This window comes from Saccharothrix sp. NBAS 001, assembly GCF_056640475.1.
In genome coordinates this window covers 8,215,664-8,327,110 of the sequence record NZ_CM153251.1, presented here as the reverse complement: position 1 = coordinate 8,327,110, position 111,447 = coordinate 8,215,664, and the positions used below count along the sequence as shown (strand labels likewise).

Here is a 111,447-nt window from a genome sequence, read left to right as displayed (position 1 = left end):
CAGCGCACGTGATCGGCGTGGCCTCCGGCCCCCGACACCATTATCCCAACCACCACCGACAATCCAACGCACGAACGCTGAGAACCGACGTACGAACGCGGAGAACCAACGCACCCACGACGCCCGAACGACGTCTGAACGCCAAGACCCGACACGAACGGCGCGCGAACGCCACGACCCGACACACGAGCGGCGCACGAACGCCAAGACTCGACACCAAGCGACGCACGAACGCCAGGACCCGACGCGCGAACGCCAACACCCCCACCAGCAAGGGTTCCGCTAACACGCCTCGCACACACAAGCCCCTGCGTCCAGAACCCCAGCGTCCGAACCAAGCGTCCAGAACCCCAAGCGTCCACAGCCCCAGCAGACCCGCCACAACCCGCCGCACACGCAGCCACACAAACCGCCACCCACACGACACCACCAAAGCCCACGCGCCACGCCCCCACACGCGCCACACCCCGCGCGCCACGCCGCGCCCCCACACGCGCCACGCCACGCCCCCACGCGCCACGCCACGCGCCCCACGCGTTCCACCAAACAACAGCCGACGACCAAGCCGACGACCACCACGAGCGGCCCGCTCCAACCCACATCCGGCCGCTCGCCCCACCGCAGCCTCACCTCATGTTGCGCTCGAACACCAACCTCAACCCCAGCAACGTCAAATCCGGCACGTGGGCCTGGATCGTCGCCGACTCCGTGACCACCAACGGCGCCAGACCTCCGGTGGCGATCACCGTCACCGGCCCCGGCTCGCTGACCTGGAGTTCGTCCACGATCCGACGCACCAACCCGTCCACCTGCCCGACGAACCCGTACACGATCCCGGACTGGAGGCACTCCACCGTGTTCTTCCCGATCACCGACCGGGGACGCACGAGTTCGACCTTGCGCAGCTGCGCCGCCCGCGCGGCCAACGCGTCCACCGAGATCTCGATCCCCGGCGCGAGCGCCCCACCCAGGAACTCGCCCTTGGCCGAGATGACGTCCAGGTTCGTAGACGTGCCGAAGTCGACCACCACGCACGCCGTGCTGTGCAGGTGGTGCGCGGCCAACGTGTTGATCACCCGGTCCGACCCGACCTCTTTCGGGTTGTCCACCAGCAACGGCACCCCGGTCCGGACTCCGGGCTCCACCAGCACCTTCGGCACCGCCGAGTAGTACCTGCCGAGCATCACCCGCAGCTCGCGCAACACCGCGGGCACCGTCGACAGCGCCGAGATCCCGGTGATCTTGTCCGCGTACTCCCCCAACAACCCGCGCATGGTCAGCGCGAGTTCGTCGGCGGTCATCCGCGCGTCGGTGCGCATCCGCCAGTCCCGCACCAGGGCGGCTTTGTCCCCCGTCCCGTCGTACAACCCCAGGACGATGTTGGTGTTGCCGACGTCGATGGCGAGCAGCACAGAAACTTCCCTCCGAAACCCGGGATACCCGGTCAGTTCTCGGCCTGGATCAACGCGTCCAACGCCGTGGCGTCCTCAGTCTCCGACGGCACCCCGTCGGAGACCCCACCCCCGCCGGCACCACCGAGACCACCACCACCAGCCACACCACCACCGACACCCGCGACACCACCGACACCACCACCACCGACACCCGCGACACCACCGACACCGCCGCCGACACCCGCGACACCACCAGCGGCGCCGCCGCTCACCCCACTCACGCCGCTCACCCCACCAACCCCGGCCACCGCACCGCTGACCAACCCCGACCCCTCGGGCGCGTGGGCCGCGTCCACACCGAGGTCCACCACCCGGTTGTCCGCGTCCACGAACACCACCCGAGGCCGGTACGCCCGCGCCTCGGCGTCGTCCATCTGCCCGTACGCGATGAGGATGACCAGGTCACCGGGCTTGACCAGGTGCGCCGCCGCCCCGTTGATGCCGATCACGCCGGACCCGCGCCCGCCGGGGATGACGTAGGTCTCCAACCGCGCCCCGTTGGTCACGTCCACGATGGCGACCTGCTCGCCGGCCAGCAGGTCGGCGGCCTCCATCAGGTCCTCGTCCACCGTCACCGACCCGACGTAGTGCAGATCGGCCTGGGTCACCGTGGCCCGGTGGATCTTCGACTTGAGCATGGTGCGGAACATCGCGGTTCCCCTCACTCGTCGCCGGTGCCGAGCAGCACGGCGATGTTGTCGATCAGTCGGGTGGAGCCCACTCGCGCGGCGACCAGCAGCCGCGCGTCCCCGTTCTCCGGCGCGGGCCCCAGGTCCGGTGCCCGCAGTTCCAGGTAGTCCACGTCCACCGACGGCACGGCGGCGAGCACCGCGGACGCCGCTTCGACCACGGCCGCCGCCCCGCCGCCGCTCACGTGCGCGCCCGCCACCAGCGCCGCCGACAGCACGGTGGCCGCGTCCCGCTCCTCCTCCGACAGGTACCGGTTGCGCGAGGACAGGGCCAGGCCGTCCGGTTCGCGCACGGTCGGCACGCCGACCACGGCGACCGGGAAGTCCAGGTCACGCGCCATCCGGTGGATCAGGGTCAGCTGCTGGTAGTCCTTCTCGCCGAACACCGCGTACGTCGGCTGCACGATGTTGAACAGCTTGGACACCACGGTCAGCACCCCGGCGAAGTGCCCCGGCCGGGACGCGCCCTCCAACTCGTCGCCGAGCGGTCCGGGCGACACCGTCACCGACGCGCCGGGCAGGTACATGTCCTCCGCCGCCGGCGCGAACACCAGGCCCGCCCGCTCCTGCCGGCAGACGTCCACATCGGACTCGAACGTCCGGGGGTAGGTCGAGAAGTCCTCGGACGGCCCGAACTGCGCCGGGTTCACGAAGATCGACACCACGACCACGGTGTTCTGCATGACGTGCGCTTCCCGGATCAGCTTCCGGTGGCCCTCGTGCAGCGCGCCCATGGTCGGCACGAGCGCGATGTTGCGCCCGGCGGCCCGCAGCGCGCGCACCACCCGCCGCAACCGCTCCGGGTCACGGTGCACCGTGACGTCGTTGGGCACGTAGTCGTCTTTGGTGAGCGGCTTGGTCATCGGTCCTCAAGAGTGGTGCGGACGTCGGCGGCCGGTTCGGGCTTGAGCAGCCCGGCGGCCTGCGCGCGGTCGACGGTGCGGCGCGCGAGAACTCGGTACGGGGCAAGGGTGTCAGGCGCCTGCGCGGCCAGCACGCCCAGGTGCTTGGCGACGGTCCCGGCGTCGCCGCGCGCGACCGGCCCGGTCAGCGCGCGGTCACCGTGCCGCAGCACGTTGTCCAGCGCGGCCGACAGGAGCGGCCCGAGCATCCGCTCGGCGTCCGCGATGCCCGCCGAGCGCAGCAGGTCCGCGCAGTCCGCGACCAGCGTGATCAGGTGGTTCGCGCCGTGCGCGAGGGCCGCGTGGTAGAGCGGGCGGGCGGCCTCGGGGATGCGCACGGGCTCCGCGGCCATCTCCACGACCAGCGCCTCGCCGACGTTCCACGCCGCTTCGTCGCCGTCGGCGGCGGTCACGCCGACCGAGCAGGCGGTCATCCGCTCGACGTCCTCGGGCCGCCCGGTGAACGTCATCACCGGGTGCAGGGCGACGCACAGCGCGCCCACGGCGCGCGCCGGTTCCAGCACGCCGATCCCCTGCGCGCCACTGGTGTGCACCACGATCTGCCCGGCGCGCAGCGAACCGGTGGCGACCAGTCCGCGCACCAAGCCGGCCAGTTCGTCGTCGGGCACGGCCAGCAGCACCAGGTCGGCCGACGCGGCGACCTCGGGCGGCGAGGCGACCGGCACGTCCGGCAGCAGCTCCTCGGCCCGGCGCAGCGACTCGCGCGACACCGCGGACACCGATCCGACCACGTGGCCCGCCCTGGTCAGGGCGGCGCCCAGCACCGAGCCCACCCGGCCCGCCGAGATCACTCCGACGGCCAGCCGCGCGGGGCGTGGGGTCGCGTCCATGCGACTTACTCCTTCAATGGCGTTCCAGGCCCTAGGCGGGTACCGGACGACGGCCGCGAGCGTAATCCCGCGTCCGCCGGGCAGAACTCAACTGCGACGAACACCACCTGCTCAACCGCGTGACGAGCCACCCGCGGCCCTGAGCGCGCCCGGTGCGTCGACGGCCGCCTGACGTGCGGCGACCAACGCGTCGAGCAGCACGGCGTGCCGTTCCTCGGCACCCGCGCCGGCGGTTCCGAGCTGCATCCGGTGGCGCAGGAACGCGAGTTCAGTGGCCGCCACCTGGTACCCGGCGACGGCCCGCGCGGCCTGCTCGCCGACCTTGCGCCGGACCGTGCGCCGCCACCGCCGGCGGCCCTGCAACGACGCCAGCAGGGTGACCTCGCTGGACGCGACCCACCGCTGCGCGGCCATCTCCGGCAGCTGACCGGCCACGATCCGCTGCTCCCGGCGGCGCTGCCAGATGACCAGCCACACCATGCCCGCGAAGATCGGCACCATGATCAGGAAGTACAGGTTGATGAACGTCGACCCGTCGCCCACCGTCGTGGAGAAGTTCCACAGCGAGTGCAGGCCGACCGCGCCGAGGTAGCCCGCGATCGGCGCGACCCAGCGCAGCGTCCGGTTGCCGGTCAGCGCCGCGACACCGATCCCGATGCCGGTCATCGCGGTGAACAGCGGGTGCGCGAACGGCGAGAGCACGCCGCGCAGCACGAACAGCGCCACCACCCCGCTGGACATGTCGCCGAAGCCGCTGTCTACGAACACCCGTGCGAAGTAGTAGATGTTCTCCGTGTACGCGAAGCCGGCGGCGGTGATGCCCGCGTAGACGATGCCGTCCACCACGCCGTCGAACTCCTCGCGCCGGCGCAGGAACAGCACGACCACGAACGCCGCCTTGGTCGCCTCCTCCACGATCGGCGCGCCCACGACGGCCGCGAACGTCGTCCCGTCGCCGTTGTTGATCAGCTCGCCCAGGACGTGCGCGGTCTGGTTGAACACCAGCGACGTGATGGTCGCGCCGCACGCGCCCCAGGCGAAGGCCAGCAGCAGGATCTTCGCGGGCTCCGGTTCCCACCGGTCCACCCAGAGGAACGCGCCGAGCACCGCGGCCACGGGCACCAGGGCGGCGATCGCGCCGACCAGGATCGGACCGACGCCGATCTTGCTGGTGCCCAGGCCGAGCAGGATCAGGCCGGACGCGCCCAACGCGATCAGGCCGACCACCGGCAGGAGGACGGTCCAACGGCGCTGGTCCACGCGCTTGCGGGCAGGGGAGGCGGTCACAGTGAGCAACCTTAAAGGGACACTTGACGCATGAGGGACTCGGAATGGGCGTGGCGCACCGCGCTGTACGGTCCGGACGGGTTCTTCAGCCGGGGCGCGATCCCGGCCGACCACTTCCGCACCGCTCCGCTGATCGGCCCTGAGCTGGCCGAAGCGCTCCTGGTGCTGCTCGATCGAGTGGATTTCGCGCTGGGCCAGCCGGCCCGGTTGGACTTCGTCGACGTGGGCGCGGGCGGCGGCGAACTCGCCGCCGCGATCCGCGCGCTGGCCCCCGCGCACCTCGCCGCACGGCTGCACGTGACGGCGGTCGACCTCGGCCCGCCGCGCGCGCTGCCCGGTGTCGAGTGGACGCGCGAGCCGCCCGCCGCCGTGCGGGGGCTGCTGGTCGGCCACGAGTGGCTGGACGCGATCCCGTGCCCGCTGGTGGTGGGCCCGCACGACGACCCGTGGCTGGACCGCTGGTGGCCGCTGGAACCCGGCCGGCGGGCCGAGGTCGGCGCACCGAGGGACCGGGCGTGGGCGGACGCCGTGGGCCGGGTGCGCGGCGCGGCGCTGGCCGTCGACTACGGGCACCTGCGGGCGGACCGGGCCGCGGGGCGGTACCCGGAGGGCACGTTCGCCGCGTACCGCGCGGGCCGCCGCGTGCCGCCGGTGTTCGACGGGACGTGCGACCTGACCGCGCACGTGGCGTTGGACGCGTGCGCCGAGGCCGCCGGCGGCGAGTGGGTCCTGGTGTCCCAACGCGACGCCCTCGCCGCGCTGCTCCCGACCTCGCCCGACCACCCCACGCCTGCGCCGGCACCCCGGGGCGGCGGGATGGCGTGGCTGGAGTCGGCGGCACGGGCGTCCCGGATCGCCGAGCTGCGGGCCGTCGGCGGGCTCGGCTCGTTCGGCTGGCTGCTGCACGGCGTCGGCGTCCCGGTGGCCGACCTGCTCCCGCCACTGCCGCCGTGGCAGCCCTGACCCATCCGCACCAGCACCTACCCACACCGCACCCACCCGCACCCACCCGCGCCCACCCGCACCCGCGCCCACCCGGTTGGCCAACCAGGTTGTCCACCTGCACACTGGGCCACTGTGGAACCCGTGTCGATGCTGCTGGCCAGGACGTTCCGGGCGATGACCGACCGCTTCCACGAACGCCTGGCCGAGCACCAGTCGGACCCGCTGCGCCCCGCGCACGGCTACGTCTTCCGCTACCTGGCCGCGAACGCGCACCCGACGACCGTCGACCTCGCGGCGCACCTGGGCGTGTCGAAGCAGGCGGCCGGCAAGACCGTCGCCGAGCTGGTCGACTGGGCCTACGTCCGGCGCGGACCGCACCCCGCCGACCGCCGGGCGCAGGCGCTCGCGCTGACCGACAAGGGCCAGGACTACCTGCGGCTGGCCGACCGCCTGTGGGCCGAGCTGGACGCCGAGTTCGCGGGCCTCGTCGGCACGGCCGAGTTCACCACCGTCCGCGACAGCCTCGCCACCTACCTGGAGCACACCTCGTCGGCCGGCATCCGCCCGGTCTGGTGACCGCCGGCCGCCACGTCCGAAGACCGCCGGCCGACCGGCGCGCGGCCGACCAGGCTCGGCCGCATGAGGATTCACGCGCTGCCCACCGACGTGCTGGACCGGGCCCGGAAGCTGGCCGGCACGGACGAGTTCCACGAGTTGCGGGGCGAGTCGCCGGGCGCACCGCTGCGGTGCTGCCTGCGCAAGGCCGGGGTCGGCGAGCCGCTGGTGCTGTTCCGCTACACGCCCACCGCCGGGCGCGGCCCGTACGAGGAGTTCGGTCCGGTGTTCGCGCACATGCTCCCGTGCGCCGGCCCGGACGTCGTGCACGAGGTGCCCGAGGCGTTCCGGCACAACCAGCGGACCCTGCGCGCCTACGACGCCGACGGCCGGATCCACGGCGGCGAGATCGCGCAGCCGCAGGAGCTGACCGAGAAGATCGACAGGCTGCTGGCCGACCCGGACGTGGTGGAGATCCAGGTGCGCAGCGTGTCGCACGGGTGCTACCTGTTCGCCATCACCGCCGACTGACCCCGCACCGCCCGCCACCCGACGAGTCTGCGCGCGCGGACGTGCGAGCATGACGCGGTGGAGATCACCGTTGGCGTCGGTGCCGGGGCACGTCACCTGGGCGTGGACCGGGTGGTCGACCTCGGCCCGCTGCACCCGTCCGCGCACGGCGCGTACCGGCTCCGGCTGACCGTCCGCGACGACGAGGTCATCACCGCCGCCGAACCCCTGGTCGGCCACCTGCACCGGGGCGCGGAGAAGCTGTTCGAGGTGCGCGACTACCGCCAGGTGCTGACGCTGGCCAACCGGCACGACTGGCTGGCCGCGTTCTGCAACGAACTCGCCGTCGCGCTCGCCGTCGAGCGGATGACCGGCATGGACGTCCCCGCCCGCGCGCAGGCCCTGCGGGCCGTGCTGTGCGAGCTGAACCGGGTCATGGCGCACCTGGTGTTCCTCGCGCCGCTGACCGGCCCGGCCGCCGCGCGCGGGCGGGAGGCCGTGCAGGCGGTGCTGGAGGAGGCGTCCGGCGGCCGGATCCACTTCATGTTCAACCGGATCGGCGGGCTGCGCGAGGACGTGCCGGCCGGCTGGACCGACCGGGTGCGCGCCGCGCTGTCCACCGTGGAGGTCGGCGAGATCCCCGACGGGCTGGCCGGGATCGGCGTGCTGAGCAGGGACGCCGCGCTCGCCTACGGCGTGACCGGCCCGATCGGACGGGCGTCCGGGGTGGACCTCGACCTGCGCCGCGACGACCCGCTGCCCGGCTACCGGGGGCTCGGCGTGACCCCGGTCGTCCGGGCGGAGGGCGACGCGCTGGCGCGGGTGCGGTGCCTGGTGGACGAGGTGCGGCAGTCCGTGCGGCTGGTCGGGCGATGCCTGGACGCGCTGCCGGCCGGGCCGGTGAACGTGCGGCTGCCCAAGGCGATCAAGGCCCCGGAGGGCTCGGTGTACACCCGGGTCGAGGCCCCGCTCGGGACCTCCGGGGTGCACCTGGCCTCACGCGGCGAGAAGACGCCGTGGCGGCTCAAGCTGCGCACGCCGTCGTTCAACAACGTGCAGGCGCTGTCCGCGTTGCTGCCGGGCACGGCGGTGGACGACCTGCCGGCCGTGCTGGGGTCGTTCGCCGTGGTGGTCGGCGACATCGACAAGTAGGTCAGTCCTCGCCCCGCCGCCGACGCCGGCGCGGCGACTCGCCGCCGCCGAACGCGGCCAGCAGTTCGCTCACCGACTTGCCGTCCGCGTGCGCGCCGGCGGGTTCGGGCTCGGGCGCGCCGCCCCGCCCCGCAGGCCGGTCCTCGGCCCGCCGCCGACCGCCGCCGCTCTCCTCGGGAGCCCGCCGCCCGGTCGACAACTCGGCCGACGACCGCCCGGCCGGCTCCGCCGACACCGGCAGGTAGCCGCTCTCCTCTGCGGCCCGCTTCCCGGTCGTGGGCACGGCGTGGTGACCGCTCTGCTCGGCGGCACGCCCGCCGGCCGCCGGCACCGGGTGGTACCCGCTCTGCTCAGCCGCGCGCCGGCCCGACGCGGGTGCCGGGTGGTACCCGCTCTGCTCGGCGGCACGCCCGCCGGCCGCCGGCACCGGGTGGTACCCGCTCTGCTCAGCCGCGCGCCGGCCCGACGCGGGTGCCGGGTGGTACCCGCTCTGCTCGGCGGCACGCCCGCCGGCCGCCGGCACCGGGTGGAACCCGCTCTGCTCCGCCGCGCGCTTGCCGGCCGCCGGTACGGGGTGGTACCCGCTCTGCTCGGCGCGCTTGCCGGCCGCCGGCAACGCGTTGTACCCGCTCTGCTCCGCCGCGCGGCGGCCGGACTGCTCGGCCGTCACCGGCCGGAACCCGCCGGTCTGGTCGGCGGCCGGCGTGGCGGGCCGCGCGGACGCGGGCGGCTGCTCGGCGGCGGGCGGCCGGACCGACTGGTCGGCCAGCGCGTCGCGGCTGATCATCTCGGTCCGCTCGGCGACCCGGCTGCGCCGCTGGATCGTGTGCTCGGTGCGGGACGGCTCGGGCTTGCGCACCACGGGCTCGGCCGGCTCCGACCGCGCGGGCTCGGCCCGACCGGCCGCCCGAGCCGCGTCACCACCGGACCCCCCGAACCGCCGGCCGCACCGGAACCACCGGCAGGACCACCGGGGCGTCCGCCGCCCAGCACCGCACCGCTGCCCACCACCCCGGGCGCGGAGGACCGGGCCGGTGCCTTCGCGTCGGAGAAGAAGTCGGCGGGCTCGGCCGCCGGACGGGCCGGTTCCACGCGCCGGGTCGACTCCGCCGGCCTGCTCGCCGGGGTCAGCCGCCCGGCCGGTTCGGACCGGCTGACGCGCTCGGTCGGCTCCGGGGCGCGCACCGCCGCGGCCGGCCGCTGCTGCGCCGCCCGCACCGGTTCCCGGCGCGCCGGCTGGGCCGGCTCGCGCCGGGTCGGCTCGGGCCGGACGGGTTCGGGACGCCGAACCGGCTCCTTGCGGGCGGTCTCGTGCGGGACCCGCTCGATCAGCTCGGTGCGGTCCGGTGCGGGCTTGTCCACGGTCTTCTTCACGGTCGTCTTCGCGGGCCCGGCGGTGATGATCCGCTGATCGCTCATCGCCATCACCCGGGACTGGTCGGACAGGGCGCGCATCCGGGTCGACTCGGCGCGCAGCGCCACGCGTTCCACCAGGACCTCGCCGCCGAGCAGGGCCTCCAGGTTCTCCCGCAGGGCGCGCAGCTCGCCGCGCAGCGCCTCCAGGTCGTCCTTGGCCTCCTCCTGCACCCGCTTGCGGGTCTCCGCCTCGATCTCCAGCTCGTACTCGCGGCGGGCGGCGACCTCGCGCTCCAGCTCCAGCTCGTACACCGACTGGAGGTCGGCCACCTCGTCCGCGCCGTCGGCGACCTGGCGGCGGTAGCGGGCGGCCAGGAACGCGCCGACCAGGGCGGCCCACAGCGCCGCGACCACGGCCAGTCTCAGCCACCGGGCGTTGTCGCTCAGCACCAGCACCGCCGCGGCACCCAGTGCGAGCGCCAATGCTGCTACCAGCAGTAGTCGCCCGGAGCCACGACCGTGATCTTGCTGCTCGTCGTCCTGCGACGTGCCTCGCCCGGTCATGGCGTCTACCGTACCGGTCAGTTACCCGATTGAGACCTCCGCACCGGTATTCACCCGTCCCGGTGGGAATCTTTGGGCGTCCTACAGCAGTGCTCCAGCCACAGCGCAGCGCCGATCAAAGCCGCCGCGGAGACGAATCCGACGATCCCGCTCACCAGATCGTGATCGGCGGCCTCGAACTCGCCGCGCACCGGCAGCACGTAGATCAGCAGACCCGCCCAGGCGCCCGCCATGATCGCGCCGAGCAACGACGACGCCTTGGCCAGCGCCACCGCCCGCGCCGCGGTCAGCGGCTCGACCGGCGCGGTGCCGGGCTTGCGCGCGATGCGGGCGCGCAGCGAGAAGCCCAGCACCAGGTCGACCACGGCGATGACCAGCAGGGTGAACCCGGCGAACGTGGGCAGCGGCGGCAGCGTGCCGTAGGCCAGCCGGAGCAGCAGGTGCGCGAGCAGGCCCGCGATGATTCCGGCGGCGAGCAGGTCACGGGGTTTGGTGAACCTCACACGCCCCATGGTGTCATTCGACCAGCGCGGTCTCCCGCGTGCCGAACAGCTGGATCGCCCCCAGCCACCGGGTCGGGTCGGCGTCCCAGTCCAGCGAGCGGATCTGGCCCTCGCTGCGCCGGCCGCCGACGACCCGCAGCAGCTCGAACGACGACGTGCGCAGCGTGGCCGACGGGTCGCCCTCGCCGACGATCCGGTCGCCGTGCTCCAGGGTGATCCGCAGCGCGGGCAGGTTCCGGGTCCGCAACCGCTGGTCCACCTCCTGCAACGGCCTGGTCAGCGCCGCCCGCACGGCCACGTTGTCGCGCTCGCCGGGCCGGTCCAGCGCGGTCCGGATGTCGTGCTCGTGCTCGACCACCTCGGCGATCAGCACCGCGCCGGCGGGCGAGTCGAACAGGCCCTCGGCGACCTGGAAGTTGCGCTCCCACTCCGCGAGCAGGTCGCCCAGCGCCCGCTCCCGGCGCCCGCGCACCTGCCGCTCGCCCCACTCGCCGGTCTCGACCCCGTCGAAGTTCCCGCTCGCGAAATCGCCGAGCCCGGCCGCGAGGTGCGCCACCACGTCCTTGACCGTCCACCCAGGGCACGCCTCGACCTCGGCCGCCACGTCGCCCGTGGTGACCAGGCTGATGATCCGCCGCCGCGCGGCGTCGTACGTGACCGCGTTGCTCATCGCCGACCTCCCGCGCCGACGCTAACCCCGCGTGCGCGCCCGTGCAGCGCCAAAACCCCGAGCCCGGACACCCGGCCCGGACACCCGGCCCGGACACCCGGCCCGGACACTCGCCGGCCGAGCGCCAAGGGCTCAGACCAGGCGGAGGTCGTCGCGGCGGGTCACGCCGCCCAGGTCGAGCCCGGCGACCAGGTCGGCCACCCGGCCGTGGCCGGGCAGCACCGCGTCCGGCTCGACGTCCAGCCACGGGACCAGCACGGTGGCCCGCTCGTGCGCGCCGGGGTGCGGCAGCAGCAGCGACGGGTCGTCGGAGACGACCCCGTCCACGGTCACCACGTCCACGTCCAGCGTGCGCGGACCCCACCGCAGCGTCCGCACCCGGCCCGAGGCGTCCTCCAGCTCCTGCCCGCGCCGCAGCCACTCCCACGGCCCGCGCCCGCCGGACACCACCAGCACGGCGTTGAGGAAGTCGTCCTGGTCGGTCACGCCCCACGGCGCGGTCTCGTACACCGGGGACACCGCGACCAGCTCCGCCGCGAACCCCTCGACGGCCGCCTTCAGGAACCCGAGCCGGTCGCCCAGGTTCGAGCCGATCGACAGGACCGCGCGGCTCACCCGCGTTCCCGCCGCACGGTCACCGACACGTCCTCGAAGGTCAGCGGGATCGGCGCGGACGGCTTGTGGATCGTCACCTCGGTGGCCCGGACCCGCAGGTCGGTCATCACCTCGTCGGCGACCTTGCCCGCGACCGTCTCGATCAGGTCGTACGGCCCGCCGGCCACGATCGCCGCCGCCCGCTCGGCCAGCTCGCCGTAGTGCAGCGTCTCGCGCAGGTCGTCGGTGGCCGCCGCGCGGGACAGGTCCAGCCACGCGGTCACGTCGACCAGGAAGTCCTGCCCGTCGCGCTTCTCGTGCTCGAACACCCCGTGGAAGCCGCGCACCCGCAGGCCGCGCAACGAGATCCGATCAGCCACCTCAGCCACCTCCGCCGGAGAACCCGCCACGACCGGCCCGCCACGCGCGCGCGACCGCGACGGCGTCCAACGACTTGTCCACGTCGTGCACCCGCACGCCCCACGCGCCGGCGAACGCGGCCAGCGCCGACACGGCGGCCGTCGCGTCCTCGCGACCGCCCGGCGCGCGGTCGCCCAGCAGCGCCCCGAGGAAGCGTTTGCGGGACGCCCCGACCAGCACCGGGAACCCGAGCGCCAGCAGCTCGTCCAGGCGCTGGAGCAGCTGCCAGTTGTGGTCGGCGTCCTTGGCGAACCCGAGGCCGGGGTCCAGCACGATCCGGTCCGCCGCCACGCCCGCCGCCAGCGCCACGTCGACCCGGGCGCACAGCTCGTCCCGGACGTCGCGGACCACGTCGTCGTACACCGCGAGGCGGTCCATCTCCCGGCTGTGCCCGCGCCAGTGCATCAGCACGTAAGGCACCCCGGCGGACGCCACGACGGCCGCCATCTCCGGGTCGGCCAGGCCGCCGGACACGTCGTTCACGATCGACGCGCCGGCTTCCAGCGCCGCCGCGGCCACCTCGGCGCGCATGGTGTCGACCGACACCGGCACGCCCTCGGCGACCAGCTCGCGGATCACCGGGGCGATCCGCGCGGCCTCGACGGTCGGGTCGACCCGGGACGCGCCCGGCCGGGTGGACTCGCCGCCGACGTCGATCACGTCCGCGCCGCGCCGGAACATCGCGACGCCGTGCGCGACGGCGTCCGGGCGGCCCAGGTACCGGCCGCCGTCGCTGAACGAGTCCGGGGTGACGTTCAGGACGCCCATCACCACGCAGTGCCCCGGCCGAGGCAGGCTCACCTGGTGCGTCCTCGGATCAGCTCGATGGCCTCCGCCCGGGACGAGGCGGAGGACCGCAGGATGCCGCGCACGGCGGACGTGGTGGTCCGCGAGCCGGGCTTGCGGACACCCCGCATCCCCATGCACAGGTGCTCGGCCTCGACCACGACGATCACGCCGCGCGGTTCGAGCCGGCGCACCAGGGCGTCCGCGACCTGCGACGTCAGCCGCTCCTGCACCTGGGGCCGCTTCGCGTAGAGGTCGACCAGCCGGGCCAGCTTGGACAGCCCGGTCACCCGGCCCTGCTCGTTGGGGATGTACCCGACGTGCGCCACCCCGTGGAAGGGCAGCAGGTGGTGCTCGCAGAACGAGAACATCGGGATGTCGGTGACCAGGACGAGTTCCTCGTGGCTCTCGTCGAAGGTCTTGGCCAGCACCGAGTCCGGGTCGGTGTACAGGCCCGCGAACAGCTCCCGGTACGCCCGCGCGACCCGCGCCGGCGTGTCCTGGAGCCCTTCCCGGTCCGGGTCCTCGCCGCACGCGAGCAGCAGCTCGCGCACGGCCGCCTCGGCCCGCTTCTGGTCGAAGGTCCGCCGCGTGGAGCCGGCCTCCCCGTTGGCGGAGAGGCCGGCCTGGTCGATCTCGGTCACGTGCGGTTGTCCGGATCCGTGGTGTCGAAGGACCGCTTGCCCGCGTCCGCGTCGGTGTGCTCCGGCTGCCACGGGGCGGGCTGGCCGCCGCCGGGGACGGTGGCCGGGGTCCAGCCGGGGGGCGCGCCGTAGTTCGGCGGCCCGGACGTCGGGTGCTGGGGCTGCTGCGGCTGGTAGGGCGTGCCGTTGCCGTTGGGCACCGCCGGCGGCGGCGCGGGCACCGGGTCCTGGGCCGGGGGCAGCTCCTGCTGGAGGGTGTCCTCGATGGCGGGGGGCCACGGCTCGCCGCGCTCCTTCGCCAGCTCCGCCGGGGTCTTGACCGGCGGCTTGTCCGAGGGCGTGCGGTTGCCGAAGTCGTTGAACTTCGTGATCCGCGGGCGCTTCTCCACGGCGGCGAAGATCCGCTCCAGGTCCTTCTGGTGCAGGGTCTCCTTCTCGATCAGCTCCAAGGTGAGCGCGTCGAGCACGTCGCGGTAGGTGTTGAGCACCTCGTACGCCTCGGTGTGCGCGGCCTCGATGAGTTCGCGCACCTCCTCGTCGATCTCGTGCGCGACCTCCAGCGAGTAGTCCGCCTGCCGGCCCGCGGTGCGCCCGAGGAACGGCTCGCCCTGCTCCTGGCCGTACTTGACGGCCCCGAGGCGGGCGGACATGCCGTACTCGGTGACCATCGCGCGGGCGATCTTGGTCGCCTGCTCGATGTCGTTGGACGCGCCCGTGGTCGGCTCGTGGAAGACCAGCTCCTCGGCGGAGCGGCCGCCGAGCGCGAACACCAGCCGGGCGATCATCTCGGACCTGGTCATCAGGTCCTTGTCCTCCTCCGGCACGGACAGCGTGTGACCGCCGGTCCGCCCCCGGGCGAGGATGGTGACCTTGTAGACCGGGTCGATGTCCGGCATCGCCCACGCGGCCAGGGCGTGCCCGGCCTCGTGGTAGGCGGTGATCTTCTTCTCCTTCTCGGAGATGATCCGGCTCTTGCGGGCCGGACCGCCGATCACCCGGTCGACCGACTCCTCCAGCGCGGCGCTGTCGATCACGGTGCCGTTCTGGCGGGCGGTGAGCAGGGCGGCCTCGTTGATCACGTTCGCGAGGTCCGCGCCGGAGAAGCCCACGGTGCGCTTGGCCAGGCCGTCCAGGTCCGCTTCCGCGGCCAACGGCTTGCCCTTGGCGTGCACGCGCAGGATCTGCTTGCGGCCCTTGAGGTCGGGCGCGGACACCGGGATCTGCCGGTCGAACCGGCCGGGGCGCAGCAGCGCCGGGTCCAGGATGTCGGGCCGGTTGGTCGCCGCGATCAGGATGATCCCGCCGCGCGAGTCGAAGCCGTCCATCTCCACGAGCAGCTGGTTGAGGGTCTGCTCGCGCTCGTCGTGACCGCCGCCGAGGCCCGCGCCGCGATGGCGGCCGACCGCGTCGATCTCGTCCACGAAGATGATGCACGGCGCGTTCTGCTTGGCCTGTTCGAACAGGTCGCGAACGCGGGACGCGCCGACACCGACGAACATCTCGACGAAGTCCGAGCCGGAGATCGAGTAGAACGGCACCCCGGCCTCGCCGGCGACGGCCCTGGCCAGCAGGGTCTTGCCGGTGCCGGGCGGGCCGTAGAGCAGCACGCCCTTCGGGATCTTCGCGCCCAGCGCCTGGTAGCGGCCGGGGTTCTGGAGGAAGTCCTTGATCTCGTAGAGCTCCTCCACCGCCTCCTCGGCGCCCGCGACGTCCGCGAAGGTCGTCTTGGGCATGTCCTTGGACAACTGCTTGGCCTTGGACTTGCCGAAGTTCAGGACGCGGTTGCCGCCGCCCTGGGCGTTGTTCATCATCCACATCAGGAGCAGCAGCAGCAGGCCGAGCGGGACCAGGTACAGCAGCATCTGCATCAGGAACGAGTCCTGGCTGACCTTGGTCTCGACGGTCGGCTTGGCCCCGGAGCCCGACTGGTCGCCGGTCCCGGTGAGGATGTTGAAGATCTCGTCGGTGGAGCTCGCCGGGAACTGCGTGATCAACCGGTTGTGACCTTCGAAGGTCACCCCGTCGTTGAGGGTCAGTTTGAGGCGCTGCTCTTTGTCCTCAATCGTGGCTTCTTTGACTTTGCCGTCCCGCACTTGCTGGAGTGCCTGGGACGTTTTGACCGGGGTGTAACCCCGCGCGTCGTCGAAGAGCACGGTGAAGGCGTAGTACAGCAACAACACCGCCACGATCCACAGCAGCGGGTTGCGAAGCAGGCGCTTGCGGTCCATTCACTTACGGCCGGCGGGCGGCCTCGACCCTCCCTGACTTGGTGACGGGCGCGGACGGGCACGACCCGTCCGACCAGCCTACCGCCCGAGGCGCGGGCGGAGTGCTCCGCGTTGGGGGCTGTCACGTCTCGTCGAACCAACGGACGAGAGGCGTCAAGTGTTCCCCGCGGTGACCGCGAACACGGTTCGCAGGTCAGAAGGGTTCACCCGACGCCCGAAAGATCATGAACCGGGCACCGGAACCCGCCGTAACACTTACGTGGGGTAGGACGTTACTAGCAGGTAGCCACGAAGTGAGGTTCGTTCGGGTGACGTGCGCCACGACGTCTTGCCACCCGACCAGCCCCTGTCACCCTGGGCAGCTACGGAGAGTTCAACGCCCACTCGAAAAGGTGAACACCGACCCGAAGGTACTCACGGTATGTCAGCTCGGACCGAGCGTCCCCCCGGCCGCGCGCGCCGGACCGCACTCCCGATCGGGGCACTGATCGGGGTCGTCGCGGCGGCGGCGGCGACCGTCGTCGCGATCCGGGCCACCGGCGACCCGGACTGCAAGGGCACCCTGCCGCTCAAGGTCGCGGTCGCCCCAGCCGTCGAGCAGGTGGTCCGCGACGCGGCCGCCGACTACCAGGCCGAACAGCCGGTCGCGGCGGGCAAGTGCGTCCAGGTGCAGGTCGAGGCGCGCGGCGCGGCCGACGTGTCGTACGAACTGCCCACCGCGCAGATCAACCCGCCCGCGCTGTGGATCCCGGACTCCTCGATGTGGGCGGCCGAGAGCCGACGCCGGGCCGGTGACCGCGGCGCGGACGCGCCCCGGCTGGAGATCAGGGGTTCGCTGGCCTCGTCACCGCTGGTCATCACCGGCTCCGAGGGTGCGATGAGCGCGCTGGGCTGGCCCATCACGCCGGTCGGCTGGGCCCGCGTGGTCGACCCCGGGGTGCCGGTCGCGCTCACCGACCCGACGACCTCGACCGAGGGCCTGGCCACGCTCGCGGTGCTCCGCGACCGGCTGGGCAACCCGGGCGGCACGCCCGAGCCGGAGCTGGTCGCCGCGCTGCTGCGGATCGGCCGGGAGGCGCCGCCGTCCGTGCGGGACGCGTTCGGCAAGGTCGTGCAGGGTGCCGGGAACGCCCCGGTGTTCACCGCCTCCGAGCAGGCCGTGCTGGCCGCCAACCGGGCCGCCGGGTCGCGCCGGGTGGTCGGGTCCTACCCCGCGGAGGGCACGATCGGCTTCGACTTCCCGGTGGTCCGGGTGAGCCGGACCGGGGAGGTGGCGGGCACCGCGGCCGCCGCGGCGGGCTTCGAGCAGGCCCTGCGCGGCGAGCGCAGCGCCCGGCGGTTCGCCGAGGCGGGGTTCCGCACCGTCGACGGCAAGGCCCCGGGCGGCTGGACCACCGAGAAGGACGGCGTGCGCGGCGACGACGTGACCCTGCTGCCCACGCCGCCCCCGGAGCAGGTGGCGGAGCTGCTGGGCACGTGGGGCGCGGTACGCCTGGACACCCGGATCCTGGCCGTGCTGGACGTGTCCGGCTCGATGGCCGAGAAGATGCAGGGCAGCGCGATGACCAGGGTGGAGGCGGCCAAGGAGGCGGCGCTGACCGCGCTGTCGATGCTGCCGGACACCTCGGAGATCGGGCTGTGGGCGTTCTCCACGAACAAGAAGCCCAAGGGGTACGTCGAGCTGGTGCCGACCGGCCCCCTCGGCGAGCCCATCGGCGGCGCGCCGCGCCGGGACCAGTTGCAGAAGGGCGCGGGCGCGATCCCGGCCATGGTGGGCGGCGGCACGTCGCTGAACGACACCGTGCTGGCCGCCTTCCGCGACGCGCAGCGGGCCTTCGACCAGACCAAGATCAACTCGGTGACCCTGCTGACCGACGGCAGCAACGACGACATCTCCACCATCGAGCTGCCCGAACTGCTCGACACGCTGCGCCGCGAAGTCGACCCGGCCCGCCCGGTCCCGATGTTCCTGGTCGGCCTGGGCCCCGACGCCGACCTGAACGCCCTCACCCAGATCGCGACCGCGACCGGCGGCAAGTCCTACCACGCCATGAAGCCCGAGGACATCAAGACAGTCCTCTTGGACGCCATCTCCCAACGCAGGTGCCGCCCGAACTGCTAGCCCCCACCCCACCCCGCCACGCGAGGCCGCGTCGGCCTGTCGAGCCGTCTTCCACCCCGATCACGCCCTTCGATCGGGGTGGAAGACGGCTCGACAGGCCGACTTCCAGGCGGCCGAGCCGCCGCGACGAAGTCGCGGCAGTCCTACACCGAGTAGACCTTGGGGTCCAACGTCCCGATGTAGGGCAGGTCGCGGTAGCGCTCGGAGTAGTCCAGGCCGTAGCCCACGACGAACTCGTTGGGGATCTCGAAGCCGACGTACTTGACCGGGACGTCGACCTTGACCGCGTCCGGCTTGCGCAGCAGCGAGCAGACCTCCAGCGAGCGCGGCTTGCGCGACGCCAGGTTCTTGAGCAGCCAGGACAGCGTCAGACCGGAGTCGATGATGTCCTCGACGATGATCACGTCCCGGTCCACGATGTCGCGGTCCAGGTCCTTGAGGATGCGCACCACGCCGGACGACGAGGTGGAGGAGCCGTAAGAGCTGACCGCCATGAACTCCAGCTGCACGGGCACCGGGAGCGCCCTCGCCAGGTCGGTCATGAACATCACGGCGCCCTTGAGCACGGTGATCAAGACGAGGTCCGACCCGCCGTCGGCCGGGTAGTCGGCCCCGACCTTGTTGGCCAGCTCGGTGACCTTGTCGCTGATTTCCTGCTCGGTGATGAGCACGGAGGCGATGTCGCCGTCGTACACGGACGATCCCCTTTTTGTCATGACTGAACTGGTTTTACCGGTGGTGCGTCAGGCCGTTCGACAGCCAGCCTGCCATGCGCCCGGCGTGCCACAAAGCCGCCGGGCAGCCAGACGCCGCCCTGCCCGCGCCACTCGCCCACCAGCGCGTCCACCCGCCGCAGGTGCGAGTCGGACAACTCGGGCACGCCCGCGTCGAGCAGCCACCGCCGCAGCACCCGCCTGCGGAGGGCCGGCGGGAGGTCGTGGAGGTCGTCGGCCGCGCCCGGGTCGCCGGAGAAGCGCCGGGCGATTTCGTCTAATGCGTCACAGTCTTCGCGCAACTGGGCGGCGGTGCGCGCCAAGGCGTCCGCGACGCCGTGTTGGAGCACGTCTTCGAGCAGCGGCAGCACCTCGTGGCGCAACCGGACGCGGGTGAACGCCGGATCGGCGTTGTGCGGGTCGACCCACGGCGTAAGGCCCAGTTCGGCGCACGCGGCGTTCGTCGTGTCGCGTGCGACGGCCAACAGCGGACGGCCCCACGGCGGGTCGTAAGGCCGCATCCCGGCGATGCTGCGCGCCCCGGACCCCCGTCCCAACCCCAGCAGCACCGTCTCGGCCTGGTCGTCCAGGGTGTGGCCGAGCAGCACGGTCCCGCGTTCCGGGCGCAGCGCGGCGTACCTGGCCCGCCGGGCGGCGGCTTCCGGGCCACCCGGACCGGACACGACGACCCTTCGGACCTCCGCCGCCAGACCGAGCCCCGCGCACGTGGCGGCGGCCCGCGCGGCGACCTCGGCGGACCCGTCCTGGAGGTCGTGGTCGACCACGACGGCCCACGCGTCGGGCACCAGCCGCGCGGTCACGGCGGCCAGCGCGAGCGAGTCCGCGCCGCCGGACACGGCGACGGTCACCTGGTCGGGTCGGTGCTCGGCGAGGAACCGCTTGACGGCCGTGCGGACCTCGGCCAGCGGCCCGTTCACGGCGAGACGCGGCGCAGCCAGGCGGCGGGGTCGGCGATCTCGGCCCGGGTGGGCAACGTCTCGGGGCTGGTCCACACCGCGTTGAAGCCGGGCATGCCCACGCGGTCCACCACGTGCCGGGTGAACGCCGCGCCTTCCGCGTACTGGCGGACCTTCGCCTCGACGCCGAGCAGCGTGCGCAGGATCCGGTCCAGCACCCCGCCGCCCTTGCGCCGGGCGGTGAACCGCTCGCGGATGACCGAGACGGTCGGCACGACCTCCGGGCCCACCGCGTCCATCACGTGGTCGGCGTGGCCTTCGAGCAGCGTGGACAGCGCGATCAGCCGGTCCAGCGGCTCGCGCTGCGCCGGGTTCTGCAACAGGTCGACGAAACCGCCCGCCTCGCGCAGCCGCCGGGGCAGGTCGCGCAGCCGGGGCGCGATGCCCTCGTCCATCGAGCCGAGCAGGGTGGCGACCAGGCCGGAGAAGTGCTCGGCCAGCCACGGGACGGCGGTGAACTGGAGCCGGTGCGTGCCCTCGTGCAGGCAGACCCACATGCCGAAGTCCGCGCCGGGGACGTCCAGGGCGCGCTGCGCGCCGACGATGTTCGGCGCGACCAGCAGCAGCCGGCCGCCGTCGGAGAACGGGTCGTACTGGCCGAGCACCCGGCCGCTGAGGAACGCGATGACCACACCCGCCTGCACGCCCGCGGTGCCCGCGAGGACCCCGCTGAACGCGCCGGACTGGCGCGGGAGGGCGCCGTCGGTCAGCGCCGCCAGGCCCTGCACGGCCGCGCGCACCCAGCCGGGCCGGTCCACGACCTCGCCCGCCTGGAGCGGCAGCCCGTGGCCGAGCCCGGTCAGCTCCCGGACGTGCACCTCGGCGTCGATCGCCTGCTCGCGCAGCCGGCCGACGGCGACGTCCGCCTCCGCGCGGGGCACCACCGGCCCGGGCCGCACCAACCGGTCGGCGGTCGCGACGGCCAACTCCCAGTCGACGGGTTCGCTCCCCGCCCGGTGATCCTGCGTAGAGGCGCTCACCCCGCTGACGCTACCTGCGCCTCGGGGGCCGGCGACACTCCGCGTTCCCGGACACACCGGTCAACCGCAGCCGCAGCCCCGCAACGCGGCGGCCAGTTCGTCCAGCCCGCCGCGCACGGTCTTGGCGTCGGTCGGGCTCAGCGACATGAACGCGAACACCAGCAGCCGCCCGTCCTGGTCCACCACGACGCCGGCCAGCGAGTTCACCCCGGTCAACGTGCCGGTCTTGGCCCGCACCCAGCCCTTGCCCGCCGCGCCCGCCGTCGCGTAGCGGCCGGCCAGCGTGCCGCTGCCGCCGGCGACCGGCAGCGCGGTCAGCAGCGGTCGCAGCTTGGCCGTGCGGGCGTCGGCGGCGTCCGGCTTGGCGGCGGCCACCAGCAGGTCGCCGAGCAGCCGCGCGGGCACCTTGTCGGTGGGCGAGAGGCCGGAGGCGTCGACCACCTCCGCGCCGGTCAGGTCGAACCCGTTCTCGGTGAGCACCGCGCGCACCGCCTGCACCGCGCCCGCGAACGTCGGCTCCAGGCCCTTGGCCAGCGCCACCTCGCGGGCCAGCGTCTCGGCGAGCACGTTGTCCGAGATCTGCATCATGTTCTCGACCAGCCGGTCGACCGGGGCGGACTTGACCTCGCCGAGCACCTTGGCGCCGGCGGTCGCGGTGCCCGCGCCGACCGCCGAGACGCCCAGCCGGCCCGCCAGCGCGGACGCCGCCGCCGCACCGGGCGTGGAGGTGCGGGGCGTGTCCGGCAGGGTCGGGTCCTGCCGGCCGCCGTCGGCCATCAGCGGCCCGATCGGGGACACGTAGCCGTTGGGCACGTCGGTGGGGTCCCAGCCGGGTGCCATGCCCTCGCCCTTGTACCGGCCGACGTCGAACAGCACCTGGGTGACCGGGCCGTTCTTGGCCACCTGGGAGGCGAGTTCGTCCAGCGTCGCCGCGCCGGGGTAGACCGTGTCGCGGTCGGCCGGGAACGTCGAGAGCGTCGGGTCGCCGCCGCCGACCAGCACGACCGTGCCGGGCTGGTCGCCCTGCACGACCTTGGTGGACAGCTGGGCGGTGTGGTCGAGGGTGAGCAGCGTGGCGGTGGCGACCAGCACCTTCACCGTCGAGGCGGGGGTCAGCGGGGTGGTCTCGCCCTGCTTCCACAGCGCGGTGCCGGTGGCCGGGTCGACCACGGTCCCGGTGAGCGTGCCCAGCGCGCCGTTGCCGGCCGGTCCGCGCAGCGCCGCCGCGACGCCGGACGCGGACGGGGCGGGCGCGGTCGCGCCGACGCCCTTCACCGCGAGCGAGACCGGCGCGGGCGGCAGCGGCGCGGCGGTGGTCGGGGTGGGCGCGGTCTCCAGCCAGCCGAGCTGCCAGCCGGCCACCGCGCCGCCCGCGAGCACCACGACCAGCGCCAGCGCGCCGACCAGCAGCCACGGGCGCTTGCGCGGTGCGTCCTCGGCCACGTCGTCGGCCGGCGGCGTGGCCGGTGCGACCCGCTTCGGCTCGCTGCGCGGCTCGGGCTCGGCCGGCCGCCCGGCGGGCGGGGCGGCGGGGCGGGCGGGCGACGCGCCGGAGGACTGCGGGACGGTGGGCTGCGAGCCGGTCTCGGGTTGGCCACCACGCGGCGCGGAACCACCCGATGCGGTGGCGGCGGACGTGCCCCGAACGGTGGGGGCGGGCCGCGTTTCGGTGGGTGTCGAAGACCTTTCACGTTCCGTGATCGGTTCAGCGGACGGCGGCGGAGTCGGCCGGCCGGCCGCCGGCGGACCACCCGGACGGGGCTTCGCGGGCAGCGGGACGGGCAGCCTCATGGTGGGCGGATCGGCCGGCCTCGGCCTCCTGACCTGCACGGTCGGCGGCTCTCCGGCACTGTCGTCACCGTCGACGGTCGGCCAGGACGGCTCGTCGGCCACACAGTCCTCCGGGGTTGATTACGGGCAATGTCACACCCGCGACCTGCACGTGGGTGAGGGTTGACGACACCTCGTGGTCCACACTAGTGGCGTAACGAACGTCAAAGACGAGCGAGGACCGCGCAGTGGAGTTCGACGTCACCATCGAGATCCCCAAGGGGGTCCGCAACAAGTACGAGATGGACCACAAGACGGGGCGCATCCGCCTGGACCGCACCCTGTTCACGGCCACTCAGTACCCGGCGGACTACGGCTTCGTCGACAACACGCTGGGTGAGGACGGCGACCCGCTCGACGCGCTGGTCCTGGTCCAGGAACCCACGTTCCCCGGCTGCCTCATCCGCTCCCGCGCGATCGGCATGTTCCGCATGACCGACGAGAAGGGCGGCGACGACAAGCTGCTCTGCGTGCCGGCCGAGGACCCCCGCAGCGAGCACCTGCGCGACATCCACCACCTCAGCGAGTTCTACCGGCTGGAGATCCAGCACTTCTTCGAGGTCTACAAGGACCTGGAGCCGGGCAAGAGCGTCGAGGGCGCGACCTGGGTGGGCCGGGCGGACGCCGAGGCCGAGATCGTGAAGTCCTACCAGCGCCTCAAGGACGCGATCGCGAACGGCGAGGACCACTGACCGGAGCACGCGAGCCGGAGCACGCGAGAAGCGGGCCACCCCCGACGGGTGGCCCGCTTCTTCATTCGACGTGGTGGATCAGTGGATGGCGATCGGGGCCTGCGCGGCGGCCTCGTTCTCGTCGTTCACCCGCTCCAGACCGGACCGGTTGGACAGCGGCACCTCGCGCAGGAACCACACCGCCGCGAAACCGATCAGCGTCACCAGGCCGCCGACCAGGAACACCAGGTCGATCGAGCTGGAGAAGCCGTCCAGGAACGGCCGGGCCAGCACCGGGTCGAGCTTGTTGAGGAACTCGGTGTTGTCCAGGCTCAGCCCGGACCCGCCGTTCTTCAGCGACGCGGCGAACTGCTGGTTCTCCGGGCGGGCCAGCGCGGCCATGAACTCCGGGTTGCCGAACGCCGTGCTCAGCGCGTTGCCGATCTTGTCGCCCACGGTGCTGAACAGGATGGACAGGAACACCGCGGTGCCGACCGTGCCGCCGATCTGCCGGAAGAACGTGGCCGAGGCGGTGGCGACGCCCATGTCGCGGGGTTCCGCGTCGTTCTGGATGGCCACCAGCAGGGTCTGCATGCACAGGCCCAGCCCGGCGCCCATGAAGAACATCAGCGTCAGCGGCTGCCAGAACGCGGTGTCCGTGCCGACCGTGCTGAACGCGAACAGCACCACCGACATCAGACCCAGGCCGACGATCGGGAACACCCGGTACCGGCCGGTCTTGGCGGTGTACTGGCCGCTGGTGCCGGCCGCGGTCATGATGCCGAGCGTGAGCGGCAGCATCATCAGGCCCGCCTCGGTGGCGGTGAAGCCCTTCACGATCTGGAGGTAGAGCGGCAGCGAGACCATCCCGCCGAACATCCCGATGCCCATCAGGAAGTTGAGCGTGTTGCCCAGCGAGAACGTCTGCCGGCGGAACAGCCGCAGCGGCAGCAGCGCCTCGTCGCCCATCCTCTTCTGCACGAACACGAACGCGACCAGGCCGAGCACGCCGATGACGTACATCGCGATCGAGGTGCCCGACGCCCAACCCCACTCACGGCCCTGTTCGGCCACGATGAGCAGCGGCACCAGGCCGATGGTGATGGTCGCCGCGCCCAGGAAGTCGATCCGGTGGTTCACCCGCTTGTGCGGGATGTTGAGCACCTTCGCCACGACGACCAGCGCGACCAGCGCGACCGGCACGTTGATCAGGAACACCCAGCGCCAGCCGGCCGTGCCCAGGAAGGTCTCCAGGCCCGCGAACAGGCCGCCGACCACCGGGCCCGCGACGCTCGCGATGCCGAACACGGCCATGAAGTAGCCGGTGTACTTGCTGCGCTCACGCGGCGAGGTGATGTCCGCCAGGATCGCCATGGCCAGCGACATCAGACCACCCGCGCCGAGGCCCTGCACCGCGCGGAACGCGGCCAGCTCGTACATCGAGTTCGCGATGCCGGACAGCAGCGAGCCCGCGAGGAACAGCGAGATCGCGGTGAGGTACATCGGCTTGCGGCCGTAGATGTCCGACAGCTTGCCGTACAGCGGTGTCGAGATGGTGGCCGTGATCAGGTACGCCGTGGTCGCCCACGCCTGAAGCGTCTGGCCGTTGAGTTGGTCCGCGATGGTCTTCATGGCCGTGGCCACGATCATCTGGTCCAGCGCGGCCAGGAACAGCCCCAGCAGCAGCCCCGACAGGATCGTCAGGATCTGCCGGTGGGTGAGCAGCGCGGCACCGGGTGGTGTCGCCTCCGCTCGGGTTGTCGTCTCCGACATCACTTCTCCCCTTCTGAGCGCGGCCCCAGTCCGCTCTCAGCGATGAAATTCGGTAGCGCCCGCTCGTAGTCGCCGACGAAGCGCTCGAAGTACTCGATGAACGCCCCGAGATCCCCCTCGGACCACTCTGCGAACATCCGGGCGATGGACTTGTTCCGCATCAGCCGCCGCTCTTCCAGCAGGCGTTTCCCCGCGTCCGTCACGGCCAGCACGCTGGCCCGGCCGTCGTCGGGATCCGCCCGGCGCTCGACCCACCCCTCCTTGACGAGCGTCGCGACCTGACGGCTGACCGTCGAGGGGTCCGAGAAGACCGCCTCGGCCAGGGCGCTCGACCGCGATGGCCCCAGGTGCATCAGGTTCGCGAGCAGGACGAACGAGGCTTTGTCCATCCCCGCCTTGCTCATCTGCGCGGCGACGCAGGCGTGCATCTTGTTGAGGCGTACCAGCGCCATGCCGATGCGTTCGGCCTGGGCGAGCTGCGCTTCCCGCACGTCGTCACTCACCGGGGTCACCATGGGACACTCCGTTTGCTTGCATCATCCAACTAGTTGCTGGATACAAGCTTGACCCTCGCGGAGAGTCTTGGCAAATGAAATACCCGGTGACTCGCGTCTCATGACTACCGGTCGGTAACATCTGCGCCATGAGCGCTGACTACTCGTTCGTCGCCGACGCGATGAAGCAGGCCGTGCCGTGGGTCAAGGCCAGCGGGGTGGAGTTTCTCCAGGTCACGGGCGATCGGGTGGTCGCCGGGCTGCCGGACGACCCGGCCACCCACAACCACGTCGCGGGCCCCCACGCGGCGATGATCTTCGGCCTCGGCGAGACCGCGTCGGGCGCGGTGACCATGGCCGCGTTCGCCCCGCACATGGCCAAGGCCACACCCCTGGTGGCCCGGTCGGAGATCTCCTACCGGAAGCTGGCCCTCGGCGCGCTGCGCGCGGAGGCCGTGCTGGGCCGCCCGACGGACGAGGTCGTGGCGGAACTCGACGCGGGCACCCGCCCCGAGTTCCCGGTCGACGTCACGATCACCAACGCCGACGGCGTGACCACCGCCGAGATGGTCGTCGTCTGGACGCTGCGCCCGAACCGGGCCTAGACGAGTAATGCGTAACTTGATCAGTGGTCGTAGGCGGTCAGGGATCGGGTGACGGGTTGGCCGGTGGCACGGTTGTGCCAGATGGCGGCGGTGAGGGCGAGGAGTCGTTGCGCGATCCGGACTCCGACGCCGTCGATGGTGCGTCCACCATGCTGTTCCAGGTTCAACTGTCCTTTGAGGGTGTCGTTGACCGACTCGATCAACTGGCGGACGGACTTGAGCAGGGGTTCGCCGGGGTGCGGGGTCCGGTTGCGGTAGGACGGCCGGATCAGCCGGACCCCGCGCTCGGAGAGGAACCGGTCGAGTTCGGCCGAGACGTAGCCCTTGTCCGCGACGATCAGCAGTCCCGGCCGGTCGGCGAGCAGTCGGGGTTCGTGGTCGCAGATCGCCATGAGCACCTGCCGCTCGTCGACCTTCGGGTCGGCCAACGCCCAGGCGACGGGCAGCCCCGCCGGGGTGCAGACCAGGTGCAGGCGCAGCCCCCAGAACCAGCGGGAGTGCGATCGGCAGTAGCCGTATTTCGCCCAGCCTGCCAGCTCCGAGCGTTTCACCGTGGGCCGGGACCGGCCGCATTCGACCGGGGTGGAGTCCACGATCCAGACCGGGTCGGTCCACAGGTCGGTGTCGGCGGCCAACCAGCGCGTCACCTGTTTGACCAGTGGTAACGCGGCGCGGAGGCGGCGGTTGTAGCCGGACTGGCCGGGCAGGTACCGGAACGCGCCGGGCATCCGGACGGGCAGGAACCGCAGCCAGCGGGCCTCGGAGGTGAACCCCAGGAGTGCCTGGGCCACCGCGAGGGTGACCAGCTCGGCATCGGTGAGCCGGGGTGGCCGTCCCCGGCGGGGCCTGCCGGCGAGGCGGTCGTCGATCTTGACGTAGAGTGCGGTCAGAAGGGTGTTCAGGTCTGTCGTCACAAACGGATCTTGAACACCCTTCGTCCGTCTCCGGACACCACCCCGGACTTACGCATTACTCGTCTAGTCCTCGACCTCGATCCCCATCGACCGCGCGGTGCCCGCGACGATCCGCTCCGCCGCGTCCAGGCTCGTCGTGTTCAGGTCGGGCAGCTTGCGCTCGGCGATGGCGCGCAGCCGGTCGCGGCGCAACGTGCCCGCGCTGCGGTGACCGGGCTGCCCGGATCCCTTGACGCCCATCGCCTTGCGGATGAGGAACGCGGTCGGCGGCGTTTTCAGCCGCAGGTCGAACGACTTGTCCTCGCGCACCGTGACGACCACGGGCACGACGTCGCCGCGCTGCCCGGCCGTGCCCTCGTCGTAAGCGCGCTTGATCGCGACGAGGTTCACGCCGGTCTGCCCGAGCATCTTGCCGAGGTCCATCATCGAGGCGTTGCCGGCCTCCAGGTTCAAGGTGATTTCGTGGGTCTTCTTCGCTGCCATGGCCGGGACGCTAGGAATTGACGTAACGGCAGACTCAACCCGTTTTGCGGGCGAACGCGCGTAACGGCCGGCCGGGCACCCGGCGATGACGTCGGCATGACCGCCGATTTAGCACGAAGATCGTCGTCCCTGCTGCTCCTGGCCGTTTTCGCGGTGAGCGCGTGCGGCTCCTCTCCGTCGGCGGGCGGTTCGCCCCCGAGTTCTTCGGGCACGACGACGTCCACCACTGCCCCGACCACCACGACCACCGCGCCGCCTCCCGTGGGCGTCACCGGAATCGTCGACGGCCGCACGATCACCGTCGCCGGCGGCCGTCAGGTGGTGTTGAGCGCGCTCGCCGAACCGGGGGCGTGCTGGTCCCGGAGCGCCGTGGACTTCCTGACCGCGGCGGTGAGCGGCAAGCAGGTCCGGCTCGTCGGCGACGCGGTCCTGCTGCCCGACGGCACGGACCTGGTCGTGCGCGCGGTCGAGCAGGGCGTGGCACGGGCCGGGCAGACCGCGTCCGCCGCGCTCACCGCCGCCCAGACCGCCGCGCGGACCGCCGGCCGGGGCCTGTGGGGCGCGCCGTGCTCGGGCGCGGACACCGTCGCGCCGCCCGCGCCCACCGAGCAGGAGACCGCGGCACCGCCGCCCCCGCGGACCGAGGCGCCGCAGCCCCCGCCCCGACCCGCGCCGCAGCCCGTCGCGCCCGAGCCGCCGCCGAGCGCGTACTACGCGAACTGCGCCGCCGCGAAGGCCGCCGGAGCCGCGCCGCTGTACCGGGGGCAGCCCGGCTACCGCGCCGCGCTCGACCGCGACAACGACGGCGTGGCCTGCGAGACGTAAGTTCAGCGGTGTGAAGGTGGAACGCCTGGAGATCGAGTACGACCCGCGCACCGTCGTGGACGCCGCACGCCGCGCGGAAGCCGCCGGCCACACGGGCTTCTGGCTCGCCGAGACCAAGCACGACCCGTTCCTTGGCCTGTCCCGGGTGGCCGGCGGCGACCTCGACCTGGGCACCGCGATCGCGGTCGCCTTCGCCCGCAACCCGATGAGCACCGCCGTGCAGGCCAACGACCTGCACCTGGCCACCGGGGGCCGGTTCCACCTCGGCCTGGGCTCGCAGGTCGAGCCGCACATCACCAAGCGGTTCGGGATGCCGTGGTCGCGGCCGGCCGCGCGGATGCGCGAGTTCGTGCTGGCCCTGCACGCGATCTGGGACGCGTGGGCGACCGGCGAGCGGCTCCGCTTCCGCGGCGAGTTCTACACGCACACCCTGATGACCCCGTTCTTCGACCCCGGCCCCAACCCGCACGGCCGGCCGAAGGTGTGGCTGGCGGGCGTGGGCGGGCTGATGACCGAGGTCGCGGGCGAGGTGGCGGACGGGTTCCTGTGCCACACCTTCACCACCGAGCGGTACCTGCGGGAGGTGACGCTGCCCGCGTTGGCCAAGGGCCGGGAGTCCGCCGGGAAACCGTTGGCGGGCCTGGAGATCAGCGCGCCGTCACTGGTGGCCACCGACGACCGCGAGGTCGCGGCGGCACGTCGGCAGATCGCGTTCTACGGCTCCACCCCGGCCTACCGCAAGGTGCTGGACCTGCACGGCTGGGGCGCGCTGCACGACGAACTGCACCGGATGTCCCGCCGGCAGCTGTGGGACGAGATGTCCGCCGCGGTCGACGACGAGGTGCTGCACGCGTTCGCGGTGGTGGGCACCCCGTCCGAGGTGACCGGGGAACTGGAGCGCCGCTACGGCGACATCGCCACCCGGGTCTTCAAGACCGGGTGAGCCGGTGGTGGAACACCGCCAGTTCCGCCCGCACCCGGGCCACCCCGCGCCGGCGGATCCACCGCCGTCGACCGACCCGGGCGGCGAGCAGGGCCAACGGCAACGCCAGGACCGTCAGCACGATCATCGCGACCATCGCCATCACCTCCACGGTGGCAACGACAGGGTGAACGAAGCCTGACGCGAACGGGCGGAAGGCCACCCTGATGGAGCAGCCGATCAGGACGAACCCGACCTACGGCTTCACCTTGTCGCGCGCGGCGAGCGCGGCGGTCAACACCGTCGGGTACTCCTCGGCACCGGCGAACGCCGCCGACAGCGGCGTGCCGTCGACGTGCCAGCGGACGGTGTAGGTGCTGCCGACCCGGCCACACCCGAGCTGCCCGGTCCGACCGTCGACCAGGCGCACCCTGGCGACCGAGTAGGTGTCGAGCCGGGGCGCTTGCAGGCAGTCGTCCGACACGCTCAGCCGGGTCACGTCCTGCTCGGCGCGGGTGGAGTCGGGCCACCACCGGTAGGTCGCCATGCCGCAGCGCAGTGCCGCGACCTCGTCGCCGGTCCGCGCGTCGACGCAGTCGTCCCCCAGCCCGTCCCCCAGGGCGTTGCGCAACGCGGCCTGCCCGGGAGTGTCACGCGTGCCGAACAGCCCGCTGGACAGGGCCGGCAGCGACGCCGCGAGGAACAGGATGACCACCGCCAGCACGAACAGCTTCCTCGCCGGCCGCCGGCGGATCGACCACGCCCGCAGCTCGTAGGCGTCGTCGACGACTTCGGCTTCGTCGGGCTCATCGGACTCGTCGACCTCTTGGGGTTCCTCGGGTTCGTCCGACCCGGCCGAGACGACGACGTCCGGGACGAGCGGCTCCACGCGGACGGGAGGCTCGGCGACCGGGACCGGCGCGACGACCGCGACCGGCACCGCCTCGGCCCGCCCGCGCACCCGCAACTCCGCCTGCCCGGCCGGGCCGTTGAGGATCACCACGGCGTCCAGCGCGCCTGGTCCGCCCGGCGACCAGGTGAGCAGCAGGGCGTCGCCGTCCAGCTTGGCGCGCAGCGCCGGGTCGTCGGACACCGCCGCCGACGCCAGCGCGAGCCGTCCGCCGCCGACCGGCACCCGGCCGTCCACCGAGTCCCCGATTCGCACGTCCCCCAGGTCGACGGAGGTCTCCGCGAGCCGCACCTGCGTGCGTTCCAGCGCCTCGGCCGCCGCCGCCGACACCGACCGGCTGTCGTCCTCCAGCAGGTCCGCCAACGCCTGCCGCGCCGTCGCGCCCACCTCGACCTCGCCGTGCTCCACGAGTTCCAGCAGGTCCGCCACGGCGATCGACCGGACCCGCGCCAGCGGGTGCCGCATCAGTTCGGTCAGCTCGGCGGCGAGCGGTTTCGGGACCACCCGGCGATTCGGGTTGCGGGCGATCGCCACCGAACCCTGGACGTTGAACTCCCACTTCGACGGGGTCTGCGCGGGAGCGATCTCCCGGACCCGGTCGAACACGTACTCGTAGAGTTCGTTCAGGTCCACGAACCCGTCCTGGTCGAGGTCCGCCCCGCCGGTCCGCAGCCCTTCCACGAGCGCCCCGGTGAACACCGAGGGCCGGATGGCGTTGTCCTCTGCGAGCTGCGCGCCCTCGAACGCGTACTCGGTGGAACTCGACGCGGTGATCACCACCCGCCCGGTGCCGGGCGCGCCGTCCTCGAACCGGCTGCCGACGTCGAGCGGGTGCCGTCCGCGCGGCACCAGGCCGCGCTCGAACGCGCCGCCGAAGCAGCAGTCCAGGAACAACACCACCCGACCGGCCCGGCTGCGCCGCATGAGCCTGCTGACCAGAGCCGCGTCCACCGCCGTGGAGACCAGCCGGCGCGGGTCGGTGTTGGTGGCGGCCAGGTACAGCTCGCCGGAGGCGTCGGTCAGGCCGTGCCCGGAGAAGTAGAGCAGCACCAAGTCGTCCCGGCCGCTCTCGGACAGGACGTCCTCCACCCGTTCGCCGATCTCGGCGGAGGTGGGATTCGCGAGCACCTCGACGTCGTAACCGCCGACGTCCTGGTCGCCGAGCACCTCGGCCAACGCCCGGCGGTCGGCGGCCGGTGCGACCAATCGGCCCAATCCCGCATTGCGGTAAACGTCCACCGCCACGACCAAGGCTTTTCGCTCACCACTCATCGCACCGGACAGTGAACCCCGCCACCGGAAAACCGCGTCCGCAAAAATAGGCCCGACCCCGACGACGGTCCGGGATGGCGAACTGCGGCGCGACCAGCCCGGTCCTCATCGCCGGTCGCCCACTCGCCGGCCACGCGTCCGGGCACGCCGGGCACCCGTCGAGGAGGAGGCTCGTGCGCCTGCTCGGCATCCTCTGCGACCACGTGCGCCAACGAGCGGAAGACGCCGAGCGCCGGTCTGGCTACGGCGTCCACGGCGCAGGAGCGGACGCGACCACCAGGCGGGGCGCGAGCCGCTGGGTCGGCACGGGAAGGCTCAGCAAGCCCTCGACCACGTCGGACAGCGAACCGGTGCGTTCCCACACGATGCCGGGCGGCTCGTCGCCGTCCGCGCGCAGCGCCATCGCTTCGGAGTCGCAGTGCACGCGGAGTACCTCATGCCGGCCATCCGACCAGAGCCGATAGCCGTCAACCCTGGCGGGGACGCCGTCAACGACGTCATGGTGCATGAACCGCCATCCCTCGTCCCGGATGGCAACCAGCCCCGCCAACGCAGGGAACGCACTCACGGCCGCCTCGTCGCTCGTACCGCTCCGCTCCGCACACGGGTCGGGATGCGGGTCCGGATGCCGAGGTGCGGCAGCGGGTTGCCGTTGATCCGGTGCACCACCCGGTGCCCGGTGAACGCTCGTCGGCCGTGCAACCACCGGTGGTTGTCGAGGATGTAGCCCTGCCCAGCGCTCAGGTCCAGCTCGCGCACGTGCTGCTCAATCGCCGCACGCAGCGTCGGCAACCACCGGTCCACGCCCGGCGAGAACTGCACGAGATCGTCTGGCCTCGACCTGACGGTGACCCGACTGTCGTCGTACTCGGTGAAGATCGCCCCGAGGTGCCCGGACACGCCGCCGAACAGCACGGACCTCGGCGCACACAGCGCCGCGAGCACGTCGGGTTCGGTCTCGGCAAGCGTTTCGTGGACCGCGAGTCCGTCGATCAGCACGCACTGACCGCCGCTCGTCGCACGCCGCGAACAGCCCAACATCAGCAACGCGGGCGGGTTGGCGACACCAGAGCGATCCGTGTGCGGCGCGAGCGCGCACGAGCTGAACCCCGCGAACCCGCTCGCGTCCGAACCGAGGTCCACCAGGGTGGTCACGCCATCCGACGCGCTGTCCCGGTGCGGCACCACCGTGGCGACGGACTGAGCAAGTCGCAGCAGGTCCGCCGAGTCCGACAGCCCTTCCACGAGCACCAGGCCGTGACGAGTCACCGCGTCCGCCACCGCCGACTCGTCATCGGCCGCGACCGAACCCCCGCCCAACGGGTCGTTCATCGTCCCTACCTCCCGAAACACCGGCTTCGTGGAGGCCATGGGAACGCGCTCGACTCGCAAGCGTCCAGTGACAACCTGTCAACCCAGCGTCGCATGTCATCACATGACGTAGTGCTAGCTTGCCGACGAGCGGTTCGCGCGCGCCTTGTGGAGGTCAGCACCGATGAGCCAGTTCAGCTACCCCGTCTCGATCAAGGGCGTGGTGGTGCGCGACAACCGGGTGTTGCTGCTGAAGAACGAGCGCGACGAGTGGGAACTACCCGGCGGCCGGATCGAGCCGGGCGAGACTCCCGAGGAGTGCGTGGCACGCGAGATCACCGAGGAAACGCGGTGGAAGGTCACCACCGGGCCGATCCTCGACACGTGGATGTACTACATCAACGTGGCCGAGAAGAACGTGTTCATCGTGACCTACGGCTGCCACCCCGAGGACGACGCCGAACCCGTGCTTTCCCATGAACACAAGGAAGTCGGCTTGTTCACCGAGTCCGAGGTGCACGGCCTGAACATGCCGGACGGCTACAAGCGCTCGATCGCGACTTGGTTCGCGCGTCTGCGCGAGACCGATCGGGAACTGACCCGGTAGGCGGTCATGACGGACGGACGATGCGAAGCGTGCGGGGCCAAGCTGAGCAGGCTCGCCGTCGCGCCCATCTGCCCGACGTGCCACGCGAGCACCCGCCACGCGCCGCCGATCATGCCCGTTCGCCCGCTGACACCAGGCGTCTGGTTGTGGTCGGCACCAGAGGCAGCAGCGGCGCTGAGAACCCGCGATCTGGCGGTGATCCTGCGGCTCTACCGCCGCGTGAACAGCCTCAATCAGGAACGGCTCGCCGCGCTGCTCGGCTATGACAAGACCTACGTGTCCATGATCGAGACCGGTCGGCGCACGATCAGCGACGTCACTACCCGACGCCACATCGCCCGCGTACTCGGCCTGCCGATGCATGTGCTTGGCGTGACTGACAACGACGACGCAGATTTCGCCGCGATGATCCAGTTCGGCGACTCGACTATTCGGCTCGCCGAGATCGCCCGTCAGTCCGGCCGTGCCGTGGATGCGGTCAACGAGCTGTGGCCGCTTGTCGCCAGGTTGGAGGCACGCGCCGCTGAGGGCCGCGCCGAACGCGACACGATGATCCTGCTCGGGCAGGGCCGCGCAGCACTCGGTGTCTCCTTGGGCACCGTTCTGCCCGAGGAGCGCTTGGCCGCTGCGGCGCGCTGAAATGGTAAGGCCCTCGTCATCGCCGAGCGACTGGGTGACCCCGCGTTCCTCGCGCACGCGCTCCGGATGCACGGCAACGAGCTGCGCAAGGCCGACCACGTCGGCGCGGCGATCGCGCGACTGAGTCGAGCTGTGGCCGTGTCCGGCGATCGGGAAGGCCAGGGCTCGGCGTTCGCCCTGCTCGCGCGTGCTGCGGGGGAACAGGGCAACGCAGACCTCTTCGACCAGGCAATCACCGGTTACCGCGACCTGCTCGACGCGGAAGCAGAGCGGGGGATGCTGTTCAACCGGTTCACGTTCCGGGAGATCGCACTACGCGGCCTGATCTCGACCGGCCGCGCCGCCGAGGCCGTGCGCGCGTTGCAGACCGACGTCAGCGGTCCACCTGTCGCGCCGCAGTGGCACATCATCGAGCGGGTGACCGCCGGGCAAGTGCTGCTCGCAGCCCAGCACCAGGACGGCGCGGCAGAGGCATTCCGAGCAGCGCTGACCGCTGCCGAAGTCCACCGGTTGCCGCACCAGGTGCAACGCACGATCCGGGCAGCCGACGACGCGGGTCTTTCCGAGATCAGAACGGACGGTCGCGCAGCTCTCCAACGATTGACCGATCAGCTCGCGCCGTCGTCAGCGCGGCGGTAGCCCGAGATCAGCCGAGTTCTGCGCATAGCAAAGTCGCATCGACGCGCCGCCTGCATGGTGTCGACTGCGCCGACCGGAGGAGCCACCGGTGAACTCACACCGCACAAGCGGTTCGAGGGCCTGCCGCAGCTCCCGGTCCCGGTGCGTGTCGGTCCCGCACCGATCACCGACAACGGCGGGTCAAGGAACAGAGGCTGCGGCCCAACTCGCCCCGCGCAGGTACACCGGCACCGACGGGGACACTTCGGGCACACGGCGCCCGACACGGTTCAGCCCTACTGCTCGTCACCGATCCGGGGAATGAAAAGGACCAGGTCAGATGTGCTGACCTGGTCCTTGTATCCCGCGAGCCGCCTATCGGAATCGAACCGATGACCTGCTCATTACGAGTGAGCTGCTCTGGCCGACTGAGCTAAGGCGGCGAGACGCGACAACTATAGCCCAAGCGTCGCGCGTCACCCAGCAGGGGGTGCCGTCGTTAGGTTGTTCGTGACGCCGCTCACGCGCGCGCCGCACCGGACGCCGCCATTCGTGGGAGGTAGCACCACATGCGCCTGATGGCTCTGCCTGTCGCCGCCGTGCTGGTCGCGCTGTGTGCCGCTCCCGCGTTGGCCCAGCCCACGACGACGCCCGTGCCCGGCCCCCGGGACCCGAACCAGCCGCCCGTCTCCGCCGGGCCCGAGCCGACCACGCACGTGATCGGCGACGCGGGCACCGGGCTGGCCGTGGTGCGGCTCGCGCCGGATTCGACGCCCACCAGCACGATCCTGCCGGGCTTCGGCGAAGCGCTGCCCAAGCAGTCGGCGGCCGAGATCGGGGTGGGGCTGGCCAGCGCGCAGGCGAACACCGAGGCGTTCCTGTCCTACGAACGCGCGGTCGCGCAGGCGTCGCCGCTCGGCTTCGCGGTCCAGGGCCGCGCGCCGCAGACGCCCGGCACGATCGTGCAGACCGCGTCACCGGACAACGCCGACCCCGTCACCGGCGGCCTCAACCCGCCGCCGACCCCGCTGGACTCGCTGCTCAAGGTCGGTCTGCTCAACGGCAGCGTGCACGCCCGCTGGGACGAGAAGCTCGGCCCGTGCGTGCAGCCCATCGCGGACGCCAAGACGTCCGTGGCGAGCCTGTCGGTGCTCAACGCCATCCCGACCCTGCCGAGTTCCAGCGACCTCACCGGGATGCTCACCCAGGACACGCCCAAGCTCGACGCGAACGCCAAGCAGTCGCTGATCGACGGCCTCAAGGGGCTGGCCGGCCCGCTGAGCCAGTTGGGCGGCCTGCTCTCCGGCACGCCGGAGTCCGGCGCGCAGGGCTCGCTGCTCAGCCTGCCGGAGGCGCTCAGCGCCCGCTCCACGGTCGAGCTGGTCGACCTGCCCGGCAGCGCGAACAAGGCGGTCAGGTCGACCTCGACGCTCCAGGCGGCGAGCGTCCGGCTGCTCTCCGGCACGCCGATGGAGATCCGCATCGACGTGGTGAGCCAGCCGACGCTGACCGCGCTGTCCACCGGCGACGCCGCCACCTCGACGATCTCCTACACCGCCCCGGTGCTGAAGGTCTCGCAGGGCGGCCGGGAACTCGGCGCGCTCGACGCCGCCAGCCCGAAGCTCGACGTGCCGATCGGCATCCCGGTGCTCGGCGACCTCACACTCCCCGTGGTGGGGGCGCTCGGCGAGCGCAAGCTGGACATCGGCGTGCTGCGCCTGCAGATCGCCCAGCTCACCGAGAAGTCCACGCCCCTGGACGGCCCGCTCCAGCAGGGCGGCGCCACCATCAAGGGGTTCATGCTCGGGGCAACCGCGCGGCTGCTCGACCTCCAGTTGTTGCCGACCGACGCGCTCGGTCTGCCGAACCTGCCTTCGGCGCTGGCACAAGTGTCCCTGGGTGAGCAGATCGTCCGCGCGGCTGCCCCGAACGGCGGGGTGGTGTGCGCACCGACACCGGCGCCTCCCGGTGGCGGTGGGCAAGCCGCCCCGCCCAAGAACGTCCCGCAGCTGGCGTACACCAACGCCGCCTACCAGACCGTGCCGATCTTCTGGACCGGCACCGCGCTCCTGCTCGTCGGCGTGGTCGTGGTGGCGGCGATCCCGGTCCGCCGCCGGCCGCTCCCGGGCGAACCGCCGACGCCGCGGGACTGACCGCGCCGGCCCCGGAGGTCCCGGCCGGTCAGCCCCGGTGCAGCGTGGTCAGCATCGCCTCGACGGCGATCCGGGGCTTCACGTTGAGTTCCAGCGCGTCCCGGCACGCGAGCACGGCCTCCAGCCGGCGCAGGGTGGACGCCGGGGTCCACTCCCGGGCCGCCGTGCGCGCGTCCGCCGCGCGGTCGGGGTGGTTCAGCACGGCCCGCGCGCCCGACGCGGTGACCAGCACGTCCCGGTAGAACGCCGCCAGGTCGACCAGCGCCTGGTCCAGCGAGTCGCGCTGGGTCCGGGTGGCCCGTGACTTCTGCCGCTTCTCCAGGTCCTTCAACGCGCCCTTGGCACCGCGCGTCGCCGCCGCCGTGCCCTTGCCGGTGCCGCCCGCGCCCATCGCGGTCTCCAGCGCGTGCCGCTCGGACTCGTCGCGCGCCTCGTTCGCGGTCAGCGCGTCCGCCTCGGCGGCCTGCACCAGGTGGTCCGCGCAGGTGAAGATGTCCGCCGGGCGGCGCAGCCCCAACGGGATGCGCAGCACCGACTCGCGCCGCGCCCGCACCGACTCCTCGGTGGCCAGCCGGCGGGCGCGGGCCACGTTGCCGCCGCACACCGACGCCGCCCAGGACGCCTCGTCGGCCGGGACGCCGTCCTCGGCCAGCGCGGTCGCGATCGCGTCGAGCCGGGGCGTGCCCAGCGACACGATCCGGCACCGCGAGCGGATCGTCACCGACACGTCGTCGGGGTGGTCCGACGGCGCGCACAGCAGGAACACGGTCCGGTCCGGCGGTTCCTCGACGGCCTTGAGAAGCGCGTTCGACGCGCCCTCGGTGAGCCGGTCGGCGTCGGCGATGATCACCACCTGCCACCGCCCGGACGTCGGCCGGCGGGCCGAGACCTGCACCAGCGTCCGCATCTCGGCCACCGCGATCGACAGCCCCTCGGGCGCGACCACCCGCACGTCGGCGTGCGTGCCGGCCAGCGTGGTGTGGCACCCGGCGCACGAGCCGCAGCCCGGCCGGTCGTCGGCGGCCGTGCACTGCAACGCCGCCGCGAACGCCCGCGCCGTGCTGGACCGGCCCGAGCCGGGCGGTCCGGTGAACAGCCAGGCGTGCGTCATGGCACCGGGCGGCGGTGTCCCGCCGGCCACGATCGACGCCGCGGCCTCCGCCGCCGCGCCCAGCACGGCGACCGCGTCGGGCTGCCCGACGACTTCGCTCCACACCCCTTTGCCGGCCACGGTCGTCAAACCTACCGAGCTGTCAGGAGTTCTCCGCCACCGGCTGCGCGGTGACGCCGGACAGCAGCGGCACGACGGCGGCGCGCACCCGCCCGGCCACCTCGTCCACGGTCCCGTCGCCGTCCACGACCAGGTAGCGCCCGGGGTCGGCGGCGGCCATCTCGGTCAGCAGCCGCTGCACCCGCCAGTGGTGCTCCACGGCGTCCACGGACGCGCTGCCCTCGGTCGGCGTCCGGTCCAGCAGCACGGTCACGTCCGGCCGCAGCCGCCCGGTGGCCCAGTCGACCAGGCCCTCCATCTCCCGGGGCGCGACGCTGCCGGCCGCGCTGAAGTGCGCCAGCGGGCTGTCCACGTACCGCTCCATCACCACCAGCGAGCCGCCGGCCAGCGCGGGCCGCACCTCGCGCTCCACCACGTCCGCGCGGACCGCCGCGGCGACCAGGGCGTGCGCCCGCACCCCGGCGAGGTCGGCGGTGGACAGCAGGTTGCGCAGCCGCTGCTCGTCCAGGTCCGGGTCGGAGGCGAGCAGCACCCGGTGCCCGGCGGCGCGCAGCGCGTCGGCCAGCAGCCGGGCCTGCGCGGAGGTGTCGGCGCGGCTCTCGCCCTCGACCGCGATCAGCACGCCCGCGCCCTGCCGGGACCGCCCGCGCAGCGCGGCCAGCAGGTCGGACAGGATCGGCTCGGCGCGCCGGTCGTCCATCTGCCGGTAGGCGATCAGGCCGAGCACCACCGCGATCACCGCCGCGCCGAACAGCACCGGACGGGTGCCGTCGACCTGCATCTCGTGGCCGAAGACCGTGAAGTTCTGCTGCTGGATCACGCTGACCAGCAGCGGGGCCGTGGCGGAGGCGGCGAACAGGACCACCTTGAGCAGCGACTGGAGCAGCGCCACGGTCCGGCCGCGCATGGCGTCCTCGACCTCGGACCCGACGATGGTCAGGCCGGTCAGGAACGCCATCCCGGCGCAGCCGCCGACCAGCGCCACCGCGACCAGCGCGATCCACAGGTGCGGGGCGAGCGCGACCAGCACCAGGCTGGTGCCCGCGAGCACGATGGTCACGCCGAACAGCCGGTCGTAGGGCAGCCGGCGGGCCATCCGGGGCGCGATCGCCATGCCGATCGCCAGGCCCGCGAACACCGCCACGAACAGCAGGCCGAACGTCGAGTCGCCGCCGAGCAGGGACAGCGCGTAGAGCTTGGCCGTGCCGATCACCGCGCCGGCCGCCGCGAACGCGCCGATCATGCCGATCACCAGGCCGCGCACCAGCGGCGTGCGGCCGGCGAACCGCAGGCCGTCGCGCAGCATCGCGAAGAAGCCCTCGCGCGCGCCCTGGTCCCGCTTGACCGCGTTCACCCGGCCGGACAGCTCCGGGATGCGCACCGCGACCAGGACCGCCGACGTCACGTACAGCGCGCCGTTGACCATCACCGCGATGGTGGCGATCCGGAACTCGATGTCGGTGCTCTGCAGGTGCAGGTAGCCGGGGATGCCGGAGATCAGCGAGTACAGGCCGGCACCGCTGATCACCGCGATGCCGTAGGTCATCACCAGGCCGAGCTGGTTGGCCGTCTCCACCTGGTCCGGGCGGCGCAGCAGGTTCGGCACCGCCGAGTCCTTGGCCGGGATCCACAGCATCGCGCAGCAGCCGACCAGGAAGTTCGCGATGAACAGCCACCAGGCCGTGCCCACCAGGGCGATCGAGATGAACAGGCCGCCGCGCAGCAGGTCGCAGACGACCATGATCTTGCGCCGGTCGAACCGGTCCGCGAGCACGCCGCCCAGCGGGGCGAACAGGATGCCCGGCAGCAGCTGGGTGAGCACGACGAGGCTGAGCGCGAAGCTCTCCCACTGGTAGCTCTGGGTGAGCTTGGAGACGAGGCCGGTCAGCGCGAGCAGCGACAGCCAGTCACCGACGCTGCACAGGTAGGTGACACCCCAGAGCCTGCGGAACGGCCGGATCGCCAACACGCTGCGAATCCGGTGGCTGGTCGAGGCCGCTGTGCCGCCGCCGTCCTGGATGCTGCTCACCCCCGCCCGCCGAAGCAGATGCGCCCCTGCCGGGGGACCAGGGTAGCCGGGAGCCGCGCACCGCCCGGACCACATCCGCCGTTCGGGTGGTTCCAGGCGGTCAGGTGAACAGCTTGACGACCGCCTCGACGATCTCCCGCACCACGTTGAACATCAGCCCACTCAGCGCGGCGAGCACCACCAGGCACCCGACCAGGCCGCCTTTGACGCTCTTCTTGGCGGGCAGTTGCAGCTGCTGGACCTGGTTCATGGCGGGCCGCTGCGCGTAGGGCACCGACCGCTGCCGGTACGCCTGCGGCGGCGAGTACGACCGCGGCGCGTTCACCCACGCGGGCGCGGCCTGCGGCGGCGGGCCCGGCGCGCGCCGGGTCTGCTTGTGGTGCGCAGGCCGGCGCGGCGGCTCCGGGTAGACCGGCTGCGCCACGACCTGCGGGATCACCGGCGGGCCGGGTGCCGCCGGACCGCTCAGCGCGTCCGGGAACGGCCGGGGCGGGTCGGCGTCACCGGTCACCAGACCCGCGAGCGAGTCCGGGAACAGGCGAGGTGGCGGTGGTTCCTGCGTGCCGTCCGGGCCGAAGTCGTCCACCGCCACATCATCCCGCTAGCTCTTCGCCTTGGCCGGGGCCTTCTTGCGGGCCGGGGCCTTCTTCTTGGGCGCCGGGCCCTTGGCGCGCTTCTCCGCGAGCAGCTCGGCCCCGCGCTCGTCGCTGAGCCCCTCGACGCTGTCCGACTTGCGCAGCGACGCGTTGGTCTCACCGTCGGTGACGTAGGGCCCGAACCGGCCTTCCTTGACCACCATCGGCTTGCCGGACACCGGGTCGTTGCCCAGCTCCTTCAACGGCGGCGCGGCGGCGGCCCGGCCCCGCTTCTTGGGCTCGGCGTAGATCTTGAGCGCCTCGTCCAGGGTCACCGTGAACAGCTGGTCCTCGTCGGTCAGCGACCGCGAGTCGGTGCCCTTCTTGAGGTAGGGCCCGTAGCGGCCGTTCTGCGCGGTGATCTCCGCGCCGGTCTCCGGGTCCTTGCCGACCACGCGCGGCAGCGAGAGCAGCTTGAGCGCGTCGTCGAGCGTGACCGCGTCCAGCGACATGGTCTTGAACAGCGACCCGGTGCGCGGCTTGGGCGCCTTCTTGGTGCCCTCGGGCGCCTCCGGCAGGACCTCGGTGACGTACGGGCCGAACCGGCCCTCCTTGGCCACGATCTCGTGCCCGGTGACCGGGTCGGTGCCCAGCGAGCGGCCCTCCTGCGGGGTCGCGAACAGCTTCTCCGCGACGCCCCGGTTCAGCTCGTCCGGCGGCAGGTCGTCGGGCAGGTTCGCGCGCTGCGACGTGAGCGCGCCGTCCTCGCCCTCGACCTCGCGCTCCAGGTACGGCCCGTAGCGGCCGACCCGGACCACGACCGTGCGGCCCTCCACGTCCACGAACAGCGGGATCGAGTTCACCTCGCGGGCGTCGATCTGCTCGACGCTCGACCCGACCAGCTTCTTCAGGCCGCCCGAACGGCCCACCGACGACTCGGGGCCGACGTTGCCGCCGAAGTAGAACCCGGACAGCCACGTGGTGCGCTCCTGGCGGCCGGCGGCGATGCCGTCCAGCTCGTCCTCCAGCGCGGCGGTGAAGTCGTAGTCCACCAGCCGGCCGAAGTGCCGTTCCAGCAGCCCCACCACGGCGAACGCCACCCAGGACGGGACCAGCGCGGAACCCTTCTTCCACACGTAGCCGCGGTCCTGGACGGTGCTGATGATCGAGGCGTAGGTGGACGGGCGGCCGATGCCCAGCTCCTCCATCGTCTTGATCAGGCTGGCTTCGGTGAACCGGGGCGGCGGGGAGGTCGAGTGGCCGTCGGCGGACAGCTCGGCCGCGACCAGCGCCTGGTCCTTGACCAGCTCCGGCAGCCGCGACTCGGCGTCGTCGGACTCGCCGCCCGCCTCCGAGTCGACCGTCTCCACGTACGCCTTCAGGAAGCCCGCGAAGGTGATCGTGCGGCCGGACGCGGCGAAGGTGACGGCCTCGTTGCCCGCCGTGGTGCCCGAGATCCGGACGCTGGTCGTGTTGCCGCGCGCGTCGGACATCTGGCAGGCGATCGTGCGCTGCCAGATCAGCTCGTAGAGCTTGAACTCGTCGGACTCCAGCTCCCGCGCCACCTGGCCGGGGGTGCGGAACACCTCGCCGGCCGGGCGGATGGCCTCGTGCGCCTCCTGGGCGTTCTTGACCTTCCGGGTGTACTGGCGGGGCGTCTTGGAGACGTACTGCGCGCCGTACAGCTCCGTGGCCTGCGCACGGGCCGCGGTGATCGCGGTCTCGGACAGCGTGGTGCTGTCGGTGCGCATGTAGGTGATGTAGCCGTTCTCGTACAGCTTCTGCGCGGTGCGCATGGTCCGGTCGGCCGAGAACCGCAGCTTGCGACCCGCCTCCTGCTGGAGGGTCGAGGTCATGAACGGCGGGTACGGCTTGCGCGTGTAGGGCTTCTCCTCCACCGAGGAGACCGTCATGGCGGCGTTGACCAGGCCGTCCGCGATCGCGCGGGCCTGCGCCTCGTCCAGGACCCGGACCTCGGAGCCCTCCTTGAGCCGGCCCGTCGACTCGAAGTCGCGGCCGGTCGCCAGGCGTCGGCCGTCGACGGCCACCAGCCGTGCGCCGAACTGCCGGGGGGACGCCTGCTCGCCCGCGTCCATGGTCGCCGAGACGTCCCAGTACGACGCGGTCACGAACTTCATCCGCTCGCGTTCGCGCTCGACCACGATCCGGGTCGCCACGGACTGCACCCGGCCCGCCGAGAGCTTCGGCATGACCTTCTTCCACAGCACGGGGCTGACCTCGTAGCCGTAGAGGCGGTCCAGGATGCGCCGGGTCTCCTGCGCGTCGACCAGGTCCTGGTCGAGGTCGCGCGGGTTCGCGGCGGCGGCCAGGATCGCGGGCTCGGTGATCTCGTGGAACACCATCCGGCGGACCGGCACCTTGGGCTTGAGGGTGTCCAGGAGGTGCCAGGCGATGGCCTCGCCCTCCCGGTCGCCGTCTGTCGCCAGGTACAGCTCGTCGACGTCCTTGAGCAGCTCTTTCAGCTCCGCGACGGTCGCCTTCTTGTCCGGCGTGACCACGTAGAGGGGCTCGAAGTCGTGGTCGACGTCCACGCCGAGCCGCGCCCACGGCTGGCCCTTGTACTTGGCGGGCACGTCCGCCGCGCCCCGGGGCAGGTCGCGGATGTGTCCCTTGGACGACTCCACGACGAAGTCGGTGCCGAGGTAGGACGCGATCTTCCGCGCCTTCGCGGGCGACTCGACGATCACCAACCGCCGGTTGCCGCTCGCGGATCCCCCGCTGCTCTTCTTCGCCCGTGTCGATCCAGCCACGCCGTCCCGCTCTCTCCGAACACTGTGTCCCGACCCGCCAGTGTGCACTGTCCTTTGTCGCCGCATGGGCAGCCCTGGTCGGGACAGGGTGACACAACTGTGCCCGATCGCCCGCCAGGAGGACCGCTAGGCGGCCGGCCAGGTCCGCTCGCCGACCCCTCGGGGAGCCCGCCCGACCAGCTCGGCCAGCCGCTCCAACCGCCGCCGGCCCACCACCCGCAGGGCCGGTCCGCCGGTTTTGAGCAGTGTCGCCGGTAGCCCGGACGCGGCCAACGCCTTTTGCAGCGGTTCGTGCGTGTCGGGTGCTTCGGGGTCGAGCCCGAGCACGTACGCCGACTCGGCCCAGCGGCCCGACGCGAGCGCCCAGAGCCGCAGCACGCCCCCGTGGAGGGTGAAATCGGGTGGGACCACCTTCGCGTCGCCGGCGAGCCACTGGTGGGCCAGTCCGGTGAGGTCGGTGCGGTACGCCGTGGCGACCTCCAGGGCACCGCCGGCCACCGCCGGCGCCTCGACCACCGGCTCGCCCGCGGGTTCCGCCCCGGACTGCGCTGCGGGCTCCTCGTCCGGGCCCGATTCGTCGTGGCCCGGCTCGTCCGTGCCCGATTTGTCCGTGCCCGATTTGTCCGACACCGCGACGGGGCGGCGCACGACCTCCAGCCGCGCCTGCACGTCCCGCTCGGCCAGGGCCGCGACCAGCGCCATCCCGCGCCAGCGCTCGTCCAGGCAGACCGAGATCCGGGCCGCGCGACCGCGCGCGAAACCCACCGCCCGGCCGGGGCCGCACAGCAGCCCGGCCAGGTCCGCGACACAGGGCCGGCGTGCCTCGGCCGAAAAGAAGGACAGTTGCCCCACGGTCCCGCAGCGTAGAACACACGTTCGAGCAGGGCCAGTCTCTGACCGGGCGATCTTACCCGGAATCGCGCGGTGGCCGGCCGGGCGCGGACCCGGCCGGCCCGGGGGTCAGCCGCCGAGCGACTTCAGCTTCTCGGTCAGCGCGGTGCAGGCGGGGGCCTTCTTGAAGGCCTCGCCCAGCGCGGGGTCGTTCTGGAGCTTCTTGATCTGGTCACCGGCGGTCGTCGTCTCGTCGCCGCCGAGTTCACCCAACTTGGTCGCGAACTCGGGGTCACCCGGGTCGAGCTTGGCGACCTCCTCGCTCGCCTTGGTCCAGGTCTTGGACGAGTCGGCGAAGAACTTCACCAGCTCGTCGTGCAGCGCCTGGGCCTGGGGTGACGGCGCGCCGAGGTCCTCCAGCCTCTTGCCCGCGTCGGTGAACGCCTTGCCGGACTTGTCGGCGAACTCCTGGATCTTGGCCTTGAGCGTCGCCGGGTCCGAGGACGCGCCGCCGAGCATGATCTGGAGCAGCTCCACGACACCCTCCAGCGCGGGCGTGATGCCCTCGCAGTAGGTGCCCGCCCACTTCACCGGATCGGCGGAGGCCGCCCGGGTGGTGGTCGCGGCGGCCGAGGTGGTCGACGTGCCGGCGGAGCCGGACGTCCCCGAACCGGAGCCCGAGCAGGCACCGGTCACGAGGACGGCCGCGAGGACGCCGGCCGCCGTCAAGCGAAGTTTCACGATGATTCCCCCCACTTGTCCGATTGACCGCCGGATCCTACGACGTCGGGGTTACCGGTTCGGACGGCCGCAGGGTCCGCAGGGCCTGGCAGGCCGGGGCCTTCTCGGCGGCCTCCTTCAGCTCCGGCGTGGCCTCCAGCTGCTTGAGGGGCTCGGCGAACTGGTCCAGCCGCCCGATCGCCTCGCCGGCCGCCTGGAGCCCGCCGACCGGGTCGTTGGCATCGGCCTGCTCGACCGACGCCTTGGCGTCGGTGAACGACTTGCCGATGTCGGAGAACGTGGCCGCCATCTTCGACACCTGCTCGTCACCGCCGGCGACCGGCGACGGCCCGACCTCGCGCAGCTTGGCTGCCGTCTGGTTGAACGCGTCGGCCAACTGGCCCATGTACGCGCCCATGTCGGCCTTCAGCTTCACCGGGTCGTTCGCGTCCAGCTTCGGCGGTGTCTTGGGCACCGAAACGAACGAGGACGCGGCCGAGCACACCTTGTCCATGTAGGCCACGGTGTCGCCGCCCGACGGGGACGACGAGGTGGTCTGCGCGGGGTCGCCGCCGGAACCGCACGCCGCGACCAAGGCCGCCGACGCGGCCACCGCGACCAGCCGGATCCACATCTCGGATTCTCCATTCACCCGGATTCGACCCCCGGGAACCACCCACAGTGTGCCCATCGCCGCCGGTCCCCACACGCCGAAGCGGGCGCCCCCGGGGAGGGACGCCCGCTTCGGTCGGATCAGACCGGACCGGTCACGCGGCCCCGTTGGAGACCGGGGTCTCCGCCGGGGTGTCCGCGATGGCCGTGCCGCGCCGCTTGGACACGACGACCGCCGCGATGATCACCGCGACCGCGACCAGCGCGATGGCGTAGCGCAGGCCCGCCGACTCGCTCTCGCCGACCGAGAACGCGACGATGGCCGGCGCGATCAGCACCGAGACCAGGTTCATCACCTTGATCAGCGGGTTGATCGCCGGACCGGCGGTGTCCTTGAACGGGTCGCCGACGGTGTCGCCGATGACCGTGGCGGCGTGGGCCTCGGAGCCCTTGCCTCCGTGGTTGCCGTCCTCGACCAGCTTCTTGGCGTTGTCCCACGCGCCACCCGAGTTGGCCAGGAACACGGCCATCAGGGTGCCGGTGGCGATCGCGCCCGCCAGGTAGCCCGCCAGCGGCCCGACGCCCAGGCCGAAGCCCACCGCGATCGGCGCCAGCACCGCGAGCAGGCCGGGGGTGGCCAGTTCGCGCAGCGAGTCCTTGGTGCAGATGTCGACCACGCGGCCGTACTCGGGCTTGACCGTGCCGTCCATGATGCCCGGGTTCTCCCGGAACTGGCGGCGCACCTCGAACACGATCGCGCCCGCCGCGCGGGTCACCGCGTTGACCGCCAGGCCGGAGAACATGAACACCACGGCCGCGCCGATGATGATGCCGACCAGCACGTTCGGCGAGAACACGACGTTGCTGAAGGAGACCGGGATGGTCGCCGTGACGCCTTCCAGCGCCTGCTTGATCGCGTCCTGGTACGAGCCGAACAGCGCGGTGGCGGCCAGCACGGCCGTCGCGATCGCGATGCCCTTGGTGATCGCCTTCGTGGTGTTGCCGACCGCGTCCAGCTCGGTGAGGATCTGCGCGCCCTCGCCGTCCACGTCGCCGGACATCTCGGCGATGCCCTGGGCGTTGTCCGACACCGGGCCGAACGTGTCCATGGCGACGATGACGCCGACCGTGGTCAGCAGGCCGCAGCCCGCCAGGGCCACCGCGAACAGCGCCACGACCAGCGTGCCGGACAGCAGGAACGCGCCGTACACCGCGCCGCCGATGACCAGCGCCGTGTAGACCGCCGACTCGAAGCCGACCGAGATGCCGGACAGGATCACCGTCGCCGCGCCGGTCAGCGAGGTCTTGCCGACCTCCTTGACGGGCTTGTGCTCGGTGCCGGTGAAGTAGCCGGTCAGCCAGAGGATGACGCCCGCCAGCACGATGCCGATGATCACCGCGATGGCCGCGATCAGCGCCGGGTTGCCCGGTGTCGCGATCACCTCGGGGTCGTCCAGGCCCTTGAGCTCGCCGAACGAGCTGGGCAGGAAGACGAACGCGGCCACCGTGCACAGCACGGCCGAGATCACCGCCGAGATGTAGAACGAGCGGTTGATCGCCGACAGGCCGTTCTCGCCGGTCCGGGCGGAGGTGATGTACACCCCGATCACCGCCGTCAGCACGCCGATCGCCGGGACGATCAGCGGGAACAGCAGGCCCTTCGCGCCGAACGCGGCGGTGCCCAGGATGAGCGACGCGACCAGCGTGACCGCGTAGGACTCGAACAGGTCGGCCGCCATGCCGGCGCAGTCGCCGACGTTGTCGCCCACGTTGTCCGCGATGGTCGCCGCGTTGCGCGGGTCGTCCTCGGGGATGCCCTGCTCGACCTTGCCGACGAGGTCCGCGCCGACGTCGGCGGCCTTGGTGAAGATGCCGCCGCCGACCCGCATGAACATCGCGAGCAGGGCCGCGCCGAAGCCGAAGCCCTCCAGCACCTTGGGCGCCTGGCCGGTGTAGACCAGCACGACGAGGGCCGCGCCGAACAGGCCGAGGCCCACGGTGAACATGCCCACCACGCCACCGGTGCGGAAAGCGATCCGCATCGCCTTCTCGCGCCCGCCGGACTCCTTCGCGGCCGCCGCCACGCGCACGTTCGCGCGGGTGGACAGCCACATGCCCAGGTAGCCGATGACGGCGGAGAACGCCGCTCCGACGAGGAAGAACAGCGACCTGCCGATCCGCTCCCCGAGGTCCTCCGCGGGGAGCAGGAAGAGCAGCACGAACACGACGACGACGAAAATGCCTAGCGTTCGGAACTGCCGGTTGAGGTAGGCCGCTGCGCCCTCTTGAACCGCTTTGGCGATGTCCTGCATCTTCGCGGTGCCCTGGCCGGCGGCCAGGACCTCCCGAAGCAGCACATAACCGACGGCGAGAGCAGCCAGGGCGACCACGGCGACCACGGCCACGAGACCTTGGTCACCTCCGGAGAGCTCAAGGCCCTCCGCGAGGAATTGCCGGGACATCCGTCCTCCTGGTGAGTTTTCCAAGCCCAAGGCGGGAAGCACCGCGCTACGCCGGGACCGGCCTTGCTCACACGCGACGGTCTGTCCCGACACAACGTGACGCACCCCTCATTGGATGCGATAGCGGCGGAGTCTATTCAAGGTCCGCAAGTACCCGACACTGAGTCCCGTTCCGTGCACACACCGTTATAGGCGCAGGAAGCAACAGTGATGTCGGTGGTGTGTGCGAAGCTGCGCCCCGTGGCGAACCAGGGACGTCGTTTACTGGACCGGGTGCTCGCCGGGGTCCCCGCCGGAGAGTCGCCGTTGACGCACCGCGCGGACCTCCCGCGCCAGGACGCGCAAGCCGCGCCGTGGCCGTCGTGGGCCGCGCCGGAAGTCGTGTCGGCGCTGGTGGAACGGGGTGTCCCGGAACCGTGGCGGCACCAGGCGCTGGCGGCCGAGCACGCGTGGGCGGGGCGGCACGTGGTGGTCGCGACGGGCACCGCGTCCGGCAAGTCGCTGGCGTACCAATTGCCGGTGCTCAGCGCCGTCCAGGCGGATCCTCGGGCAACAGCTCTGTACCTGTCGCCGACCAAGGCGCTGGGTGCGGACCAGCTTCGGTCGGTGGCGGCGCTGGGCGTGCCCCACGTCCGGGCGGCGACGTTCGACGGCGACACCCCGATGGCCGAGCGGGACTGGGTGCGGGCGCACGCGAACTGGGTGTTCACCAACCCCGACATGCTGCACCGGGGGATCCTGCCCAACCACGCCAAGTGGATCAGGTTCTTCCGCCGGTTGTCCTACGTGGTGGTCGACGAGTGCCACTCCTACCGGGGGGTGTTCGGGTCGCACGTGGCGCTGCTGGTGCGGCGGCTGCGGCGGGTCGCCCGGCGGTACGGGGCGGACCCGGTGTTCGTGCTGGCGTCGGCGACGGTGGCGGACCCGGCGACTTCGGCTTCCCGCCTGACCGGGGTGCCGTGCGAGGCGGTGACGGAGGACTGCTCGCCGCGCGCCGGGCGGACCGTCGCGCTGTGGGAACCGCCGCTGCTGGCCGAGCTGGAGGGCGAGAACGGCGCGCCGGTGCGGCGGTCGGCGGGCGCGGAGACCGCGCGGATCCTGGCGGACCTGGTGGTGGAGGGCGCGCGGTCGCTGGCGTTCGTCCGGTCCCGGGTCGGCGCCGAGCTGACCGCGATCGGGGCGCGCCGGGTGCTGGCGGAGGTCGACCCGGAGCTGGCGACCAGGGTGGCCGCCTACCGGGGCGGGTACCTGCCGGAGGAGCGGCGGGCGCTGGAGAGGGCGGTGTCCAGCGGTGACCTGCTCGGCGTGGCGACGACGAACGCGCTGGAGCTGGGCGTCGACATCGTCGGCCTGGACGCCGTGGTGGTGGCCGGGTTCCCGGGGACGCTGGCGTCGTTCTGGCAGCAGGCCGGGCGCGCGGGGCGGACCGGCGATTCGGGCGCGCTGGTGGTGTTCGTGGCGCGGGACGACCCGTTGGACACCTACCTGGTGCACAACCCGGCGGCGGTGCTGGACAAGCCGGTCGAGGCGACCGTGCTGGACCCGACCAACCCGTACGTGCTGGAGCCCCAGCTGGCGTGCGCGGCGGCGGAGCTGCCGCTGACGCCGGACTCGCTGGAGGAGTTCGGCGGCCCGCTCGCGGTCGAGGTGCTCGACGGCATGGTCGAGCGCAAGCTGCTGCGGCGCAGGCCCAACGGCTGGTACTGGACGTCGCACGACCGGCCGCACGGCGAGGTCGACATCCGGGGTTCGGGCGGTGAGCAGGTCGTCGTGGTGGAGGGCGACTCGGGCCGGATGCTCGGCACGGTCGACCCGGAGGCGGCGTGCTGGACCGTCCACGACGGGGCGGTGTACCTGCACCAGGGCGAGTCGTACGTGGTGGACCGGCTGGACCTGGACAGCGGCATCGCGCTGGTGCACGCGGAGAAGCCGGACTGGACGACGACCGCGCGCGACACCAAGGACATCACCGTCGTGCGGGTGCTGGAGGAGCGGCGGTTCGCCGGGGTGACGGTGTGCCTGGGCGAGGTCGAGGTGACCTCGCGGGTCGTCGGCTACCTGCGCAAGCTCTCGTCCGGCCAGGTGGTCGACTCGGTGCCGCTGGACCTGCCGGAGCGGACCCTGCGGACCCGGGCGGTCTGGTACGCGGTCGGCGAGGAGCTGTTGGGTAGTGCGCCGGGGGGCGCCGGTCTGGATCCGGCGCGCATCCCCGGCGCACTACATGCCGCCGAGCACGCGGCGATCGGCCTGCTACCTCTTTTCGCGACCTGCGACCGATGGGACATCGGCGGCGTCTCGACCGCGCTGCACGAGGACACCGGGGAGGCGACGGTGTTCGTGCACGACGGTCATCCGGGAGGCGCCGGCTTCGCCGACCGCGGGTTCGCGGCGGTGGTCCCATGGCTGGTCGCCACGAGGGAGGCGATCGCTTCCTGCACGTGCCCGGCCGGTTGCCCGTCCTGCGTTCAGTCGCCCAAGTGCGGGAACGGCAACGATCCGCTGGACAAGGCGGGCGGGTTGGCCGTGTTGGACGTCGTGCTCGGGGTTGTCGGGGAGTGATCCCACGACGTCCAACACGGCCTGGCCGGTACTGCTCCCGCGGGTGCGTCCGCGGGGTGTACCCGGGTCGGTCGGTGTGAGGCCGACGACCCTTCTCACGGTGCCGAACCGCCGGAGGAGGACGGCGGTCCGGCCGGCCCTGGTCAGGCCAGTCCGCCGACGAGGCCGTAGTCGGCGGGCGCGTGGACGGCCTCGGTCAGCGCGTCCTGCACGATGCCCGGCCGGGGCAGCTGCCACGCGCAGATCTGCGGCTTGACCCGCCAGTGCACGACGCCGTGCTGGAACGGCGTCGGCGGCAGCGGGACGTACTCGCCCTGGCCGTAGTGGTGGATGTCGTGGTCGGCGACCCAGTCGGCGCGCAACGGCTGACCGGTGGAGACGAGGAACATCCAACGACCGGAAGGGGTGGCCGCGATCGGCACCGGCACCCCGGCGGCCCGCAGCGCCACCGCGGCCCGCCGCCCGAGGTCGGCCCCGACCTCGATGGCGTCCACGCCGTGGCCGGTGGCCAGCAGGATGCTGTAGGAGTGACCGGCCCACCAGGTGGCGACCTGCTCCGCCTCGGTGCCGATGCGCTCCTGCCAGTCGCGGTGCACCGGGGCCGGGCCGTCGTGCTCGACGTCCTCGCGGCCGGCCCACTGCGCACCCGCCGGATAGGTGCCCGGCAGCACAGGCCACCCGTGCCACGCGAGGTTGACCGCCTCTGCGCGCAGCTCGATGCGGAAGGCCCCGCGCCAGCTATCCGACCACTCCATCTTCCGTTCGCCTCCTTGAAGACCACGACACCGTGTCGGGTGTTTTTCGACACCGCGTCGGTGCCGCCACTTGAACTAACGACATGACAGGGACTTCTGGTAACCACCAGTCGACAACTGGTAGGTACGGAACGGCGAACGCCGGTCGGCCGGACGGCCGACAGAACTCCCGCGTTCCCACAGACGGCCCCCGAAGCCGCAACCAGCGGGTGTGTGAGTCCGCTCACCGCCGGAGGGCGACCGTTCGTCGCTGGAGGCGTCGAAGGGCGAAGTTCACCCTTCACCCGCGCCTGCCCGAGCCCGCGCACCGACCGCGCCGGACGACGCGCCGGCACCGGGCACCCGCACCTCGACCACCGCCTCGACCCCGGACAGTGCGCACGACACCAGCTCCGCACCCATCCGCCGGACGACCCACGAGGCCCGCCCACAAGCGACCTCCCGCCCGGCACCCGCCCACCCGGCCGCACCCACCGCGGCGAGATCCGCGACCGCCCCGGCCCGATGCCGCCCGACCACCACCTCCCCGTACCGGACCCCGAACACGACAGCCGCCCCCAACACCCCCAGCAACGCCACGGCCAGCACGCTCGCCGCCCCACGATCACCCCGGACCACGATCACCCCGGACCACCCGACACCACCTCTCCAGCGCCACCTCCGACACCGCCTCCCCTGCACCGCCTCCCCTGCACCGCGCACTGACACCGCGCACTGACGCCACGTCGCAGTCACCCCCGCCGACCTCCGATCCGGCACCCACGCACCAACACCGACCGCACCCCGCCGTGCCCGGCCCGCCCAGCCACTCTGTTGACGCGCGACCGGTCGTCGGTCGCGCAACTCGCCCGGTCGCGCAACGGCCGAAGTCGCGCAACCAGCCACGCCGGCGCGGTTGTGGCCACCGCCGATGCGATCGCGGCCGTTCGAGCACGCTCTCGTTCCAGGTCGGCTCCCGGCTCACCCATCGGGTGTCCCGGTTGGAGGGTCGGGAGCGGTGACGCCTGGTTCGAGCACGGCGTAGGCCTCGGCGTGGACGTCCACCAACGCGCGTCGCGACATCACCTCGACCCGTGCGGTGTCGCCGTCCCGGTGGATGACCAGCTCGGCCCCCTTGGGGGCGATGGCCGACACGGCGGTCGGCGCACGGGCCGAATCACCGCGTGCGACCAGGCGGGCGGCCTCGCGGGCGGCGTCCGTACAGCGGACCTGGGCCAGGACCGTCATCACCACCTCGACGCCCAGCACCACGAACGCCACGAGCCCGCAGACCGCCAAGGCGGCCTCCACCGTCACCGCACCGCGATCCCCGACCGGCGGGGATTCGCGGCGGGCAACGGGTTTCGGCGGTCGCGGGCGGCGGGGCGTCACGTCCCGGCCGCGAAGGCTTTTTGCAGCAAGCCCCGCAGCATGTCGGTCACCCACTCGCCACCGAGCAGCACGACCAGCAGGCCGGCGAACCCGGCTGCCGCCAGCGTGCCGATGGCGTACTCGGCGGTCGTCATTCCCTTGTCGTTCAACACGGTCGTCCTCGCAATCCGTTGTGGATGATCACCAGTTCGCACTCACCCGGCCGGCCAGCCCGATCACGACCGGCAGGACGCCCAGGCACAGGAACGCCGGCAGGAAGCACAGCGCCAACGGCCCGGCCACCAGCACCGCCGCCCGCTGGGCGCGGGCCTCCGCCAGGTCGTCGGCCCGCGCCCGCAGGTCGGTCGCGAGATCCGACACCGCACCGGCCAGCGCCGCGCCGGACCTCGCGCTGCGCCGCGCGGCACGTGCCAGCGGCGCGGTGTCGGGGTGGTCGAGCGCGGCGGCCCACGCCGTCACCGGATCCGCGCCCAACGCCAACAGGTCGCCCACTTTCCGCAGGGGCGCACCCGCTCCCGCCGGTGCGCCCGCCAACACCGCGTGCAACGCCGTGGCCACCGGAAGCCCCGCCCGCAACGCCGCCGCCAGCAGGTCCCACGTCGCGGCCAGGGCGAACGGATCGGGAGCGGCCGCCGGCGATCCGGGCCACCGCACGAACTTCGCCCCGGCGCGCGGAGCGGTGACCGGGTTTCGGGGTCCCGGCGGTGCGGACGTCGGCGGGTGGGCGGTCAGGCGGGCCAGGGGCGGGCGACGGCCGGGGAGGACGGCGAGGGCGGCGGCCAGCAGGAACAGGATCACGTGATCACCCGCCTGGTCAGGTGGGCGCTCCACGTCAGACCCACGCAGATCAGCACCGCGCCCGCCACCAGCAGGACTTGGCCGGCGACGGTGGACGTGAGCACCGCCGCCGGGGCCGACCCGGTCGTCTCTCCCAACAGGACGCCGAACACCGGCAGCACCGCCAGGATCGCCGCGCTCGAACGGGGACCGGCCATCCGGGCGTGGAAGCGGTGGGCGAAGGCGATGCGGCGGCGCAGGTCCCGGCGGACCTCCTCCACCACGTCCGCCAGCGGCACGCCGTGGTCGCCCGACAGCCGCCACGCCCGTGCCAGCGGACGGGCGTCCGGGTCGGCCAACGCCGCTTCCACGTCGCCGCCCCGGGCGGCGGTCGACGCGATCGCGCGGAGCACGCCGTCCGCCGGGGGTTCCGCGTCGGCGGCGGCTCCGGCGGCGGCCTGGGCGGGGTGCGCGCCGGCGCGGAGTTCGGCGACGAAGCCCGCCAATCCCTCGGCGACCGCCGCCGAGGCGCGCAGTCGGGAACGTTCCGCGCGCCGCACGCATCGGGCTCGCCACAACGTGAAGCCTGCCAAGGCACCCGCGAGTGACCCACCGACACCACCGAGCAGGCCGACCGTCGCACCCAGTACGACAACCGTCACCTGGGCGGGTGGTTTCCAGCGCAGACGGCGGGATCGACCGCGCAACGCCTTCAGGCGACCGGCCGCCGACACCGGAACCACCAGCAGCGCCACCGCCAGCAACAGCAGGCTCATGGCACACCTGCCAGGCGACGCAACTCCGCTCCCGCCGGCTGCCAGCCCTCGTCGTGCCGCCACGCCGTGCGGACCAGCAACGCGTCCGACCGCCGCTCGAACACGCCGATCTCCGCCAGGTGCCGCCCGCCGCCCGGACCCCGGCGCACGTGCAGCACCACCTTCACCGCCGCCGCCACCTGGCTGTGCAGCGCCCGCCGGTCCAGCCCGCCCAGCGCCGCCAGTGCTTCGAGCCGCGCGGGCACCTCGGCGGGCGAGTTGGCGTGCAACGTGCCCGCGCCGCCCTCGTGGCCGGTGTTGAGCGCGGTCAGCAGGTCCACCACCTCGGCGCCCCGCACCTCGCCCACCACGATCCGGTCCGGCCGCATCCGCAGGGCCTGGCGGACCAGGTCGCGCAAGGTCACCCGGCCCGCGCCCTCGACGTTCGCGCCGCGCGCCAGCAGCCGGACGAACTGCGGGTGGTCGGGGTGCAGCTCGCCCGCGTCCTCGACGCACACCACGCGCTGGTCGTGCGGCACGCAGCCGAGCAGCGCGGCGAGCAGGGTCGTCTTGCCCGAGCCGGTGCCGCCGACGACCAGGAACGCCGCCCTGGCCCGGACGACGGCGCGCAGCACCTCGCCGGTCTGCCGGGAGAACGTCCCGAGCCGCTCCAACGCCGCCAGGTCGTGCACGGCGGGACGCAGGACGCGCAGCGACAGGCAGGTCGACGGGGTGATCGGCGGCAGCACGGCGTGCAGCCGCACGGAACCCGGCAACCACCCGTCGACGTACGGCACGGCGTCGTCGAGCCGCCGCCCGGCCTCGACCGCGAGCCGCTGGGCCAGCCGGCGCACCGCCGCCTCCCCGGAGAACTCCACGGCGGTGCGCCGCAGCCCGGCCGGGCCGTCGACCCACACCTGGTCCGGCGCGGTGACCAGGACGTCGGTGTGCTCCGGGTCGCGCAGCAGGGGCTCCAGCACGCCCGCGCCCACGAACTCCTGCCGCAGCACGGTCAACGCCCCGCCGCACGTCCTCCTGGCTCACCACCCCGCCGGCCTCGCTGCGCACGGCGGCGGCCACCGACGCGGAGGTGAGTTCGTCGCCGCCGTCCGCCAACCGCCGCCGGACGCGCTCCACGAGTTCGGTCACAGCCGACCTCCCGAGACCCACCGGCGCAGCCGCTCCACCTGGCCGCCCAGCGCCCGCACGACGGAATCCCCCACCGCGCGGCCGTGCTCCGCCGACAGCCGGGCCGCAGTGCGCCGCGCGCGCTCCCGGATCGCGGCGGCCCACGCCGCGAGGAAGGCCGCGAGCCGGCGCGGGCCAGGCCGCGGGTGCTCAGCCACCGTCCACCTCCGACACCGCGAAAGCCTTGGCGGACAACGGCTTCTGGGCGCGCAGCACGGCCAGCACCTCGCGCGCGGCGGTGGCCAGCGGGCCTTGCCGGTGGGCCGGGAAGCAACCCTGGTCGAGCGCGGTGGCCAGCCGGCGTTCCGGCCGCATGGCGGTGAGCAGCGGCAGGCCCACCGCCTTCGCCACCTGGTGCGCGTGGATGCCCGTCGGCGACGGGCCCCGGACGACGGCGTGCAGCGTGACGCCCCGGGTGATCACCTGTTCGGCCACCCGCCGCGCCGCCGCGCACGCCCGCAACCGCGCGGGCACGACCAGGACCGCCAGGTCCGACCGCTCCAGCGCGGCCCCGGCGGCGGGCGACAGCTGCCGGGGCACGTCGCAGACCACCGTCTCCCCCGCGCGCCGCCCCGCGTCGACCACGGCCGCCACGGCCTGCGGTGTCGGGTCGGGTCCGCTGCGCGCGCAGGACAGGAACGACAGCCGGCCCTCGCCCCTGGTCCGGCCGGGCAGGGCGGACCTCAGCTCCGCCACCGGCACCCGGCCGCCGCTCAGGCTCAGGTCCGGCCAGCGCTTGCCGACCTCGCGCTCCGCGCCGAGCGCCAGGTCCAGCCCGCCGCCCAGCGGGTCGCAGTCGACCAGGAGGCCGCGCCCGCCGGCGGCCAGCACGGCCTGCCCCACGGCGGTCGCCAGCACGGACGCGCCCGCGCCGCCGCACCCGCCGAGCACGGACAGCACCCGGCCGCCGCCGGGCGGCGACTCCACCAGGTCCGACAGGGCCTCCTGGAACTCCGCGCGGGCGGCCCGGACGTCGACCACCCGTTCCACGCCCAGTTCCAGCGCCGACGGCCACACCGACCGGTCGGGCGGGCCGGTGGACACCACGAACACCCCGGGCCGCCGGGGCAGCGCGACGCCGGCGCACCCCGCCAGGGCCCCGGCGTCCAGCACGACGGCCGGCGCGGCGCGCCACCGGGACCGGAGCGCGGACACGTCCGGCACCCGGTCGACCTCGCAGCCCGCGACGGCGGCGGCGGCGAGCACCTCCTCCAGCAACGCCGGGTCGTCGACCAGGGTCAGCAGTCGATTCACGGTTCCTCCTCGGGTCGTTCACGTTGGGTGGTGCCCACGTTCCCGAGTGGTGAGGAAGGCCACAACTGCCGATGATCGATCTGTGGACAGCTTTGCGGGCTGTGGACAACTCGAAGCCGCGAATCGGCGGAATTCCCGGTGACCGGAGAAGGCCGTGGCGGAGCGCGCGAGACCGGCCCGGAACGGGCGGGGGATTGCGCGGGGAGGGGGTCGGAACCGACCCCGGACATGGGACGACCCCCGCCAGGGGGAGGGACGGGGGTCGTCATTGGTTCAGTCCCGGGGGGTCGGACTGAACCTGTCCGGTCGAGCCGGACCCGTCTACTGTATCCCCACGGGACAGGGTCATGCGTGTCTTCCGTTAGAGGGACACGGAAAATTCGGTAGACCGCATCACTGTGAGTTCGTAAAGCGCCGAATGACGGTGGTCGGCGGACTGCTCCGACCGGCCCTTAAGCTGGAGCGGTGACCGAGCACGCCACCGAAGGCAGCGGGGTCGCCGCGTTCTTCGACCTGGACAAGACCGTCATCGCCAAGTCGAGCACGCTGGCGTTCAGCCGGCCGTTCTTCCAAGAAGGTCTGATCAACCGGCGTGCGGTGCTCAAGAGCGCCTACGCGCAGTTCGTGTTCATGCTGGCCGGCGCGGACGCCGACCAGATGGACCGGATGCGCTCGCACATCACCGCCCTCTGCGAGGGCTGGGACGTCGAGCAGGTCCGCTCGATCGTGGACGAGACGCTGCACGACATCGTGGATCCCTTGGTCTACAAGGAGGCCACCCAACTCATCGTCGACCACAAGGCGGACGGGCACGACGTGGTCGTCGTCTCCGCGTCCGGGGAGGAACTGGTCGCGCCCATCTCGGCGATGGTCGGCGCGACGCGCAGCGTCGGCACCCGGATGGTGGTCAGCGACGGCCGCTACTCGGGCGACGTGGACTTCTACTGCGCGGGCGAGAACAAGGCCGTCGCGGCCAAGCGGCTCGCCGAGGAGCACGACTACGACCTGAGCCGGTGCTTCGCCTACTCCGACTCCATCACCGACCTCCCGCTGCTGGAGGTCGTCGGCCACCCGACCGCGGTGAACCCGGACCGCGCGCTGCGCAAGGTCGCGGTCCAGCGCGGGTGGCCGGTGCTCACGTTCTCCGACCCGGTTTCGCTGCGGGCCCGCATCCCGCGCCCGTCGGGTACGGCGGTGGCGGTGACCGCGATCGGGTTGGGCGCGGCGACGGCCGCCGGTGTCGCCTGGTACGGCCTGCGCCGCCGGCGCCGCAGCTGATTCACCCGGCGTTGCCCCGCTCAGCGGTACCTCGCGCGGCACCCGCTTCGAAAACGGTGTCACACAAGAAGATCCGCTACTGACGGTGGCTTGACCGGTGCACCCCATCGAGCCCTTGCCGGAGGGCCGAACACGCACTACAAAGGAGGTGCGGACCTCCGGTTGGCCAGGGACGGAGCGGAAGAGAAGCACCGTCCACCCCGACAGAGCTCCGTGCGCGGACTTCGAGCACCCACGCGCAGCACGCCGCGGGAGGCTTGTCGTCAAGGGCCTGCGTAACGGGACGCCGGACGCCGAGGCCAGGTTGATACGACACGAGTTGCACGCTTGGTAACTCGAAAGCCCGCGCTGAAGGCCGCGCCCCTCGCTTAGGTGAGGGGCGCGGCCTGTTTTCGTGCCCAGGTCCGGCTCCTCCGCCGCGGAACCGCCCGATCGAGTGATCCCGGCGGCCCGGCGATCGTCGGTGCCCGTCCGCACAATTCCTACGCAGCGCAACCCGTTGACCCGTTCCTGTGACGTGGGTAACTTGCCGAATAGGGCCACCAAGTGGTGGAAGATTGCCAAGCGAGGGGGACACCGTGCTCCGTCCGCTCGTCGCCGCGGCCGCGATCGCGGCGTCCTTCGTGGTGCACCCGGCCGCCGCCGCGCCGGACCGGGACTCGCAGGTGACCGACGTGATCCGGGGGCTGACCCTGGAGCAGAAGGTCGGCCAGCTGTTCGTCACCTACGTGCACGGGCAGGCCCCGGACGAGGTCCACCCCGGCAACCAGCGCGACTTCGGCGTGGGCACCCCGGCCGAGGTGGTGGCCAAGTACCAGCCCGGCGGGGTCGTCTACTTCGACAACCCCAGCCGCGACAACATCGACACCCCGGCGCAGATCGCGCGCCTGTCCAACGGCCTGCAACGCGCGAGCCGCATCCCGCTGGCCATCTCCACCGACCAGGAGATGGGCCTGGTGACCCGGATCGGCGCGCCCGCCACCCAGTTCCCCGGCAACATGGCGCTCGGCGCGGGCCGCAGCACCCGGGACGCCGAGCGGGCCGCCGCCATCACCGCGCGCGAGCTGCGGGCCATGGGGATCACCCAGAACTTCGCGCCGGACGCGGACGTCAACTCCAACCCGGCCAACCCGGTGATCGGCGTCCGCTCCTACTCCTCCGACCCGGCGCTGGCCGCCGCCTTCACCGCCGCCCAGGTGCGCGGCTACCAGCAGCGGGCGCTGTCCCCGGACGCCGTTTCGGCCACCGCCAAGCACTTCCCGGGCCACGGCGACACCGCCGAGGACAGCCACACCACCCTGCCCCGGGTGGACCGGACCGTCGAGCAGTGGCGCGCGATCGACGCCCCGCCGTTCAAGGCCGCGATCGACGCCGGCATCGACTCGATCATGACCGCGCACATCCGGCTGCCCCGGATCGACCCGTCGGGCGAGCCCGCGACGCTGTCCAAGCCCGCGATCGACCTGCTGCGCGTCGACCTCGGCTACGACGGCGTGGTGATCACCGACTCGCTGGCGATGGCGGGCGTGCGGCAGCTGCACCCGGACGCGGAGATCCCGGTGCTGGCGCTGAAGGCGGGCGTCGACCAGCTGCTGATGCCGGTGGACCTCGGGCTCGCCGTCGACAGCGTGGTGGCCGCCGTGCGCAACGGCGAGCTGACCGAGAAGCGCATCGACCAGAGCGTGCTGCGGGTGCTCCGGATGAAGTTCCTGCGCGGGACGCTGGGCGACCCGCTGGTGGACGAGAGCCGGGTGGACCAGGTGGTCGGAGCCCCGCGCAACCTGGCCGAGGCGCAGGCCATCACCGACCGCACGGTCACCGTCGTGCGCAACCGATCGCTGCCGCTCAAGCCGAAGTCCGCGCTGGTGACGGGGTGGGGCGAGACCGCCACCCGGACCCTGGCCGACCTGCTCGGCGGCACCGCCCTGGCCACCGGCGACGCCCCGACCGACGACCGGATCGCGGACGCCGTGCGGGCGGCGGAAGGCGCGGACCTGGTGGTGGTGCTGACCAACGGGCTGGCCGGGGAACCCGCGCAACAGGCGTTGCTGACCGAGCTGTCGGCGCTGGGCACGCCGGTGGTCGCGGTGGCCGTGCGGAACCCGTACGACGTGGCGCACACCGCCGTGCCGAACTGGCTGGCCACCTACTCCGCCGGGGCCGGGTCGATGGCGGCGGTGGCGAAGGTGATCACCGGCGAGGTGCGGCCGGGCGGGCGGCTGCCGGTCGCCGTGCCCGGACCGACGCCGTACCCGATCGGGCACGGGGTGACCTGGTGACGTCCGGGGTCTCGCGGCGGCGGCTGCTGGCCGGTGCCGCGGTCGGTGCGGCCGGGTTCACCGCAACGGGTGTCGCCGCAGGGGGCTCCGACGCGGCGGAGCGGGTCGCCACCGGGGCCGAGGTCGCGGCGGCGGACGGGTGGCGCTCGCTCGCCGGGCGCGCGGTCGGGGTGGTCACGAACCCGACCGGGGTCTTACGCGACCAGACGCACGTGGTCGACTCGATGGTGGCCGCCGGGCGTGCGCCGAAGGCCGCGTTCGGGCCGGAACACGGGTTCCGCGGCACCGCCCAGGCGGGCGGGTCCGAGGGCGACTTCCTGGACCCGCGCACCGGGATCCCGGTGTACGACGCGTACGGCGCGGACGCGGCGAAGCTCGCGCGCATGTTCGCCAAGGCGGGCGTCGACACGGTGGTCTTCGACATCGCCGACGTCGGCGCGCGGTTCTACACCTACATCTGGACCATGTACACGGCGATGCAGGCCGCCGCCGCGACCGGGGCCGAGTTCGTCGTGCTGGACCGGCCGAACCCGGTCGGCGGCACCGCGCGCGGCCCGCAGCTCGACCCGGCGTACGCGACCGGCGTCGGCCGCAAGCCGATCGTGCAGCAGCACGGTCTGACGGTCGGCGAGCTGGCGGCCCTGTTCAACGGCGAGTTCCTGCCGCGCGACGGCGGCCGGGTCGGGTTGCGCCGGGTGTGGGCGCGGGGCTGGCGGCGCGGTGATCTCGACACCGGCCTGCCCTGGGTCCCGCCGAGCCCGAACATGCCCACCCGCGACACCGCGCTGGTCTACCCCGGCACGTGCCTGTTCGAGGGGACGGTGCTCTCCGAGGGGCGGGGCACCACCCGGCCGTTCGAGACGGTGGGCGCCCCGGGGATCGACTGGCGGTGGGCTCAGGACCTGAACGCGGCGGGGCTGCCGGGCGTCCGGTTCCGGGAAGCGCACTTCACCCCGACCTTCGGCAAGTTCACCGGCCAGGCGTGCGGCGGGGTGGCGCTGCACGTCACCCGACCCGGGGAGTTCGACGCGATCCGGGCCGCCGTGGCGATGATCGTGACGGCGCGGTCGCGCTACCCCGGGGTGTTCGCCTGGCGGCCGGACTTCTGGATCGACAAGCTGACCGGCTCGGACCGGCTGCGCCGGATGGTCGACGCGGGCGCGGGCACCGACGAGGTGGTCGCCGCGTGGCGCGACGAGCTGGCCGCCTTCACCCGTCTGCGCCACGACTACCTGCACTACCGGTGAAGGAGCGACCGTGCGCACCCTGCTGACCGCCACCCTGCTCGCCCTCCTCGCCACCGCCACCCCGGCCCACGCCACCCCGACCGGCGGACGAGCCGGCGACGCCGCACCGGATGCTGTCGGGGTGGCGGGTGCGAGCGGTGGGCGGGTTCCGGACGGGCGGCGGGGGCGGTTCGACGTGGTTCGCCGGGGGTGGTCGCACGACGTGCTGCGGCCGGGCGCGCCCGAGCACGCGGGGCTCGACCCCGGGCCGATCGCCGCCGCGCTGGAGCAGGTGCGGCGCTTCACCGCGCCCGACGCGTCCGGCCACCCGCTGTTCGCCGGGGCGGTCACGCTGCTCGCCCACGACGGCGTCGTCACCACCCGCGAACCCGCCGGCTGGGCGGTCCGCTACGCCGACGCCGCCGGCACCGAGCTGCCCGAGGGCCGGCGGGTGCCGATGCGCTCCGACACGATCTTCGACCTCGCCTCGATCTCCAAGCTGTTCACCTCGATCGTGGTGATGCGCCGCCAGGAGCTGGGCCGGCTCGACCTGGCCGCCCCGGTCGCCCGGTACCTGCCGGAGTTCGGCGTCAACGGCAAGGCCGCCATCACCGTCCGCCAGCTGCTCACCCACACCTCGGGCCTGGAGCCCTGGCTGCCGCTGTGGTCGAACTACCCCGACGTCCCGGCCCGGCTCAAGGCCGTGCTGGAGGTCGCCCCGAAGAACCCGCCGGGCTCGACCTACACCTACTCCGACCTGAACCTGATCACGCTCGGCCTGCTCGTCCAGCGGCTCACCGGCAAACCGCTGGACGCCCTGGTCCGCGAGGAGATCACCGACCCGCTCGGCCTGGCCGACACCGGCTACAACCCGCCCGCCGACAAGCTCGACCGGATCGCGGCGACCGAGTTCCAGGCCCACCGCGGCCTGGTCCGGGGCCAGGTGCACGACGAGAACGCCTGGTCGCTGGGCGGGGTCGCCGGGCACGCCGGGGTGTTCTCCACCGCCGCCGACCTGGCCGTGCTGGGCCAGGCGATCCTCAACGGCGGCGAGTACCGGGGCCGGCGCATCCTGCGGCCGGGCACCGTCGAGATGATGCTCACCGACTTCAACCAGCAGTTCCCGGGCAACTCGCACGGCCTCGGCTTCGAACTCGACCAGCGCTGGTACATGGGCGCGCTGACGTCCCCGAAAGCCGCCGGCCACACCGGTTTCACCGGCACCACGCTGGTGCTCGACCCGCTGTCGGGCTCGATCGCGATCCTGCTGACCAACCGGGTGCACCCGAGCCGGGACTGGGGCACGATCAACCCCGCGCGGCGGGCTGTGGCCGACGGGCTGGCGCGGGCGCTCGCGGTGCGCCCCGCGCACGGCCGGACGGCGTGGACCGCGACGACGCACCTCGGCACGCTCACCACGGCCGCCGTCGACGTCCGCGAGGAGCGGCAGACGCTCGCGTTCGACGCGTTCGTCGACCTCGACCCGGGCGACCGGGTGGTGGTGCAGGCCAGTGACGACGGCACGTCGTGGCGCGACCTGAAGACGTTGACCGGATACGGTGCACGCCGCTGGGAACGCGTGGAACTCACGACGACGTCGGCGAGCGCCTACCGCTGGCTCCACGTCCGGGGCGACGGCTACGGCGGGCGCGGCGCGTACGTCGACGGCGTGCGGGTGTCGGACCGGCGCGGCGTGCTGCTCGACGGCGAGCGCGATCCGGGGGCGTTGTCCGGCGACGGGTGGCGTTCGGCCGACCGCTAGTGGGCCGGTGGCCGAACAGCCCACGCCACCGGGTGGGAATAAGCGGCGGTCGGGGTGAGATCCGGCCACTGCGCGTTGATTTTCGGTTGGACGGTTAGTAAGTTTCCCACGTGTCCACCGAGAGCACCGACAACGCCGGCCCCCTCGTCAAGATCCGCTCGCTGCTGCCCGGCCTCGCCCGCGCCGAGCAGCGGGTCGCGAAGGTCGTGCTGGACAACCCGGCGACGGTCGCCCACCGCAGCATCACCGAGGTCGCCGAGGCCGCCGGCACCAGCGAGACCACGGTGACCAGGTTCTGCAAGGCCATCGGCGTCGGCGGGTACCCGGAGCTGCGCATCGCGCTGGCCGCCGACACCGCCCGCACGGCCGCGCGCACCGACCGCGACCTGGGCGGCGACATCGGCCCCGGCGACGACCTGCGCCAGGTGGTCGGCAAGGTGGCGTTCGCGGACGCCCGCGCGGTCGAGGAGACCGCCGAGCAGCTCAACGTGGAGACCCTCCAGCAGGTGGTCGAACTGGTCGCCGGCGCGCGCCGGGTCGACGTCTACGGGTTCGGCGCGAGCGCGTTCGTGGCCTTCGACCTCCAGCAGAAGCTGCACCGGATCGGGCGGACGTGCTTCGCCTGGAACGACACGCACATCGCGCTCACGTCGGCCGCCGTGCTGACCGGGGCGGACGTGGCGGTCGGCATCTCGCACACCGGCTCGACCTCGGAGACCGTCGAGGCGCTGCGGGTGGCCCGGGAGCACGGCGCGACCACGGTGTCGCTGACGAACTTCCCGCGCTCGCCGATCAGCGAGGTGTCCGACCACGTGCTGACCACGGCGGCCCGCGAGACGACGTTCCGCTCCGGCGCGATGGCCAGCCGGATCGCGCAGCTCACGGTGATCGACTGCCTGTTCATCGGCGTCGCCCAGCTGCACGTGGACAGCGCCAAGACCGCGCTGGAGGCGACCTACGACGCGGTGTCGGGCCACCGCCTGGGCGCCCGCCCGGACGGCAGGCGGCGCCGGGAGACCGGTAAATGACGCCGCACCGGCCCGACGTCGCGGTCCGGGTGGAGTCGCCCACGGAGGCCCGCAACCCCCGGACCGAGGACATCGACCGGCTGTCCACGCTGGACGTGCTGCGGCTGATCAACGCCGAGGACCACCAGGTGCCCGACGCGGTGGCCGCCGTGCTGCCGGAGCTGGCGCGCGCCGCCGACCTGGCGGTGGGCGCGCTGCGCGCGGGCCACCGGGTGCACTACGTCGGCGCGGGCACGTCCGGCCGGCTGGCCACGCTGGACGCCGCCGAGCTGGTGCCGACCTTCAACGCCCCGCCGGACTGGTTCGTCGCGCACCACGCGGGCGGCTCGGAAGCCCTGGTCAAAGCGGTGGAGGACGTCGAGGACGCGGCGGCGGGCGGTGCCGCGCAGATCCGCAGGCACGCGGCGGCGGGCGATCTGGTGCTGGGCGTGACCGCGTCCGGCCGCACGCCGTTCGTGGTGGCCGCGCTGGCCGAGGCCCGCACGCTGGGCGCGCACACCGTCCTGGTCTCGAACAACCCGATCGCGCCGCCGGTCGAGGTGGACGTGCTGATCGCGGTCGACACCGGCCCGGAGGCGATCGCCGGCTCGACCCGGATGAAGGCGGGCACCTCGCAGAAGCTGGTGCTCACCTCGTTCTCGACGGCGGTGATGGTCCGGCTGGGCCGCACGTACTCGAACCTGATGGTCTCCATGCGCGCCACGAACGCGAAGCTGCGCGGTCGCACGGTCCGCATCCTGCGCGAGGCGACCGGCCTGGGCGACGACGAGTGCACGTCGGCGCTGGCGGACGCGGGCGGCGACCTGAAGGTGGCGCTGGTGCACCTGCTGGCCGACGTGCCCGCAGCGCGCGCCGCCGAGGCGCTGGACGCCTCCGAGGGCCACGTCCGGCAGGCGCTCAGCCTGCTGTCACCGGGCGCCACGGGATAGGCGTCGACAGCACCATCGCCGAGGACGTCTCGCCGTAGCCGCCCAACCGCACCAGCAGCCGTTCCAGCTCGATGATCGAGCTGGTCACGACCTTGACGACGGAACAGATGTCGCCGGTCAGCCGCACCACCTCGACCACCTCCGGGCAGTCGTCGAGCAGTTCCGGGTGCACCGTGATGCACCGGGGCCCGTAGCACTTCATCCGCACCAGGGCGACCACGGACCGGCCCACCGCCGTGGGGTCGACAGTGGCCCGGTAGCCGGTGATCACCCCGGCGTTCTCCAGCCGGCGCACGCGCTGCGCCACGGTCGGCGGCGACACGTGCACCCGTCGCGCCAGCTCGTTGTAGGACAGCCGCGCGTCCTCCTGCAACGCCTCCAGCAAGGCCCAGTCGACCCGGTCCAGCTCCACGCTCATGAACCGAAAGCTATCCGCAAAATCCACTTTCATCCATAAGAACTTCTGCCGCGAATCGGCCTCGACACCCATTCAGATCAGCCAAAACGGCAGCCATGATGAAGTCATGGAATGCCCGGTCGCACCCAAGCTGGACTTCGGCGGCACGACGCCCTACGAGGACTACGTGCACGCCTCCGTGCTGCACTCGTTGCAGCAGCAGTGGTCCCAGGACCCGCGCGAGATGTCGTTCCTGGTGATCACCCAGATCATGGAGCTGTACTTCGGCCTGCTCTGCTTCGAGTGGCGACAGGCGCAGCAGGAGCTGCGGGACGACGACCTGCGCGCCGCCGTGCGCACGCTCAAGCGCAGCGACCTGCACCTCCAGGCGTTGAACGCCGCGTGGCGGCCGATCGCCCGGATGACCCCGACCGAGTTCAACTCGTTCCGGGACGCGCTGGGCGAGGGCTCCGGCTTCCAGTCCGGCCGCTACCGCGAGGTGGAGTTCCTGCTCGGCGAGAAGTCCCGGTCGATGCTGGTGCCGCACCGCGCCGTGCCCGCCCAGCACGACGCCCTGGAGGCGCTGCTCAGCGAGCCGAGCGTCTACGACGACGTGCTGGCCGCGTTGCACCGGCACGGCCTCGCGATCCCCGAGGAAGTGCTCAAGAGGGACGTCGCCGAGCCTTACGAGCCGAACGCGGACGTCGAGCGCGTGTGGGCGGACATCTATCGCGGCGGCTCCCGTGATCTGCTGGAGTTGGGCGAGGCGCTGACCGACCTCGCCGAGGAGTTCGCCCGCTGGCGCTACGACCACCTGCTGGCGACCCGCCGTTCGATGGGGTCGAAGGTCGGCACCGGCGGCTCGGCGGGCGTGGCGTGGCTGGAGAAGCGCACCCGCCGGTCGATCTTCCCGGAGCTGTGGACCGCGAGGAGCTACGTGTGAACCACGACCCGTTGGCGCACGTCCGCGCCCTGTTCGAGCTGGACGACGACATCGTCTACCTGGACGGCAACTCGCTGGGCGCGCTGCCGCGCAACGTGGCCGCCCGGGTCCAGGGCGTCATCGCGGACCAGTGGGGCCGGCGGCTGATCCGCAGCTGGTCGGAGGGCTGGTGGGAGGCTCCGGAGCGGGTCGGCGACCGGATCGGCCGGCTGGTCGGGGCCGCGCCCGGCCAGGTGGTCGTGGCCGACTCGACCAGCGTGAACCTGTTCAAGGCGCTGATGGGCGCGGTGCACGGCACGGACCGGTCGGAGATCGTGGTGGACGCGGGCACGTTCCCCACCGACGGCTACATCGCGCGGTCGGTCGCCGAGCTGACCGGCCTGACCCTGCGCCCGGTCGACCCGGAGCACCTGACCGCGGACGACCGGACCGCCGCGGTGCTGCTCAACCACGTCGACTACCGCACCGGGCGCCTGCTGGACATGGCGGCGCTGACCGCCCGGGCGCACGACGCGGGCGCGAAGGTCGTCTGGGACCTGTGCCACAGCGTGGGCGTGCTGCCGATCGAACTCGACCGGCTGAACGTGGACCTGGCGGTCGGCTGCACCTACAAGTTCCTCAACGGCGGCCCCGGCTCACCCGCGTTCATCTACGTCCCGACGGCCGCGCAGCCCGGCTTCCACCAGCCGCTGACCGGCTGGACCGGCCACCGGGCCCCGTTCGCGATGACGCCCGACTACACGCCCGACCCCGGCGTCTCGCGGGCCCGCGCGGGCACCCCGGACATCGTCTCGATGCTGACCCTCGACGCCGCGCTGGACGTCTGGGACCAGGTGGACCTGCGCGACGTCCGGGCCAAGGGCCTGGCGCTGACCGCGCACTTCCGCGACCTGGTCGAGGACCTGCCGGGGATCGAGGTGATCACCCCGGCCGACGAGTGGCGCGGCCACCAGGTGTCGCTGCGGCACCGGGACGCGCAGTCGCTGATGCGGCGGTTGATCGAGCGCGACGTGATCGGCGACCACCGCCCGCCGGACGTGCTGAGGTTCGGCTTCGCACCGCTCTACAACTCGTTCGAGGACGCCGAGCGCGCCGCCGCCGTGCTCAAGGAGCTGCTCTAGCACCCGGTCAGGCGGAGGCGGCGTCCGCGATGCCGCGGGCTTCGCGGGCACCGGCCTCCAGCGCCTCGCACCAGAACAGCACCCAGGCCGCCACGCCGTCGGGCTCGCCGGTGGAGAACCCGTGCAGCGCGGCGGCGTAGTCGTGCTGCCGGCGCAGGCAGGCCACCTCGGGCACGCCCAGCGACTTGGGGTCGAGCCCGGTGGCGATGGACGCCAGCCGGGACGCGGCCCGCGCCACCACGCCGTTGGCGGTGGCGAACGGGGCCAGCGCCATCAGTTCGCCGTGCACGACGGCCACGACCAGCGGTCCGGGCGCGGACGTCCCGCCGGTCACCAGGCCGGCCAGCAGGTCCAGCCGCTCGGAGATGCCGGGCGCGGGGCGCGGCCGGCCGCGTTCCACGCCCAGGTCCGCGCCGGCGAGCACGTGCAGCCGGGCCAGCGCCTGCAGCGGGGCGCGCTGCCAGGTCGGCAGGACCACGCCGAGCGCCTCGGCCACCCGCAGCGCCCCGGCCAGCACCGGCTCGGCGACCGCGCCGTCCGGGGGGATCGCGGTGGGCCCGCCGTCGAGGGCCGCCGAGGCGCGGGCGGCGCGCACCGACGCCTCGGCCGCCGTGGTCGCCCAGCCGCGCAGGTTGACCCGGTGCCGGTGCACCTGGAACACGGCGTCGCGGGCGGACTGGACGGCGTCGGCCACACCGGGCAGGTCCAGCAGCGGAGCAAGCGGATCGGTCACGCCGGAGCACACTACCCGCCGGTAAGTGGCCTCTCGAAACACCTCGGCAATAGCCGTGACAAGTGGCCACTGGGGCGCTTAGGGTCGAGGACATGACCTGGTACGACCGCCCCACCCTCGTCGGCGAGCACGTGCGCCTGGAGCCGCTGTCCGTCGACCACGCCGAAGGACTGCTCGAAGCGGGCAAGGACCCGGACATCTGGACGTGGCTGAGCCTGCGGCAGCCGCGCACGCCCGCCGAGGCCCGGACCATGGTCGAGACGATCCTGGCCGACCCGGACCGCCGGGCGTGGGCGCAGGTCGACCCGGCCACCGGCGAGGTCGCCGGCACCACGTCGTACTACGACATCGACCCCGCCCACCGGGGCCTGTACATCGGCTTCACGTGGATCGGCGCGCGCTGGCAGCGCACCGCGCTCAACCGCAACGCGAAGCTGCTGCTGCTCACCCGGGCGTTCGAGGAACTGGGCGCGCACCGCGTCGGCTGGCACACCGACGGCCTCAACGAGCGGTCACAGCGCGCGATCGAACGGCTGGGCGCGACCCGCGAGGGCGTGCTGCGCGCACACCGGATCCGACCGGACGGGACGTTGCGCGACACGGTCGTGTACTCGATGACCGCACCCGAGTGGCCGGCCGCCAAGGCCCGTCTCGGAGCGTGAGCCTGCTCACGAATCGCGCCGCTGGTCGCAGGGGTTGTGCCATCCAGCGGGATCACAATGGTCAGGCAGGCCCACGCCGGGTTACACAGTTACCCGGATGTTTCGGCCATGCTTGAAATTGGTCTGAACCTTTTGGGTGCGCAGTGAGCCGGATCGCACTACCGTCAGTGCGCACCCCCACGGATTCAGGAGGTCCTCGCACCATGACCCAGCCGCAAGCCCAGGGACCGGCCCTGGACAACCTGCTCACCGAGAACCGGACGTTCCCGCCGAGCCCGGAGTTCGCCGACCAGGCCAACGCCGGCCCGGCGCTCTACGACGAGGCAGCGGCCGATCGCGACGCGTTCTGGGCGAAGCAGGCGGAGCGGTTGGCTTGGGACACCAGGTGGACGCAGGTCCTGGACTGGTCGAACGCCCCGTTCGCGAAGTGGTTCGTCGGCGGCCGGCTCAACGTCGCCTACAACTGCGTGGACCGGCACGTCGAGTCCGGCCACGGCGACCAGGTCGCCATCCACTGGGAGGGCGAGCCCGGCGACAGCCGCGCCATCACCTACGCCGACCTCCAGCGCGAGGTCTCCAAGACCGCCAACGCCCTGGTCGAGCTGGGTGTGGGCGCGGAGGACCGGGTCGCCATCTACATGCCGATGGTGCCCGAGGCGATCTTCTCGATGCTGGCCTGCGCCCGGCTCGGCGCGCTGCACAGCGTCGTGTTCGGCGGCTTCTCCGCCGAGGCGCTGCGCACCCGCATCGAGGACTCGCAGGCCAAGCTGGTGATCACCACCGACGGCCAGTACCGGCGCGGCAACCCGGCGGCGCTCAAGCCCGCCGTGGACGAGGCCGTGGCCAACGCGGCGAGCGTCGAGCACGTGCTCGTCGTGAAGCGCACCGACTCCGAGGTCGAGTGGACCGAGGGCCGCGACCTGTGGTGGCACGACCTGGTCGACCGCCAGTCCGACCAGCACGCGCCGGAGGCGTTCGACTCCGAGCACCCGCTGTTCATCCTCTACACGTCCGGCACGACGGGTAACCCCAAGGGCATCCTGCACACGTCCGGCGGTTACCTGACCCAGGCCGCGTACACCCACCACAACGTGTTCGACCTCAAGCCGGACACCGACGTGTACTGGTGCACCGCGGACATCGGCTGGGTCACCGGCCACAGCTACATCGTCTACGGCCCGCTGGCCAACCGCGTCACGCAGGTCGTCTACGAGGGCACGCCGAACACCCCGCACGAGGGCCGGCACTGGGAGATCGTGCAGAAGTACGGCGTCTCGATCTACTACACCGCGCCCACGCTGATCCGCACGTTCATGAAGTGGGGCGCGGACATCCCGGCCAAGTACGACCTGTCCACGCTGCGCGTGCTGGGCAGCGTCGGCGAGCCGATCAACCCCGAGGCGTGGATCTGGTACCGGGAGAACGTCGGCGCGGGCAAGACGCCCATCGTGGACACCTGGTGGCAGACCGAGACCGGCGCGATCATGATCTCGCCGCTGCCCGGCGCGACCTCCACCAAGCCCGGCTCGGCGCAGCGCCCGCTGCCCGGCATCGGCGCGAAGGTCGTCGACGACCAGGGCGTCGAGGTGCCCGCGGGCGGTGGCGGCTACCTGGTGCTCGACCAGCCGTGGCCGTCGATGCTGCGCGGCATCTGGGGCGACGAGGCCCGCTACCGCGACACCTACTGGTCCCGGTTCGGCGAGCAGGGCTACTACTTCGCGGGCGACGGCGCGAAGTACGACAACGACGGCGACATCTGGCTGCTCGGCCGGGTGGACGACGTGATGAACGTGTCCGGGCACCGGATCTCCACCACCGAGGTCGAGTCCGCGCTGGTCTCGCACCCGACCGTGGCGGAAGCGGCGGTCGTCGGCGCGGCCGACCCGACCACCGGCCAGGGCATCGTGGCGTTCGTCATCCTGCGCGGCGGGGTGGCCGAGGGCTCGGACGGCGCGGCGGCGATCAAGGCGCTGCGCGACCACGTGGCCAAGGAGATCGGCCCGATCGCGAAGCCCCGCCAGATCCTGGTGGTGCAGGAGCTGCCGAAGACCCGCTCCGGCAAGATCATGCGCCGGCTGCTGCGCGACGTGGCGGAGAACCGCCAGGTCGGCGACGTCACCACGCTCGCCGACTCGTCCGTGATGGACCTCATCTCCCAGGGCCTGAAGTCGGGTTCCTCGGAGGACTGAGCACGAGCGGACAGGGTGCCCTCCACCGCGGAGGGCACCCTTCTGCGTTAAAATCCCGTCAAGGTGAGCCGGGAAGTCTGGTCGGCACGAGGATGACCCGTACCCGACCCACCTGGAGCCACGTTGAGCCGCAAGCACCGCGCCGTCGCGGAGTTCGCCCGCTACCTGCGCACCGAGACCGTCGGCGGCATGGTCCTGCTGGGTGCCACGGCGGTCGCGCTGATCTGGGCCAACTCACCGCTCGGCGGCGCGTACGCGGCGTTGCGGGACTTCCACATCGGACCGTCGTCGCTCGGGTTGAGCCTCAGCGTCGGCGACTGGGCCAAGGACGGCCTGCTCGCGGTCTTCTTCTTCGTCGCGGGGCTGGAGCTCAAGCGCGAACTGGTGATCGGCGAACTCAACAACCGCAAGGCGGCGGTCCTGCCCGTGGTGGCGGCGGTCGGCGGCATGGTCGTGCCGGCGGCGATCGCGCTCGGCGTCGGTTGGGGCGAGCCCGGGATCGAGCGGGCGTGGGCGATCCCGGTGGCGACGGACATCGCGTTCGCGCTGGGCGTGCTGGCGATCACCGCGTCCGGGCTGCCCAGCAGCCTGCGGGTGTTCCTGCTGAGCCTGGCCGTGGTGGACGACCTCGGTGCCATCCTGCTCATCGCGATCCTGTTCACCGCCGAGTTCAACCTGCTCGCGGCGCTCGCCGCCGTGGTGCTCATGGCGTTGTACGCGTACTTGCAGCGCAGGCGGGTCACCACGCCGTGGCTGTACGTCCCGATCGCGGTCGGCACGTGGATCGCCGTGCACGCCGCGGGCATCCACGCCACCATCGCCGGCGTCGCGCTCGCGCTGCTCACCCGGGTGCGCAAGGACCGCTACGAGCAGGAAGCTCCCGCGCTGCGCCTGGAACACCGGCTGCAACCGTGGTCGGCGGGTGTCGCGGTGCCGGTGTTCGCGCTGTTCGCGGCGGGCGTCCCGGTGAGCGGTGCCGCGCTCGGCGCGTTGTTCGAGGACAAGATCGCGCTCGGCGTCATCTTCGGCCTGGTGGTGGGCAAGCTGGTCGGGATCGTCGGCGCGTCCGCGCTCGCCGTGCTGTTCCGGGCGGCGGTGTGGCCCAGCGGCGCGGGACCGCGCGACATCGTGGCGGTGGCCATGCTGGGCGGGGTCGGGTTCACGGTCAGCCTGCTGATCGCGGACCTCGCGCTCGACGGGCAGGCCGCCGAGCAGGCGAAAGCCGCCGTGCTGCTGGCCTCCGCGGCGGCGTCGCTGCTGGCCTCGGTCCTGCTGGTGCGGCGCAGCCGGGTGCACCGGCGCGCCGACGAGGACGCGTGATCCGCCGGTCGGGCGGCCCCGGGATCTCGTGCATGGCACGATGACGTGGTGACCAGCGCTCGGGAGAACACCAACGGCAGCGGACTGCCCCCTGTTCCGTCGATCCCGTTGACCGCGGAGAGCGCGGCCAAGATCGCGGAGGAGACGTCCCTCGGCGGCCTGGTCCGCGACGCGACGTCGCACCTGTCGACGCTGGTCAGAGCAGAGGTCGAGCTGGCCAAGTCGGAGATCGCCGGCGAGGTGAAGAAGGGGCTCAAGGGCAGCGTCTACTTCATCCTCGCGCTGACCATCCTGCTGTTCAGCTCCTTCTTCTTTTTCTTCTTCGCCGCGGAGCTGCTGGCGGAGTGGCTGCCGCGCTGGGCGGCGTTCCTGATCGTGTTCGGCGCGATGCTGCTGAGCGTGGCCGCGTTCGCGTTCCTCGGCTACCGCAAGGTGAAGAAGCTGCGCGCGCCCACCCGGACGATCGAGTCGGCCAAGGACACCGTCGCGGCGCTGACCCACCGCGGCGACGAGTCCTGAGCAGCGCCGTGCGGCTGCCGCCGGACCCGTCGACGGTCCGGATCCCCGGGCCGTGGACGCACCGCGACGTGTCCGCGAACGGCATCCGCCTGCACGTCGCCGAACTCGGCGACGGCCCGCTCGTGCTGATGCTGCACGGTTTCCCGGAGTTCTGGTGGTCGTGGCGGCACCAGCTGCCCGCGCTCGCCGAAGCCGGCTTCCGGGCCGCGGCGGTCGACCTGCGCGGCTACGGAGACTCGGACAAACCCCCGCGCGGCTACGACGGGTTCACGCTGGCCGGCGACGTCGCCGGGCTGGTCAAGGCGCTCGGCGCGGCCAAGGCGCACGTCGTCGGCCACGCGTGGGGCGGGATGCTCGCGTGGACGGTCGCCGCCATGCACCCCCGGCTGGTGCACACGGTCACCGCGATCGCCGCACCGCACCCGCTGGCGCTGCGCCGCGCGATCCGCCGGCACCCGCGCGGGCAGGGCCGGGCCGGCGCGCACGTGTTCCGCTACCAGGTCCCGATCCAGCCCGAGCGCAAGCTGACCCGCAACGGCGGCGCGGAGGTGGCCCGGCTGATCTCCGCGTGGGCCGGTCCGAAGTGGACGGTGTCACCGGAGTTCGACGAGGTGATCCGGCGCAACCGGGAGGCGATGCTGGTACCCGGCGTGGCCCACTCCGCGCTGGAGTACCACCGCTGGGCGGTGCGCTCGCAACTGCGCGGCGACGGCCGCCGGTTCGCCGAGGCGGTGGACCGCAGGCTGTCCATGCCGGTGCTGCAACTGCACGGCGCGGACGACCCGGTGATGCTGGCGACCACCGCCGCCGACTCGGGCCAGTGGGTCGGCCCGAACTCCCGCTACCACGGCCTGCCCGAGGTGGGGCACTTCCCGCACCAGGAAGCGCCGCACACCACGAGCCGGCTGATCACCGAGTTCCTGCGCGGGGCCGCAGCACGGCGGTGAACAGCAGGAACGTCGCCAGGAACGGCGTCGTGCCCAGTTCGCGCAGCCACCGGCGCGCCACCTCCGGCGCGAGCCCGCCCGCGGCCACGGCCCGTTCCGCGTTGCGCCGCAGCCCCAGGATCTCGTCGGCCGCCGCGTAGTCCCGGATCACCGGCGCGGTCACGTGCAGGTCCACCTCGAACCCGGCCCGCTCGGCCAGCCGGGCCACCCGGCGGCCCACCGTCGCGCCCGGCACCACCCGGTCGCACACGAACTCCCGCACCGCGCGGCCCACCCGCACGTCGCCCGGGTCGACCGTGATGGTGTCCCAGTCCGGCTGGGCCACCACCGCGATCCCGTCCGGCCGCAGCACCCGCCGCAGCTCGGCGAACACCGCCGCCGGCGACGCGACCTGGTGCAGCACCCGGTCCAACCGCGCCCGGTCCACCGTCGAGTCGGCCAGCGGCAGCGCCGCCGCGTCGCCCAGGTGCACCGCGACCGCCGGGTACTCCTCGGTGCGCGCCCGCGCCGCCGCCACCATGTCCGGGTCGGCGTCGATCCCGATCACCCACTCCGCGCCGGTCGCGGCGAGGTCCACCAGGTCCGACCCCGGACCGCAGCCGACGTCCAGCACGGTGTGCCGCCGCCACACGTCCAGCGCGCTGAGCAGCCGCTGCTTGTAGGCCCGCGCGGTGTCGTGCCGGGCCACCGCGTCCAAGTACCCGATCGCGTTCACGCCACCAGCCAAGCAGCGGGTTGTGGAGATCCGGTGATCAGGAGGCGCAGGTTTGCGTGGAAGCCCGGCGGACCTGGCCGGGGGCGTCGGCGACCTCGTTGGCCACCTCCTGCGCGGTGAGCACGAACCCGGTCTCCTGGTCGTCCACGGCCGCGCCGAACACCACGCCCATCACCCGCCCCTGCGGGTCGATCAGCGGACCGCCGGAGTTGCCGCTGCGCACCTTCGCCCGGACCGTGTAGACGTCGCGCGTCACGGTCGCCGCGTCGTAGATGTCCGGGCCGCGCAGCATCGGGATGCGCTCGCGGATGCGCGCCTCGGACGCCGTGTACGGCCCGTCCAGCGGGTAGCCGAGCACGATCCCGTCCTCGCCCTGCTTGATCTCGTCGGTGCGGAACACCAGCGGCTCGGCCTCCAGGTCCGGCACGGCGAGGATGGCCACGTCGGTCTGCGGGTCGTAGTGCACGACGGTCGCGTCGAACTGGCCGCGCCCGACCTCCACGGTGACCTCGCTGGTCCCGGCCACGACGTGGGCGTTCGTCATCACCCGTTCCGGTGAGATGACGAACCCGGTGCCCTCCAGCGCCCGCGAGCACGACGGCGCCCGCCCGCGCACCTTGAGCACGCTGGGCCGCAGCTTCTGCACGATGGGGTTGGCCGACAGCGCCGGGTCCGGCGGCCCGACCTCCTTGAGCGGCGTCCGGTTGAACGGGTCCATCGCCGCCGGGAAGCCCGACACGTCGAACAGGTTCTGGAGGTCCTGGGACAGCGTCCGCGCGGCCTGCGGCATGGTGCCGTCGACCGTGGACAGGATCACCGACTGGTTGAGCGCCTTGGCCAGCGACGGCAGCCCGGCGACCATGGTCAGCGGCAGCGCGATCATCCACGCCACCACGAACACCACCGCGCCCTGCACGATCGCGCCCAGCGCGTTGTCCGCGCCGCGCAGCGGGCTGGAGTTGACCTTGGGCTTGATGGTGCGCCCGACGTACACGCCCAGCGTCTCGCCGAGCGCGACCAGCAGCACCACGATCCCGACCGCGAACACGACCTTGGTGACGACGTTCTCGAACTGGGCGACCACCAGCGGGGCCAACTGCGTGCCGAGGACCAGGCCGATCAGCACCCCGACGAACGCGGGCAGCGCGACGACCATGCCTTGCCGGGCACCGGAGACCGCGGCGAAGGCGGCCAGCGCCAGGACAAGCAGGTCAACCCAGTTCACGCAGCCCAACCCTCCGTCACGTAGCGCGCAACGCTAGCTCAAGGTCGCGCACGTCCGCCCTGTCCCACGGCTGTTCCCAGCCGCCCAGCGAGAGCAGCCCGTCGAGCAGCCCCGCGGTGAACCCCCACACCAACATGCCAGGCGCGGAGAACGCGGGTCCGGAGAAGCCGGACGGAAGGGTGACCCGGAACCGGTTGGCCGGGTCGGCCAGGTGCGCGATCGGCACCCTGGCCACGGCGGCGGTCTCGTTGAAGTCCACCGGCGCGACCGGCGACGGCTCGTCCCAGTGCGCCAGCACCGGCGTGACCACGAACTTCGACACCGGCACGTACAGCTCGGGCAGTTGCGCGACCGGCCGCACGCCGGAGCGCAGCACGCCGGTCTCCTCGAACGCCTCGCGCAGCGCCGTGTCGACCGGGCCGTCGTCGGTCGGGTCGGCCGCGCCGCCCGGGAAGGCCACCTGCCCGGGGTGCGATCCCAGGGTGTCCGAGCGGCGCAGCAGCAGCACGTCCGGCCCGTCCGGGCCCTCGCCGAACAGCATCAGCACGGCCGCCGCGCGGCCCGCGCCGTCCGGCGGCGGGGAGATCCGGGTGAACGCGCGGGCGTCGATCCCGGCGGTGGCCTCGACCAGCCCGCTCATCCACCCGGGGACGTCCTCCGGGTCGACCAGGGCGCTCATCCGACCACCTCGCGCACCTGCTCGACGCTGGTCAGCACGGGGTACCTGGTCACCTCGGTCATCGTGCCGTCGGCCCCGACGACGAAGGTCACCGGCATCCCCGGCCGGGGGCGCACGGCCTTGCGGACCGCGTCGTCCTCGCTGAACACGGCCGGCAGTCGCACGCCGAGCTTCTCCAGCAGCTCCAGCCCGTCCCCCTCCTTGCTCTCCACCAGCACCGTCACCACCGGGACCGCGCCCGGCTCCCGCGCGTACGCGTCGAGCACCTTCAGCTCTCCTTGACAGGGAACGCACCAGGTGGCCCAGAAGTTCACCACCGCGCGGCCGGCCAGCGCGGCCGACGCGTCGAGCGGGGAGCCGTCGCCCAGGCAGCGCGCGCCCACCCCGCGCAGCACGGTCGGCCCGGTCTGCCCGGTCGGGCACGGCCGCAGCGCGGCCCGTTCGCGCAGCGGGCCCAGCTCCCGGGTGGGCCGGCCGGCGGCCGGGCCCTGCCCCGCCGGGTCGGTGTCCGGGGTGCGCGGCCACAGGGCCACCACCCCGGCCACCGCGAGCACCAGGACGACCGCCGCCCATCGAACCGCCCGGCTCACGCCAGCTTCTCCCCCGCCCGCACCCGTTCGGCCAGCGCGATCAGGTGCGGTGCCTCCTCGCCCTTGACCAGCTTCTCGGCCTTGGCCGGGTCGACCTGGCCGATGCCGTAGGACGGGCACTGCGGGGCCAGCAGGCACGCACCGCAGGCGGGGGTGCGGGCGTGGCACACGCGCCGGCCGTGGAAGATCGTGCGGTGCGACAGGAGCGTCCAGTCCTTGCGCTCGATCAGCGCGCCGATGGCGTGCTCGACCTTGACCGGGTCCTCCTCCTCGGTCCAGCCCCAGCGGCGGACCAGCCGGCCGAAGTGGGTGTCGACCGTGATCCCGGGCACGCCGAACGCGTCACCGAGCACGACGTTCGCCGTCTTGCGGCCGACGCCGGGCAGCGTGACCAGCTCGGCCAGCGTGCCCGGCACCTCGCCGCCGAACCGCTCGACCAGGGCCGAGCCCAGGCCGATCAGCGAGGTGGCCTTGTTCCGGTAGAAGCCGGTGGAGCGGATGTGCTCCTCCAGCTCGGTGCGGTCGGCGGAGGCGTAGTCGGCGGCCTTCCGGTAGCGCGCGAACAGCGCCGGGGTGACCATGTTCACCCGGACGTCGGTGGTCTGCGCGGAGAGCACCACGGCGACCAGCAGTTCCAGCGGTGTCGTGAAGTCCAGTTCGCAGTGCGCGTCGGGGTAGCCCTGGTGCAGTACGCGGACCATCCGACGAGCGCGCCGGGTGAGGCCCAGCTGGGTCTCCGGCTTCTTGACCGTGCTGCGAGCCATGAGAGAAGGCTACTGCCACCCACCGACACGCCCGGCCGATCTCACGCCAACCGATCGACCCGCCCACCGCGCGCAACCACCCGGCCGCTGTGGACGTCCACATACAAGACGACCCCCAAGCCGAAACAGAGACCCCCTCGGATGCGCGTCCACATGGGATGCGCAAGGATCGGAGCCATCATGACTGCCTGGTTCGTCATCGCCGTTCCGATCGTGATCATGTTCTTCGCGCTCTTCATGGAGCGCGTTGAAGCTCGTCTGCGCCACGTCGCCGTCCAGGAGGACGAGGTCGAGGAATTCCTCGAATCGGCGCGCCCCGACGAGGTCAGGGCGCTCTACGGGCACGGCATCGGCCGCGCGCTGGAGCTGTTCCGGCTGCGCAGGCTGGGTGGTCGTGCCAGGAACCTGCGTCAGCGGCGCACCCGCCGCTAGCGGGGCAAGAACCGGCGAGGCCCGCGGGGTCACCCCCGGTGGGCCTTTTCGGGCTGTCCGGGGGCTGTGCGGCGGCGCGCCGAAAGGCGATCCACCCCACAGCGCTTAGACTGCACTCAGTGATCGACGGCAGGCGCTGATCCGCCAGAAGGCGGAACGCGCTCGACCAGCCGTCGCGTCTCGACAGGAGGGACGAGGTGGACGAGACCCTGGCCCGCGCGGGCATTTTCCAGGGGGTTGAACCGGCTGCAGCGGAGGCACTGGCGCAGACGCTGGAGTCCGTTGAATTCCCGCGTGGCCACGTGATCTTCGCGGAAGGCGAGCCGGGTGACCGGCTCTACATCATCCAATCCGGGAAGGTGAAGATCGGCCGCAAGTCGCCGGACGGTCGGGAGAACCTGCTGGGGATCTTCGGGCCCTCCGACATGTTCGGCGAGCTGTCGATCTTCGACCCCGGTCCGCGCACGTCCACCGCCACCACCGTGACCGAGGTGCGCGCGGTGAGCATGGACCGACCGGCGCTGCGGCAGTGGATCACCAACCGGCCGGAGATCGCCGAGCAGCTGCTGCGGGCGCTGGCCCGCAGGCTGCGCCGGACGAACTCCATGCTGGCCGACCTGATCTTCACCGACGTGCCCGGCCGCGTCGCCAAGGCGTTGTTGCAGCTCGCGCAGCGCTTCGGCAGCCAGGAGGCCGGTCTGCTGAGGGTCACCCACGACCTGACGCAGGAGGAGATCGCCCAGTTCGTCGGCGCGTCGCGGGAAACGGTGAACAAGGCCCTGGCCGACTTCGCCCACCGCGGCTGGCTGCGGCTGGAGGGCAAGAGCGTGCTGATCCTCGACCCGGAGCGGCTGGCGCGCCGCGCCCGCTAGGTCCCCGGACCGCACCGGCCATCGTCGTCGGACAACAAGACCGGGCGCCGCCCCCGACGCGGCGCACCGGTCTTGTTGTGTTGCGCGGCCCATCCCCCGACAGACCGCGCTTCTCCACACCTCCGGCACCTTGCAGGCCCCGACCCTCTGGCGCCGGAAGGAGGCTTGGTTACCCCGCCTGACCTCGATCGAAACGCGCCCGCGGGGGTTGTGCCAACGATCGCACGCCCCCCACCACCGAACTCAAGCCCGTTCACCCTCAAGGACCTTCTGTACAGCGCTTTCGTTGCGTGGTTTCACCCGGTCATCCCATTGTTGTGACCGAATCGCAACACAACGACCCCCCGGTGACCGACCACACCACCCAAAACACTGGTACGCGCGTACCAGTGTGCGGCACACTGGTACGCATGTCCCACTCTGCCCGCCTCTCCGACTACCGCACCGCCCTGACCACTCCCGGCATGCGCGGCCCGGTGGTCGCGTCGCTGCTCGCCCGGCTGCCCATCGCCATGGTCGGCCTCTCCCTGCTGCTCTACGTGAAGCTGGAGACGGGCTCGTTCGCCGCGGCCGGTCTGGTGTCGGCGGCGTCGCTGATCGGCGTGGCGGTGGGCTCGATCGTGCAGGGCAGGCTGATGGACCGGTTCGGCCCGACCCGCCCGCTGCTCGGCGCGGTGTCGCTGTTCGCCGTGTTCGTGGCGCTCGCCGTGCTCGCGGTCGAGTCCCACGCCCCGCTGGGGGTGCTGGTGCCGGTGGCGTTCGCGGTCGGCCTGAACGAGCCGATGGTCGGCTCCGCGTCCCGCGCCCTGTGGGCCCGGGTGACCCCGCCCGGCTCGGTCCGCCTCGCCGGGTACGCCTACGAGGCGATCAGCATGGAGGTGTTCTTCATCCTCGGCCCCGGCCTGGCCGGGCTGCTGGTCACCGCGCCGTGGGCGGGCACCGGCGTGGTGATCGGCGCGGCGTCGATGGTGGTCGGCGCGCTGTGGTTCGCGCTGAACCCGACGGTGCGCGGGGTGAAGCCGGAACCGGCCAAGCGGAGCCTGCTGGGCGCGCTCGCGTCGCCGGGCATGCGCACGGTGGCGCTGGCCGCGCTGGGCTTCGGCGTGACCATCGGGTTCATCGAGGTCGCCGTCCCGGCGGCGGCCGAGGAAGCCGGCCACTTCGGGCTGGGCGGCCTGCTGCTGAGCCTGTGGTCGGTCAGCTCGGTGCTGTTCGGCGTGCTGTACGCGATGAAGCCGTTCCCCAAGGCCATGCACCTGCGGCTGCCGGTGCTGCTCGGCGGGTTCGCGCTGCTGTCGCTGCTGCTGGCGGTGCCGACCACGCTGATCGGGCTGGGGCTGGCGCTGCTGGTGGTCGGCACCCTGATCACGCCGCAGGCCACCACGCACTCGGCCGCCATCGAGCAGGTCGCCCCGGCGGGCACCGCCACCGAGGCGTTCGGCTGGGTGGTCACCGCGGTCACCGTGGGCCTGGCCGTCGGCCAGTTCCTCAGCGGCCAGCTGATCGAGGCCAGTGGCACGGGCGCCGCGTTCCTGGCCGCCGCCGCGGCGGGCCTGACGATCGCCGCGCTGGTCTGGGCGTTCCGCGGCACGGTCGCCGCGGGCGTCCCGCTGCCCCGCCAGGACGAGGTCGCGCTGGTCTCCCGCTGACCTGCCGGCACCCGCTCCGACCGGCGCGAACCCGGTGATTGTCGGTGGTGGTCGCTACGGTCCTCGCCATGGACCTGACCGCGACCACCGCCGACCTCGCCGCCGCCGCGACCGAGGTGGCCCGCCTCCTGCCGACCAGGGTGCTCGACCCGGTGCTGGCCGGTCTCGTGCTGCGCGCCGGCCCCGAGGGCGTCGAGCTGGTCGGCAGCGACCGTGAGCACGCGGTGCGGCTGACCAGGCCCGCGACCGTGCACACCGACGGCGCGGTCCTGGTGCCCGCGCGCCGCCTGGCCGACACGTTGCGCGGCCTGGAGGACGAGCAGGTCCGGCTGGTCGTGGAGGGGTCCCGGCTGGCGGTGCGCGCCAGCGCCGCCCGCTTCGCCCTGCCGCTGCTCGACCTGGCGTCGCACCCCGGCGTGCCGGCCCTGCCGCCGGTGGCCGGCCGGATGCCGGCCGAGGTGCTGGCCGGCGCCCTGACCCCGGTGGCCGGCGCGACGTCCAAGGACGACGCCCTGCCGATCTTCACCGGCGTCCGGATGCTCGCCGTCGGCGACCACTTGGAGCTGATCGCCACGGACCGCTACCGGATGGCGTTCGCCACGGTCCCCTGGTCGGCTGAAGGTTCGCTGAACGTCCTCGCTCCCGCCGCTCTAATGGCTGACGTCGCGCGCCTCCCGCAGCACACTGTCGTGACCATCCACGCGGACGAAGACCGCATCGCCCTCTCGTGGCCGGGCGGCAGCGTCAGCACCACCCTCCTGGCCGCACCCTTCCCCGACGACCGAGCCCGCAAACTGCTGGAGGCGATCATCGACAGCACTGTGGTGGTGGAGGCGGACGCCCTGGCGGGGGCCGTTCGCCGGGCGACTCCGTACTCCGGCCCGCACGGCTCCGTGACGTTGCAGGTCGAGGACAGCGAGCTGCGGGTGCGCGGCAGCGACCCGCAGACCGGCGAGTCCGAGGAGTCGGTCAAAGCCACCATCGAAGGCAACCGCGTCACCAAGACGTTCCAGGCCAGGTACCTGGCCGACGCCCTCCGGGCGTTCAGCGGCAAGCGGGTGGAACTGCGCATCCAGGACGGTCTGCGCTCGACCGTGCTCACCTCACAACCGGGAGAGGACGGTGTGGAGCTGAAGTACCTGGTGGTCCCCCTGCGCACGGTCGCTTGACCGGGCGCGGCCCTCCGCAGCCGCCGCCCACCGCCGAGCCCGCGCCACCCCGCACGGCCCACTCCGCAGGGCCACGCACCCGACCGACGCCCGGCACAGACCCGACCGGTGCTCTCCGGACCACCACAACCCGACAAGCCACGGCCGACGACACCCGGCCGGTGCAGTGACCCCGGGCCGCGACGCGGCCCGTTCCCAGGGACGCCGCCGCAATCCGCCCGATACGGCGGCGTCCCACTGCCCAGCGTCCGACCGACGTCCGCGGCGCACCCGACTCGCCCGGCCCGCGTGCCCGACCGACGCCCGGGTCGCCGCGCTGCCGGTCGACCGCCCTGTCCGGCGGGCGCGCCCTCACCTCGCGGACGTGCTCAGCTTCGGTGGACGTGCTCGTCGCGGCGGCTGCGGCGACGGCCCGGCCGGGGTTCGGGTGAGCCCCACTCCCACATGGCTTCCAGCACCGCGCGCAAACGTTCGCCGCGCGGTGTGAGCGAGTAGTGCACGCGGGACGGCCACCCCGGCGTGCGCACGCGCTCCGCCACCCCGTGCGCCACTAGTTGCGCCGGCCGGTCGGCCGGCACCTTGTCCGACAGCGCCAACGTCGCCGCCGACTCCCCGTACCCGCGCGCCCCTCGAAACAGCTCCCGCACCACCAGCGTGGTCCACCGCCCGCGCAACGCGGCCAGCGTGATCTCCACCGGGCAGTCCGTCGACGGCAGGTCGCCCACCCGGTGGTCACCCACCATTTGGTTGGTCACGAAACCCCTCCCACCGTCGGCGGCATGCCCGCCACGACACCCGGAGAACTCCCCGCCCTGTTCGCGGCGCTGTTCAACGAAGGCGACCCGGCCGACCTCTACGAACCCGGCGCGCACCCGCCCGAACTCGCCCGCCACCTGACCGTCGGCGCGACCATGCGCGTCACCCCGCGCAAGGTCCTCACCAACGGCGACATCGCGCTCCTGGTCGTGGACTGGCGGCTCGGCGACGAGCACGGCATCGCCGTCGACGTCGCCCGTCGCGGCCCGGACGGCCGGCGGTACGTGATCGACGACCCGTCCGGGATCCTCCCCTCGGGGGACTCGGGTCAGGAGTCGGCCAAGTAGTCCAGCTGAGCCCGCACGGACCACTCGGCGGCCTGCCACAACGACCGGTCGACGTCCGCGTAGACCAGTTCCACCACCTGGCGCGCCGTGGGCGTCCCGCCGAGTTTGGCGACGGCCGCGCGCACCTGCGCCAGCCGCTGTTCGCGGTGCGCCAGGTAGTGCCGGGCGACCGGGCCGATGTCCGCGATCTCCGGCCCGTGACCGGGCAGCACGATCGTGCCCGGCGGCAGGTCGGCGAGGACCTTGAGCGACTCCAGGTAGTCCCGGAGCCTGCCGTCCAGGACGGTCGTCCCCCGGCCCAGCACGGTGTCGCCGGTCAGCACCGCGTTCTTCACCAGGAAGCTCAGCGAGTCGTCGGTGTGCCCCGGCGTGGCCAGCACCCGGATCTCCAGGCCGCCGGCCTCGACCACGTCGCCACCGGCCAGCCCCGAGGTGCCCAGCTTCGGGTCGCCCGCCCGGACCGGCGCGCCGACCAGCGCGCCGAACTCCGCCGCGCCCTCGGAGTGGTCGTGGTGGCCGTGCGTGAGCAGCACGACGTCCACCGGGCCGTGCGCGGCGACCCGTTCGAGGTGGCCCCGGTCCAGCGGACCCGGGTCGACCACCGCGCACGACGCCGACCCCGGCGCGCGCAGCAGCCAGGTGTTGGTGCCCTCCAACGTCATCACCGAGGGGTTCTCCGCGAGCACCACCGACGCGAACGGCGTGACCTCGCGCAACTGCCCGTACGCCGGGCTCACGGCACGATCACCCGGATCGCGGCCCCGTCCCGGACCAGCTTGGGCACGATCTTCTCCACCGCGCGCGGCGCGTCCAGCACGTCCGACACCCCCGAGTACTCGGCCAGCTCCGTCAACGTCACCCACGTGGGCGGCATCAGCATCCGCCGCCCCTGCTGCCAATCCTGCAACGCCTCCAGCGGCGTCTGCCAGACCGCGTCCGAAGCCTCCGTGGTCCACCCGTCGGCCCGCTGCCCCTCCGGCAGCACGGCGACGAAGAACCGCGTGTCGTACCGGCGGGGCTCCTCGACCGGCGTGACCCAGTTCGTCCACGGTCGCAGCAGGTCGGCCCGCAGCACCAGCGCCTCGTCGGTGAGGAACCGGGCGAACGACAGCTCGCGCGCGACCAGCGCCCGCCGCGCCTCGGCGTAGGTCGAGGTGTCCGCCACGACCGAGTCGCCGGACGCCCCGGCCAGCAGCACCCCGGACTCCTCGAACGTCTCCCGCACCGCCGCGCACACCAGCGCCCGCGCCGACTCGGCGGACACCGCGAACCGCGAGGCCCACCAGTCCGGCGGCGGCCCGCTCCACGCCACGGACGCGTCCCCGTCCCCCGGGTCGACACCGCCGCCGGGGAAGACCGTCATCCCGCCCGCGAACGGCATGCCCCGCACCCGGCGTTGGAGGAACACCTCCAGACCGGCGACGCCGTCGCGCAGCAGCATCACGGTGGCGGCGTCGCGAGGGGTCACCGGGACCGCCGGGGCGACATCGGGCACCATGCCGGGCGGCAGAACCAATTCCTCGGGAAGTTCGCGCACGGTCCCGAGCCTACGACGAGGATCGTCTCCCGTGGACACCACGACTAGAGGGTGCCTGGCCAAGGTGCTGCTGTTCGTCCTGGGCGCGATGGTCGGGACGGGGATGACGGCCGTGTTCGCGGTGGTGGTGTTCCTGCCGTCGACCGAGACCGTCGGCACGGACCGGGGCACGCCGGGCGTGTGGGTGAAGAAGCGCGAGAGCCTGTTGGGCAGCGCCGACTACGAGGTGTGGCTGGGGCCGAGCGAGGACCGGGGGCACGTGGTCGAGATCCCGGGCGGCTGGGACCACACGCCCGAGGTGGTGCGCGGCGAGACCGGCGTGGAGCTGAGGTTCGACAACGGCGGCCGGATCTTCGTGCCCGCAGCCGCGTACGCCGGCGGCCGGTGACGGTGTGGCGGACGTGACAGCATGGGCGGTGTGGACGAGCAGCTGCGCGTAGGACTTGTCGGAGCCGGACCGTGGGCGCACCGGGTGCACGCGCCCGGCTTGGCCGACCACCCGGGTACGAGGCTGACCTCGGTCTGGGCCCGTCGTCCCGAAGCCGCCGCGGAACTGGCCGGCTCCCACGGTGCCGCGGTCGCCGGCTCGCCCGACGAGCTTCTGTCCACAGTGGACGCGGTGGCGTTCGCCGTTCCGCCGGCGGTCCAGGCCGAGATCGCGATCAAGGCCGCGCGGCAGGGGAAGCACGTCATCCTGGAGAAGCCGATCGCGTCCACTGTGGACGAAGCCGAACAGCTGGCCGACGCGGTGGCCGAGTCCGGTGTGGCCTCGCTGGTCATGCTGACCAGGCGATTCGCCCCGGAGACCGAGGAACAGCTGGCCCAACTGCGCGCGACGGGCGGCTGGGTCGGCGGCAACGCGCGCTGGCTGACCGGCGCGCTGCTGGACGGCCCGTACTCGCACTCGCCGTGGCGTCACGAAGGCGGCCCGCTGGACGACATCGGCCCGCACGCGTTCGACCTGCTCGACGCGGCCCTGGGCGCGATCACCGACGTCGTCACCGCGAACCGGTCGGACGCGGGCCTGTGGCAGTTCGTGTTCGCGCACGAGGGCGGGGCGACCAGCAGTGTCACGCTGACCATGAGCGTGCCGGTGAACCCGAGCATCTCGGAGGTGAGCGTGTTCGGCGAGCACGGCTACCGGGCGTTGGCGGATCGCGGGACGACCGCGCAGCAGAGCTACACCAACCTGCTGGACGACTTCGTGGCGATGGTCCACAGCGGCACGACAACGCACCGCTGCGACGTCCGGCGCGGCCTGCACCTCCAGCGCATCATCGACCAGGCCCGGCGGAAGTCTGAGGCGTAGCGGCAGCCGTCCGCCCCCTCTTGACGGACCTCCGGACTCCGAGCACCCCCGCCCCCGGACCATCCGGGCTTGCAAAACTTTCAGGAAGCCTTCCTGAAAGTTAATCCCGAGCAGAACTTTCAAGGAGCCTCCCTGAAAGATCGTCGGCCAGTGATCTTTCAGGAAGGCTTCCTGAAAATTAGACCTACGAGAACACCCCGCCGCCCTCGGCCGTGGTGCGACGCCCTGCGAAGGGGTCACGGCCGAGGGCGGCGGGGCGCGGGTTTCTAGCCGGGGTACTTGCCGTTGTTCGGCTTGTGAACGCCGTTCACGTACTCCGGGCCGGTGGGCCAGGACTGCTGTTCGCGCTGGGCCAGCTCCTCGTGGAGTTGCTGCAACAACGCCCGCTCCCGGTCGCTGAGCTTCGCGTCGACGGTCGGCGGCAGGTGGACCGCCGCCGGCGGCTGCCCCTCCGCCAACGCCGCCTGCAACGCCGCCAGGTCGTCCGGGCCCAGCTCCGTCGTCACCTCGGCCCGCGACAGCGGTGGTTCCTCGGTGCGCGGCTCACCGTTGCGCGGCTCGCCGTTGCGTGGACGCGGGTAGTCCTGCTGGGGCTCGTGCGCGTCGTGGCGCGACTCGGCGTGCGCATCGACCTGCGGTTCCGATCGCGAATCGTGCCGCGCGTCGTGGCGCGAACCGTTGAGCGAGACCGGGCGGGAGTCGGCGTGCGCATCGGGCTGCACGTCAGGGTGCACGTCGGCGCGCGCGTCGAGCCGCGAGTCCGGGCGCAGGTCGGCGTGCGAGCCGTTGCGCCCGTTGGTCCGGCCGTTGCGACGCGGGTCGGCGATCGGCTCCGACAGGTCGGGTGAGTCGGTGTCGGCGGACAGGTCGGCGTTCTGGCCGATCTCCGCCCGCACGCCATCGACCCGCACGTCATCGATCCGAACGTCGTCCATCCGCACGTCGTCGACCCGGACGTCATCCATCCGGGCGTCGTCCAGACTGGTGACCGAGCCGATGTCCACCCCGTCCGGTGACACGCCCGCCGAGACCCCGGACGAGACGTCCGAAGACCCGCCGGCCGAACCGACGGACGGCAGGACGGGGTCGGGTGCCACCTCTCGCACCGGCAGCCGCTTCACGGGCTTCGGCGGGAAGGGTTGGGCACCCTCGAACGGGTCGACGCGCGCTCTGCGCGACTTGGAGCCGGCTTCGGGTTCCGCGGGCACCGGTTCCGGCTCGACCACCGGTGCCTCATCCCGGACCTCGCCGTCGAACCAGGTCCCGGAATCCGGTGGTGGCACGGGTGCCGTCAAGGTCTGGAAGAACACTTCACGGGCTGTGGTCACCGCCGCCGCGTGGTACTCGCCCAGCGGCACCCCGACGGTCAGCACCTCGACCGCCGCGCGGATGCCCGCCTTGCGCAGCACCGTGTCCACCCGGTACGCCGTCGCCGGCGCGAACCCGGACGGGCCGATGTCCACGAGCACCACCCGCTGCGGCAGCGGGCCGGGGGTCGCGCCCGCCGGGCTGGACCGCCACGTCGCCCGCACCGAGCGCACGTCCGGCAGCACCGACGCGGTCTTGCCGATCACCTCGGCCAGCCCGTCCGCCGGGTCCGACTCGACGGTGAACCGGTGCCGCGCGACGGGGACCTGCTCGACCGCGAACAGCTTGTCCGCCAGGCTCCGGTCCGACCGGACCTCGCCCAGCAGCCAGCCGATCTCGCGGCGCTCGTCCACCGACACCGGGATCCGCCCGGCCAGCAGCACACCGACCGTCAGCTCGACCGCGCGGTCCAGCTCGGCGACGGCCAGCAGCTCCCGGGCCTGGGACAGCGCGTCGTCGTCAACGCGTCCCGCCAGCGCCAACAGGAGTTCGTGTAAACGGACGGGCAACCCTACTCCGTCGTTCGTCACGCCTGCTCTCCTTCCGGCCCGCGCGGCAGCGACGAGCCTTAGACGGGCACCAGGTGCCCGTCGGCCTCGGCGCCGGCGCAAACCAGCTCCGATGCCGCCAACGCCGCCCGGTGGTAGGACGGCAGGTCATGTCCGGTGGGCAGGACCTCGACGCAGGGGTCGTGCTCACCGAGCGCCCGCAGCACCCGCTGGAGTTCGCCTGCCAGCCGGGCGTGCCCGGTCGTGGCCGCGACCAGGAGGATCCTCCTGGTCGCGCCCCCGCCCTGCCGCCACGTGGACCGGACTTCGCCGACCCCGAGGCGACCGCGCAGGGTCGCGCCGAGCACTACGGTCGCGGAATCTCCCATCAGCACCCGTTCGGGTGATTCCGGGGTGAATGTGTAACCGGGATCGGGCTCGTCGTCCAGTCCCTTGACAGAACTGATGGCGGAAAGATCCGCTCCGTAGGGCACCAGGGCCTCCGCGAGGAGGCGCTGCTCGAAGTCGGTCAGCCCGATCCGGTCGTGCAGCAACGTCCGGGGCAACGCCCGCGCGAGCACCGCGACCGCGTCCGTGGCGGCCCAGTCGCGGAACCTCCACAGCACGTCGTCCGGCAGCCGGCCGGCCAGTCGCAGCAGCAGCTCGTGCAGGGTGTCGGACATCTCACTCCCCGATTTCGACGATCAGGTCCACCTCGACCGGCGCGCCCAACGGCAGCTCGGCCACGCCGACGGCCGCGCGCGCGTGCTTGCCCGCGTCGCCGAAGATCTCGCCGAGCACCTCGGACGACCCGTTGATCACGGCCGGCTGCCCGGTGAACCCCTCGGCGGAGGCCACGTACCCGGTCAGCTTGACGACCCGCACCACCGAGTCGAGCCCGACCAGGGCGTCGATCGCGGCCAGCGCGTTGAGCGCGCACGTCCGGGCGTGGTCCTTGGCCTCCTCGGGGCTGACGTCCGCGCCGACCTTGCCGGTGGCGGCGAGCGTCCCCGAGACGAACGGCAGCTGGCCGGAGGTGTAGACCAGCGCCCCGGAGCGGACCGCGGGCACGTACGCCGCGACGGGCGCCGCGACCTCGGGCAGCTCCAGGCCCAGTTCGGCCAGGCGGGACGTCCAGCTCATGCCTTGGGCCGCTTCAGGTAGGCCACGTGCTGCTCCCCGCTGGGGTTGGGCAGGACGGTCACCAGCTCCCAGCCGTCATCGCCCCACTGGTCCAGGATCGCCTTGGTGGCGTGGATCAGCAGCGGGACGGTGGCGTACTCCCACTTGGTCATGGGGCGCAGCCTAGCCGCACCCCGCGCCCGGCCGGCCGCCGATCCGGCTCACACGCCGTAAGCCCGGAGAAACGTGTCCACGCCCGCCGCGCCGACCGCCAGCCGTTCCGCTGCGGGCACGTCGCGCCGGCCCAGCCGGGAACGCGCCTCCATCGGCCCGGTGAGCAACGCGAGGAACTGCTCGGCCGCCACGGCGGGCTCGCAGCGCCGCAGCCGGCCGGCCAGCACGAGGTGGGCGAACCGGTCGGCCAGCGCCTCGGCGAGGCGGACCGCCGTCGTGCGGTGCACGGCGTCGAGCAGGTCGGGGAACCGCGCCGACTGCGCGTAGGCCAGCCACCGCAGCGACACGGCGGTCGGGTCGCAGCACGACTCGATCAGCCCGCACGACAGGCGCTCCAGGGTGGACCGGAGGTCGTCGCCGGGTTCGCGCAACGCGTCGAGGACGGCCAGGTTGCGCGCCAGCACGGTCTCCGACGCGACCTCCAGCGCCTGCCGGAACAGCGTCTCCTTGTCGACGAAGTGGTTGTAGACGGTCGGTTTGGCGACCCCCGCCTCGTCCGCCACCTCCTGCACGCCCGCCTCCGCGAACCCGCGCCGGGCGAACACCGCGAACGCGGCCTCCAGGATCACGCGCTGCCTGTCCACCCGAGCCACGTGTCCCACCCTATGACACTGAACGTATGCGACAGATAATCTGAACGCATGGGTTCAATTCGAGGAGAAAAATGATCGTCAACATCCTGAAGTTCAGCTTCCGGGAGGACACCACCGAGGAGGAGAGGGCCGAGGTGCTGGCCCTGATGCGGCGCACGGCGGCGGTGGAGTCGGTGTCGTTCTCCACGGTCGGCCCCAGCTTCGGCGGCCCGACCAACGGGTTCACGCACGCCTACTGCGTCGGCATCGCCGACCTGGCCGCGCTGGAGCGGTACATGCACGACCCCGTGCACGTCGAGGGCGACCTGACGATCCTGCCCAGGCTCGCCCGGCTGACCGCGTTCCGGCTGACCGACGACGCGACGCCGGACCTCGACGCGCGGGTCGGCGCGCTGCACCAGGCCAAGCTCGACGCCTACCCCGAGTGGGCCCGCACCCTCGAACGGCTCGCGTAGGTCCCGCGCGGACGGCGGGGACGCCCGCGACGGACGCCCCCGCCCCGCGTCAGCCGGCTTTCCGGTCGGCCGGGAACGCCCGCGCCCCGAAGATCGACGTCCCACCCTCGCGGTTCCTCGTGTCCCGCACGCCGGTCACCGCGTCCGTCACCGCCAACCGGACGCACTGCGCCGCGAACGCACCGCGGCTGCTCTTGCGCCAGGTCTGCTCGATCATGAGTCTCCTACGCCTCGCTCTCGAACCACCCGACTCGCGGCAGCTCTCGCGCGGACTCGGCGGAGGCACCCCGGAAGGCACCCCCGCCGCAGGTCAGCGAGCGGATTTCAGGTCGGCCAGGAAAGCCCGGAACACCCGGGCCTCGAAGATCAACGTCCCGCCGTCGCGGTTCTTGGTGTCCCGCACGCCGGTGGCCGCATCGGTCACGGCCAGTTCGACGCACTGCGCGGCAGACGCGCTACGGGTGCTCTTGCGCCAGGTCTGCTCGATCATCGCTCTCCCACGTCTCGCCCGCGCCCGGCCTCGACCGCCCGACTCCCGGACGATCTCGCCGGAACGCGGCGGAGGCGTCCCGCGAGGACACCCCCGTCGCACGTCAGCGGTCGGATTTCAGGTCGGCCAGAAAGGCCCGGAACACCCGCGCCTCGAAGATCAACGTCCCGCCGTCGCGGTTCTTGGTGTCCCGCACGCCGGTCACGGCGTCCGTCACCGCCAACTCGACGCACTGCGGCGCGGACGCACTACGGCTGCTCTTGCGCCAGGTCTGCTCGATCATGAGTCTCCTAGTGACTTCCGAACCGCGTTGACGAACTCGACGGACTCCTCCGGCGAGAGCGCGAGCGACGCCGCGTCGTGCCAGATGCCGTCCAGCGGTTCCACCTCGTCCTGCTCCTCCAGCATGGCAAGACCTGAGATTCCCTCGGTATAGGCCGCACAGGGGGCGTCTTCCTCCGGGAAGTCCAACAGCAGCAGCAACGCCACCGAGAGCGGCGCGTACGCGCCCACGTCGAACGGCAGGACCTGCACCGTCACGTTGCGCCGCGTCGCCGACTCGACCAGGAAGTCCAACTGCTCGCGCATGACCTCGGGCCCGCCGATCACCCGGCGCAACGCGGCCTCGTCGATCAGCGCGTGCAGCGCGAACGGTTCCTCCCGGTCGAGCAACTGCCTGCGGGTCAGGCGCTCGGCGGCGACCGTCTCGTCCCACGCCTCGCCCTCGATCACCCGGCTCGCGGCCCGGCTGGCCGCTTCCGCGTACCGGGGCGTCTGGAGCATCCCGGGCACGTAGGTGACGTCCAACGTGCGTTCGCGGTACGCCTCCAGTTCATCCATCCGGAACCGGCGGTACTTGATCGGCAGCGCGGCGGCGTACTCGACCGTCGCGTTGTCGACGTCGGCGACCTCCCACATCTGGAGCAGGAACGTCTTCTGCTGCGGTGTCGCCTCCAGCACGTCCAAGATCACGGAGAGGGACGGCCACCGCGCCAGGTGCGTGCCGGCGAGCAATCGGGTGACCGTGGGACGCGAAACGCGGATGCGCTTGGCGATCTCTTCCGGGGTCAGTCCGGACTTCTCCTGGAGTTCCCGCACGAATCGGGCCAGCCTGCGCTTCCCGCGGGTGGTGCCGTCGGCCATTCACTTATTCCAATCACTCAGGGCAAGGATACGCATACCGGACTTCACCCGGCTGAACTCCACGGCTGTGAACTGTACAGATGTTAGGCTCGTCTCATTCGAGGGGCAATCCGGGACGGGGCGGATGGATCGCGACGAGTTGGAAATGGCCGCGGGGGCCGGCCGGGCGTTGGACGAGTGCAAGCGGTTCATCGCGCGGGTGCTGGACGAGAGCGGCGGCCGGAGCACCACCGACTACACCGAGTCGATCGAGCAGTGGGCGCGCGACCTCGGCGTCGTCCTGCTCGACGTCGGGTGGCAGGCGATGAAGTGGGCGGAGGCCCGGGGGCACGTCGTGGTCGAGGGCCACGTCGAGATCAGGGAGGACGAGGGATGAGCGGGATCGACGTGGACCGGCTCGCACCGCAGCTGTTCGCCGTCGTGCAGCAGGACGACGAGGACGACTGGGTGGCCGCGTGGGGGATGGCGTTCGAGGACCACGCCGAAGTCGCGTCGACGTCGGGCGACCTGAGGATGCTCACCGCCACCGCGGAGAGCGCGCTGCGGTACTTCGAAGAAGGCGACGAAGTCCGTACCACGATCGTGTGGGTGAACCCTGCCCAACCCCGTGCTTCGGCGCTACTTTGATCACGTGGAGACGTGGCGGATCGTCGCGGCGGGGTCGTTCATCGTCGGCGGGCTGATCATGGTGCTGATCGGCATGGCGCAGGCCCGCGACCGCAAGAACGCGCGGGGCGCCGACGTGTGGCGGGCGGCCCTGATCGGGGTGGCCGTGGTGGCCGTGGTGGCGGTGCTCATCGCCTACGTGCTGCCGTCGGTCGCCGCGTGGGGGATCGTCGCGGCGACGGCCATCGCGGTGGTCTTCGTCACCATGATGGACTGAACGTGTCCAGCGGGTCTCAGCTCGGCGCACTTAGGCTGACCTGGTGAACGGCTGGACCGACGAACTCACCCGCGCCCGGCTGCACGTGGTCACCGGGAAGGGCGGCACCGGGAAGACGACGGTGGCCGCCGCGCTGGCCCTCGCGCTCGCCACCGGCGGGCGGCGGGTGCTGCTGGTCGAGGTCGAGAACCGGCAGGGCATCGCGCAGCTGTTCGACCACGCGCCGCTGCCCTACTCCGAGGAGCGGATCGCGTCCGCGCCCGGTGGCGGCGAGGTGCGCGCGCTGGCCGTCGACCCGGAGGCGGCGCTGCTGGAGTACCTGGACATGTTCTACAACCTGGGCTTCGCCGGGCGGACCCTGCGCCGGATGGGCGCGATCGAGTTCGCCACGACGCTCGCCCCCGGCCTGCGCGACGTGCTGCTGACCGGCAAGGTCAAGGAGTGCGTGCGCCGGGCGGGCAAGACCGGTCGGCACGAGTACGACGCCGTGGTGCTCGACGCCCCGCCGACCGGGCGGGTGGTGCGGTTCCTGGACGTCACCCGGGCGATGGCGGACCTGGCCAAGGTCGGGCCGATCAAGGGCCAGAGCGACGGCGTGGTGAAGCTGCTGCACTCCGGCGACACGGCGGTGCACCTGGTCGCGCTGCTGGAGGAGATGCCGGTGCGCGAGACGCTGGACGCGGTGGCCGACCTGGACGCCGCCGACCTGCGGCCCGGCGCGGTGTTCGTGAACCGGGTCCGCACGCCCCGGCTGCCGGCCCGCTCGCTCCCGTCGGCCGCCGCCGGCCGGGTCGACGGCGCGCGGCTGCGCGCGGGGCTCGCGGCGGGCGGCCTGGACGTGGACGACGAGGTGCTGGCCGGCCTGGTGGACGAGACCGTGGAGCACGCCATCCGGGTGCGGATGGAGCAGGACGCCAAGGACCTGCTCGCCGAGGCCGACCTGCCCACCGTGGAGCTGCCGGAGCTGACCGACGGCGTGGACGTGGCCGCCCTCTACGAGTTGGCCGAGGTGCTGGTCGGGCGAGGTGTGCGGTGAACCGGCTGGACGTCGACGGCCTGCTGGACAACCCGGAGACCCGGGTGCTGGTGTGCTGCGGCTCGGGCGGTGTCGGCAAGACGACGACGGCCGCCGCGCTCGCCGTGCGGGCCGCCGAGCGGGGCCGGCGCGCGGTCGTGCTCACCATCGACCCGGCGCGGCGGCTGGCGCAGTCGCTGGGCCTGCGGGAGCTGGACAACCACCCGCGTCCGGTGAAGATCGACGGGTTCGAGCCCGAGGGCGAGCTGCACGCGATGATGCTGGACATGCGTCGGACGTTCGACGACATGGTCTGGCAGCACGCGGGCCGCGACCGGGCCGAGCAGATCCTCCAGAACCCCTTCTACCAGACGATCTCCACGTCGTTCTCCGGCACGCAGGAGTACATGGCGATGGAGAAGCTGGGGCAGCTGGTCGCCCAGGACGAGTGGGACCTGATCGTCGTGGACACGCCGCCCAGCCGCAGCGCGCTGGACTTCCTGGACGCGCCGCAGCGGCTGTCGACGGTGCTCGACGGCAAGCTGATCCGGATGCTGTCCGCGCCCGCGCGGGCGGGCGGCCGGGGCATCCGCAAGATCGTCGGGGCCGGGTTCGGCCTGTTCACCAAGGCCGTGTCCACGATCGTGGGCGGCCAGCTGCTCCAGGACGCGTCGACGTTCGTACAGGCGTTCGACAGCATGTTCGGCGGCTTCCGGCAGCGCGCGCAGGCCACCTACGAGCTGCTGCGCTCGCCCGGCACGGGCTTCCTGGTGATCGCCGCCGCCGAGCCGGACGCGCTGCGCGAGGCCAGCTACTTCGTGGAGCGGCTCTCGGCCGAGGACATGCCGATCAACGGCCTGGTCGCGAACCGGACGCACCCGGTGCTGGCCTCCCTGCCCGCACCGGGCGCGCTCGCGGCAGCCGACCGGCTGGAGCGCTCCGGGGACGCTCCGCTGGCCGCTGCCGTACTGCGGGTGCACGCGGACCGCGCGGCGGTCGCCGATCGCGAGAAGCGACTGCTCGCGCGGTTCACCCGGGCGCATCCCGGTGTTCCGCTCGTGGGCGTGCCCGCGCTGCCGGCCGACGTGCACGACCTGGACGGTCTGCACGAGATCGGCCGGCGACTCGCGGGCGAGTGACTACCCGACCTTCTCCTCGGTGTGCTCCTGGCGCGCGGTGTCCAGGAGTTCGTGCCAGGACGTGACGTCGGGGCGTCGGCGCAGGAGCGCTCGACGCTCCCGCTCCGTCATGCCGCCCCAGACGCCGAACTCGATCCGGTTGTCCAGTGCTTCGGCGAGGCACTCGGTGCGCACCGGGCATCCCAGGCACACCACCTTGGCCTTGCGCTGCTCCGCACCGCGGACGAAGAGCTGGTCCGGCTCCTCATCACGGCACGAGGCCTTGATCCGCCAATCCCCCTGCTGCTGCATAACCCCCACCTCAGTTCACACAGTGCCCAGACTCTTTTAAATCCGCCACACCCCTGCCGCGGATGCCGTAGGCTCCCCACATCGAGTGGTCGTGCCGTCGGCTGCTGTCTTGGACAGTGACGGACTGTAGAGCCTTCCGGTTCCACCTCCAACCCTGGGTTGCCCACCTGTTACCTGTCTTGAGTACGAGTACTCATCCTGGGTAATGAACGTTGCGCGATGCTGATCACCCGTTCAGGTCCCCGCTACGCTCCTGTCCATGCGAGCCAGGAACGGCGTGCTGAAACTGCTCGGCCTGTGTCTGCTAGCCGGCGTGTTGCTGGCAGGCATGATGTTCCCTGTCATCGGCTCGCTGGGGCTCGTCTCGAACAGAGCCAGCGACACGGTGGACAGCATCTCCGCAGATCTCGTGACCACCGACCCGCCGTTGATCTCCACGATCACGGACAAGGACGGCGCGGCGATCGCGTACCTGTACGACCAGTACCGGGTGCTGGTCCCACCGGACAAGATCTCGCCGACGATGAAGGCGGCGCTGGTCTCGGTCGAAGATCGACGTTTCTACGAACACCAGGGCGTCGACTGGCGGGGCACGATCCGGGCCGGGCTGACCAACCAGTTCAGCGGCGCGGTCACGCAGGGTGCCTCCACGCTCACGCAGCAATACGTCAAGAACTACCTCGTCCACGTAGTTGCACGGAACAACCAGGTCGAGCAGCAGAAAGCACAGGAGCAGACAATTGCGCGCAAGGCCCGTGAAGCGCGCATCGCGTTGCAGCTCGAACGCAAACTCGGCAAGGACGAAATCCTCGCCCGCTACCTCAACGTGGTGCCCTTCGGCTCGACGATCTACGGCATCGCGGCGGCGTCCCAGGCGTACTTCAACACCACGCCCGACGCGCTGACCGTGCCCCAGGCCGCGATGCTGGCCGGCATGGTCAACAGCCCGTCCGCGCTCAACCCGGAGGTGTTCCCGGAGAAGGCGCTGGAGCGGCGCAACCAGGTGATCGACAAGATGGTCGAGAACGACAAGCTCTCCCGCGACGCCGCCGAGGCCGCCAAGAAGGAGCCGCTGGGCCTGGCGAACCCGGTCCGCACGCCGCCCAACGGCTGCGTCGGCGCGGGCCCGGAGAACGGGTTCTTCTGCTCGTACGTGGTGACCTACCTGGAGCGCAACGGGTTCAGCCTGGAGCAGCTGAAGAACGGCGGCTACACCATCCAGACCACCTTGGACCGGCACATCACCCGGCAGGCCAAGGAGTCCGCCGAAGCGCAGGTCGGCAAGGACACCGAGGGGATCGCCAACGCGATGGCGATCGTCCGGCCGGGCCGGGACAAGCACGAGGTCGTGGCGCTGGTCGCGAACCGCGACTACGGCCTGAAGGCCGACCAGTTCCAGACCACCTACGACCTGCCCTCCGGCGTGGAGAACAAGTTCGGCGCGGGCAGCGTCTACAAGGTCTTCACCGCGGCGGCGGCGCTGGAGAAGGGCATGGGCATCGAGAACAACATGGCCACGCCGAACTCCTACGTGTCGCGGGTGTTCAAGGGCGGCGGCGACAAGTGCCCGGGGACCGGCGAGCCCAACACCCGGTGGTACTGCCTGGGCAACGCGTCCTCCACCTACCCGCCGCAGATGACGTTGCAGACCGCGTTGCAGACCTCGCCCAACACCGGCTTCGTGATCCTGGAGGAGCAGCTGGGCCTGGACCCGGTGGTGGACATGGCGTCCCGGCTGGGGATGCGGGAGACCATGGCGACCAACATCGCCGGCACCCGGCCCGACTCGAAGGCCAAGGACAAGTCGCTGCGGATCTCGCAGACCGAGTTCTACAAGTCCAACGGCGGCAACGCGTCCTTCACCCTGAGCCCCGCGCCGGTGAGCACGCTGGAACTGGCGAACGTGGCGGCGACCGTGATGAGCGGCGGCGTGTGGTGCCCGCCCACGCCGATCCTGAAGGTGTTGGACCGCAACGGGAAGGCCGTCCCGGTCAACGAGGCCCCGTGCGAGCAGGTGGTGGCCGAGGGGCTGGCGAACGGCCTGGCCACCGGGATGAGCAAGGACGACCAGGGCTCCGGCACGGCGGCGCCGGCCGCGCGCAACGCGAAGTGGACCCGGCCGATGCTCGGCAAGACCGGCACCACCGAGGACTACAAGTCGGCCGCGTTCATCGGCGCGACCCCGGACTACGCCGGGTCCGTGCAGACGTTCAACGACGGCACCAACCCGCGCGGCATCTGCGTCAACGCCGGGCCGCCTCGGCTGTGCGGCAACGGGGACATCTACGGCGGCACGGTGCCCGCGAAGACGTGGTTCGACACCATGTCGAAGGTCCACGAAGGACTGCCGGTGCGCGACCTGCCGCCCGTCGAGGACCGGTACCGCAAGGGCGGCAAGGAGATCCAGGTCCCCGAGGTGGTCGGCAAGCAGGTCAACGAGGCCACCAGGGTCCTGGAGGAAGCCGGCTACAAGGTGACCACGTCGAACCGGAACTCCGAGCAGCCCAAGGGAACCGTGGTCAGCCAGACACCGCGCGGCAGCGCGCTGCGCGGCACCGTGGTGACCCTGCTCGTCTCGACCGGCTACGTCCCGCCGCCGCAGCCCGCCGACCCGACCGCCCAGCCGCCGCCGGCCGAACCGCCGCCCAGCGGACGTCCGGGCGACCCGCCGCAGATCACCATCCCCACCGACCCGCCGGGCCGGTGACGCACCCCGCCGAACACCCGCGCGCCGAACACCCGCAGCGTCCCGTCGTGCACCTGCTGGTGGGGCTGCCGGGGTCGGGCAAGACGACCTACGCGCGGTCGCTCGGGGTCGTGCGGCTGTCCGTGGACGAGCGGATGGTGGCCCGGCACGGCAGGCTCGACAAGGACTACCCGGCCGCCGAGCACCTGGCGCTGCTCGGGCCGGTGGTCGAGGAGGTGCGCGCCGAGCTGGTCGCGCACGTGCGCGCGGGCCGTTCGGTGGTGCTGGACCACGGGTTGGGCCGGCGCGCGGAGCGCGACGAGTACAAGCGGCTGGTGGAGGGCGCGGGCGGGACGTGGCGGCTGGTGCACTTCGCCGTGCCGCACGACGAACTCCTGCGCCGCCTGGCGGCGCGCAACGAAGACCCGGCGGTCGGCCGGATCAGCCCCGAGGCGCTCGCCTGGATCGCCGACCGGTCCGAGGAGCCGGCCGGCGACGAGTTCGCCTAGGCCAGGCGGGACTTCACCGCGGCGGCCACCTCGCCGCCCTCGGCGCGGCCCGCGACCTTGCCGTTGACCAGCTTCATGACCTGGCCCATCTGCCGCTGTCCGGGCCGCTCGCCGAGCTGGGCCGCGACCTCGGCGACCGCGGCGTCCACGATCGCGGCGAGTTCGGCGTCGTCGAGCCGGGCCGGCAGGTAGTCCTCCAGCACCTTGGACTCGGCCCGCTCCAGCTCGGCCTGCTCGGTGCGCCCGGCGCCGGCGAACGCGTCCGCGGCTTCCCGGCGCTTCTTCACCTCGCGGGTGATGACCTTCAGCACCTCGTCGTCACCGAGTTCGCGCGCCGTCTTGCCGGAGACCTCTTCGGTGGTGATCGCGGCCAGCGTCATGCGCAGTGCGCCCGCCCGAACCGTCTCCCGCCCCTTGATCGCCGTCGTCAGATCGGCCTGCAACCGCGCCTTCAGCTCCGCCATGTGGGCAAACGTTACCGGGCACCGCGCTGCGCCCCGAATCGGTCAACCCCCTACCCTCGATCCCGTGAACAAGTTCGGCCGCGCACTCGTCGCCACCACCGCCCTGGGCACCGCCACCGTCGCGTACGCGGCCGGGATCGAGCGGAGGCACTGGACGCTGCGCCAGGCCACGGTTCCGGTGCTCGCGCCGGGCTCCGCGCCGCTGCGCGTGCTGCACATCTCGGACCTGCACATGCTGCCCGGCCAGAAGTCCAAGCAGCGGTGGGTGGCGGCGCTGGACGAACTGGAGCCGGACCTGGTCGTCAACACCGGCGACAACCTGGCCCACCAGCAGGCCGTGCCCGCCGTGATCCGCGCCCTCGGGCCGCTGCTGAACCGGCCGGGCGTGTTCGTGTTCGGCAGCAACGACTACTACGCGCCCCGGCCGAAGAACCCGGTGCGGTACCTGCTCCCGTCGTCGAAGACGAAGCGGATCCACGGGATCTCCCTGCCGTGGCGGGACCTGCGCGCGGCGATGGTCGAACACGGGTGGATGGACCTCACGCACACGCGCGAGGCGTTCACCGTGGCGGGCCAGTCCGTCTTCGCCGCGGGCCTGGACGACCCGCACCTCAAGCGCGACCGGTACGAGGAGATCGCGGGCCGGGTGCCGACGGCGGCGCTGCGCCTGGGCGTGACCCACTCCCCCGAACCCCGCGTCCTGGACCCGTTCGCGGCCGACGGCTACGACCTCGTGCTGGCCGGCCACACGCACGGCGGCCAACTCCGCGTTCCCGGCTACGGGGCCCTGGTGACCAACTGCGAACTGGACCGTTCGCGGGCGCGCGGGGTGTCGCGGTGGGGCGCGCACATGTGGCTGAACGTGTCGGCGGGCCTGGGCACGTCCCCCTACGCCCCGGTGCGCTTCGCGTGCCCGCCGGAGGCGAGCCTGCTGACCCTCGTCCCGCGCCCCGTCGACGCAGGTCAGGAGGGGTCGGCGACGGAAAGGGATACCCGGTTCGGAGTCGGTGGGAACGTCAGGTAGAGTTCTCCTCGTTCGAGAGCAAGACCGGGGTGTGGCGCAGTTTGGTAGCGCGCTTCGTTCGGGACGAAGAGGTCGCAGGTTCAAATCCTGTCACCCCGACTCGTGTACTTGCAGGTCAGGCCCGGTCCACGGTGGTTGTGGACCGGGCCTGACCCGTTTCCGGGAGAAGATCCCGGAGTTCGCCCCGGTCACTGTTCGGCGAGCAGCCCGGCCGCGCGGTGGTGTGGTGCGCGGTTGCGTTGGCCGCCAAGGTTTCCGGTGGTTCGGCTGTGGGTCACTCGCCGGTCTTCTTCGCGGACAGGACGATCACCGTGTCGCACGGGACCTGTTTGCCCGCTTCGACGTTCTGCGCCGTGGTCGTCCAGTTCCGGTCCACGATCAGGAGGCGGCCCTGGCCCGTCGCGTCTTCTTCGCGCAGGCGGTAGAGGCCGGCGGCCTGCATGGTGTCCTGGGCTGTTTGGTGGACCATGCCGACCACGTTCGGGACGGTGCACGTCTTCTCGGCCGCGGACGTGCGGGGCGGGTCCTGGGTGGCGGCCCGGGTGGCGGGCGGCGGGGTCGTCGTCCGGGTGACGGTCGGGGGTGGGGTGCCGGTGCAGGCGGCCAGGAGGGTGAGCGTCAGGGCTGCGGCTAAGCGGGTGGGGCTCACGTGGGCGCCTTTCCGGAGGGTGTCAGGGGAGGTGCAGGAGCTTGGTCAGCAGGTGGGTCAGGTGCGTGCGTTCGTGCGCCGACAGCGGGGCCAGGGCCTTGTCCAGGTACGCCGGGACGTTCGACTCGGCGTGCGCCAACGCCCCCCTGCCAGTCTCGGTGATGGTCACCTCGTAGGCACGTCTGTCGATCGGGTTGCGCGTACGGGTGACGTGGCCCGCCTGCGCCAAGTCGTCCGCGAGGCCGACCATGACGCTGCGGTCGATGCGGAGTTCCTCGCTGAGCGCCTGCTGCGAGCACGGGCCGACGGCCGCCAGCATCTTGAGCACCAGGTGGTGGCCGACGCCCAGGCCGTTCGCCTCCGCCTGGGCCTCGGCGGCCCGCGCCACCGCGCTCGACAGCCGGCACAGGGCGATGTCCGGGCGCTCCTCGACCAGGCGCGGGAAGTAGGTCGGTTTCACGGGCGGCTCCATCGGGACGGGGTGTCCGGCCACGCTAGCAGGATCGTCTGCCGGCCAATCGTTTGACGGCAGATCATTACGACAGTAGGTTCGCCAATCATCTGCCGACAGATGAATTGGAGCGACCCGATGGACGCCGACGAGCTGCTGTCCACCACCCGTGCCGTGCGGAAGCGGCTCGACTTCACCCGACCGGTGGAACGTCGCCTGATCGAGGAGTGCGTCGACCTCGCCACCCAGGCCCCCACCGGCCGCAACCGCCAGCGCTGGCACTTCATCGTGGTCACCGACGAGCCGACCCGGGCGAAGGTGGCCGACGTCTACCGGCGGGCCGTGCACGCCGCCGGGAACCGGCCGGTCACCGACCGGGACCTGGCCCGGATGTACGCCCACCCGGACTCGATGGAGCGGATCACCGAGGGCTTCCGGCACCTCTACGACAACGTCCACCGCGTCCCGGCGTTCGTGATCCCGGCCGTCGAGGGCCGCACGGACCGGGCACCGGCGATCGACCAGGCGATGACGTGGGGCTCGATCCTGCCCGCCGTGTGGAGCTTCATGCTCGCCGCCCGCGCCCGCGGCCTGGGCACCGTCTGGACCACCGCCCACGCCCCGCTGGAACGCGAACTCGCCGGCGTCCTCGGCGTGCCCCACGACGAGGTCATGCTCGCCGCGTTCATCCCCCTCGCGCACACCCTCGGCACGTCCTTCCGGCCCGCCCGGCGGATCCCGCGCGAGGAGGTCCTGCACTGGAACGGCTGGTGATCGAGTCCCTCGAACGGACCAGTGGCGGTGACTGCGCGCAGTCATGTACTCGCAGTGGGCTAGGTCGCACGATGGAGTGAACTTTAGTCCTGGTAGTCGATTCCTGACGTAGCGTGGTGTGGAGTACGAGCAGATGTCACGTTCTGTTACACCGAATGAGTGATGATTGACGGTTCAACTCACGCAACGTAACGACGGTCGAGATCGACGCGAAGACGAGACAACACGTCGGTCACAGACGCTTCGAGGCAGGAGAGCCGACCATGAGCATCGTCTCCGCGATCAAACCCACCTCGGACAGCTGGCTCCACCTCGTCGCCTGGGGCATGGTGGTCGCCGGGCTGGCCGGTGTGGTGGCCGTGCTCGCCTCCCCCACCGCGGGCGTCGTCACCGGCCTGGTGCTGGCCATCGCCGGCCTCGTCGTGAACGCCTTCGCGAAGGCCTCGCGCAAGATGGACCAGATCTTCGCCGAGGAACTCGACTAGTCGTCCCGGCGGTCGCCGGTACCGGCACGATCAGGGGCATGGCAGACGACGTGACGCGCGCGGAACTCCGCCGCGAGACCTACGGCACGGGCGACCTCGGCGCACTCTCGATCTTCGCCGGCGGCTTCATCAACTTCGGCTACTGGGCGGGCATCCCGCTCGACGGCGACCTCACCGTCGAGCAGCGCATCGCCTCCCAACAAGCCCTGTACGACCTGGTCCTGGACGCCCTCGCGCCCACCTCGGAGCACCGCGTACTGGAGGTCGGCAGCGGCCGGGGACTGGGCGCGCGGCTGGTCCTGCGGCGGGGGCCGCGCAGCCTGGACGGCATCGACCTCATGCCCGAGCAGGTCGAGCGCGCCCGCGCCGCCACGCCGGGGGCCTCGTTCACCGTCGGCTCGGCCTCGGACGTCCCGTTCCCCGACGACTCCTTCGACCGCCTGCTGTCGGTCGAGGCCGCCCAGCACTTCGAGGACCTGACCGCGTTCGCGCACGAGTCCGCGCGGGTGCTCGCGCCCGGCGGCCGACTGGCCGTCACCACCTTCTTCGCCTGCCACGACGACGCCGGCCCGGCGCTGGCCGAACTGCTCGAAACGTTCGCCAGCGGCCTCGACCTGGCCCACCCGATCGACCGGTTCACCGCCGACCTGCGCGCCGCGGGGTTCACCGACGTCCGCGCGGACAGCATCGGCGAGCACGTCTGGCGCGGCTTCGACCGGTGGATCGAACTGGGCGAGTACCGCGACAGCTGGGGCCGCAACTGGATCGCCGCCACCGGGCGCGGCCTCGCGGACTACTACCTGGTCACCGCGAACCTGGCGGGCGCGCCGCAGCCGGCAGGATCGGGGGTGTGACGACGCACCCGACCGCCGAGATCCCCGACCCGCTGTTCGACGACGCCGAAGCCGAGGCCCGCTGGCGGGACCGGTTCACCGCGCCCCGGGTCAGCCTGCCCGGCTGGGCGGACGACGCCCCGGACCGCAGCCTCTACCTGTCGAACTCCAGCGGTGTCTGGGAGATCTACGCCTGGGACCGAGGCGCGGACACCCACCGCAAGGTCACCGACCGCCCGAACGGCACGTCGCACGGCGCGCTCAGCCCGGACGGCGAGACCATCTGGTGGTTCGCCGACAGCGACGGCGACGAGTTCGGCGTGTGGGTCAGCGAGCCGTTCCACCCCGGCGCGGACGCGAAGCCCGCGGTCGAGGGCGTGCCGGCGGGCTACCCGGCGGGTCTGGAGATCGGGCACGGGCTGGTCGCGGTCGGCACCTCCACCGACGACGGCACCACCGTCTACGTCTCGCGCGACGGCGGACCGGCCGAGGTGGTCTACGCGCACGAGAACGACGGCGGCATCGCCGCGCTGTCCAAGGACGAGACGCTGCTCGCGCTCGCGCACTCCGAGCACGGCGACAACCGGCACACCGCGCTGCGCGTGGTCACGCCGACCGGCGAGACGGTGGTCGAGAAGTGGGACGGCCCCGGCAAGGGCCTGGACGCCATCGCGTTCAGCCCGGTGCGCGGCGACAATCGGCTGCTGGTGCTGCACGAGCGCCGGGGCCGCGAGGAGCTGCTGATCTGGGACGTCGCGAACGACACCGAGACCGAGATCGCGATCGACCTGCCCGGCGAGATCAGCGCCGACTGGTTCGAGGACGCCCGGTCACTGCTGGTCGTGCACACGTTCCAGGCGCGCAACACGTTGCACCGCTACGACCTGGGCACCGGCGAACTGTCCGCTTTGGACACTCCGCACGGGACGGTGGGCTCGGCGTCCGCGCGGCCGGACGGCGCGGTCGAGTTCTCCTGGTCCTCGGGCGCCCAGCCGGGCGTGGTGCGGGTGCTGGACGTCGACGGCGACGAGCGCGTGCTGCTGGCGCCGCAGGGCCACAAGGCCGCCGCGTCGGTGGAGCTGCGGGACGTGTTCGTCGGTGACGTGCACGCCCTGGTGGCGCGTCCCGAGGGCGCGCCGGACGGCCCGCTGCCGACGGTGTTCAGCCTGCACGGCGGCCCGCACTCGTCGGACGAGGACCGGTTCTCCGCCTACCGGGCGGTGTGGCTGGACGCCGGGTACGCCGTGGTGCACGTCAACTACCGGGGCTCGACCGGCTACGGCTCGGCGTGGCGCGACGCCATCGAGGGCCGACCGGGTCTGACCGAGCTGGAGGACGTGGCCGCGGTGCACGACTGGGCCGTCTCGTCCGGGTTCGCGGACCCGGCGAAGTGCGTGGTCAACGGGGCGTCGTGGGGCGGTTACCTGACCCTGCTGGCGCTGGGCACGCAGCCGCAGCGGTGGGCGGCGGGCGTCGCGGGCGTGCCGGTGGCGGACTACCTGGCGGCCTACGAGGACGAGATGGAGCCGCTGCGCGCGTTCGACCGGGCGCTGTTCGGCGGGTCGCCGCAGGACGTGCCGGACCGGTACCGCGAGTGCTCGCCGCTGACCTACGTCGACGCGGTGCGCGCGCCGGTGCTGGTGCTGGCGGGCGAGAACGACCCGCGCTGCCCGATCCGGCAGATCGACAACTACCTCGACCGGCTGGCCGCGCGCGGCGCGTCCTACGAGGTCTACCGGTACGACGCCGGGCACGGGTCGCTGGTCGTGGCGGAGACGATCCGGCAGACCGCGGCGGAGGTCGCGTTCGTGCGCAAGTACCTCTGACGGCCCCGGGGTCCGCGCGCCGGGCGCGCGGACCCCGTCCGGTCACGCCTGCTGGGCCTGCCACATCCAGTGGGCCTGTTCGAGCTGCTTGGTGATCTCGATGAACAGGTCCTGGGTGACCAGGTCGGACTTGTCGGTCTCGTCGATGCGGGCGCGCAGGCGCTCGACCAGCTTGGCGAGCGCGCCGACCACGGCGGCCACCACGTCCTCCTCCTTGAGCCAGTTGTCCGGGAACTCCGGCACCCCCGACGACTCGGCCACGGTCTTGGCCTTGCCGTTGGGCGAGATGCCGAGCGCGGACGCCCGTTCGGCCACCTCGTCGGTGTACGTGCGCGCCGTGGTGACCAGCTCGTCGAGCTGGAGGTGGACGCTGCGGAAGTTCTTGCCGACCACGTTCCAGTGCGCCTGCTTCGCGGCCAGGGACAGGTCGATCAGGTCGACCAGGGTCGCCTGGAGCACGGCTCCGACGGACTTCTTGTCCGCGTCGGACAGCGGGCTGGTGATCGGGGACTTGGCCATGGTGCTAGCGCCTCCTTCACACGGTGGCGGTGAGAGCCACCTCGATGTTTCCGCGCGTGGCGTTGGAGTACGGGCAGACCTGGTGGGCCCGGGCGACCAGGTCGTCGGCCACCTCCTGCCCGACTCCGGGGATGTGCGCGTGCAGTTCGGCGGTGAGCTGGAAGCCGCCGTCGCCGTTCGGGCCGATGCCGACCTTGGCGGTCACCTCGGTCGCGCCCAGCGACACCTTCGCGCGGCGGGCGACGACCTTGAGCGCGCTGTGGAAGCACGCCGCGTACCCGGCCGCGAACAGCTGCTCCGGGTTGGTCTTGTCACCGCCGGGGCCGCCCAGCTCGGTGGGCGTGGCGAGCTGCTCGTCGAGCACGCCGTCCGAGGAGCGGACCTCGCCGTCGCGGCCGTCGCCGACCGCGACCGCCTCCGCCGTGTAGAGCACCTGCATGAACGTTCTCCTTCGAGCCGGTGGTCCAGGGGGGTTCCTGCCCCCCTCAACACCCGGTTCGCACCGGACCACACCGGGTGGTGCGGCAGCTCACGCCGGTCCAGGCGTACCCGCCCAGTACAGCCGTCAACCGGCCTGTGACATGGCGAACTCGGCCACCTGTCGCCCGATCGTGCGCAAAGTGGCCGCGACCGTGGGATCCGAACAGCCCCCTTCGAGGTCGAACTCGACCTCGCGGGAGTTGATCGCCGAGCCGAGCGGGGTGGGCCAGCCGCGCAGCGCGTGCACGATGGAGCGCAGCGCGGTCAGCGTGGTCACCGACGCCTGCCAGCCGCGCGCGGCGGCCACGCAGCCGACCGCCCGGCCGTCGAGGTAGACCCGGGGGTCCTCGCGCATGTCCTCGACGTAGTCCAGGGCGTTCTTGACCAGGCCGGACACCGTGCCGTGGTAGCCGGGCGAGACGAGCACCACGCCGTCGGCCCGCCGCAGCGCCTCGACCAGCCGGCGGGCGTTGTCCGGGCGTTCGGCCACGGCGGGGTCGTAGAACGGCAGCACCAGGTCGGGTCCGCTGACCTCGATGACCTTGGCACCCGCGTCCGCCGCGCCGGACAGCGCGATCCGCATGGCGCGCTCCGACTGCGAATCGGGGCGCAGCGAACCGCCGATACCCACCACCGTGACCGTCATGTCCACGATCCTGCCACCTCGACCTAGCTGGAGGTCCAATGCCTGGTCGCGGGGCCTACCCACGAGTAACGTGCGTCTCATGTCGAAGCTCGCCGAGTCGTTGCCCCCCGGCGTCCTGGCCGGTGCCCTGCGCTTCGCGTTCGGCCTGCCCGGGCCGCTGCGCAAGCTGATCACCGGCCCGCCGATCACCCTGGACGGCCAGCGCCTGCACCCCGAGGCCCACCTGCTGCTGCGGTTGCAGCAGCTCAGCGGCGAGGACTGGCGGACCACCACCCCGGCGGCCAACCGCGCGGCGCTGACCAGGAGCAACGCCCTGGTGTCCGGCCCGGTGGTCGAGGGCGTGTCGGTCCGCGCGGTCGACCTGGACGGCGTCGGCGGCCGGTTCTACACCCCGCACGGCCTGCCCGGGGGTTCGCCGCTGCTGGTCTTCTACCACGGTGGCGGCTGGGTCAGCGGCGACCTGGACAGCCACGACAACCTGTGCCGGTTCCTGGCCGTGGAGGCGGGCGTGCGGGTGCTGGCGGCGGATTACCGGCTGGCCCCCGAGCACCCGTTCCCGGCGGCGGCCGACGACGCCCGCACGGCGTTCGAGTGGGCCGTGGCCAACGCCGCGGACCTGCGCGTCGACCCGGCGCGGATCGCGATCGGCGGCGACAGCGCGGGCGGCAACCTGGCGGCCGTGACGGCGCTGCACGCGGGCGCGGTGAAGCCGGTGTTCCTGCTGCTGTTCTACCCGGCGGTGGACGCCACGGTGCGGCGGCGGTCGCGGGAGATCTTCGGCGAGGGCTTCTTCCTGACCGACCGCAAGATGGACTGGTTCCTCGACCACTACGCCCCGTCCCGCTCGGTGCACGCCGACCCCCGGCTGTCGGTGCTGCTGGCCGAGGACCTCAGCGGCCTGCCGCCGACCTACCTGGCGACCGCCGGCTTCGACCCGTTGCGCGACGAGGGCGAGGCGTTCGCGGACAAGCTCGCGGCGCAGGGCGTCCCGGTCGTGCTGCGGCGGCACGAGGGGCTGTTCCACGGCTACGCGAACATCCTCGGGGTGGGCGGCGTGTTCCGGGAGGCCGTGGCGGAGGCGGTCGGCGCGCTGCGCACCGGGCTGGCCCTGGCCAACGCGCGCAAGGGCGTGGCCGGGACGGCGTGACGGGGAGGGGCCGGCCGGCCCCTCCCCGTCCTCACCGCGTCGCTTGGCGCGTCACTTGCCGAAGGCGGCGGCGATCTTGTCGCCGGTCTCCTTGTCGATGCTGCGCCAGTACTCGAACACGCGCTCCAGCACCGGCGCGGACACGCCGTTGGACGCGTGGCTGATCACGTTGCGGACCAGGCGCTCGCGCTGGGCGTCGTCCATGACCTCGCGGACCAGGGTGCCCGCCTGGCCGAAGTCGTCGTCCTCGGCGTGCAGCCGGTACGCCGAGCGCACGACCTCGTCCTCCACGCCGTACGCGGAGGTGGTCTCGCCCGCCGACGCGGCGCTCGCGTGCGGGCCGCCGTAGGAGTTCGGGGCGTAGACCGGGTCGGACGCGTTGGTGTAGCGCATCGCGCCGTCCTTGGCGTACGAGTTCACCGGGGACTTCGGCCGGTTCACCGGGAGCTGCGCGTAGTTCGCGCCGATCCGGTACCGGTGCGCGTCGGGGTAGGAGAAGATGCGGCCGATCAGCATCTTGTCCGGGGACGTGCCGATGCCGGGCACCAGGTTGGTGGGCTCGAACGCGGCCTGCTCGATCTCGGCGAAGTAGTCCGCCGGGTTCCGGTCGAGGACCAGCTTGCCGACCGTGATCAGCGGGTAGTCCGCGTGCGGCCAGACCTTGGTCAGGTCGAACGGGTTGAACCGGTAGCCCGCCGCGTCCGCGTACGGCATGACCTGGACCTTGAGCGTCCACGACGGGAACTCGCCGCGCTCGATGGCGTGCCACAGGTCGGCGCGGTGCGCGTCGGCGTCCTCGCCGGCGATCCGGGCGGCCTCGTCCGAGGTCAGCGTCTCGATGCCCTGGTCGGTCTTGAAGTGGTACTTCACCCAGAACTTCTCGCCGGCCGCGTTCTCCCACAGGTAGGTGTGCGAGCCGTAGCCGTTCTGGTGCCGCCAGGTCTTGGGGATGCCCCGGTCGCCCATCAGCCAGGTCACCTGGTGGGCGGTCTGCGGCTGCAACGTCCAGAAGTCCCACTGCATGTCGTGGTCGCGGCGGCCGTTGTCGGCGCGGCGCTTCTGGGACCGGATGAAGTCCGGGAACTTGATCGGGTCGCGCAGGAAGAACACCGGGGTGTTGTTGCCGACCAGGTCGTAGTTGCCCTCGGTGGTGTAGAACTTCAGCGCGAACCCCCGCGGGTCGCGCCAGGTGTCGGGCGAGCCCAGCTCACCGGCGACGGTCGAGAAGCGCAGCAGCGTCTCGGTCTTCGCGCCCGGCTGGAACAGCGCGGCCTTGGTGTAGCGGCTGACGTCCTCGGTGGTCTCGAAGTGCCCGAACGCGCCCCCGCCCTTGGCGTGCACGACCCGCTCGGGCACGCGCTCGCGGTTGAACTGGGCGTTCTTCTCGATCAGGTAGTGGTCCTGGAGCAGGATGGGGCCGTTCGCACCCAGCGTCAGCGAGTGGTCGTCGCTGGCTACCGGGATGCCTGCGTTGTTGGTCGTGTGACGCACGTCGGTCACGCTGATAGCTCCTTCTGTGGGGGTGCGGCAGTCAGGTGGCCGGACGACAGTCCGGACACGTACCCCAGAACAGGACCTCCGCCTCGTCCACCGCGAAACCGGCCGTGTCCGACGGCTCCAGGCAGGGCGCGGCGCCGTGGACGCAGTCGACGTCCTCGGTCCTCCCGCAGTGCCTGCACACGAGGTGGTGGTGGTTGTCGCCGATCCGCGTCTCGTAGCGCGCCGGGTGTCCGGCGGGTTCGATGCGGCGCAGCAGGCCGGTCCGCGCGCACGCGTTGAGCACGTCGTAGACGGCCTGCGTGGACACGGTCCCCAGCCTGACCCGCACGCCGTCCGCGACCTGGTCGGCGGTCGCGTGGGGGTGCTCGGCGAGCCAGTCGAGGACCGCGAGCCGGGGCGCGGTGACGCGCAACCCGGCTTCCTTGAGCAGTTCACGTGGTCCTGGGGTCATAGCTCCACCACTCCACCATGCTTTCTGGAATCAGTCAAGAAAACGAGCGGTTAAACCCCTTGCCAGGACGGGTGAAGATGGGCTGGTGAACCTCGCCCCCTACCTCGCCGTCCTGCGCACGCCCCGGCTGCCGTCCCTGATGCTGCTGATGCTGGTCGCGCGGATACCGGCGACGGCGGCGGGCATGACGATCACCATGCACGTGCTGCTCAGCCTGGAACGCGGCTACGGCGCGGCGGGCCTGGTCGGCGCGATGGCCACGATCGGCATCGCGGTCGGCGCGCCGCTGATGGGGCGGCTGACCGACCGGCGCGGGCTGCGCGCGATGCTCGCGCTGTCGATGGTCTCCGAGGCGCTGTTCTGGTTCATCGCCCCGTTCCTGCCGTTCGAGGTGCTGCTGGTCACCTGCTTCGTGTCCGGGATCGCGGTGATGCCGGTCATGCAGATCGGCCGGCAGATCACCACCGCGCTGGTCGCCGAGGAGGGCCGGCGGACCGCGCTGGCGATGGACTCGATGGCCGTCGAGGTGGCCTTCATGGCGGGCCCGGCGCTCGGGGTGTTGCTCACCACGCACTGGCACAGCCGGGTGGCGATGTGGGCGATCGGCGCGTCGATGGTGGTGTTCGGGCTGGTCCTGTACGCGGTGAACCCGCCCGTGCGCGACGACGTGGACCACGGCGCGCCGGTGCCGCGCGCCGAGTGGCTGACCGGGCGGGTGGTCGGCGTGCTGATCAGCGCGGGCGGCGCGACGTTCGTGCTGTCCGGGGTCGAGGTCGCGGTGGTCGCCAGCATGCGCGGCATGGGGCTGACCGACTGGACCGGCGGGCTGATCGCGGTCATGTGCGTGGCGTCGCTGATCGGCGGGTTCGTCTACGGCGGGCTCAGCCGGGTGCCGCCGGTGTGGGTGATGATGGGCCTGATGGGCGTGCTCGCGGTGCCGATCGGGCTGTTCGGCGCGACGCCGTGGCTGCTGGCGCTCGCGCTGGTGCCGACGAACTTCCTGTGCGCGCCGACCATCGCCGGGACGGGCGAGGCGATCACCCGGCTGACGCCCGGTTCGGCGCGCGGCGAGGCGATGGGGTTGCAGGGCTCGGCGTTCACGCTGGGCGCGGCGCTCGGCGCGCCGTTCGCCGGGTTCGTGATCGACCACTCGTCGCCCGGCTGGGGGTACTTCGTGGCGGGGCTGGGCGCGGTGGCGATCGCCGCGGGCTCGATGGCGCTGACGGTCAGGAGCCGCGCACCGCGCGCAGCGCTGCCTCGATGAACTCGCCCTTGGTCGCGGTGTAGGTCTCCCGGTCGTCGCCGAAGCGGTGCGCGAGGTCCAGCTTCAGGGCCTGGTAGCGGTCGCGGAGGGGCTCGTCGCGGCGCAGCGCGTCGCGGAAGGCGAGCTGGTCGGCCCAGCGCGGGTGGCCGGCCAGGACGACGTGCAGGTGGGCGCTGCGGTGCCGGCCCGTGGCGTCCGGCCGCACGAAGAACCGCCGCCAGTCCTGGAGGTCCAGCTCCGGCGGCACGTGCGCCCACCCGTCCGCGACCAGCGCGCCCACCACGGCGTCCCGGTCGGACACCGACGCCATCAGGTCGACCAC

The 111,447-nt window shown here is 72.5% G+C and carries 119 protein-coding genes, 2 tRNA genes and 2 pseudogenes (1 of these 123 running past the window's edge); 50 read left to right on the top strand and 73 right to left on the bottom strand.

The features are described from left to right. Positions 1-626 precede the first annotated feature (626 nt). The 5 genes and pseudogenes from AC0HI0_RS36880 to AC0HI0_RS36860 form a co-directional block, all read right to left on the bottom strand. Positions 627-1,412 carry a type III pantothenate kinase gene (locus AC0HI0_RS36880; protein WP_480928094.1) on the bottom strand — a complete coding sequence of 262 codons (786 nt, stop codon included), beginning with the start codon at positions 1,410-1,412 and terminating at the stop codon, positions 627-629. A gap of 236 nt (positions 1,413-1,648) precedes the next feature. Next, a pseudogene (gene panD / locus AC0HI0_RS36875) lies at positions 1,649-2,104 on the bottom strand (aspartate 1-decarboxylase); the annotation flags it as partial. 11 nt (positions 2,105-2,115) lie between these two features. Beyond that, a complete protein-coding gene (gene panC / locus AC0HI0_RS36870) occupies positions 2,116-3,006 on the bottom strand; it encodes a pantoate--beta-alanine ligase (RefSeq protein ID WP_480928093.1) in 891 nt (296 codons plus the stop codon). Further along, positions 3,003-3,896 carry a Rossmann-like and DUF2520 domain-containing protein gene (locus tag AC0HI0_RS36865; RefSeq protein WP_480928092.1) on the bottom strand — a complete coding sequence of 298 codons (894 nt, stop codon included), beginning with the start codon at positions 3,894-3,896 and terminating at the stop codon, positions 3,003-3,005. Before AC0HI0_RS36865 ends, panC begins: the two co-directional genes overlap by 4 nt. Positions 3,897-4,007: 111 nt before the next feature. Continuing rightward, positions 4,008-5,183 (bottom strand): PrsW family intramembrane metalloprotease, encoded by a 1,176-nt coding sequence (locus AC0HI0_RS36860; RefSeq protein ID WP_480928091.1) that lies wholly within the window; start codon positions 5,181-5,183, stop codon positions 4,008-4,010. 30 nt (positions 5,184-5,213) lie between these two features. On the opposite strand from AC0HI0_RS36860, the gene AC0HI0_RS36855 reads away from it, so the two are divergent. The 4 genes from AC0HI0_RS36855 to AC0HI0_RS36840 all read left to right on the top strand — a co-directional run bounded on the left by AC0HI0_RS36855 (position 5,214) and on the right by AC0HI0_RS36840 (position 8,345). Next, positions 5,214-6,146 carry an SAM-dependent methyltransferase gene (locus AC0HI0_RS36855; protein ID WP_480928090.1) on the top strand — a complete coding sequence of 311 codons (933 nt, stop codon included), beginning with the start codon at positions 5,214-5,216 and terminating at the stop codon, positions 6,144-6,146. 114 nt (positions 6,147-6,260) lie between these two features. Then, positions 6,261-6,704 (top strand): MarR family winged helix-turn-helix transcriptional regulator, encoded by a 444-nt coding sequence (locus AC0HI0_RS36850; RefSeq protein WP_480928089.1) that lies wholly within the window; start codon positions 6,261-6,263, stop codon positions 6,702-6,704. 63 nt (positions 6,705-6,767) lie between these two features. Next, on the top strand, positions 6,768-7,214 hold the full coding sequence (locus AC0HI0_RS36845) for a DUF1203 domain-containing protein (protein WP_480928088.1): 447 nt from the start codon (positions 6,768-6,770) through the stop codon (positions 7,212-7,214). A gap of 57 nt (positions 7,215-7,271) precedes the next feature. Continuing rightward, a complete protein-coding gene (locus AC0HI0_RS36840; RefSeq protein ID WP_480928087.1) occupies positions 7,272-8,345 on the top strand; it encodes an NADH-quinone oxidoreductase subunit D in 1,074 nt (357 codons plus the stop codon). A 1-nt stretch (position 8,346) separates the two neighbouring features. Here the strand turns inward: AC0HI0_RS36840 and AC0HI0_RS36835 are convergent, their stop codons facing one another. From AC0HI0_RS36835 to ftsH, 9 genes are all read right to left on the bottom strand, one after another. After that, positions 8,347-9,204: a hypothetical protein gene (locus tag AC0HI0_RS36835; RefSeq protein WP_480928086.1), complete on the bottom strand. Its 858-nt coding sequence runs from the start codon at positions 9,202-9,204 to the stop codon at positions 8,347-8,349. Next, positions 9,129-10,265 (bottom strand): DUF6779 domain-containing protein, encoded by a 1,137-nt coding sequence (locus tag AC0HI0_RS36830; protein WP_480928085.1) that lies wholly within the window; start codon positions 10,263-10,265, stop codon positions 9,129-9,131. Before AC0HI0_RS36830 ends, AC0HI0_RS36835 begins: the two co-directional genes overlap by 76 nt. 50 nt (positions 10,266-10,315) lie before the next feature. Then, positions 10,316-10,777, bottom strand: coding sequence for a DUF3180 domain-containing protein (locus AC0HI0_RS36825; protein ID WP_480928084.1), 462 nt, complete (start codon positions 10,775-10,777; stop codon positions 10,316-10,318). Positions 10,778-10,781: 4 nt separating this feature from the next. Beyond that, positions 10,782-11,438, bottom strand: a complete 657-nt coding sequence (locus AC0HI0_RS36820) for a maleylpyruvate isomerase family mycothiol-dependent enzyme (RefSeq protein WP_480928083.1) — start codon at positions 11,436-11,438, stop codon at positions 10,782-10,784. Between the two features lie 132 nt (positions 11,439-11,570). Next, the gene (gene folK / locus AC0HI0_RS36815; RefSeq protein ID WP_480928082.1) at positions 11,571-12,053 is read right to left on the bottom strand and encodes a 2-amino-4-hydroxy-6-hydroxymethyldihydropteridine diphosphokinase; all 483 of its coding nucleotides are present in this window, start codon (positions 12,051-12,053) and stop codon (positions 11,571-11,573) included. Next, positions 12,050-12,412 (bottom strand): dihydroneopterin aldolase, encoded by a 363-nt coding sequence (folB, locus tag AC0HI0_RS36810; protein WP_480928081.1) that lies wholly within the window; start codon positions 12,410-12,412, stop codon positions 12,050-12,052. The genes folK and folB overlap by 4 nt, the downstream gene beginning before the upstream one ends. Position 12,413: 1 nt before the next feature. Next, entirely contained in the window at positions 12,414-13,220 is an 807-nt protein-coding gene (gene folP / locus AC0HI0_RS36805) for a dihydropteroate synthase (RefSeq protein ID WP_480934469.1), read from the bottom strand. A 29-nt stretch (positions 13,221-13,249) separates the two neighbouring features. Further along, positions 13,250-13,873 carry a GTP cyclohydrolase I FolE gene (gene folE, locus AC0HI0_RS36800; RefSeq protein WP_480934468.1) on the bottom strand — a complete coding sequence of 208 codons (624 nt, stop codon included), beginning with the start codon at positions 13,871-13,873 and terminating at the stop codon, positions 13,250-13,252. A 5-nt stretch (positions 13,874-13,878) separates the two neighbouring features. After that, positions 13,879-16,110 (bottom strand): ATP-dependent zinc metalloprotease FtsH, encoded by a 2,232-nt coding sequence (ftsH, locus tag AC0HI0_RS36795; RefSeq protein ID WP_480928080.1) that lies wholly within the window; start codon positions 16,108-16,110, stop codon positions 13,879-13,881. Between the two features lie 421 nt (positions 16,111-16,531). Between ftsH and AC0HI0_RS36790 the strand changes: the two genes are divergently transcribed. Beyond that, positions 16,532-18,232, top strand: a complete 1,701-nt coding sequence (locus AC0HI0_RS36790) for a substrate-binding and VWA domain-containing protein (protein ID WP_480928079.1) — start codon at positions 16,532-16,534, stop codon at positions 18,230-18,232. A gap of 143 nt (positions 18,233-18,375) precedes the next feature. Here the strand turns inward: AC0HI0_RS36790 and hpt are convergent, their stop codons facing one another. From hpt to dacB, 4 genes are read right to left on the bottom strand one after another with little or no spacing between them, the layout of a single operon-like run. Continuing rightward, positions 18,376-18,927 (bottom strand): hypoxanthine phosphoribosyltransferase, encoded by a 552-nt coding sequence (gene hpt / locus AC0HI0_RS36785; RefSeq protein ID WP_480928078.1) that lies wholly within the window; start codon positions 18,925-18,927, stop codon positions 18,376-18,378. Between the two features lie 17 nt (positions 18,928-18,944). Continuing rightward, positions 18,945-19,883: a tRNA lysidine(34) synthetase TilS gene (gene tilS, locus AC0HI0_RS36780; RefSeq protein WP_480928077.1), complete on the bottom strand. Its 939-nt coding sequence runs from the start codon at positions 19,881-19,883 to the stop codon at positions 18,945-18,947. After that, positions 19,880-20,902 (bottom strand): zinc-dependent metalloprotease, encoded by a 1,023-nt coding sequence (locus AC0HI0_RS36775; RefSeq protein WP_480928076.1) that lies wholly within the window; start codon positions 20,900-20,902, stop codon positions 19,880-19,882. Before AC0HI0_RS36775 ends, tilS begins: the two co-directional genes overlap by 4 nt. A gap of 60 nt (positions 20,903-20,962) precedes the next feature. Beyond that, positions 20,963-22,345, bottom strand: coding sequence for a D-alanyl-D-alanine carboxypeptidase/D-alanyl-D-alanine endopeptidase (gene dacB, locus AC0HI0_RS36770; RefSeq protein WP_480928075.1), 1,383 nt, complete (start codon positions 22,343-22,345; stop codon positions 20,963-20,965). Positions 22,346-22,920: 575 nt separating this feature from the next. Here dacB and AC0HI0_RS36765 point away from each other — a divergent pair. Continuing rightward, positions 22,921-23,424 carry an inorganic diphosphatase gene (locus AC0HI0_RS36765; RefSeq protein ID WP_480928074.1) on the top strand — a complete coding sequence of 168 codons (504 nt, stop codon included), beginning with the start codon at positions 22,921-22,923 and terminating at the stop codon, positions 23,422-23,424. Positions 23,425-23,502: 78 nt separating this feature from the next. Here the strand turns inward: AC0HI0_RS36765 and AC0HI0_RS36760 are convergent, their stop codons facing one another. Together AC0HI0_RS36760 and AC0HI0_RS36755 are read right to left on the bottom strand one after the other, a co-directional pair. Beyond that, complete coding sequence (locus tag AC0HI0_RS36760) at positions 23,503-25,176, bottom strand: MDR family MFS transporter (RefSeq protein WP_480928073.1); 1,674 nt, start codon at positions 25,174-25,176, stop codon at positions 23,503-23,505. Further along, positions 25,176-25,679 (bottom strand): MarR family winged helix-turn-helix transcriptional regulator, encoded by a 504-nt coding sequence (locus AC0HI0_RS36755; protein ID WP_480928072.1) that lies wholly within the window; start codon positions 25,677-25,679, stop codon positions 25,176-25,178. The genes AC0HI0_RS36760 and AC0HI0_RS36755 overlap by 1 nt, the downstream gene beginning before the upstream one ends. Positions 25,680-25,819: 140 nt before the next feature. Between AC0HI0_RS36755 and AC0HI0_RS36750 the strand changes: the two genes are divergently transcribed. After that, entirely contained in the window at positions 25,820-26,275 is a 456-nt protein-coding gene (locus tag AC0HI0_RS36750; RefSeq protein WP_480928071.1) for a DUF4442 domain-containing protein, read from the top strand. 20 nt (positions 26,276-26,295) lie between these two features. On the opposite strand, the gene AC0HI0_RS36745 is transcribed toward AC0HI0_RS36750, so the two are convergent. Continuing rightward, complete coding sequence (locus AC0HI0_RS36745) at positions 26,296-27,189, bottom strand: IS982 family transposase (protein ID WP_480927227.1); 894 nt, start codon at positions 27,187-27,189, stop codon at positions 26,296-26,298. 63 nt (positions 27,190-27,252) lie between these two features. Continuing rightward, positions 27,253-27,672, bottom strand: a complete 420-nt coding sequence (locus tag AC0HI0_RS36740) for an uL11 family ribosomal protein (protein ID WP_480928070.1) — start codon at positions 27,670-27,672, stop codon at positions 27,253-27,255. A gap of 96 nt (positions 27,673-27,768) precedes the next feature. Between AC0HI0_RS36740 and AC0HI0_RS36735 the strand changes: the two genes are divergently transcribed. Further along, entirely contained in the window at positions 27,769-28,497 is a 729-nt protein-coding gene (locus AC0HI0_RS36735; RefSeq protein ID WP_480928069.1) for an excalibur calcium-binding domain-containing protein, read from the top strand. A gap of 10 nt (positions 28,498-28,507) precedes the next feature. After that, the gene (locus tag AC0HI0_RS36730; protein WP_480928068.1) at positions 28,508-29,440 is read left to right on the top strand and encodes a TIGR03617 family F420-dependent LLM class oxidoreductase; all 933 of its coding nucleotides are present in this window, start codon (positions 28,508-28,510) and stop codon (positions 29,438-29,440) included. Here AC0HI0_RS36730 and AC0HI0_RS36725 read toward each other — a convergent pair. The 4 genes from AC0HI0_RS36725 to AC0HI0_RS36710 form a co-directional block, all read right to left on the bottom strand. Continuing rightward, a complete protein-coding gene (locus AC0HI0_RS36725) occupies positions 29,427-29,582 on the bottom strand; it encodes a hypothetical protein (protein ID WP_480928067.1) in 156 nt (51 codons plus the stop codon). The two genes, AC0HI0_RS36730 and AC0HI0_RS36725, sit on opposite strands and share 14 nt — an antisense overlap. A gap of 93 nt (positions 29,583-29,675) precedes the next feature. Next, entirely contained in the window at positions 29,676-31,601 is a 1,926-nt protein-coding gene (locus AC0HI0_RS36720) for a caspase family protein (RefSeq protein ID WP_480928066.1), read from the bottom strand. Positions 31,602-31,842: 241 nt separating this feature from the next. After that, entirely contained in the window at positions 31,843-32,025 is a 183-nt protein-coding gene (locus AC0HI0_RS36715; RefSeq protein WP_480928065.1) for a hypothetical protein, read from the bottom strand. 140 nt (positions 32,026-32,165) lie between these two features. Continuing rightward, complete coding sequence (locus tag AC0HI0_RS36710; protein ID WP_480928064.1) at positions 32,166-32,933, bottom strand: TauD/TfdA family dioxygenase; 768 nt, start codon at positions 32,931-32,933, stop codon at positions 32,166-32,168. Positions 32,934-33,096: 163 nt separating this feature from the next. Between AC0HI0_RS36710 and AC0HI0_RS36705 the strand changes: the two genes are divergently transcribed. From AC0HI0_RS36705 to AC0HI0_RS36695, 3 genes are all read left to right on the top strand, one after another. Then, positions 33,097-33,519 carry an NUDIX hydrolase gene (locus AC0HI0_RS36705; RefSeq protein WP_480928063.1) on the top strand — a complete coding sequence of 141 codons (423 nt, stop codon included), beginning with the start codon at positions 33,097-33,099 and terminating at the stop codon, positions 33,517-33,519. A 6-nt stretch (positions 33,520-33,525) separates the two neighbouring features. Next, positions 33,526-34,158 carry a helix-turn-helix transcriptional regulator gene (locus AC0HI0_RS36700; RefSeq protein WP_480928062.1) on the top strand — a complete coding sequence of 211 codons (633 nt, stop codon included), beginning with the start codon at positions 33,526-33,528 and terminating at the stop codon, positions 34,156-34,158. Positions 34,159-34,224: 66 nt separating this feature from the next. Beyond that, the gene (locus AC0HI0_RS36695) at positions 34,225-34,797 is read left to right on the top strand and encodes a hypothetical protein (protein ID WP_480928061.1); all 573 of its coding nucleotides are present in this window, start codon (positions 34,225-34,227) and stop codon (positions 34,795-34,797) included. Between the two features lie 348 nt (positions 34,798-35,145). On the opposite strand, the gene AC0HI0_RS36690 is transcribed toward AC0HI0_RS36695, so the two are convergent. Then, positions 35,146-35,219, bottom strand: a tRNA-Thr gene (locus AC0HI0_RS36690). A 126-nt stretch (positions 35,220-35,345) separates the two neighbouring features. Between AC0HI0_RS36690 and AC0HI0_RS36685 the strand changes: the two genes are divergently transcribed. Further along, positions 35,346-36,929: a hypothetical protein gene (locus tag AC0HI0_RS36685; RefSeq protein ID WP_480928060.1), complete on the top strand. Its 1,584-nt coding sequence runs from the start codon at positions 35,346-35,348 to the stop codon at positions 36,927-36,929. A 28-nt stretch (positions 36,930-36,957) separates the two neighbouring features. On the opposite strand, the gene AC0HI0_RS36680 is transcribed toward AC0HI0_RS36685, so the two are convergent. The 8 genes from AC0HI0_RS36680 to AC0HI0_RS36645 all read right to left on the bottom strand — a co-directional run bounded on the left by AC0HI0_RS36680 (position 36,958) and on the right by AC0HI0_RS36645 (position 48,160). Further along, entirely contained in the window at positions 36,958-38,160 is a 1,203-nt protein-coding gene (locus tag AC0HI0_RS36680) for a DNA polymerase III subunit delta' (RefSeq protein ID WP_480928059.1), read from the bottom strand. 22 nt (positions 38,161-38,182) lie between these two features. After that, entirely contained in the window at positions 38,183-40,264 is a 2,082-nt protein-coding gene (locus AC0HI0_RS36675) for a bifunctional MFS transporter/dTMP kinase (RefSeq protein WP_480928058.1), read from the bottom strand. 25 nt (positions 40,265-40,289) lie between these two features. After that, entirely contained in the window at positions 40,290-40,775 is a 486-nt protein-coding gene (locus AC0HI0_RS36670) for a hypothetical protein (RefSeq protein ID WP_480928057.1), read from the bottom strand. Between the two features lie 15 nt (positions 40,776-40,790). After that, complete coding sequence (gene topA, locus AC0HI0_RS36665) at positions 40,791-43,535, bottom strand: type I DNA topoisomerase (protein ID WP_480928056.1); 2,745 nt, start codon at positions 43,533-43,535, stop codon at positions 40,791-40,793. A 126-nt stretch (positions 43,536-43,661) separates the two neighbouring features. After that, positions 43,662-44,387, bottom strand: a complete 726-nt coding sequence (locus AC0HI0_RS36660; RefSeq protein ID WP_480928055.1) for a hypothetical protein — start codon at positions 44,385-44,387, stop codon at positions 43,662-43,664. A 108-nt stretch (positions 44,388-44,495) separates the two neighbouring features. Beyond that, positions 44,496-45,107: a hypothetical protein gene (locus tag AC0HI0_RS36655; RefSeq protein ID WP_480928054.1), complete on the bottom strand. Its 612-nt coding sequence runs from the start codon at positions 45,105-45,107 to the stop codon at positions 44,496-44,498. A gap of 37 nt (positions 45,108-45,144) precedes the next feature. Beyond that, positions 45,145-45,720: a hypothetical protein gene (locus AC0HI0_RS36650; protein ID WP_480928053.1), complete on the bottom strand. Its 576-nt coding sequence runs from the start codon at positions 45,718-45,720 to the stop codon at positions 45,145-45,147. Positions 45,721-45,853: 133 nt separating this feature from the next. Next, entirely contained in the window at positions 45,854-48,160 is a 2,307-nt protein-coding gene (locus AC0HI0_RS36645; RefSeq protein WP_480928052.1) for a sodium-translocating pyrophosphatase, read from the bottom strand. A 210-nt stretch (positions 48,161-48,370) separates the two neighbouring features. Between AC0HI0_RS36645 and AC0HI0_RS36640 the strand changes: the two genes are divergently transcribed. Further along, positions 48,371-50,719: a DEAD/DEAH box helicase gene (locus AC0HI0_RS36640; protein WP_480928051.1), complete on the top strand. Its 2,349-nt coding sequence runs from the start codon at positions 48,371-48,373 to the stop codon at positions 50,717-50,719. A 143-nt stretch (positions 50,720-50,862) separates the two neighbouring features. Here the strand turns inward: AC0HI0_RS36640 and AC0HI0_RS36635 are convergent, their stop codons facing one another. The 9 genes and pseudogenes from AC0HI0_RS36635 to ssd form a co-directional block, all read right to left on the bottom strand. Then, the gene (locus AC0HI0_RS36635) at positions 50,863-51,474 is read right to left on the bottom strand and encodes a bifunctional DNA primase/polymerase (protein ID WP_480928050.1); all 612 of its coding nucleotides are present in this window, start codon (positions 51,472-51,474) and stop codon (positions 50,863-50,865) included. 273 nt (positions 51,475-51,747) lie between these two features. Next, complete coding sequence (locus AC0HI0_RS36630) at positions 51,748-52,098, bottom strand: Rv3654c family TadE-like protein (RefSeq protein WP_480928049.1); 351 nt, start codon at positions 52,096-52,098, stop codon at positions 51,748-51,750. A 336-nt stretch (positions 52,099-52,434) separates the two neighbouring features. Continuing rightward, the gene (locus AC0HI0_RS36625) at positions 52,435-52,770 is read right to left on the bottom strand and encodes a TadE family type IV pilus minor pilin (protein WP_480928048.1); all 336 of its coding nucleotides are present in this window, start codon (positions 52,768-52,770) and stop codon (positions 52,435-52,437) included. 71 nt (positions 52,771-52,841) lie between these two features. Next, entirely contained in the window at positions 52,842-52,997 is a 156-nt protein-coding gene (locus tag AC0HI0_RS36620; protein WP_480928047.1) for a DUF4244 domain-containing protein, read from the bottom strand. Positions 52,998-53,025: 28 nt separating this feature from the next. Next, positions 53,026-53,643, bottom strand: coding sequence for a type II secretion system F family protein (locus AC0HI0_RS36615; RefSeq protein ID WP_480928046.1), 618 nt, complete (start codon positions 53,641-53,643; stop codon positions 53,026-53,028). Further along, positions 53,640-54,398 (bottom strand): type II secretion system F family protein, encoded by a 759-nt coding sequence (locus AC0HI0_RS36610; RefSeq protein ID WP_480928045.1) that lies wholly within the window; start codon positions 54,396-54,398, stop codon positions 53,640-53,642. Before AC0HI0_RS36610 ends, AC0HI0_RS36615 begins: the two co-directional genes overlap by 4 nt. After that, positions 54,395-55,526, bottom strand: a pseudogene (locus AC0HI0_RS36605) (TadA family conjugal transfer-associated ATPase). Before AC0HI0_RS36605 ends, AC0HI0_RS36610 begins: the two are co-directional and overlap by 4 nt. Beyond that, positions 55,523-55,723 (bottom strand): hypothetical protein, encoded by a 201-nt coding sequence (locus AC0HI0_RS36600; protein WP_480928044.1) that lies wholly within the window; start codon positions 55,721-55,723, stop codon positions 55,523-55,525. The pseudogene AC0HI0_RS36605 and the gene AC0HI0_RS36600 overlap by 4 nt, the downstream one beginning before the upstream one ends. Beyond that, positions 55,716-56,819 (bottom strand): septum site-determining protein Ssd, encoded by a 1,104-nt coding sequence (ssd, locus tag AC0HI0_RS36595; RefSeq protein ID WP_480928043.1) that lies wholly within the window; start codon positions 56,817-56,819, stop codon positions 55,716-55,718. The genes AC0HI0_RS36600 and ssd overlap by 8 nt, the downstream gene beginning before the upstream one ends. 465 nt (positions 56,820-57,284) lie before the next feature. Between ssd and AC0HI0_RS36590 the strand changes: the two genes are divergently transcribed. The 6 genes from AC0HI0_RS36590 to AC0HI0_RS36565 all read left to right on the top strand — a co-directional run bounded on the left by AC0HI0_RS36590 (position 57,285) and on the right by AC0HI0_RS36565 (position 65,321). Next, positions 57,285-58,097 (top strand): HAD family hydrolase, encoded by an 813-nt coding sequence (locus AC0HI0_RS36590; protein ID WP_480928042.1) that lies wholly within the window; start codon positions 57,285-57,287, stop codon positions 58,095-58,097. 578 nt (positions 58,098-58,675) lie between these two features. Beyond that, complete coding sequence (locus AC0HI0_RS36585) at positions 58,676-60,376, top strand: glycoside hydrolase family 3 protein (protein ID WP_480928041.1); 1,701 nt, start codon at positions 58,676-58,678, stop codon at positions 60,374-60,376. Then, on the top strand, positions 60,373-61,623 hold the full coding sequence (locus tag AC0HI0_RS36580) for an exo-beta-N-acetylmuramidase NamZ family protein (protein ID WP_480928040.1): 1,251 nt from the start codon (positions 60,373-60,375) through the stop codon (positions 61,621-61,623). The genes AC0HI0_RS36585 and AC0HI0_RS36580 overlap by 4 nt, the downstream gene beginning before the upstream one ends. Before the next feature lie 10 nt (positions 61,624-61,633). Beyond that, entirely contained in the window at positions 61,634-63,364 is a 1,731-nt protein-coding gene (locus tag AC0HI0_RS36575; protein WP_480928039.1) for a serine hydrolase domain-containing protein, read from the top strand. Between the two features lie 110 nt (positions 63,365-63,474). Next, positions 63,475-64,392 (top strand): MurR/RpiR family transcriptional regulator, encoded by a 918-nt coding sequence (locus tag AC0HI0_RS36570; protein ID WP_480928038.1) that lies wholly within the window; start codon positions 63,475-63,477, stop codon positions 64,390-64,392. Next, a complete protein-coding gene (locus AC0HI0_RS36565; RefSeq protein WP_480928037.1) occupies positions 64,389-65,321 on the top strand; it encodes an N-acetylmuramic acid 6-phosphate etherase in 933 nt (310 codons plus the stop codon). The genes AC0HI0_RS36570 and AC0HI0_RS36565 overlap by 4 nt, the downstream gene beginning before the upstream one ends. On the opposite strand, the gene AC0HI0_RS36560 is transcribed toward AC0HI0_RS36565, so the two are convergent. Beyond that, positions 65,290-65,739: an Lrp/AsnC family transcriptional regulator gene (locus AC0HI0_RS36560; protein WP_480928036.1), complete on the bottom strand. Its 450-nt coding sequence runs from the start codon at positions 65,737-65,739 to the stop codon at positions 65,290-65,292. The two genes, AC0HI0_RS36565 and AC0HI0_RS36560, sit on opposite strands and share 32 nt — an antisense overlap. 106 nt (positions 65,740-65,845) lie before the next feature. Here AC0HI0_RS36560 and AC0HI0_RS36555 point away from each other — a divergent pair, with 106 nt between their 5' ends. Next, entirely contained in the window at positions 65,846-66,661 is an 816-nt protein-coding gene (locus AC0HI0_RS36555) for a tryptophan 2,3-dioxygenase (protein WP_480928035.1), read from the top strand. After that, on the top strand, positions 66,658-67,782 hold the full coding sequence (kynU, locus tag AC0HI0_RS36550) for a kynureninase (RefSeq protein ID WP_480928034.1): 1,125 nt from the start codon (positions 66,658-66,660) through the stop codon (positions 67,780-67,782). Before AC0HI0_RS36555 ends, kynU begins: the two co-directional genes overlap by 4 nt. Before the next feature lie 7 nt (positions 67,783-67,789). Here kynU and AC0HI0_RS36545 read toward each other — a convergent pair whose 3' ends face one another. Further along, a complete protein-coding gene (locus AC0HI0_RS36545; RefSeq protein WP_480928033.1) occupies positions 67,790-68,515 on the bottom strand; it encodes a Fic family protein in 726 nt (241 codons plus the stop codon). Between the two features lie 92 nt (positions 68,516-68,607). Between AC0HI0_RS36545 and AC0HI0_RS36540 the strand changes: the two genes are divergently transcribed. The 5 genes from AC0HI0_RS36540 to AC0HI0_RS36520 all read left to right on the top strand — a co-directional run bounded on the left by AC0HI0_RS36540 (position 68,608) and on the right by AC0HI0_RS36520 (position 74,152). Then, a complete protein-coding gene (locus AC0HI0_RS36540; RefSeq protein ID WP_480928032.1) occupies positions 68,608-69,177 on the top strand; it encodes a GNAT family N-acetyltransferase in 570 nt (189 codons plus the stop codon). A gap of 203 nt (positions 69,178-69,380) precedes the next feature. Further along, on the top strand, positions 69,381-71,366 hold the full coding sequence (acs, locus tag AC0HI0_RS36535; protein WP_480928031.1) for an acetate--CoA ligase: 1,986 nt from the start codon (positions 69,381-69,383) through the stop codon (positions 71,364-71,366). Between the two features lie 123 nt (positions 71,367-71,489). Then, positions 71,490-72,686: a Na+/H+ antiporter NhaA gene (gene nhaA, locus AC0HI0_RS36530; RefSeq protein ID WP_480928030.1), complete on the top strand. Its 1,197-nt coding sequence runs from the start codon at positions 71,490-71,492 to the stop codon at positions 72,684-72,686. Positions 72,687-72,734: 48 nt separating this feature from the next. After that, entirely contained in the window at positions 72,735-73,205 is a 471-nt protein-coding gene (locus tag AC0HI0_RS36525) for a phage holin family protein (RefSeq protein WP_480928029.1), read from the top strand. An 8-nt stretch (positions 73,206-73,213) separates the two neighbouring features. Next, a complete protein-coding gene (locus tag AC0HI0_RS36520; protein WP_480928028.1) occupies positions 73,214-74,152 on the top strand; it encodes an alpha/beta fold hydrolase in 939 nt (312 codons plus the stop codon). On the opposite strand, the gene AC0HI0_RS36515 is transcribed toward AC0HI0_RS36520, so the two are convergent. Genes AC0HI0_RS36515 through nth form a run of 5 tightly spaced genes read right to left on the bottom strand, consistent with a single transcriptional unit; the run spans position 74,115 to position 78,125 of the window. Next, complete coding sequence (locus tag AC0HI0_RS36515) at positions 74,115-74,867, bottom strand: methyltransferase domain-containing protein (RefSeq protein ID WP_480928027.1); 753 nt, start codon at positions 74,865-74,867, stop codon at positions 74,115-74,117. The two genes, AC0HI0_RS36520 and AC0HI0_RS36515, sit on opposite strands and share 38 nt — an antisense overlap. A 37-nt stretch (positions 74,868-74,904) precedes the next feature. After that, the gene (locus AC0HI0_RS36510) at positions 74,905-76,092 is read right to left on the bottom strand and encodes a MarP family serine protease (RefSeq protein ID WP_480928026.1); all 1,188 of its coding nucleotides are present in this window, start codon (positions 76,090-76,092) and stop codon (positions 74,905-74,907) included. Positions 76,093-76,108: 16 nt separating this feature from the next. Further along, positions 76,109-76,771 (bottom strand): NUDIX hydrolase, encoded by a 663-nt coding sequence (locus AC0HI0_RS36505; RefSeq protein WP_480928025.1) that lies wholly within the window; start codon positions 76,769-76,771, stop codon positions 76,109-76,111. Next, positions 76,768-77,361 carry a TlpA family protein disulfide reductase gene (locus AC0HI0_RS36500; RefSeq protein WP_480928024.1) on the bottom strand — a complete coding sequence of 198 codons (594 nt, stop codon included), beginning with the start codon at positions 77,359-77,361 and terminating at the stop codon, positions 76,768-76,770. The genes AC0HI0_RS36505 and AC0HI0_RS36500 overlap by 4 nt, the downstream gene beginning before the upstream one ends. Further along, positions 77,358-78,125 carry an endonuclease III gene (gene nth, locus AC0HI0_RS36495; protein WP_480928023.1) on the bottom strand — a complete coding sequence of 256 codons (768 nt, stop codon included), beginning with the start codon at positions 78,123-78,125 and terminating at the stop codon, positions 77,358-77,360. The genes AC0HI0_RS36500 and nth overlap by 4 nt, the downstream gene beginning before the upstream one ends. A 180-nt stretch (positions 78,126-78,305) precedes the next feature. Here nth and AC0HI0_RS36490 point away from each other — a divergent pair, with 180 nt between their 5' ends. The 4 genes from AC0HI0_RS36490 (at position 78,306) to dnaN (ending at position 82,247) form a co-directional block, all read left to right on the top strand. Next, positions 78,306-78,557: a hypothetical protein gene (locus tag AC0HI0_RS36490; RefSeq protein ID WP_015097743.1), complete on the top strand. Its 252-nt coding sequence runs from the start codon at positions 78,306-78,308 to the stop codon at positions 78,555-78,557. A gap of 197 nt (positions 78,558-78,754) precedes the next feature. Further along, positions 78,755-79,429 (top strand): Crp/Fnr family transcriptional regulator, encoded by a 675-nt coding sequence (locus AC0HI0_RS36485; protein WP_015097742.1) that lies wholly within the window; start codon positions 78,755-78,757, stop codon positions 79,427-79,429. Between the two features lie 410 nt (positions 79,430-79,839). Next, positions 79,840-81,078, top strand: a complete 1,239-nt coding sequence (locus AC0HI0_RS36480; protein WP_480928022.1) for an MFS transporter — start codon at positions 79,840-79,842, stop codon at positions 81,076-81,078. Positions 81,079-81,146: 68 nt separating this feature from the next. Beyond that, positions 81,147-82,247, top strand: coding sequence for a DNA polymerase III subunit beta (gene dnaN, locus AC0HI0_RS36475; protein WP_480928021.1), 1,101 nt, complete (start codon positions 81,147-81,149; stop codon positions 82,245-82,247). Between the two features lie 368 nt (positions 82,248-82,615). On the opposite strand, the gene AC0HI0_RS36470 is transcribed toward dnaN, so the two are convergent. Beyond that, the gene (locus AC0HI0_RS36470; protein ID WP_480928020.1) at positions 82,616-83,002 is read right to left on the bottom strand and encodes a winged helix-turn-helix transcriptional regulator; all 387 of its coding nucleotides are present in this window, start codon (positions 83,000-83,002) and stop codon (positions 82,616-82,618) included. Between the two features lie 24 nt (positions 83,003-83,026). Here AC0HI0_RS36470 and AC0HI0_RS36465 point away from each other — a divergent pair, with 24 nt between their 5' ends. Continuing rightward, on the top strand, positions 83,027-83,350 hold the full coding sequence (locus AC0HI0_RS36465; protein WP_480928019.1) for a Cif family virulence factor: 324 nt from the start codon (positions 83,027-83,029) through the stop codon (positions 83,348-83,350). Here the strand turns inward: AC0HI0_RS36465 and AC0HI0_RS36460 are convergent. Continuing rightward, complete coding sequence (locus AC0HI0_RS36460) at positions 83,332-84,087, bottom strand: MBL fold metallo-hydrolase (RefSeq protein WP_480928018.1); 756 nt, start codon at positions 84,085-84,087, stop codon at positions 83,332-83,334. The genes AC0HI0_RS36465 and AC0HI0_RS36460 overlap by 19 nt on opposite strands. Continuing rightward, positions 84,084-84,848: an NUDIX hydrolase gene (locus AC0HI0_RS36455; RefSeq protein ID WP_480934467.1), complete on the bottom strand. Its 765-nt coding sequence runs from the start codon at positions 84,846-84,848 to the stop codon at positions 84,084-84,086. The genes AC0HI0_RS36460 and AC0HI0_RS36455 overlap by 4 nt, the downstream gene beginning before the upstream one ends. A gap of 70 nt (positions 84,849-84,918) precedes the next feature. Between AC0HI0_RS36455 and AC0HI0_RS36450 the strand changes: the two genes are divergently transcribed. Together AC0HI0_RS36450 and AC0HI0_RS36445 are read left to right on the top strand one after the other, a co-directional pair. Continuing rightward, positions 84,919-85,275, top strand: a complete 357-nt coding sequence (locus AC0HI0_RS36450) for a hypothetical protein (RefSeq protein WP_480928017.1) — start codon at positions 84,919-84,921, stop codon at positions 85,273-85,275. Positions 85,276-85,296: 21 nt separating this feature from the next. Next, the gene (locus AC0HI0_RS36445; protein ID WP_480928016.1) at positions 85,297-86,196 is read left to right on the top strand and encodes a Gfo/Idh/MocA family protein; all 900 of its coding nucleotides are present in this window, start codon (positions 85,297-85,299) and stop codon (positions 86,194-86,196) included. A gap of 266 nt (positions 86,197-86,462) precedes the next feature. On the opposite strand, the gene AC0HI0_RS36440 is transcribed toward AC0HI0_RS36445, so the two are convergent. From AC0HI0_RS36440 to AC0HI0_RS36420, 5 genes are read right to left on the bottom strand one after another with little or no spacing between them, the layout of a single operon-like run. Continuing rightward, positions 86,463-88,094: a hypothetical protein gene (locus tag AC0HI0_RS36440; protein ID WP_480928015.1), complete on the bottom strand. Its 1,632-nt coding sequence runs from the start codon at positions 88,092-88,094 to the stop codon at positions 86,463-86,465. A 38-nt stretch (positions 88,095-88,132) separates the two neighbouring features. Continuing rightward, a complete protein-coding gene (locus AC0HI0_RS36435; protein WP_480928014.1) occupies positions 88,133-88,735 on the bottom strand; it encodes a hypothetical protein in 603 nt (200 codons plus the stop codon). Between the two features lies 1 nt (position 88,736). Further along, positions 88,737-89,195: a RidA family protein gene (locus AC0HI0_RS36430; RefSeq protein ID WP_480928013.1), complete on the bottom strand. Its 459-nt coding sequence runs from the start codon at positions 89,193-89,195 to the stop codon at positions 88,737-88,739. Then, complete coding sequence (gene sp36 / locus AC0HI0_RS36425) at positions 89,192-89,347, bottom strand: Sp36 family protein (protein ID WP_204842736.1); 156 nt, start codon at positions 89,345-89,347, stop codon at positions 89,192-89,194. Before sp36 ends, AC0HI0_RS36430 begins: the two co-directional genes overlap by 4 nt. 48 nt (positions 89,348-89,395) lie before the next feature. Continuing rightward, the gene (locus AC0HI0_RS36420; RefSeq protein ID WP_480928012.1) at positions 89,396-90,001 is read right to left on the bottom strand and encodes a TetR/AcrR family transcriptional regulator; all 606 of its coding nucleotides are present in this window, start codon (positions 89,999-90,001) and stop codon (positions 89,396-89,398) included. Between the two features lie 71 nt (positions 90,002-90,072). On the opposite strand from AC0HI0_RS36420, the gene AC0HI0_RS36415 reads away from it, so the two are divergent. Continuing rightward, positions 90,073-90,456, top strand: coding sequence for a Dabb family protein (locus tag AC0HI0_RS36415; RefSeq protein WP_480928011.1), 384 nt, complete (start codon positions 90,073-90,075; stop codon positions 90,454-90,456). Positions 90,457-90,505: 49 nt separating this feature from the next. On the opposite strand, the gene AC0HI0_RS36410 is transcribed toward AC0HI0_RS36415, so the two are convergent. The 4 genes from AC0HI0_RS36410 to AC0HI0_RS36395 all read right to left on the bottom strand — a co-directional run bounded on the left by AC0HI0_RS36410 (position 90,506) and on the right by AC0HI0_RS36395 (position 92,089). Continuing rightward, positions 90,506-90,673, bottom strand: a complete 168-nt coding sequence (locus AC0HI0_RS36410; protein WP_480928010.1) for a DUF397 domain-containing protein — start codon at positions 90,671-90,673, stop codon at positions 90,506-90,508. Between the two features lie 93 nt (positions 90,674-90,766). Beyond that, the gene (locus tag AC0HI0_RS36405; protein WP_480928009.1) at positions 90,767-90,946 is read right to left on the bottom strand and encodes a DUF397 domain-containing protein; all 180 of its coding nucleotides are present in this window, start codon (positions 90,944-90,946) and stop codon (positions 90,767-90,769) included. A 103-nt stretch (positions 90,947-91,049) separates the two neighbouring features. After that, positions 91,050-91,229, bottom strand: a complete 180-nt coding sequence (locus tag AC0HI0_RS36400) for a DUF397 domain-containing protein (protein WP_480928008.1) — start codon at positions 91,227-91,229, stop codon at positions 91,050-91,052. Continuing rightward, on the bottom strand, positions 91,226-92,089 hold the full coding sequence (locus tag AC0HI0_RS36395) for a helix-turn-helix domain-containing protein (RefSeq protein ID WP_480928007.1): 864 nt from the start codon (positions 92,087-92,089) through the stop codon (positions 91,226-91,228). The genes AC0HI0_RS36400 and AC0HI0_RS36395 overlap by 4 nt, the downstream gene beginning before the upstream one ends. Before the next feature lie 145 nt (positions 92,090-92,234). Between AC0HI0_RS36395 and AC0HI0_RS36390 the strand changes: the two genes are divergently transcribed. Genes AC0HI0_RS36390 through bagB form a run of 5 tightly spaced genes read left to right on the top strand, consistent with a single transcriptional unit; the run spans position 92,235 to position 95,126 of the window. Then, complete coding sequence (locus AC0HI0_RS36390) at positions 92,235-92,465, top strand: hypothetical protein (RefSeq protein ID WP_480928006.1); 231 nt, start codon at positions 92,235-92,237, stop codon at positions 92,463-92,465. After that, positions 92,462-92,716 carry a hypothetical protein gene (locus AC0HI0_RS36385; protein ID WP_480928005.1) on the top strand — a complete coding sequence of 85 codons (255 nt, stop codon included), beginning with the start codon at positions 92,462-92,464 and terminating at the stop codon, positions 92,714-92,716. The genes AC0HI0_RS36390 and AC0HI0_RS36385 overlap by 4 nt, the downstream gene beginning before the upstream one ends. 4 nt (positions 92,717-92,720) lie before the next feature. Further along, positions 92,721-92,972 (top strand): hypothetical protein, encoded by a 252-nt coding sequence (locus AC0HI0_RS36380; protein WP_480928004.1) that lies wholly within the window; start codon positions 92,721-92,723, stop codon positions 92,970-92,972. A gap of 43 nt (positions 92,973-93,015) precedes the next feature. Further along, a complete protein-coding gene (gene bagA, locus AC0HI0_RS36375) occupies positions 93,016-94,008 on the top strand; it encodes an ATPase BagA (protein WP_480928003.1) in 993 nt (330 codons plus the stop codon). Continuing rightward, positions 94,005-95,126, top strand: a complete 1,122-nt coding sequence (gene bagB / locus AC0HI0_RS36370) for an ATPase BagB (protein WP_480928002.1) — start codon at positions 94,005-94,007, stop codon at positions 95,124-95,126. The genes bagA and bagB overlap by 4 nt, the downstream gene beginning before the upstream one ends. Here bagB and AC0HI0_RS36365 read toward each other — a convergent pair whose 3' ends face one another. Next, a complete protein-coding gene (locus AC0HI0_RS36365; protein WP_015097722.1) occupies positions 95,127-95,417 on the bottom strand; it encodes a WhiB family transcriptional regulator in 291 nt (96 codons plus the stop codon). Positions 95,418-95,676: 259 nt separating this feature from the next. On the opposite strand from AC0HI0_RS36365, the gene AC0HI0_RS36360 reads away from it, so the two are divergent. Together AC0HI0_RS36360 and AC0HI0_RS36355 are read left to right on the top strand one after the other, a co-directional pair. Then, a complete protein-coding gene (locus AC0HI0_RS36360; protein ID WP_480928001.1) occupies positions 95,677-98,124 on the top strand; it encodes a transglycosylase domain-containing protein in 2,448 nt (815 codons plus the stop codon). After that, complete coding sequence (locus tag AC0HI0_RS36355) at positions 98,121-98,612, top strand: P-loop nucleotide/nucleoside kinase family protein (RefSeq protein ID WP_480928000.1); 492 nt, start codon at positions 98,121-98,123, stop codon at positions 98,610-98,612. Before AC0HI0_RS36360 ends, AC0HI0_RS36355 begins: the two co-directional genes overlap by 4 nt. Here AC0HI0_RS36355 and AC0HI0_RS36350 read toward each other — a convergent pair. Beyond that, positions 98,609-99,076 carry a GatB/YqeY domain-containing protein gene (locus AC0HI0_RS36350; RefSeq protein WP_480927999.1) on the bottom strand — a complete coding sequence of 156 codons (468 nt, stop codon included), beginning with the start codon at positions 99,074-99,076 and terminating at the stop codon, positions 98,609-98,611. The two genes, AC0HI0_RS36355 and AC0HI0_RS36350, sit on opposite strands and share 4 nt — an antisense overlap. Before the next feature lie 64 nt (positions 99,077-99,140). On the opposite strand from AC0HI0_RS36350, the gene AC0HI0_RS36345 reads away from it, so the two are divergent. Together AC0HI0_RS36345 and AC0HI0_RS36340 are read left to right on the top strand one after the other, a co-directional pair. After that, positions 99,141-100,100 (top strand): metallophosphoesterase, encoded by a 960-nt coding sequence (locus AC0HI0_RS36345; RefSeq protein ID WP_480927998.1) that lies wholly within the window; start codon positions 99,141-99,143, stop codon positions 100,098-100,100. 25 nt (positions 100,101-100,125) lie between these two features. Continuing rightward, positions 100,126-100,199, top strand: a tRNA-Pro gene (locus tag AC0HI0_RS36340). Positions 100,200-100,374: 175 nt separating this feature from the next. Here AC0HI0_RS36340 and AC0HI0_RS36335 read toward each other — a convergent pair. Then, positions 100,375-100,749 (bottom strand): PASTA domain-containing protein, encoded by a 375-nt coding sequence (locus tag AC0HI0_RS36335; RefSeq protein WP_480927997.1) that lies wholly within the window; start codon positions 100,747-100,749, stop codon positions 100,375-100,377. 22 nt (positions 100,750-100,771) lie between these two features. After that, entirely contained in the window at positions 100,772-101,209 is a 438-nt protein-coding gene (locus AC0HI0_RS36330) for a MarR family winged helix-turn-helix transcriptional regulator (RefSeq protein WP_480927996.1), read from the bottom strand. Positions 101,210-101,338: 129 nt separating this feature from the next. Between AC0HI0_RS36330 and AC0HI0_RS36325 the strand changes: the two genes are divergently transcribed. From AC0HI0_RS36325 to AC0HI0_RS36310, 4 genes are all read left to right on the top strand, one after another. Further along, entirely contained in the window at positions 101,339-101,974 is a 636-nt protein-coding gene (locus tag AC0HI0_RS36325; protein WP_480927995.1) for a nitroreductase family protein, read from the top strand. Positions 101,975-102,237: 263 nt separating this feature from the next. After that, the gene (locus AC0HI0_RS36320) at positions 102,238-102,459 is read left to right on the top strand and encodes a hypothetical protein (protein WP_480927994.1); all 222 of its coding nucleotides are present in this window, start codon (positions 102,238-102,240) and stop codon (positions 102,457-102,459) included. A 38-nt stretch (positions 102,460-102,497) separates the two neighbouring features. Beyond that, the gene (locus tag AC0HI0_RS36315) at positions 102,498-103,313 is read left to right on the top strand and encodes a class I SAM-dependent methyltransferase (protein WP_480927993.1); all 816 of its coding nucleotides are present in this window, start codon (positions 102,498-102,500) and stop codon (positions 103,311-103,313) included. Further along, positions 103,310-105,118: a S9 family peptidase gene (locus AC0HI0_RS36310; RefSeq protein ID WP_480927992.1), complete on the top strand. Its 1,809-nt coding sequence runs from the start codon at positions 103,310-103,312 to the stop codon at positions 105,116-105,118. Before AC0HI0_RS36315 ends, AC0HI0_RS36310 begins: the two co-directional genes overlap by 4 nt. 42 nt (positions 105,119-105,160) lie before the next feature. Here AC0HI0_RS36310 and AC0HI0_RS36305 read toward each other — a convergent pair whose 3' ends face one another. From AC0HI0_RS36305 to AC0HI0_RS36295, 3 genes are all read right to left on the bottom strand, one after another. Continuing rightward, positions 105,161-105,637 (bottom strand): Dps family protein, encoded by a 477-nt coding sequence (locus AC0HI0_RS36305; protein WP_480927991.1) that lies wholly within the window; start codon positions 105,635-105,637, stop codon positions 105,161-105,163. Between the two features lie 16 nt (positions 105,638-105,653). Next, positions 105,654-106,076 (bottom strand): organic hydroperoxide resistance protein, encoded by a 423-nt coding sequence (locus AC0HI0_RS36300; protein ID WP_480927990.1) that lies wholly within the window; start codon positions 106,074-106,076, stop codon positions 105,654-105,656. 126 nt (positions 106,077-106,202) lie between these two features. Further along, positions 106,203-106,763, bottom strand: a complete 561-nt coding sequence (locus tag AC0HI0_RS36295) for an NADPH-dependent FMN reductase (RefSeq protein ID WP_480927989.1) — start codon at positions 106,761-106,763, stop codon at positions 106,203-106,205. 79 nt (positions 106,764-106,842) lie between these two features. On the opposite strand from AC0HI0_RS36295, the gene AC0HI0_RS36290 reads away from it, so the two are divergent. Further along, entirely contained in the window at positions 106,843-107,910 is a 1,068-nt protein-coding gene (locus AC0HI0_RS36290; RefSeq protein ID WP_480927988.1) for an alpha/beta hydrolase, read from the top strand. 51 nt (positions 107,911-107,961) lie between these two features. On the opposite strand, the gene AC0HI0_RS36285 is transcribed toward AC0HI0_RS36290, so the two are convergent. Continuing rightward, positions 107,962-109,410 (bottom strand): catalase, encoded by a 1,449-nt coding sequence (locus tag AC0HI0_RS36285; protein WP_480927987.1) that lies wholly within the window; start codon positions 109,408-109,410, stop codon positions 107,962-107,964. A 31-nt stretch (positions 109,411-109,441) separates the two neighbouring features. Further along, positions 109,442-109,861 (bottom strand): Fur family transcriptional regulator, encoded by a 420-nt coding sequence (locus AC0HI0_RS36280; protein WP_480927986.1) that lies wholly within the window; start codon positions 109,859-109,861, stop codon positions 109,442-109,444. An 85-nt stretch (positions 109,862-109,946) separates the two neighbouring features. Here AC0HI0_RS36280 and AC0HI0_RS36275 point away from each other — a divergent pair, with 85 nt between their 5' ends. After that, positions 109,947-111,125, top strand: a complete 1,179-nt coding sequence (locus tag AC0HI0_RS36275) for an MFS transporter (protein ID WP_480927985.1) — start codon at positions 109,947-109,949, stop codon at positions 111,123-111,125. On the opposite strand, the gene AC0HI0_RS36270 is transcribed toward AC0HI0_RS36275, so the two are convergent. Beyond that, positions 111,088-111,447, bottom strand: the 3' portion of a protein-coding gene (locus AC0HI0_RS36270; protein ID WP_480927984.1) for a GrpB family protein. 174 nt of this gene lie beyond the right edge of the window; the window shows 360 of its 534 coding nt (coding positions 175-534); its start codon lies beyond the right edge, outside the window — the gene reads right to left on this strand; its stop codon occupies positions 111,088-111,090. The two genes, AC0HI0_RS36275 and AC0HI0_RS36270, sit on opposite strands and share 38 nt — an antisense overlap.

Coding starts and splice junctions, on each gene's coding strand:
- panC (WP_480928093.1), bottom strand. CDS start 3,006: ATGACCAAGCCGCTCACCAAAGACGACTACGTGCCCAACGACGTCACG.
- AC0HI0_RS36865 (WP_480928092.1), bottom strand. CDS start 3,896: ATGGACGCGACCCCACGCCCCGCGCGGCTGGCCGTCGGAGTGATCTCG.
- AC0HI0_RS36855 (WP_480928090.1), top strand. CDS start 5,214: ATGAGGGACTCGGAATGGGCGTGGCGCACCGCGCTGTACGGTCCGGAC.
- AC0HI0_RS36845 (WP_480928088.1), top strand. CDS start 6,768: ATGAGGATTCACGCGCTGCCCACCGACGTGCTGGACCGGGCCCGGAAG.
- AC0HI0_RS36830 (WP_480928085.1), bottom strand. CDS start 10,265: ATGACCGGGCGAGGCACGTCGCAGGACGACGAGCAGCAAGATCACGGT.
- AC0HI0_RS36825 (WP_480928084.1), bottom strand. CDS start 10,777: ATGGGGCGTGTGAGGTTCACCAAACCCCGTGACCTGCTCGCCGCCGGA.
- AC0HI0_RS36820 (WP_480928083.1), bottom strand. CDS start 11,438: ATGAGCAACGCGGTCACGTACGACGCCGCGCGGCGGCGGATCATCAGC.
- folP (WP_480934469.1), bottom strand. CDS start 13,220: ATGGGCGTCCTGAACGTCACCCCGGACTCGTTCAGCGACGGCGGCCGG.
- ftsH (WP_480928080.1), bottom strand. CDS start 16,110: ATGGACCGCAAGCGCCTGCTTCGCAACCCGCTGCTGTGGATCGTGGCG.
- AC0HI0_RS36790 (WP_480928079.1), top strand. CDS start 16,532: ATGTCAGCTCGGACCGAGCGTCCCCCCGGCCGCGCGCGCCGGACCGCA.
- AC0HI0_RS36760 (WP_480928073.1), bottom strand. CDS start 25,176: ATGTCGGAGACGACAACCCGAGCGGAGGCGACACCACCCGGTGCCGCG.
- AC0HI0_RS36750 (WP_480928071.1), top strand. CDS start 25,820: ATGAGCGCTGACTACTCGTTCGTCGCCGACGCGATGAAGCAGGCCGTG.
- AC0HI0_RS36740 (WP_480928070.1), bottom strand. CDS start 27,672: ATGGCAGCGAAGAAGACCCACGAAATCACCTTGAACCTGGAGGCCGGC.
- AC0HI0_RS36735 (WP_480928069.1), top strand. CDS start 27,769: ATGACCGCCGATTTAGCACGAAGATCGTCGTCCCTGCTGCTCCTGGCC.
- AC0HI0_RS36725 (WP_480928067.1), bottom strand. CDS start 29,582: ATGGCGATGGTCGCGATGATCGTGCTGACGGTCCTGGCGTTGCCGTTG.
- AC0HI0_RS36720 (WP_480928066.1), bottom strand. CDS start 31,601: ATGAGTGGTGAGCGAAAAGCCTTGGTCGTGGCGGTGGACGTTTACCGC.
- AC0HI0_RS36710 (WP_480928064.1), bottom strand. CDS start 32,933: ATGAACGACCCGTTGGGCGGGGGTTCGGTCGCGGCCGATGACGAGTCG.
- AC0HI0_RS36705 (WP_480928063.1), top strand. CDS start 33,097: ATGAGCCAGTTCAGCTACCCCGTCTCGATCAAGGGCGTGGTGGTGCGC.
- AC0HI0_RS36700 (WP_480928062.1), top strand. CDS start 33,526: ATGACGGACGGACGATGCGAAGCGTGCGGGGCCAAGCTGAGCAGGCTC.
- AC0HI0_RS36695 (WP_480928061.1), top strand. CDS start 34,225: ATGCACGGCAACGAGCTGCGCAAGGCCGACCACGTCGGCGCGGCGATC.
- AC0HI0_RS36685 (WP_480928060.1), top strand. CDS start 35,346: ATGCGCCTGATGGCTCTGCCTGTCGCCGCCGTGCTGGTCGCGCTGTGT.
- AC0HI0_RS36675 (WP_480928058.1), bottom strand. CDS start 40,264: ATGTGGTCCGGGCGGTGCGCGGCTCCCGGCTACCCTGGTCCCCCGGCA.
- AC0HI0_RS36650 (WP_480928053.1), bottom strand. CDS start 45,720: ATGTGGATCCGGCTGGTCGCGGTGGCCGCGTCGGCGGCCTTGGTCGCG.
- AC0HI0_RS36645 (WP_480928052.1), bottom strand. CDS start 48,160: ATGTCCCGGCAATTCCTCGCGGAGGGCCTTGAGCTCTCCGGAGGTGAC.
- AC0HI0_RS36640 (WP_480928051.1), top strand. CDS start 48,371: ATGTCGGTGGTGTGTGCGAAGCTGCGCCCCGTGGCGAACCAGGGACGT.
- AC0HI0_RS36635 (WP_480928050.1), bottom strand. CDS start 51,474: ATGGAGTGGTCGGATAGCTGGCGCGGGGCCTTCCGCATCGAGCTGCGC.
- AC0HI0_RS36610 (WP_480928045.1), bottom strand. CDS start 54,398: ATGAGCCTGCTGTTGCTGGCGGTGGCGCTGCTGGTGGTTCCGGTGTCG.
- AC0HI0_RS36565 (WP_480928037.1), top strand. CDS start 64,389: ATGACGCCGCACCGGCCCGACGTCGCGGTCCGGGTGGAGTCGCCCACG.
- AC0HI0_RS36560 (WP_480928036.1), bottom strand. CDS start 65,739: ATGAGCGTGGAGCTGGACCGGGTCGACTGGGCCTTGCTGGAGGCGTTG.
- AC0HI0_RS36555 (WP_480928035.1), top strand. CDS start 65,846: ATGGAATGCCCGGTCGCACCCAAGCTGGACTTCGGCGGCACGACGCCC.
- AC0HI0_RS36540 (WP_480928032.1), top strand. CDS start 68,608: ATGACCTGGTACGACCGCCCCACCCTCGTCGGCGAGCACGTGCGCCTG.
- acs (WP_480928031.1), top strand. CDS start 69,381: ATGACCCAGCCGCAAGCCCAGGGACCGGCCCTGGACAACCTGCTCACC.
- AC0HI0_RS36505 (WP_480928025.1), bottom strand. CDS start 76,771: ATGAGCGCCCTGGTCGACCCGGAGGACGTCCCCGGGTGGATGAGCGGG.
- nth (WP_480928023.1), bottom strand. CDS start 78,125: ATGGCTCGCAGCACGGTCAAGAAGCCGGAGACCCAGCTGGGCCTCACC.
- AC0HI0_RS36490 (WP_015097743.1), top strand. CDS start 78,306: ATGACTGCCTGGTTCGTCATCGCCGTTCCGATCGTGATCATGTTCTTC.
- AC0HI0_RS36480 (WP_480928022.1), top strand. CDS start 79,840: ATGTCCCACTCTGCCCGCCTCTCCGACTACCGCACCGCCCTGACCACT.
- dnaN (WP_480928021.1), top strand. CDS start 81,147: ATGGACCTGACCGCGACCACCGCCGACCTCGCCGCCGCCGCGACCGAG.
- AC0HI0_RS36465 (WP_480928019.1), top strand. CDS start 83,027: ATGCCCGCCACGACACCCGGAGAACTCCCCGCCCTGTTCGCGGCGCTG.
- AC0HI0_RS36455 (WP_480934467.1), bottom strand. CDS start 84,848: ATGGTGCCCGATGTCGCCCCGGCGGTCCCGGTGACCCCTCGCGACGCC.
- AC0HI0_RS36445 (WP_480928016.1), top strand. CDS start 85,297: ATGGGCGGTGTGGACGAGCAGCTGCGCGTAGGACTTGTCGGAGCCGGA.
- AC0HI0_RS36435 (WP_480928014.1), bottom strand. CDS start 88,735: ATGTCCGACACCCTGCACGAGCTGCTGCTGCGACTGGCCGGCCGGCTG.
- AC0HI0_RS36430 (WP_480928013.1), bottom strand. CDS start 89,195: ATGAGCTGGACGTCCCGCCTGGCCGAACTGGGCCTGGAGCTGCCCGAG.
- sp36 (WP_204842736.1), bottom strand. CDS start 89,347: ATGACCAAGTGGGAGTACGCCACCGTCCCGCTGCTGATCCACGCCACC.
- AC0HI0_RS36415 (WP_480928011.1), top strand. CDS start 90,073: ATGATCGTCAACATCCTGAAGTTCAGCTTCCGGGAGGACACCACCGAG.
- AC0HI0_RS36410 (WP_480928010.1), bottom strand. CDS start 90,673: ATGATCGAGCAGACCTGGCGCAAGAGCAGCCGCGGTGCGTTCGCGGCG.
- AC0HI0_RS36405 (WP_480928009.1), bottom strand. CDS start 90,946: ATGATCGAGCAGACCTGGCGCAAGAGCACCCGTAGCGCGTCTGCCGCG.
- AC0HI0_RS36400 (WP_480928008.1), bottom strand. CDS start 91,229: ATGATCGAGCAGACCTGGCGCAAGAGCAGCCGTAGTGCGTCCGCGCCG.
- AC0HI0_RS36395 (WP_480928007.1), bottom strand. CDS start 92,089: ATGGCCGACGGCACCACCCGCGGGAAGCGCAGGCTGGCCCGATTCGTG.
- AC0HI0_RS36390 (WP_480928006.1), top strand. CDS start 92,235: ATGGCCGCGGGGGCCGGCCGGGCGTTGGACGAGTGCAAGCGGTTCATC.
- AC0HI0_RS36385 (WP_480928005.1), top strand. CDS start 92,462: ATGAGCGGGATCGACGTGGACCGGCTCGCACCGCAGCTGTTCGCCGTC.
- AC0HI0_RS36365 (WP_015097722.1), bottom strand. CDS start 95,417: ATGCAGCAGCAGGGGGATTGGCGGATCAAGGCCTCGTGCCGTGATGAG.
- AC0HI0_RS36360 (WP_480928001.1), top strand. CDS start 95,677: ATGCGAGCCAGGAACGGCGTGCTGAAACTGCTCGGCCTGTGTCTGCTA.
- AC0HI0_RS36350 (WP_480927999.1), bottom strand. CDS start 99,076: ATGGCGGAGCTGAAGGCGCGGTTGCAGGCCGATCTGACGACGGCGATC.
- AC0HI0_RS36325 (WP_480927995.1), top strand. CDS start 101,339: ATGGACGCCGACGAGCTGCTGTCCACCACCCGTGCCGTGCGGAAGCGG.
- AC0HI0_RS36320 (WP_480927994.1), top strand. CDS start 102,238: ATGAGCATCGTCTCCGCGATCAAACCCACCTCGGACAGCTGGCTCCAC.
- AC0HI0_RS36315 (WP_480927993.1), top strand. CDS start 102,498: ATGGCAGACGACGTGACGCGCGCGGAACTCCGCCGCGAGACCTACGGC.
- AC0HI0_RS36305 (WP_480927991.1), bottom strand. CDS start 105,637: ATGGCCAAGTCCCCGATCACCAGCCCGCTGTCCGACGCGGACAAGAAG.
- AC0HI0_RS36300 (WP_480927990.1), bottom strand. CDS start 106,076: ATGCAGGTGCTCTACACGGCGGAGGCGGTCGCGGTCGGCGACGGCCGC.
- AC0HI0_RS36295 (WP_480927989.1), bottom strand. CDS start 106,763: ATGACGGTCACGGTGGTGGGTATCGGCGGTTCGCTGCGCCCCGATTCG.
- AC0HI0_RS36290 (WP_480927988.1), top strand. CDS start 106,843: ATGTCGAAGCTCGCCGAGTCGTTGCCCCCCGGCGTCCTGGCCGGTGCC.
- AC0HI0_RS36280 (WP_480927986.1), bottom strand. CDS start 109,861: ATGACCCCAGGACCACGTGAACTGCTCAAGGAAGCCGGGTTGCGCGTC.